Origin of the sequence: Herbaspirillum sp. alder98 (assembly GCF_020179755.1) — a bacterium.
In the GTDB taxonomy this organism is placed as follows: domain Bacteria; phylum Pseudomonadota; class Gammaproteobacteria; order Burkholderiales; family Burkholderiaceae_D; genus Herbaspirillum.
This window is the reverse complement of the sequence record NZ_JAIUCY010000006.1, coordinates 1-109,544: the sequence shown is the minus strand read 5'-3', so window position 1 is coordinate 109,544 and position 109,544 is coordinate 1. Positions and strand designations below refer to the sequence as shown.

The 109,544-nt window shown below is 63.5% G+C and carries 114 protein-coding genes (1 of these 114 running past the window's edge); 72 read left to right on the top strand and 42 right to left on the bottom strand.

Annotation, left to right across the window (positions count from 1 at the left end; all coding sequences use genetic code 11):
• From LBW87_RS15440 to LBW87_RS15430, 3 genes are all read right to left on the bottom strand, one after another.
• A protein-coding gene (locus LBW87_RS15440; RefSeq protein WP_225202381.1) for an alpha/beta fold hydrolase crosses the window boundary here: on the bottom strand, positions 1-253 show its beginning. It extends 644 nt beyond the left edge of the window; 253 of the gene's 897 nt are visible here — the first part of the coding sequence; it begins with the start codon at positions 251-253; its stop codon lies off the left edge, out of view.
• Positions 254-364: 111 nt separating this feature from the next.
• A complete protein-coding gene (gene cueR, locus LBW87_RS15435; protein ID WP_225202380.1) occupies positions 365-778 on the bottom strand; it encodes a Cu(I)-responsive transcriptional regulator in 414 nt (137 codons plus the stop codon).
• Between the two features lies 1 nt (position 779).
• Positions 780-2,999, bottom strand: a complete 2,220-nt coding sequence (locus LBW87_RS15430; RefSeq protein ID WP_225202379.1) for a heavy metal translocating P-type ATPase — start codon at positions 2,997-2,999, stop codon at positions 780-782.
• A gap of 161 nt (positions 3,000-3,160) precedes the next feature.
• Between LBW87_RS15430 and LBW87_RS15425 the strand changes: the two genes are divergently transcribed.
• Positions 3,161-3,361: a heavy-metal-associated domain-containing protein gene (locus LBW87_RS15425; protein WP_225202378.1), complete on the top strand. Its 201-nt coding sequence runs from the start codon at positions 3,161-3,163 to the stop codon at positions 3,359-3,361.
• 7 nt (positions 3,362-3,368) lie between these two features.
• On the opposite strand, the gene LBW87_RS15420 is transcribed toward LBW87_RS15425, so the two are convergent.
• From LBW87_RS15420 to LBW87_RS15410, 3 genes are read right to left on the bottom strand one after another with little or no spacing between them, the layout of a single operon-like run.
• On the bottom strand, positions 3,369-4,538 hold the full coding sequence (locus tag LBW87_RS15420) for a vWA domain-containing protein (RefSeq protein ID WP_225202377.1): 1,170 nt from the start codon (positions 4,536-4,538) through the stop codon (positions 3,369-3,371).
• Between the two features lie 30 nt (positions 4,539-4,568).
• Complete coding sequence (locus tag LBW87_RS15415; RefSeq protein WP_225202376.1) at positions 4,569-5,156, bottom strand: GNAT family N-acetyltransferase; 588 nt, start codon at positions 5,154-5,156, stop codon at positions 4,569-4,571.
• Positions 5,157-5,178: 22 nt separating this feature from the next.
• Positions 5,179-6,048, bottom strand: a complete 870-nt coding sequence (locus LBW87_RS15410) for an AAA family ATPase (protein WP_225202375.1) — start codon at positions 6,046-6,048, stop codon at positions 5,179-5,181.
• Positions 6,049-6,206: 158 nt separating this feature from the next.
• Here LBW87_RS15410 and LBW87_RS15405 point away from each other — a divergent pair, with 158 nt between their 5' ends.
• From LBW87_RS15405 to LBW87_RS15395, 3 genes are all read left to right on the top strand, one after another.
• Complete coding sequence (locus LBW87_RS15405; protein ID WP_225202374.1) at positions 6,207-8,486, top strand: site-specific recombinase; 2,280 nt, start codon at positions 6,207-6,209, stop codon at positions 8,484-8,486.
• A 261-nt stretch (positions 8,487-8,747) separates the two neighbouring features.
• Positions 8,748-9,077, top strand: coding sequence for a c-type cytochrome (locus LBW87_RS15400; protein ID WP_225202373.1), 330 nt, complete (start codon positions 8,748-8,750; stop codon positions 9,075-9,077).
• A 14-nt stretch (positions 9,078-9,091) separates the two neighbouring features.
• Positions 9,092-9,442, top strand: a complete 351-nt coding sequence (locus LBW87_RS15395) for a c-type cytochrome (RefSeq protein ID WP_225202372.1) — start codon at positions 9,092-9,094, stop codon at positions 9,440-9,442.
• Positions 9,443-9,471: 29 nt separating this feature from the next.
• Here LBW87_RS15395 and LBW87_RS15390 read toward each other — a convergent pair whose 3' ends face one another.
• On the bottom strand, positions 9,472-9,903 hold the full coding sequence (locus LBW87_RS15390; protein ID WP_225202371.1) for a DUF1841 family protein: 432 nt from the start codon (positions 9,901-9,903) through the stop codon (positions 9,472-9,474).
• Positions 9,904-10,086: 183 nt separating this feature from the next.
• Between LBW87_RS15390 and LBW87_RS15385 the strand changes: the two genes are divergently transcribed.
• The gene (locus LBW87_RS15385; protein ID WP_225202370.1) at positions 10,087-11,334 is read left to right on the top strand and encodes a branched-chain amino acid ABC transporter substrate-binding protein; all 1,248 of its coding nucleotides are present in this window, start codon (positions 10,087-10,089) and stop codon (positions 11,332-11,334) included.
• Between the two features lie 13 nt (positions 11,335-11,347).
• Here the strand turns inward: LBW87_RS15385 and nth are convergent, their stop codons facing one another.
• From nth to fdxA, 5 genes are all read right to left on the bottom strand, one after another.
• Positions 11,348-11,998 carry an endonuclease III gene (gene nth / locus LBW87_RS15380; protein WP_225202369.1) on the bottom strand — a complete coding sequence of 217 codons (651 nt, stop codon included), beginning with the start codon at positions 11,996-11,998 and terminating at the stop codon, positions 11,348-11,350.
• Complete coding sequence (gene rsxB, locus LBW87_RS15375) at positions 11,995-12,732, bottom strand: electron transport complex subunit RsxB (protein WP_225202368.1); 738 nt, start codon at positions 12,730-12,732, stop codon at positions 11,995-11,997. The genes nth and rsxB overlap by 4 nt, the downstream gene beginning before the upstream one ends.
• Before the next feature lie 112 nt (positions 12,733-12,844).
• A complete protein-coding gene (locus LBW87_RS15370; protein ID WP_225202367.1) occupies positions 12,845-14,080 on the bottom strand; it encodes a polyhydroxyalkanoate depolymerase in 1,236 nt (411 codons plus the stop codon).
• Between the two features lie 344 nt (positions 14,081-14,424).
• The gene (locus LBW87_RS15365; RefSeq protein WP_225202366.1) at positions 14,425-15,498 is read right to left on the bottom strand and encodes an NAD(P)/FAD-dependent oxidoreductase; all 1,074 of its coding nucleotides are present in this window, start codon (positions 15,496-15,498) and stop codon (positions 14,425-14,427) included.
• A gap of 201 nt (positions 15,499-15,699) precedes the next feature.
• On the bottom strand, positions 15,700-16,023 hold the full coding sequence (fdxA, locus tag LBW87_RS15360; RefSeq protein ID WP_225202365.1) for a ferredoxin FdxA: 324 nt from the start codon (positions 16,021-16,023) through the stop codon (positions 15,700-15,702).
• A 383-nt stretch (positions 16,024-16,406) separates the two neighbouring features.
• Between fdxA and LBW87_RS15355 the strand changes: the two genes are divergently transcribed.
• From LBW87_RS15355 to LBW87_RS15345, 3 genes are all read left to right on the top strand, one after another.
• A complete protein-coding gene (locus tag LBW87_RS15355) occupies positions 16,407-17,633 on the top strand; it encodes an ABC transporter substrate-binding protein (protein ID WP_225202364.1) in 1,227 nt (408 codons plus the stop codon).
• A 132-nt stretch (positions 17,634-17,765) separates the two neighbouring features.
• Positions 17,766-18,941 carry a nicotinate phosphoribosyltransferase gene (gene pncB, locus LBW87_RS15350; RefSeq protein ID WP_225202363.1) on the top strand — a complete coding sequence of 392 codons (1,176 nt, stop codon included), beginning with the start codon at positions 17,766-17,768 and terminating at the stop codon, positions 18,939-18,941.
• A 55-nt stretch (positions 18,942-18,996) separates the two neighbouring features.
• Positions 18,997-19,980, top strand: a complete 984-nt coding sequence (locus LBW87_RS15345; protein ID WP_225202362.1) for a 2-hydroxyacid dehydrogenase — start codon at positions 18,997-18,999, stop codon at positions 19,978-19,980.
• A 168-nt stretch (positions 19,981-20,148) separates the two neighbouring features.
• Here the strand turns inward: LBW87_RS15345 and LBW87_RS15340 are convergent, their stop codons facing one another.
• Together LBW87_RS15340 and LBW87_RS15335 are read right to left on the bottom strand one after the other, a co-directional pair.
• Positions 20,149-20,406 carry an acyl-CoA-binding protein gene (locus tag LBW87_RS15340; RefSeq protein ID WP_225202361.1) on the bottom strand — a complete coding sequence of 86 codons (258 nt, stop codon included), beginning with the start codon at positions 20,404-20,406 and terminating at the stop codon, positions 20,149-20,151.
• A gap of 32 nt (positions 20,407-20,438) precedes the next feature.
• Positions 20,439-20,795 (bottom strand): FKBP-type peptidyl-prolyl cis-trans isomerase, encoded by a 357-nt coding sequence (locus LBW87_RS15335; RefSeq protein WP_008119181.1) that lies wholly within the window; start codon positions 20,793-20,795, stop codon positions 20,439-20,441.
• A 272-nt stretch (positions 20,796-21,067) separates the two neighbouring features.
• On the opposite strand from LBW87_RS15335, the gene LBW87_RS15330 reads away from it, so the two are divergent.
• The 5 genes from LBW87_RS15330 (at position 21,068) to LBW87_RS15310 (ending at position 25,629) form a co-directional block, all read left to right on the top strand.
• Positions 21,068-22,051: a beta-propeller fold lactonase family protein gene (locus tag LBW87_RS15330; protein WP_225202360.1), complete on the top strand. Its 984-nt coding sequence runs from the start codon at positions 21,068-21,070 to the stop codon at positions 22,049-22,051.
• A 13-nt stretch (positions 22,052-22,064) separates the two neighbouring features.
• Positions 22,065-22,880, top strand: coding sequence for a polysaccharide deacetylase family protein (locus LBW87_RS15325; protein WP_225202359.1), 816 nt, complete (start codon positions 22,065-22,067; stop codon positions 22,878-22,880).
• Positions 22,881-22,961: 81 nt separating this feature from the next.
• A complete protein-coding gene (locus tag LBW87_RS15320; RefSeq protein ID WP_225202358.1) occupies positions 22,962-23,948 on the top strand; it encodes a sterol desaturase family protein in 987 nt (328 codons plus the stop codon).
• Positions 23,948-24,781: an EI24 domain-containing protein gene (locus tag LBW87_RS15315; protein ID WP_225202357.1), complete on the top strand. Its 834-nt coding sequence runs from the start codon at positions 23,948-23,950 to the stop codon at positions 24,779-24,781. The genes LBW87_RS15320 and LBW87_RS15315 overlap by 1 nt, the downstream gene beginning before the upstream one ends.
• Before the next feature lie 41 nt (positions 24,782-24,822).
• Entirely contained in the window at positions 24,823-25,629 is an 807-nt protein-coding gene (locus tag LBW87_RS15310; RefSeq protein WP_225202356.1) for a competence/damage-inducible protein A, read from the top strand.
• A 126-nt stretch (positions 25,630-25,755) separates the two neighbouring features.
• On the opposite strand, the gene LBW87_RS15305 is transcribed toward LBW87_RS15310, so the two are convergent.
• Positions 25,756-26,316 carry a phasin family protein gene (locus LBW87_RS15305; protein WP_225202355.1) on the bottom strand — a complete coding sequence of 187 codons (561 nt, stop codon included), beginning with the start codon at positions 26,314-26,316 and terminating at the stop codon, positions 25,756-25,758.
• 338 nt (positions 26,317-26,654) lie between these two features.
• On the opposite strand from LBW87_RS15305, the gene LBW87_RS15300 reads away from it, so the two are divergent.
• Together LBW87_RS15300 and LBW87_RS15295 are read left to right on the top strand one after the other, a co-directional pair.
• Positions 26,655-27,584 (top strand): histone deacetylase, encoded by a 930-nt coding sequence (locus tag LBW87_RS15300; RefSeq protein WP_413927651.1) that lies wholly within the window; start codon positions 26,655-26,657, stop codon positions 27,582-27,584.
• 10 nt (positions 27,585-27,594) lie between these two features.
• A complete protein-coding gene (locus LBW87_RS15295; RefSeq protein ID WP_225202354.1) occupies positions 27,595-28,488 on the top strand; it encodes a DMT family transporter in 894 nt (297 codons plus the stop codon).
• Here LBW87_RS15295 and LBW87_RS15290 read toward each other — a convergent pair whose 3' ends face one another.
• Positions 28,489-29,289: a helix-turn-helix transcriptional regulator gene (locus tag LBW87_RS15290; RefSeq protein ID WP_225202353.1), complete on the bottom strand. Its 801-nt coding sequence runs from the start codon at positions 29,287-29,289 to the stop codon at positions 28,489-28,491.
• A 117-nt stretch (positions 29,290-29,406) separates the two neighbouring features.
• On the opposite strand from LBW87_RS15290, the gene LBW87_RS15285 reads away from it, so the two are divergent.
• Together LBW87_RS15285 and pbpG are read left to right on the top strand one after the other, a co-directional pair.
• Positions 29,407-30,171: a class I SAM-dependent methyltransferase gene (locus LBW87_RS15285; RefSeq protein WP_225202352.1), complete on the top strand. Its 765-nt coding sequence runs from the start codon at positions 29,407-29,409 to the stop codon at positions 30,169-30,171.
• A gap of 377 nt (positions 30,172-30,548) precedes the next feature.
• Complete coding sequence (pbpG, locus tag LBW87_RS15280) at positions 30,549-31,658, top strand: D-alanyl-D-alanine endopeptidase (protein WP_225202351.1); 1,110 nt, start codon at positions 30,549-30,551, stop codon at positions 31,656-31,658.
• 597 nt (positions 31,659-32,255) lie between these two features.
• On the opposite strand, the gene LBW87_RS15275 is transcribed toward pbpG, so the two are convergent.
• The gene (locus tag LBW87_RS15275) at positions 32,256-33,038 is read right to left on the bottom strand and encodes an IclR family transcriptional regulator (RefSeq protein ID WP_225202350.1); all 783 of its coding nucleotides are present in this window, start codon (positions 33,036-33,038) and stop codon (positions 32,256-32,258) included.
• 354 nt (positions 33,039-33,392) lie between these two features.
• Here LBW87_RS15275 and LBW87_RS15270 point away from each other — a divergent pair, with 354 nt between their 5' ends.
• The 13 genes from LBW87_RS15270 to LBW87_RS15210 all read left to right on the top strand — a co-directional run bounded on the left by LBW87_RS15270 (position 33,393) and on the right by LBW87_RS15210 (position 45,036).
• Positions 33,393-34,412 carry a sulfate ABC transporter substrate-binding protein gene (locus tag LBW87_RS15270; protein WP_225202349.1) on the top strand — a complete coding sequence of 340 codons (1,020 nt, stop codon included), beginning with the start codon at positions 33,393-33,395 and terminating at the stop codon, positions 34,410-34,412.
• A gap of 156 nt (positions 34,413-34,568) precedes the next feature.
• Entirely contained in the window at positions 34,569-35,159 is a 591-nt protein-coding gene (gene ssuE / locus LBW87_RS15265; RefSeq protein ID WP_225202348.1) for an NADPH-dependent FMN reductase, read from the top strand.
• 90 nt (positions 35,160-35,249) lie between these two features.
• A complete protein-coding gene (locus tag LBW87_RS15260; protein WP_225202347.1) occupies positions 35,250-36,227 on the top strand; it encodes a sulfonate ABC transporter substrate-binding protein in 978 nt (325 codons plus the stop codon).
• A gap of 25 nt (positions 36,228-36,252) precedes the next feature.
• Entirely contained in the window at positions 36,253-37,437 is a 1,185-nt protein-coding gene (gene ssuD / locus LBW87_RS15255) for an FMNH2-dependent alkanesulfonate monooxygenase (RefSeq protein WP_225202346.1), read from the top strand.
• Between the two features lie 7 nt (positions 37,438-37,444).
• Entirely contained in the window at positions 37,445-38,296 is an 852-nt protein-coding gene (gene ssuC, locus LBW87_RS15250) for an aliphatic sulfonate ABC transporter permease SsuC (RefSeq protein ID WP_225202345.1), read from the top strand.
• Positions 38,297-38,331: 35 nt separating this feature from the next.
• The gene (locus LBW87_RS15245) at positions 38,332-39,195 is read left to right on the top strand and encodes an ATP-binding cassette domain-containing protein (protein WP_225202344.1); all 864 of its coding nucleotides are present in this window, start codon (positions 38,332-38,334) and stop codon (positions 39,193-39,195) included.
• Positions 39,196-39,276: 81 nt separating this feature from the next.
• Positions 39,277-39,492, top strand: coding sequence for a TOBE domain-containing protein (locus LBW87_RS15240; RefSeq protein WP_006464491.1), 216 nt, complete (start codon positions 39,277-39,279; stop codon positions 39,490-39,492).
• Between the two features lie 57 nt (positions 39,493-39,549).
• Positions 39,550-40,374: an EAL domain-containing protein gene (locus LBW87_RS15235; protein WP_225202343.1), complete on the top strand. Its 825-nt coding sequence runs from the start codon at positions 39,550-39,552 to the stop codon at positions 40,372-40,374.
• 41 nt (positions 40,375-40,415) lie between these two features.
• Positions 40,416-40,991, top strand: coding sequence for an RBBP9/YdeN family alpha/beta hydrolase (locus LBW87_RS15230; RefSeq protein ID WP_225202342.1), 576 nt, complete (start codon positions 40,416-40,418; stop codon positions 40,989-40,991).
• Positions 40,992-41,208: 217 nt separating this feature from the next.
• Positions 41,209-42,099: a sulfate ABC transporter permease subunit CysT gene (gene cysT / locus LBW87_RS15225; protein WP_225202341.1), complete on the top strand. Its 891-nt coding sequence runs from the start codon at positions 41,209-41,211 to the stop codon at positions 42,097-42,099.
• A 1-nt stretch (position 42,100) separates the two neighbouring features.
• The gene (gene cysW, locus LBW87_RS15220; RefSeq protein ID WP_225202340.1) at positions 42,101-42,997 is read left to right on the top strand and encodes a sulfate ABC transporter permease subunit CysW; all 897 of its coding nucleotides are present in this window, start codon (positions 42,101-42,103) and stop codon (positions 42,995-42,997) included.
• Between the two features lie 27 nt (positions 42,998-43,024).
• On the top strand, positions 43,025-44,104 hold the full coding sequence (locus tag LBW87_RS15215) for a sulfate/molybdate ABC transporter ATP-binding protein (protein WP_225202339.1): 1,080 nt from the start codon (positions 43,025-43,027) through the stop codon (positions 44,102-44,104).
• The gene (locus LBW87_RS15210; RefSeq protein WP_225202338.1) at positions 44,101-45,036 is read left to right on the top strand and encodes a CysB family HTH-type transcriptional regulator; all 936 of its coding nucleotides are present in this window, start codon (positions 44,101-44,103) and stop codon (positions 45,034-45,036) included. Before LBW87_RS15215 ends, LBW87_RS15210 begins: the two co-directional genes overlap by 4 nt.
• 15 nt (positions 45,037-45,051) lie before the next feature.
• Here LBW87_RS15210 and LBW87_RS15205 read toward each other — a convergent pair whose 3' ends face one another.
• From LBW87_RS15205 to LBW87_RS15195, 3 genes are all read right to left on the bottom strand, one after another.
• On the bottom strand, positions 45,052-45,522 hold the full coding sequence (locus tag LBW87_RS15205) for a GNAT family N-acetyltransferase (RefSeq protein WP_225202337.1): 471 nt from the start codon (positions 45,520-45,522) through the stop codon (positions 45,052-45,054).
• Positions 45,523-45,645: 123 nt separating this feature from the next.
• A complete protein-coding gene (locus LBW87_RS15200; protein ID WP_225202336.1) occupies positions 45,646-45,846 on the bottom strand; it encodes a hypothetical protein in 201 nt (66 codons plus the stop codon).
• Positions 45,847-45,976: 130 nt separating this feature from the next.
• A complete protein-coding gene (locus tag LBW87_RS15195; protein WP_225202335.1) occupies positions 45,977-46,825 on the bottom strand; it encodes a M15 family metallopeptidase in 849 nt (282 codons plus the stop codon).
• A 194-nt stretch (positions 46,826-47,019) separates the two neighbouring features.
• Between LBW87_RS15195 and LBW87_RS15190 the strand changes: the two genes are divergently transcribed.
• Complete coding sequence (locus LBW87_RS15190; protein WP_225202334.1) at positions 47,020-47,259, top strand: hypothetical protein; 240 nt, start codon at positions 47,020-47,022, stop codon at positions 47,257-47,259.
• A 213-nt stretch (positions 47,260-47,472) separates the two neighbouring features.
• Here LBW87_RS15190 and LBW87_RS15185 read toward each other — a convergent pair whose 3' ends face one another.
• Positions 47,473-48,264, bottom strand: a complete 792-nt coding sequence (locus LBW87_RS15185) for a phosphodiester glycosidase family protein (protein ID WP_225202333.1) — start codon at positions 48,262-48,264, stop codon at positions 47,473-47,475.
• Positions 48,265-48,608: 344 nt separating this feature from the next.
• Between LBW87_RS15185 and LBW87_RS15180 the strand changes: the two genes are divergently transcribed.
• The 5 genes from LBW87_RS15180 to LBW87_RS15160 all read left to right on the top strand — a co-directional run bounded on the left by LBW87_RS15180 (position 48,609) and on the right by LBW87_RS15160 (position 53,490).
• The gene (locus LBW87_RS15180) at positions 48,609-49,730 is read left to right on the top strand and encodes a branched-chain amino acid ABC transporter substrate-binding protein (RefSeq protein ID WP_225202332.1); all 1,122 of its coding nucleotides are present in this window, start codon (positions 48,609-48,611) and stop codon (positions 49,728-49,730) included.
• A 93-nt stretch (positions 49,731-49,823) separates the two neighbouring features.
• Complete coding sequence (gene livH / locus LBW87_RS15175) at positions 49,824-50,750, top strand: high-affinity branched-chain amino acid ABC transporter permease LivH (protein WP_225202331.1); 927 nt, start codon at positions 49,824-49,826, stop codon at positions 50,748-50,750.
• A gap of 27 nt (positions 50,751-50,777) precedes the next feature.
• Entirely contained in the window at positions 50,778-52,004 is a 1,227-nt protein-coding gene (locus LBW87_RS15170; protein ID WP_225202541.1) for a high-affinity branched-chain amino acid ABC transporter permease LivM, read from the top strand.
• On the top strand, positions 52,001-52,786 hold the full coding sequence (livG, locus tag LBW87_RS15165) for a high-affinity branched-chain amino acid ABC transporter ATP-binding protein LivG (protein ID WP_225202330.1): 786 nt from the start codon (positions 52,001-52,003) through the stop codon (positions 52,784-52,786). Before LBW87_RS15170 ends, livG begins: the two co-directional genes overlap by 4 nt.
• Positions 52,786-53,490 (top strand): ABC transporter ATP-binding protein, encoded by a 705-nt coding sequence (locus LBW87_RS15160; RefSeq protein ID WP_225202540.1) that lies wholly within the window; start codon positions 52,786-52,788, stop codon positions 53,488-53,490. The genes livG and LBW87_RS15160 overlap by 1 nt, the downstream gene beginning before the upstream one ends.
• Positions 53,491-53,700: 210 nt before the next feature.
• Here LBW87_RS15160 and LBW87_RS15155 read toward each other — a convergent pair whose 3' ends face one another.
• Positions 53,701-54,291 carry a hypothetical protein gene (locus LBW87_RS15155; RefSeq protein ID WP_225202329.1) on the bottom strand — a complete coding sequence of 197 codons (591 nt, stop codon included), beginning with the start codon at positions 54,289-54,291 and terminating at the stop codon, positions 53,701-53,703.
• Between the two features lie 37 nt (positions 54,292-54,328).
• Between LBW87_RS15155 and LBW87_RS15150 the strand changes: the two genes are divergently transcribed.
• A complete protein-coding gene (locus LBW87_RS15150; protein WP_225202539.1) occupies positions 54,329-55,108 on the top strand; it encodes an ABC transporter substrate-binding protein in 780 nt (259 codons plus the stop codon).
• Positions 55,109-55,139: 31 nt separating this feature from the next.
• Here the strand turns inward: LBW87_RS15150 and LBW87_RS15145 are convergent, their stop codons facing one another.
• Together LBW87_RS15145 and hppD are read right to left on the bottom strand one after the other, a co-directional pair.
• The gene (locus LBW87_RS15145; protein WP_225202328.1) at positions 55,140-55,463 is read right to left on the bottom strand and encodes a hypothetical protein; all 324 of its coding nucleotides are present in this window, start codon (positions 55,461-55,463) and stop codon (positions 55,140-55,142) included.
• 101 nt (positions 55,464-55,564) lie between these two features.
• Positions 55,565-56,662: a 4-hydroxyphenylpyruvate dioxygenase gene (gene hppD, locus LBW87_RS15140; RefSeq protein ID WP_225202327.1), complete on the bottom strand. Its 1,098-nt coding sequence runs from the start codon at positions 56,660-56,662 to the stop codon at positions 55,565-55,567.
• A gap of 143 nt (positions 56,663-56,805) precedes the next feature.
• Between hppD and LBW87_RS15135 the strand changes: the two genes are divergently transcribed.
• The 4 genes from LBW87_RS15135 to alkB all read left to right on the top strand — a co-directional run bounded on the left by LBW87_RS15135 (position 56,806) and on the right by alkB (position 60,093).
• Positions 56,806-57,324 carry an Lrp/AsnC family transcriptional regulator gene (locus LBW87_RS15135; protein ID WP_225202326.1) on the top strand — a complete coding sequence of 173 codons (519 nt, stop codon included), beginning with the start codon at positions 56,806-56,808 and terminating at the stop codon, positions 57,322-57,324.
• Positions 57,325-57,411: 87 nt separating this feature from the next.
• Entirely contained in the window at positions 57,412-58,521 is a 1,110-nt protein-coding gene (ada, locus tag LBW87_RS15130) for a bifunctional DNA-binding transcriptional regulator/O6-methylguanine-DNA methyltransferase Ada (RefSeq protein WP_225202325.1), read from the top strand.
• Positions 58,522-58,558: 37 nt separating this feature from the next.
• Positions 58,559-59,443, top strand: coding sequence for an alpha/beta hydrolase (locus LBW87_RS15125; protein WP_225202324.1), 885 nt, complete (start codon positions 58,559-58,561; stop codon positions 59,441-59,443).
• The gene (alkB, locus tag LBW87_RS15120; protein ID WP_225202323.1) at positions 59,440-60,093 is read left to right on the top strand and encodes a DNA oxidative demethylase AlkB; all 654 of its coding nucleotides are present in this window, start codon (positions 59,440-59,442) and stop codon (positions 60,091-60,093) included. The genes LBW87_RS15125 and alkB overlap by 4 nt, the downstream gene beginning before the upstream one ends.
• Here the strand turns inward: alkB and LBW87_RS15115 are convergent.
• Complete coding sequence (locus LBW87_RS15115) at positions 60,090-61,289, bottom strand: DNA topoisomerase IB (RefSeq protein ID WP_225202322.1); 1,200 nt, start codon at positions 61,287-61,289, stop codon at positions 60,090-60,092. The two genes, alkB and LBW87_RS15115, sit on opposite strands and share 4 nt — an antisense overlap.
• 178 nt (positions 61,290-61,467) lie before the next feature.
• Entirely contained in the window at positions 61,468-62,769 is a 1,302-nt protein-coding gene (locus LBW87_RS15110) for a D-amino acid dehydrogenase (RefSeq protein WP_225202321.1), read from the bottom strand.
• A 124-nt stretch (positions 62,770-62,893) separates the two neighbouring features.
• Here LBW87_RS15110 and LBW87_RS15105 point away from each other — a divergent pair, with 124 nt between their 5' ends.
• The 3 genes from LBW87_RS15105 (at position 62,894) to LBW87_RS15095 (ending at position 66,065) form a co-directional block, all read left to right on the top strand.
• The gene (locus LBW87_RS15105; protein WP_225202320.1) at positions 62,894-63,382 is read left to right on the top strand and encodes an Lrp/AsnC ligand binding domain-containing protein; all 489 of its coding nucleotides are present in this window, start codon (positions 62,894-62,896) and stop codon (positions 63,380-63,382) included.
• Positions 63,383-63,489: 107 nt separating this feature from the next.
• Positions 63,490-65,814 carry an FdhF/YdeP family oxidoreductase gene (locus LBW87_RS15100; protein ID WP_225202319.1) on the top strand — a complete coding sequence of 775 codons (2,325 nt, stop codon included), beginning with the start codon at positions 63,490-63,492 and terminating at the stop codon, positions 65,812-65,814.
• An 8-nt stretch (positions 65,815-65,822) separates the two neighbouring features.
• Entirely contained in the window at positions 65,823-66,065 is a 243-nt protein-coding gene (locus tag LBW87_RS15095) for a helix-turn-helix domain-containing protein (RefSeq protein WP_225202318.1), read from the top strand.
• A gap of 237 nt (positions 66,066-66,302) precedes the next feature.
• Here LBW87_RS15095 and LBW87_RS15090 read toward each other — a convergent pair whose 3' ends face one another.
• Positions 66,303-67,748 (bottom strand): PLP-dependent aminotransferase family protein, encoded by a 1,446-nt coding sequence (locus LBW87_RS15090; protein ID WP_225202317.1) that lies wholly within the window; start codon positions 67,746-67,748, stop codon positions 66,303-66,305.
• 61 nt (positions 67,749-67,809) lie between these two features.
• Here LBW87_RS15090 and LBW87_RS15085 point away from each other — a divergent pair, with 61 nt between their 5' ends.
• Positions 67,810-68,478: a glutathione S-transferase gene (locus tag LBW87_RS15085; protein WP_225202316.1), complete on the top strand. Its 669-nt coding sequence runs from the start codon at positions 67,810-67,812 to the stop codon at positions 68,476-68,478.
• A 3-nt stretch (positions 68,479-68,481) separates the two neighbouring features.
• Here the strand turns inward: LBW87_RS15085 and LBW87_RS15080 are convergent, their stop codons facing one another.
• Both LBW87_RS15080 and LBW87_RS15075 read right to left on the bottom strand, forming a co-directional pair.
• Entirely contained in the window at positions 68,482-69,807 is a 1,326-nt protein-coding gene (locus LBW87_RS15080) for an ATP-binding protein (RefSeq protein ID WP_225202315.1), read from the bottom strand.
• On the bottom strand, positions 69,804-70,550 hold the full coding sequence (locus tag LBW87_RS15075; RefSeq protein ID WP_225202314.1) for a response regulator: 747 nt from the start codon (positions 70,548-70,550) through the stop codon (positions 69,804-69,806). Before LBW87_RS15075 ends, LBW87_RS15080 begins: the two co-directional genes overlap by 4 nt.
• A gap of 262 nt (positions 70,551-70,812) precedes the next feature.
• Between LBW87_RS15075 and LBW87_RS15070 the strand changes: the two genes are divergently transcribed.
• From LBW87_RS15070 to LBW87_RS15005, 14 genes are all read left to right on the top strand, one after another.
• Positions 70,813-72,882, top strand: coding sequence for a TonB-dependent receptor domain-containing protein (locus LBW87_RS15070; RefSeq protein WP_225202313.1), 2,070 nt, complete (start codon positions 70,813-70,815; stop codon positions 72,880-72,882).
• Positions 72,882-73,835, top strand: a complete 954-nt coding sequence (locus LBW87_RS15065) for an alpha/beta hydrolase (RefSeq protein ID WP_225202312.1) — start codon at positions 72,882-72,884, stop codon at positions 73,833-73,835. The genes LBW87_RS15070 and LBW87_RS15065 overlap by 1 nt, the downstream gene beginning before the upstream one ends.
• Positions 73,836-73,965: 130 nt before the next feature.
• Positions 73,966-74,637 (top strand): PepSY-associated TM helix domain-containing protein, encoded by a 672-nt coding sequence (locus LBW87_RS15060; protein ID WP_225202311.1) that lies wholly within the window; start codon positions 73,966-73,968, stop codon positions 74,635-74,637.
• Between the two features lie 53 nt (positions 74,638-74,690).
• Positions 74,691-75,251 (top strand): DUF2271 domain-containing protein, encoded by a 561-nt coding sequence (locus tag LBW87_RS15055; RefSeq protein WP_225202310.1) that lies wholly within the window; start codon positions 74,691-74,693, stop codon positions 75,249-75,251.
• Positions 75,252-75,289: 38 nt separating this feature from the next.
• A complete protein-coding gene (locus LBW87_RS15050; protein WP_225202309.1) occupies positions 75,290-76,120 on the top strand; it encodes a DUF4198 domain-containing protein in 831 nt (276 codons plus the stop codon).
• Positions 76,121-76,135: 15 nt separating this feature from the next.
• On the top strand, positions 76,136-77,140 hold the full coding sequence (locus LBW87_RS15045) for an FAD:protein FMN transferase (RefSeq protein WP_225202538.1): 1,005 nt from the start codon (positions 76,136-76,138) through the stop codon (positions 77,138-77,140).
• Positions 77,141-77,147: 7 nt separating this feature from the next.
• Positions 77,148-78,734 (top strand): sulfite reductase subunit alpha, encoded by a 1,587-nt coding sequence (locus tag LBW87_RS15040; RefSeq protein WP_225202308.1) that lies wholly within the window; start codon positions 77,148-77,150, stop codon positions 78,732-78,734.
• 87 nt (positions 78,735-78,821) lie between these two features.
• On the top strand, positions 78,822-80,159 hold the full coding sequence (locus LBW87_RS15035) for a hemolysin family protein (protein WP_225202307.1): 1,338 nt from the start codon (positions 78,822-78,824) through the stop codon (positions 80,157-80,159).
• Positions 80,160-80,512: 353 nt separating this feature from the next.
• Complete coding sequence (locus LBW87_RS15030) at positions 80,513-81,847, top strand: MFS transporter (protein WP_225202306.1); 1,335 nt, start codon at positions 80,513-80,515, stop codon at positions 81,845-81,847.
• 70 nt (positions 81,848-81,917) lie between these two features.
• Positions 81,918-82,616 carry a DUF4197 domain-containing protein gene (locus LBW87_RS15025; RefSeq protein WP_225202305.1) on the top strand — a complete coding sequence of 233 codons (699 nt, stop codon included), beginning with the start codon at positions 81,918-81,920 and terminating at the stop codon, positions 82,614-82,616.
• 481 nt (positions 82,617-83,097) lie between these two features.
• Positions 83,098-83,811, top strand: a complete 714-nt coding sequence (locus LBW87_RS15020; RefSeq protein ID WP_225202304.1) for an ABC transporter permease — start codon at positions 83,098-83,100, stop codon at positions 83,809-83,811.
• Between the two features lie 21 nt (positions 83,812-83,832).
• A complete protein-coding gene (locus LBW87_RS15015) occupies positions 83,833-84,738 on the top strand; it encodes a glycine betaine ABC transporter substrate-binding protein (protein ID WP_225202303.1) in 906 nt (301 codons plus the stop codon).
• A gap of 10 nt (positions 84,739-84,748) precedes the next feature.
• Positions 84,749-85,399, top strand: a complete 651-nt coding sequence (locus tag LBW87_RS15010; protein WP_225202302.1) for an ABC transporter permease — start codon at positions 84,749-84,751, stop codon at positions 85,397-85,399.
• Positions 85,396-86,529 (top strand): ABC transporter ATP-binding protein, encoded by a 1,134-nt coding sequence (locus LBW87_RS15005; protein WP_225202301.1) that lies wholly within the window; start codon positions 85,396-85,398, stop codon positions 86,527-86,529. The genes LBW87_RS15010 and LBW87_RS15005 overlap by 4 nt, the downstream gene beginning before the upstream one ends.
• Before the next feature lie 115 nt (positions 86,530-86,644).
• Here the strand turns inward: LBW87_RS15005 and LBW87_RS15000 are convergent, their stop codons facing one another.
• A complete protein-coding gene (locus LBW87_RS15000) occupies positions 86,645-87,541 on the bottom strand; it encodes a LysR family transcriptional regulator (protein WP_225202300.1) in 897 nt (298 codons plus the stop codon).
• A 134-nt stretch (positions 87,542-87,675) separates the two neighbouring features.
• Between LBW87_RS15000 and speB the strand changes: the two genes are divergently transcribed.
• From speB to LBW87_RS14970, 6 genes are read left to right on the top strand one after another with little or no spacing between them, the layout of a single operon-like run.
• Entirely contained in the window at positions 87,676-88,629 is a 954-nt protein-coding gene (gene speB / locus LBW87_RS14995; protein ID WP_225202299.1) for an agmatinase, read from the top strand.
• 53 nt (positions 88,630-88,682) lie between these two features.
• Positions 88,683-90,116, top strand: coding sequence for an argininosuccinate lyase (gene argH / locus LBW87_RS14990; RefSeq protein ID WP_225202298.1), 1,434 nt, complete (start codon positions 88,683-88,685; stop codon positions 90,114-90,116).
• A complete protein-coding gene (locus tag LBW87_RS14985) occupies positions 90,113-90,958 on the top strand; it encodes an amino acid ABC transporter permease (RefSeq protein WP_225202297.1) in 846 nt (281 codons plus the stop codon). Before argH ends, LBW87_RS14985 begins: the two co-directional genes overlap by 4 nt.
• The gene (locus tag LBW87_RS14980) at positions 90,955-91,722 is read left to right on the top strand and encodes an amino acid ABC transporter ATP-binding protein (protein ID WP_320442736.1); all 768 of its coding nucleotides are present in this window, start codon (positions 90,955-90,957) and stop codon (positions 91,720-91,722) included. The genes LBW87_RS14985 and LBW87_RS14980 overlap by 4 nt, the downstream gene beginning before the upstream one ends.
• A gap of 48 nt (positions 91,723-91,770) precedes the next feature.
• Entirely contained in the window at positions 91,771-92,607 is an 837-nt protein-coding gene (locus LBW87_RS14975; RefSeq protein WP_225202296.1) for an ABC transporter substrate-binding protein, read from the top strand.
• 3 nt (positions 92,608-92,610) lie between these two features.
• Entirely contained in the window at positions 92,611-93,411 is an 801-nt protein-coding gene (locus tag LBW87_RS14970; protein WP_225202295.1) for a class II aldolase/adducin family protein, read from the top strand.
• Between the two features lie 102 nt (positions 93,412-93,513).
• Here the strand turns inward: LBW87_RS14970 and LBW87_RS14965 are convergent, their stop codons facing one another.
• The 5 genes from LBW87_RS14965 to LBW87_RS14945 form a co-directional block, all read right to left on the bottom strand.
• Positions 93,514-93,996: a GNAT family N-acetyltransferase gene (locus LBW87_RS14965; RefSeq protein WP_225202536.1), complete on the bottom strand. Its 483-nt coding sequence runs from the start codon at positions 93,994-93,996 to the stop codon at positions 93,514-93,516.
• A 9-nt stretch (positions 93,997-94,005) separates the two neighbouring features.
• On the bottom strand, positions 94,006-95,535 hold the full coding sequence (locus LBW87_RS14960; protein ID WP_225202294.1) for a DEAD/DEAH box helicase: 1,530 nt from the start codon (positions 95,533-95,535) through the stop codon (positions 94,006-94,008).
• 153 nt (positions 95,536-95,688) lie between these two features.
• Positions 95,689-96,441, bottom strand: a complete 753-nt coding sequence (locus LBW87_RS14955) for an alpha/beta fold hydrolase (RefSeq protein ID WP_225202293.1) — start codon at positions 96,439-96,441, stop codon at positions 95,689-95,691.
• Positions 96,442-96,453: 12 nt separating this feature from the next.
• Positions 96,454-96,987 carry a VOC family protein gene (locus tag LBW87_RS14950; protein ID WP_225202292.1) on the bottom strand — a complete coding sequence of 178 codons (534 nt, stop codon included), beginning with the start codon at positions 96,985-96,987 and terminating at the stop codon, positions 96,454-96,456.
• An 85-nt stretch (positions 96,988-97,072) separates the two neighbouring features.
• Positions 97,073-97,870 carry an inositol monophosphatase family protein gene (locus LBW87_RS14945; protein ID WP_265112970.1) on the bottom strand — a complete coding sequence of 266 codons (798 nt, stop codon included), beginning with the start codon at positions 97,868-97,870 and terminating at the stop codon, positions 97,073-97,075.
• A gap of 225 nt (positions 97,871-98,095) precedes the next feature.
• On the opposite strand from LBW87_RS14945, the gene LBW87_RS14940 reads away from it, so the two are divergent.
• Both LBW87_RS14940 and LBW87_RS14935 read left to right on the top strand, forming a co-directional pair.
• Complete coding sequence (locus LBW87_RS14940) at positions 98,096-98,926, top strand: RNA methyltransferase (RefSeq protein WP_225202291.1); 831 nt, start codon at positions 98,096-98,098, stop codon at positions 98,924-98,926.
• A gap of 4 nt (positions 98,927-98,930) precedes the next feature.
• Complete coding sequence (locus tag LBW87_RS14935) at positions 98,931-99,653, top strand: pseudouridine synthase (protein ID WP_225202290.1); 723 nt, start codon at positions 98,931-98,933, stop codon at positions 99,651-99,653.
• A 114-nt stretch (positions 99,654-99,767) separates the two neighbouring features.
• Here LBW87_RS14935 and hslO read toward each other — a convergent pair whose 3' ends face one another.
• Together hslO and LBW87_RS14925 are read right to left on the bottom strand one after the other, a co-directional pair.
• Positions 99,768-100,700 (bottom strand): Hsp33 family molecular chaperone HslO, encoded by a 933-nt coding sequence (hslO, locus tag LBW87_RS14930; RefSeq protein WP_225202289.1) that lies wholly within the window; start codon positions 100,698-100,700, stop codon positions 99,768-99,770.
• A 64-nt stretch (positions 100,701-100,764) separates the two neighbouring features.
• Complete coding sequence (locus tag LBW87_RS14925; protein ID WP_225202288.1) at positions 100,765-101,289, bottom strand: gamma carbonic anhydrase family protein; 525 nt, start codon at positions 101,287-101,289, stop codon at positions 100,765-100,767.
• A 110-nt stretch (positions 101,290-101,399) separates the two neighbouring features.
• On the opposite strand from LBW87_RS14925, the gene LBW87_RS14920 reads away from it, so the two are divergent.
• Both LBW87_RS14920 and LBW87_RS14915 read left to right on the top strand, forming a co-directional pair.
• Positions 101,400-102,224: a ferritin-like domain-containing protein gene (locus LBW87_RS14920; RefSeq protein WP_413927650.1), complete on the top strand. Its 825-nt coding sequence runs from the start codon at positions 101,400-101,402 to the stop codon at positions 102,222-102,224.
• 166 nt (positions 102,225-102,390) lie between these two features.
• Positions 102,391-102,735: a hypothetical protein gene (locus LBW87_RS14915; RefSeq protein WP_225202286.1), complete on the top strand. Its 345-nt coding sequence runs from the start codon at positions 102,391-102,393 to the stop codon at positions 102,733-102,735.
• A gap of 55 nt (positions 102,736-102,790) precedes the next feature.
• Here LBW87_RS14915 and LBW87_RS14910 read toward each other — a convergent pair whose 3' ends face one another.
• The 5 genes from LBW87_RS14910 to LBW87_RS14890 all read right to left on the bottom strand — a co-directional run bounded on the left by LBW87_RS14910 (position 102,791) and on the right by LBW87_RS14890 (position 106,311).
• Complete coding sequence (locus LBW87_RS14910) at positions 102,791-103,732, bottom strand: alpha/beta fold hydrolase (RefSeq protein WP_225202285.1); 942 nt, start codon at positions 103,730-103,732, stop codon at positions 102,791-102,793.
• A gap of 123 nt (positions 103,733-103,855) precedes the next feature.
• A complete protein-coding gene (locus LBW87_RS14905) occupies positions 103,856-104,374 on the bottom strand; it encodes an RDD family protein (protein WP_225202534.1) in 519 nt (172 codons plus the stop codon).
• A gap of 204 nt (positions 104,375-104,578) precedes the next feature.
• Positions 104,579-105,337: a DUF3106 domain-containing protein gene (locus tag LBW87_RS14900; protein ID WP_225202284.1), complete on the bottom strand. Its 759-nt coding sequence runs from the start codon at positions 105,335-105,337 to the stop codon at positions 104,579-104,581.
• A 3-nt stretch (positions 105,338-105,340) separates the two neighbouring features.
• A complete protein-coding gene (locus LBW87_RS14895; protein ID WP_225202283.1) occupies positions 105,341-105,742 on the bottom strand; it encodes a DUF3619 family protein in 402 nt (133 codons plus the stop codon).
• Positions 105,739-106,311: an RNA polymerase sigma factor gene (locus tag LBW87_RS14890; RefSeq protein ID WP_225202282.1), complete on the bottom strand. Its 573-nt coding sequence runs from the start codon at positions 106,309-106,311 to the stop codon at positions 105,739-105,741. The genes LBW87_RS14895 and LBW87_RS14890 overlap by 4 nt, the downstream gene beginning before the upstream one ends.
• 525 nt (positions 106,312-106,836) lie before the next feature.
• Here LBW87_RS14890 and LBW87_RS14885 point away from each other — a divergent pair.
• The 3 genes from LBW87_RS14885 to LBW87_RS14875 all read left to right on the top strand — a co-directional run.
• Positions 106,837-108,555 (top strand): acetolactate synthase 3 catalytic subunit, encoded by a 1,719-nt coding sequence (locus LBW87_RS14885; protein WP_225202281.1) that lies wholly within the window; start codon positions 106,837-106,839, stop codon positions 108,553-108,555.
• 2 nt (positions 108,556-108,557) lie between these two features.
• Positions 108,558-109,049, top strand: coding sequence for an acetolactate synthase small subunit (gene ilvN, locus LBW87_RS14880; RefSeq protein ID WP_008113890.1), 492 nt, complete (start codon positions 108,558-108,560; stop codon positions 109,047-109,049).
• Positions 109,050-109,110: 61 nt separating this feature from the next.
• The coding region (locus LBW87_RS14875; RefSeq protein ID WP_225202280.1) for an NAD(P)-binding domain-containing protein at positions 109,111-109,544 on the top strand (434 nt) is incomplete at its 3' end.

Genomic DNA, 109,544 nt, shown 5'->3' with positions numbered 1-109,544 from the left:
CCAATGCACTGAGCTGGCCGCTGCGGGGGGTGTCGTCCGAGAGAAAACGGGTCGGCCCGTAGCCGCGCAGGAAAGGCCGGATCACGCGATAGCCGGCCATGCGCAGGGGCTTGAGAAAGTTGTCCCAGGTGCGCACGTCGTCCGGCCAGCCGTGCAGCAGGATCACCGCCGGTGCGTCCACCGGACCGCTTTCTTCGAAGGCGATGCGCAGGCGGTCGGTGTCGATGAAGCTCAGGTGGTTGCTCTGTGGCATGAGGTCTTGGCCTTCAGTGAGTGCGCTGCGTGCGGGAAAATGTCCGGCTACGCTTGATCATTACAGCCAGCCGCGATTAACACAATGTCATTCGGCCAAGCCCTGACAAATTTAATCGTTAGTCGCACAACAGGCGTCGGCCGCGCCGAGGGCATCGAGGATCGGGCAGTCCGGGCGGTGGTCGCCGTGGCACTCGCGCGCCAGCTGCACCAGCGTCGATTTCATGGCCTGCAATTCGTCGATACGGCGATCGAGTTCGGCAATATGCGCCTGCGCCAGGTCCTTGACCTTGCGACTGGGGCGCGACTGGTCCAGCCAGAGGCCGATCAGGTCGCCGATCTGCTTCATCGAAAACCCCAGTTGCCGCGCCTGCCGGATGAAACGCAGCAGGTGCACGTCGCGCTCGCCATAGACGCGGTAGCCGCTGTCGCTGCGCCCGACCCTGGGGATCAAACCGGTTTCTTCGTAATGCCGGATCATCTTGGCGGTCACGCCCGAGGCGCTTGCCGCTTCGCCGATATTCATGTCATGCCTCTCGTGTGGTGGGACGCCAGCGGCGCAGCAGCAGGGCATTGCTGACCACGCTGACGCTGGAAAAAGCCATGGCGGCGCCGGCCACCATCGGGTCCAGCCAGCCCATGACCGCCAGCGGGATGCCGATCAGGTTGTAGATGAAGGCCCAGAACAGGTTTTGCCGGATCTTGCCGTAGGTGCGCCGCGAGATGTCGATGGCGGCCGCTACCAGGCCCGGGTCGCCATGCATCAACGTGATGCCGGCGGCCTGCATGGCGACATCGGTGCCGGTGGACATGGCGATGCCGACATCGGCCGCCGCCAGCGCCGGGGCGTCGTTGATGCCGTCGCCCACCATGGCCACCACGCGCCCGCCGCGGCGCAATTCGGCTACCGCGTGCGCCTTGTCGTCCGGCATGACTTCGGCACGCACATCATCGATGCCCAGGCGCTCGGCGACTTGCTGCGCCGCGCCACGATTGTCGCCGCTCAACATGACGGTGGCGATGCCGGACTGCTGCAGCGCCCGTACCGCCGCCGCCGCGCCGGGTTTGATGTCGTCGCCGAAGGCCAGCAAGCCGAGGATGTGCAACTGGCCGTCGTGGCGCGCCAGCCAGGACAGGGTGCGGCCCTGTTGCTGCAATGCGTCGGCGCGTGCCGCCAGTTCGGGGGCGGCGGCGCCCAGTTGCGCCATCCAGCGGCTGCTGCCCAGGTACAGCGTTGCGCCATCGACCCGGCCTTCGATGCCGCAGCCGGCGACCGTGCGCAATGCCTCGGCAGTCGGACGCGGCGACTCCCCGGCGGCGTCCAGTACGGCGCGCCCGAGCGGATGTTCGCTGCCCGCTTGCAGGGCCGCGGCCAGCGCCAGCAACTGTTCCGGGGTGACCGCACCGATCGCTTCGAATTCGGTCAGCAGTGGGCGGCCGACGGTCAACGTACCGGTCTTGTCGAACGCCACCAGGTCGACCCGATGGGCGATCTCGAGCGCCTGGGCGTCCTTGATCAGGACGCCATGCCGCGCCGCCACGCCGGTGCCGGCCATGATGGCGGTGGGCGTGGCCAGCCCCAAGGCGCAGGGGCAGGCAATTACCATGACGGCGACCGCATTGAGTACGGCGTGTTCCCAGTTGCCGGCCAGCAGGCCCCAGCCCAGCAGGGTCAGTCCCGCGATGAGCAGCACCACCGGGACGAACACGGCGCTGACGCGGTCGACCAGGCGCTGGATCGGCGCTTTGGCCGCTTGCGCCTGTTCGACCATGCGCACGATGCGGGCCAGCACCGTCTCGGCGCCGATGGCGGTGGTCTCGATCTGCAGCACGCCGTCGATGTTGATGGCGCCGGCGCTGACATGCGCGCCCGGCCCCTTGTCTTGCGGGCGGGCCTCGCCGGTCAGCAGGGCTTCGTCGAGCTGGCTGTGCCCGACGCGCACCACGCCATCGACCGGCACCCGTTCGCCGGCCCGCAGCAGCACGATGTCACCCACCACGACTGCGGCCAATGGCAGCTCGACTTCGCGTCCGTCGCGCAGCACGCGCGCACGATCCGGGCGCAGCGCATTGAGGGCGGCGATGGCGTCTGCCGTTTGGCGCTTGGCGCGGCCTTCCAGCCATTTGCCCAGCAACACCAGCGTGATCACCACGGCGGAGCTTTCGAAATAAAGGTGCGGCGCGGCCATCGCGTGTCCGGCCATGGATGGGGTGTTGAGCCATTGATAGAGCGACAGGCCGTAGGCGGCGCTGGTGCCAAGTGCTACCAGCAGGTCCATGTTGCCCGACAGCGCCCGCGCCGCACCCCAGCCGGCGCGATAGAAGCGCCAGCCCAGCCAGAACTGCACCGGCGTGGCCAGTAGCCATTGCCACAGCGGCGGCAGCGTCAGGTCCACGCCCAGCGGCATGGCCAGCATCGGCAGCACCAGCGGCAACGACAGCAGTGCCGCCAGCGCCACCGGCCACCAGAGGGGCAGGGCGCGGCGCGCCGGCGTGCCATCGGGCGCACTGGGCGCATCGGGCACGTGCAGTACGGCGTGGTAGCCGGCGCGATCGATGGCCGCCGTCAGTTGCGCCACGGCGACCTCATCGGTGGTGGTGACGGTGGCGGTCTCGGTGGCCAGGTTGACGCTGGCGTCGATCACGCCCGGCACGCGCTTGAGCACCTTTTCGACGCGCGCCACGCACGAGGCGCAGCTCATGCCTTCGATGTCGAGATTCAGTTCGCGGGGGGCGGTAGCGGTCATGGCGTGGCTCGGGAAGTGATCATGAGAGCATGATGATCCTTCCCATGATGGTAAGGTCAAGCGCCGATTCTGACATGGATCGCGATGAGGGGCCTTGACCTTGCTACGGTGGGAAGGTTTAAGCTTGCGACATCGATCCAATCATCCAGAAGGGAATAGCCATGCCAGCCACCTTTACCGTCAACGACATGACCTGCAATCATTGCGCCGGTGTCATCACCAAGGCCGTCAAGGCGCTCGACGCCAACGCCCGGGTCGACATCACCGTGGCCGACAAGCGGGTGGTGATCGACAGCGCGTTGCCGGCGCAGTCGTTTGCCGATGCAATCGAAGATGCCGGCTATACGCCGGTGGCGGCCTGAGTCCGGGCTATTTGCTCAGCATCCGCATGGCCCGCTCCAGGCCATCGATGGTGAGCCCGAACATGCGATCGCTCATCAACTGCCGGATCAGCGCAATCGATTGCCGGTACTGCCACAGGCCTTCCGGCTCGGGATTGAGCCAGGCGTAGTGGGGGAAGGTGCTGGTAAAACGCTGCAGCCAGGCGGCGCCTGCTTCGGCATTGTTGTACTCGACCGATCCACCTTTCTGCGTGACTTCATAGGGGCTCATCGTGGCGTCGCCGACGAAGATGAGCTTGGTGTCGGGCGTGTAGCGACGCAGGACATCCCAGGTGTCGAAGCGTTCGGCGTGGCGCCGGTTGTTGCTCTTCCACAGGTAGTCGTAGACGCAGTTGTGGAAGTAGAAGAACTCCATGTTCTTGAATTCGGTGCGGGCCGCCGAGAACAGCTCTTCGGTGCGCGCAATGTGGTCGTCCATCGAGCCGCCCACGTCGAGCAGCATCAGCACCTTGATGTTGTTGCGTCGCTCCGGCTGCATGCGGATGTCGAGGAAGCCGGCGTTGCTGGCGGTGGCGCGGATGGTGTCGTCCAGCGCCAGTTCGTCTTCGGCGCCTTCGCGCGCAAAGCGGCGCAGGCGTCGTAGCGCCACCTTGATGTTGCGGGTGCCCAGTTCGCGTTCGCTGTCGTAGTCCTTGTACTGGCGTTCTTCCCACACCTTGACGGCGCTACGGTTCTTGCCGGGCCCGCCGATGCGGATGCCCTCCGGGTTGTAGCCGCCGTGGCCGAAGGGCGACACGCCGCCGGTGCCGATCCATTTGCTGCCGCCCTCGTGGCGTTCCTTCTGCTCTTTCATCAAGGCCTGCAGGCGCTCCAGCAACTTGTCGTAGCCGAACTTCTCGATGGCTGCTTTCTGCTCTGGCGTCAGCTCGCGCTGCATGCGCTGCTTGAGCCACTCCAGCGGGATCTCGGGGTGTTTTTCGAACACGGCATCGATGCCCTTGAAGTAGCTGCCGAAGGCGCGGTCGAACTTGTCGAAGTGGGCTTCGTCCTTGACCAGCGTCAGGCGCGACAGAAAATAGAATTCGTCGGTGGAGGGCGAGATGACCTGCCGCTCCAGCGCCTCGAGCAAGGTCAGGAATTCCTTGATCGAGACCGGCACGCCGGCATCTTTGACGGTGAAGAAGAAGTCGATCAGCATGGTCGAGGATTGTTCATCGGAGCCATCGCACTAGCGCCCCAGCTTGTATTGCAGGTGGCGGCGCACGGTCGACCATTCCGATTCGATGATCGAAAACACCACGGTGTCGCGCAACGAGCCGTCCGGCATGCGCTGGTGATTGCGCAGGATGCCATCCTGCTTGGCGCCGAGACGGGCGATGGCGGCGCGCGATTGCTGGTTCATCCAGTGGGTGCGGAATTCGACCGCGATACAGCGCATGTCTTCGAAGGCATGGTGCAGCAGCATCAGCTTGCATTCGGTATTGATGCTGGTGCGCTGGGCGCTGGCGGCGTACCAGGTCGAACCGATCTCGACCCGCCGGTGCACGGCATCGGCATTCATGTAGGTGGTCATGCCGCACAGTGCGCCGGTGTCGACCCGGCGCACCACGAAAGGCAGCATGCTGCCCTGCTGCTGCAATTGCAGGCGACGCTCGATCTCGGCGCGCATGTTTTCCGGTTTCGGGATGGCGGTGTACCAGAGCTTCCACAGCTTGCCGTCCGACACGGCCGCGATCAGGGCGTCGTGATGCTCCAGCGACAGCGGCTCTAGATGGGCGAACTGGCCCTTGAGGGTGATCGGTGACAGCAGGTGCATGACGACTCCCGGTAGAGGATGTTCAGCGGTTGTTGCGCGACATGAAGACCAGCCGTTCGAACAGGTGCACGTCCTGCTCGTTCTTGAGCAGCGCGCCATGCAAGGGCGGCAGCGCCGCACGATTGTCCTTGCCGTGCAATGTCTCGGGCGGGATATCCTCGGCCAGCAGCAGCTTGAGCCAGTCGATCAGTTCCGAGGTCGACGGTTTTTTCTTGAGGCCGGCGACGTCGCGCACGTCATAGAAAGTCTGCAGGGCCTGCGCCAGCAGGTCGCGCTTGATGTGCGGGAAATGCACGTCGACGATGCACTGCATGGTCTCCTTGTCGGGAAACTTGATGTAGTGGAAAAAGCAGCGACGCAGGAAGGCGTCGGGCAATTCCTTCTCGTTGTTGGAGGTGATCACCACCAGTGGCCGATGGCGCGCCCGCACCATCTCGCGCGTCTCGTAGACGTAGAACTCCATCCGATCGATCTCGCGCAGCAGATCGTTGGGAAACTCGATATCGGCCTTGTCGATCTCGTCGATCAGCAGCACCACCGGTTCATCGGCGGTAAAGGCTTGCCACAGCACGCCCTTGACGATGTAGTTGTGGATGTCCTTGACCCGCTCGTCGCCCAGTTGCGAATCGCGCAGGCGCGAGACCGCGTCGTATTCGTACAAGCCCTGTTGCGCCTTGGTGGTGGACTTGATGTGCCACTGCAGCAAAGGGCGATTCAACGCCGCCGCCACCTCTTCGGCCAGCATGGTCTTGCCGGTACCGGGCTCACCCTTGATCAATAGCGGGCGCTGCAGCGTCAGCGCCGCATTCACGGCCAGTTTGAGATCGTCGGTGGCGACGTAGCTGTCAGTGCCGGAAAAGCGGGGAGGGGGCGGGGGGGATGCTTCAGACATGGGCAACAATCCTTGTGAAGGCGCGGCACTAAATGGCGGTAATCGAGGTCAGTGTCGAATTCGAATGATATACGGGAATTTTTCGATCCACTAGCGAGGTTGAAATTTGGCTCCCGACCCCCATTTGGGGACTTCCGCACGCATAGGCGAAACGGCTCATGAAATTCCTGTTCTACAAGATGCTGGTGGTATGGCGCAGGCTGCGGCACGGTGTGCCGGGCCGCCATATGGATCGCGATGATGCCGGTCGGCAACTCGATGCATTGACGCGTCGCCTCGATCCGGCCGCCAGCTGGTACGAGCGCGCCAACGGCATGCTGGCGCTGGGCGAATGGTTGCGCCATCGGCCCAAGGTCACGCTGCTGGACCGGGCCGGTTGGCAGGAAGTCCGGCGCCAGCGCCTGGAGTTCATGCTTGACTGGCTGGACGCCAACCGCGATGTGCGCCGCAGCGTACAGAATGCGTTGCAGAAGACGCTGCGCGAAGCGACCGGTCCCGAGTTGTTCTCGACCACCGGCCTGCCGCACGAACCGGGCTTCTTCGGCGAACTCGCCGAGCGGCTCACGCGCATGATCCTGCCGCGTCACCTGTCGCCGAGCGACTTGTCGACACTCTTTGCCGCGATGTTCCCGGACCCCGAAGATGCGGCCTGGCTGCTGGCGCTGGACGATGAACTGCTGGCGCGGCTGTGGCGGCTGCTGGCCGACGACGGCGTGGCGCACATGTACTGGCAGCAGGTCGAGGAAGCCATCACCTATCTCACCACGACCGTCATCGCCGACGGCATCAGCCCGGCTTTCCGCCAGCGGCTGGAACCGAAGATGCCGATGCGCGCCACGCCCTTCCTGGCGTTGCGGCGCGAGATCGAGACCTACCTGCGCGGCAGTCCGCACGACCAGGGCGCATTGCGCAGCGCGCGCATGCTGGTGGCCGTGTGCCATGCCCAGACCGATCGCATCTATGCCCACCTGGACGAATACGGCGTGTCGGTCAGCCTGGTGTACCGGGTAGAGCGCATGCGCGCTCACCTGCAGCGCATCGGCCGCCTGCTCGACGTGCGCTCGGCGATGCCGGGCGAGACCGGCGCCGGACGGGTGCAGGTGCTGCTGGCCGACCTGGTGGCGTCGCAGCATCACCGGTCTTCGGTGCGCGGCCTGATGCGCCGCAGCTTCGCGCTGCTGGCGCGCAAGATGGCCGAACGCAATGCCGATCATGGCGAGCAGGCCATTGCGCGCGACGGCGCCGGTTATCGCCGGGTGCTGCGGGCGGGGCTGCTGGGTGGCGTGGTCATCGGCGGTACGGTGCTGATGAAGATCACCCTGGCGCGGCTGGGGATGGTGCAGTTTTTCGACGGCGCCGCGGCATCGCTGAACTATGCGGTCAGTTTTCTGCTGATCAGCGCCATCGGCGGCGTGGTCGCTACCCGCCAGCCAGCCATTACCGCCCCGGCCCTGGCCGCCCGGGTGGGCGAACTCGACGCCGACGATAGACGGCGGGTGCTGGCGCAATCGGCGCAATTGCTGCGTTCGCAATGCGCGGCCATCTTCGGCAACCTGCTGGCAGTGGCGCCCGTGGTGGCGGCCTTGTGCGCGCTGGGCTGGTTTGCCTGGGGGCGTGAACCGCTGTCGCCGGAACAGGCACGCGCGGCGGTGGCGTCGCTGTCGTTGATCGGGCCGACGCCCCTGTATGCGGCGTTGACCGGCCTCTTGCTGTGGCTGGCCAGCCTGGCCGCCGGCCTGGCCGACAACTGGTTTGCGCTGCGACGGGTGCGCGAAGTGCTGTCCCAGCACCGCCGGGTGGTGCATGCGCTGGGCGCCATGCGCGCCGAGCGCATGGCCGCCTGGCTCGAACGCAATGTGGCCGCCATCGCCGGCAACCTGGCCCTGGCGCTGCTGTTGGGCATGGCGCCGGTGCTGGCCGCGTTTTTCAGCCTGCCACTCGATATCCGCCATGTCACCCTGGCCGCCGGCACGCTGGTGGCTGCCATCTTCAGCCTGGGCTGGGAATGGCTGGCCACGCCGGCCTTCTGGTGGGCCGTCGCCGGCATCGTCGCCACTGCCGTGTTGAGCGTGGGGGTGGCCTTTGCCTGTGCGCTGGCGTTGGCGCTGCGGGCCCGCGATGTGTCGCGGCGGGCGCGGCACGGCATGCAGCGGGCGGTATTGCGGCGCTTCCTGAGTGCGCCGTTGTGGTTCATTTTTCCGGAACGTCGCAAGAGTGCGACGCAACATGAGGACGATCAAAGCGACGATGAAGACGCCAGCGGCATCGATCTGGATGCCGCCGCGCGTCGCTTCAGCCAGCCGCGCGTGCTCGAACGGCGGGCCGAAGAAGACGATGATGCCGACGACGACTTCCCCGACAGCAGTGGCCATCCCGGGCCGCCGCCATCGCGCCGCAGCGGGACGCAGGCCGCCGAGTCGCGTCGGCGTCGGGCCTGAATGTTGATGTTGTGGCAAGCGGGGAGCGCTCTTGTTGCGCTGCAACCGGCGCCGGCCGGGGCTGTCGCGAGCGTGTCGAGGGCGAGTTTATTGGGTTAGAATCAAATCGCTACGTCAGCAGGGGGAGTGGAGAGACAGCTTGACGATTGGTTGAGCCAAAGCAGAACAGCCAAACCTGCCGAAACAGCGCGTGCCACCGGGTGTACTACGCCGGTGGCGCATGAGTCGTTCGTCCAAGCCCAATAACTGACCCTGCCAAACATGAAAAAAAGCTTCGTGTTTCTCGCTCTGGCCAGCCTTGCCGGTACGTTCGGTAGTGCGTTCGCGGCGGATATCGTCGGCAATGCCAAGGCTGCTGAAAACAAAATCTCGATGTGCATAGGATGTCACGGCATCCCTGGCTACAAGGCCAGTTTTCCCGAGGTCTACCAGGTGCCGATGCTGGGCGGCCAAGCCCCTCAATATATCGAAAGCGCCTTGCGGGCCTACCAGAAAGGCGAACGCAAGAATCCGACCATGCGCGGCATTGCCGTGAGTCTGTCGGACCAGGACATTGCCGACCTGGCCGCTTATTACGCGCAGCAGAAATGAGGGGAGCCGATCATATGAAGAGGATTTCCATTCTGGCAGCCGTCCTGGCCGGCTGCGCCATGTCGGCCAGCGCGTTGGCCGCCGACCTGGTGGCGGGCCGCGCCCTGCTCGAGAAATACAATTGCGCCTCGTGCCACGGCAAGGACTACAACTCGCCGACCGAACCGGTCTATCCCAAGCTGGCAGGGCAGCATGAAGACTACCTGCGCCACGCGCTGGTGGCCTATCGGCGCGGCGACCATGGCATGAACGGCCGCACCAACGCCGTCATGGCCTTGCAGGCCAAGCCGCTATCGGACCAGGACATCAAGAACATCGCGGCTTACCTGCACAGCCTGCCGGGGACCCTGGTACTGCGCAAGTAGCGTCTAGCAAGCGGCGAGGCAGGGGCCGATCAGCCCCGCGCGCGGCGCCGGATACTCTCGATATACACCGCGCCATCCGGCGGCTGGCCGCTGCGCTGGGCGTTCCAGATCATCTCGCCCAGACATTCCATGATCTCGTGATGGGCATCGTGTTCCGAGCCCCGGCGCTGCGCCAGTTGCTGGAACGCGGCACGGATGCCGGGCGGCTGGTCGATCGAGATCTGTTCTGTGATCGACAGGTGCATCGACAGATGCAGGAAGGGATTGGTCTGGCCTTGCTCGACCGAGTAATCGGCGCCCAGTGCCTGTTCGACATCGGCCAGGGCATCCTGGTATTCGGGGTGCTGCATGATCCAGTCACGGGCGATGGCCTCGATCGGACTCAGGATTTCCTGGCCTCGGTGCTTGCGATAGGCTTCGCAGAAGAAGCGCCGGACATCATGCTGGGACGGGGTGAACATGGCGAAAAGCTGAAGAAGGACAAAGCCGTATTCTACGCTGCCTGGCCGCTGCTTTCAGGCGTGCGCCACGGCCGGCTTGTCCTGAAGTAATATCGTGGCTCCAGGCATGTGTGGCGTCGCCCCCCGGCGGCGATCAGGGACAGCTTATCCGGCACCAGACCGGCGCAGCCAGAGGAGGAATGATTGGAAGCAGGTAGCCACAGCAGGCGTTCTACGCAAGACCAGTCGACCGACGCGGCCCGTCGTCGGCAATTGATGGGTTGGCTGATGGCCTTGGCGCTGCCGCTGCCGGCCGCGGCCCGCAGCGGCATCCAGCCGCGGCCGGGCAATTCCGGCGAGCCGGTCGCTGGCGACGAATCGACGACCTTGCGCATCGGCTTTGCCGGTCCGCTGAGCGGGCCTTCCAGCGGCGTCGGCAGGAGCATGCACGATGCCGTTTTGCTGGCCGTGGAAGAAGCCAATCAGCGCGGCTTGCGCATCGGCGGCAAGACCTGGCGCATTCGCCTCATCGCCCAGGATGACCGGGCCGACAATGCCACCGCCGAGTATGTGGCGCGCTATCTGGTCGGGCAGAAGGTGATCGGTGTGGTGGGGCACTGGAACAGCGGCGCTTCGCTGGCGGCCGCGCCCATCTACCATGCCGCCGGCGTGATCCAGATATCGCCGGCCACCATGAGCCGGCGCTTCACGGCACAGGACTATCCGGCGGTATTCCGCACCATTCCCAACAACGAGAGCGTGGGCCTCTATTCGGCCGAATATGTGGTGCGCCGCATGGGCATCCAGCGCGTGGCCACCATCGATGATCGTACGCCATTCGGGCATGGGCTGGCCGAGCAGTTCAGTCGCGCCGTGCACGATCGGGGCGGGCAGGTATTGGGCACCTATTCGGTCAGCGAAAAGACGTCGGATTTCAATGGCCCGTTGCTGGAGTTGCGCCGGCGCAAGCCGGAACTGATCTTCTTCGGCGGCCTCGACTGGCAGGCAGGTCTGCTGGCCAAGGCGATCGCCCGACTCAGGATCGATGCCCGCCTGATGGTCTCGCCAGGCAGCGTGGGCCTGCCTTTCCTGATGTCGGCCGCAGCCGCCGGCAATGGCACGGTAGTGTTCGAGCCGGGGGCGGCAGCCGAGCGCATGCCGGGGTGGAAAGCCTTTCGCCAGCGCTATGGCCTGCGCTTCGACAGCGACCTGCATCTCTATGCCAGTTTCGCCTACGACGCCGCGCAGGCGCTGCTGATGGCGGTTCGCCAGAGCGCCAGCAATGACCCCACGGTAGTGGCGCAGGAGATGCACCGGTTGCGTCTGGCGGGCGTTTCCGGCCCGATTGCGTTCAATGCAGAGGGCGACCTCGAGAAGCCCAGCTTTACCTTGTACGAGGTGCAGCAACAGCGCTGGGTGCCGCTATTGCAGATCGACGGCTTGCCGCGCTAGCCGGGGCTCGGCCTCAGACGCCCTTTTGCGGCAGCGGCGTCTTTTGCTTGAATTCGCACAGGTCGGCGATCACGCAGTTCCAGCACTGCGGCTTGCGCGCGATGCAGGTGTAGCGGCCATGCAGGATCAGCCAGTGATGGGCATCCTGCACGAATTCGGGGGCGATGAATTTCATCAGCTTGCGTTCGACCTCGTCGACATCCTTGCCCGGCGCCAGCCCGGTGCGGTTGGAGACCCGGAAGATGTGGGTGTCGACCGCGATCGTGGGGTGCCCAAACGCAGTATTGAGCACCACGTTGGCGGTCTTGCGGCCCACCCCCGGCAGCGCCTCCAGTTCTTCGCGGGTCTGCGGCACTTCGCCGTCGTGCTCGGCCAGCAGCAGGCGGCAGGTCTCGATCACGTTCTTGGCCTTGGTGCGAAACAGGCCGATGGTCTGGATGTAAGGGATCAGGCCGTCCACGCCCAGTTGATAGATCGCCGCCGGCGTATTGGCCACCGGATACAACTTGCGGGTGGCCTTGTTGACCGACACATCGGTGGCCTGGGCCGACAGCAGCACGGCGATCAGCAACTCGAACGGCGTGGTGTAGTCCAGCTCGGTGGTCGGAGTGGGATTGGCGCGGCGCAGGCGCTCGAAGATCTCGCGGCGTTTGGTCGGATTCATGGCTTGGTGCTGGTGGCCTGCTCGGCTTGTTGTTTTTTCAGGCGGGCGCGCTCCATGGCGGCCTGGATGATGGCTTTCTTGCGCGCCTGCTCGGCTTGCTGCTCGGGCGTGCCGGCCGCTTCGGCTTCGACTTCCTTGAGTTTGGCGGCAGCCTTGGCGGCCAGGCGGGCGTCGTTGTCGGCCTTGTCGCGCAGCAGTCGCTGGGCACGCCAGTCGTGGCGTGCGCGGGCGGCGTCGGCCTCCGCCTGCGACCAGGCTTGCCAGCCGGTGCGGCCCGGGGTGACGTCGACCATGGCGATGCAATCAACCGGGCAGGGCGCCACGCACAGTTCGCAACCGGTGCAGAGATCATTGACCACCGCATGCATCTGCTTGGCCGCGCCGACGATGGCGTCGACCGGGCAGGCCTGGATGCACAGGGTGCAGCCGATGCAGACATCCTCATCGATGATGGCCAGCAGGCGGCCTTGCTCGCGGCCATTGGCCGGGTTCAGCGGCAGCGGCGGCGTCAGTGGCCGTCCCAGCAATTGCGCCAATCGGGCTACGCCTTCGGCGCCGCCCGGTGGGCACTGGTTGTATTGCGCCCGGCCGTCGGCGATGGCTTCGGCGTATGGACGGCAGGCCGGGTAACCGCATTTGCCGCATTGGGTTTGCGGCAGCAGGTCTTCGATACGGTCGGCCAGGTCGGGCAGGTGCGGCAATGGCGCGGACGAGGTGGTGGCGGATGGCGGCACGTCGGGACAGTTCAGCAATGCAAAGGCGACATTATCGGGGCAAACCGGGTGGAAGTCATGGGCGAAAAAAATCCGGCGCGAATGGCCGGATTTCTTGGGGCATAGCAAAGAATCAGCTATGGCTGCGGATGAACTCGCCGATCTTGGGACACACCACCTCGCGCCAGCGGCGGCCCGAGAAGATGCCGTAATGCCCGGCCTTGGGCACCGTGAAGTGCTGCTTGTCGGCCTTGGCAATGCCCGAGCATAGCGTTTGCGCGGCTTCGGTCTGGCCCGAGCCGGAGATGTCGTCCAGCTCGCCCTCGATGGTGAAGAGGGCCACGTTCTTGATGTCCTGCGGACGTACCGGCTTGCCTTCGATGTTCCAGGTGCCGCGCGCCAGGTCGAAATCCTGGAACACGATCTTGATGGTCTCGAGATAGAACTCGGCCGGCATGTCCAGCACGGCGTTGTATTCGTCGTAGAACTTGCGGTGATCTTCGGCCGAGGCGTCGTCGCCGTCGCGCAGGTGCATGTAGAAGTCCCAGTGGCTCTGGGCGTGGCGGCGCGGGTTCATGGCGACGAAACCGGCGTGCTGCAAGAAGCCCGGGTAGACCTTGCGCCCGAAGCCGGGGTAGTTGGCCGGCACGCTGTAGATCACCGTATTCTCAAACCAGGCATAAGGCTTTTCGGTGGCCAGGTCGTTGACCGAGGTCGGCGACTTGCGGGCATCGATGGGGCCGCCCATCATGGTCATGCTCTTGGGCAGCTTGGGGTCGTTGTCGCTGGCCATCAGCGCAATGGCCGCCAGTACCGGCACGGTCGGCTGGCATACCGAGATCACGTGCACGTCCGGCGCCAGCAGGCGGATGAAGTCCTGCACGTAATAGACATAATCGTGCAGGTGGAAGTCGCCGTCTTCGACCGGCACCATGCGGGCATCGGTCCAGTCGGTGACATACACGTCATGCTGCTGCAACAGGGCGCGCACGGTTTCGCGCAACAGCGTGGAGTGGTGGCCCGAGAGCGGCGCCACGACCAGCACCACCGGTTGCTTGAGGGCACTGATCTGGCGCGCGGTGAGGTCTTTCCTGAAATGCAGCAGGCGACAGAAGGGCTTGGTCTCGACCACTTCCTCGACGATGCCGATGGGCTTGCCGTCAACATCCACCTCGGTGATGTTGAACTGTGGTTTTTCGTACTCTTTGGACAGGCGATAGAGCAGTTCGTAACCGGCCGCCATGCGTTGCGAGAACGGCGTGTGCGCCAGCGGCGAAACCGGGTCGGAGAACAACTTGGCGGAGGTTTCCGCCCATTGCATCATCGGGGTGAGGAAGGCACGGTTGAGTTCATGCAATTGATAGAGCATAGCTGACCTTTATCGAGCGCTGGCTGGCAGCCCCGGGGGGGATGCGGATGCAAGCATGTGCAGCAAACGTTTTGGCGACGGGTTGGGATGACAGGACCAATGTTGCAATCCAGTCAATTTTCTTCGTGCTGCGACGCGGAAGCATAGCATGCTTTATGAACCGGTCCGGATGCCGCTCCCAGCCCCTGGTAACACCATAGAGGGCGGTCGAGCAGAAAAGTTTGCGGTGCAACGAAGACGTTTCCTGCATGGCAATGCACGGCGGCAAACAATGGTGACGGGCAAGAAAAATGCCGCCCGGCACATTGCGGGGCGGCATTTTCTGGCGTGCTTGAACGACCAGATCAGTCGAACACGGGCGTCTCGACGCCCAGGATCTTGTGCAGCTTGGGCGACGTGGTGGTGTACTGCATGTGGATCTTCTTCTCGGGGAAGATGTACGGTGCGGCACCGAAGGCGGCCAGCGCAGCTTCGTGGAAGCCCGACAGGATCAGCTTCTTCTTGCCCGGATAGGTATTGATGTCGCCCACGGCGAAGATGCCCGGGACGTTGGTCTCGAACTTCTCGGTGTCGACCACCTTGAGCTGCTTGCGCTCGATGTCCAGGCCCCATTCGGCGATCGGGCCCAGCTTGGGCGACAGGCCGAAGAACACCAGCAGCATATCGAGCGGCAGGCGACGGGTGACGCCGTCGGCCCCGGTGACCTTGACTTCGGCCAGGCGGCCGTCGCGGATCTCGGTGCCGGTGACCTGGCCGACCACGAACTGCATCTCATACTGTTCGCACAGTTCCTTCATCTTGGCCACCGAGGCCGGTGCGGCGCGGAATTCGTCACGGCGATGCAGCAGGATCACCGATTCGGCCTTGCCCACGAAGTTCAGCGCCCAGTCCAGCGCCGAGTCGCCACCGCCGCAGATGACCAGGTTCTTGCCTTCGAAGCGGGCCGGGTCCTTGACGCGGTAGAACACTTGCGAGTCCTGGAATTGCTCGATGCCATCGACCTTCAGGGTGCGTGGCTGGAACGAGCCGACGCCGGCGGCGATGAAGATGGTCTTGGTGATGAAGCGTTGACCGACCGAGGTCTCGACATCGAAACGGCCGTCTTCGCGCTTTTGCACCAGGGTCACTTCCTGGCCCAGGTGGAAGGTCGGCTCGAACGGCTCGATCTGTTTCAACAGGTTGTCGGTCAGCTCCTGGCCGGTGCAGACCGGGACGGCAGGAATGTCATAGATGGGCTTGTCCGGATACAGCTCGACGCACTGGCCGCCGACCACCGGCAGCGAGTCGATCACATGCGCCTTGATTTCGAGCAGGCCGAGTTCGAACACCTGAAAGAGGCCGACCGGGCCGGCGCCGATGATGATGGCATCGGTTTCGATGGTGCCTTGGGCGGCTGCACCCTTGACGTTGTTTTCCATGATTTTGTTGAATTCCTGTTTTAGTTCGGTTGAGAGGTCTTCACACTCAACTGGCTAGGGCGCGCGCCGATTTGCTGGTGAGGTGGCCGCAGCATGGCTGCAGCAAAATGCAAACGGCAGCGCCTGGCTGGGAGCCTGTGCTCCTGGCAAATGGCGCCACCGCAATTCGAATCAGGTCCGACCATTGGTCGGACAAGTGCCTCAACGCTGCAGGTATTGCAGCTTGTTGGTCTCGTCTTTCCATTGCTCGGCTTCGGCCAGCGGCGCCTTGGTCTTGGTGATCGAGGGCCAGTTGCGGGCCAGTTCGGCGTTCAGGTCAATGTATTGCTGCTGGTCGGCCGGCACGTCTTCTTCGGCATAGATTGCGTTGACCGGGCATTCGGCGACGCACACCGCGCAGTCGATGCATTCGTCCGGGTCGATCGCGAGGAAATTGGGGCCTTCGCGGAAGCAATCCACCGGGCAAACATCCACGCAATCCGTGTAGCGGCAACGGACGCAGGAATCGGTGACAACGTGGGTCATAACTGTCCTATCTGTAAATTTTTCTTCAAACCGATGGCTAACTGCGCCGCAATTGATGGCAATATGGCACGGTTAAAATCATTCTGCCGCCGAGACAAAGCGAGGTTTTCCCCAACTCGGATGCCACGCGCGACCGGCTGCAAAGCCTTGTATTTTAAGGTAATTCGATTTTTCCCACAAATGAGGCTTATACAGATTACGTATAAGTAAATAATAATGCAGCGACAAGCAGGGCCCGCCGCCAGGCAAGCCCGCATCACGGCCGCAGGCCGCCGCGCCGCGCTTTTGCGGCCGATAGCGCCCCCCGGGCCGTGACCAGCGTCGTTGCCCCGCCAGCCAGAACAGGATGTCACGGCGCCAACGCCCAACAGCCAGACCAGCCAATGCAAGCGATTCGATCAACTTTTTATTTATTCCTTAGCCGGGCCATCCTGGTCGCCGGCCTCGCAGGCGCATCTGCGGCCACTGCGGCCGAACCGATCCGCATCGGTGAAATCAACAGTCACAACGGCTTGCCGGCAGTCGGCCAGGCCTATCGCAACGGCCTGGCGCTGGCCATGGACGAGCTCAATGCGGCCGGCGGCGTGCGCGGCCGGCCCCTGGCGCTGGTGGCGCGTGACGACGAGGGCGACGCCGACCAGGCCGCGCGCCATGCGCGTGAGCTGGTGCGTGACGAACAGGTGGTGGTGCTGACCGGCACCATGCTGTCCAACGTGGCGCTGGCGGTGGCGCGCGAGGCGGCGCGTGGCAAGACCGTGTTCGTGGTGGGCGATGCGCTGTCCGACGCCATCACGCTGGATCGCGGCAATCGTTACACTTTCCGCGTGCGGCCCTCTACCTATATGCAGGCGGCCATGCTGGCCGAGCAGGCCGCGCGCCTGCCTGGGCGACGCTGGGCAGTGGTGGCGCCCAACTATGAATACGGCCAGAGTGCCGTGTCCAGTTTCAAGTTGTTGCTCAAGCAGGCCCGCCCGGATGTCGAATTCGTGGCCGATCAGTGGCCGGCGCTGGGCAAGATCAAGGCCGACGACGTGGTGCGGGCCCTGCGCCAGGCCAAGCCGGACGCCATCTTCAACGCCACCTTCGGGCACGACCTGCAGCAACTGGTGCAGGCCGGCAACCGGCAGCAGCTGTTTGCCACCACGCGGGTCTATTCGATGGCCTCGGCCGACGTCCAGAGCTTGCCGCTGGGCGAGGGCGAAGGGATTCGCGACTGGATCGCGGTCGGTTATCCGTGGGAACAGATCGCCACGCCCGAGCACCAGCGCTTTCTGGAGGCTTACCTGAAGAAGTTCAGCCAGCGACCGCAGCTGTCGGCGGTGTTCGGCTATACCACCATGATGGCCATTGGCGCGGCCCTGAAGAAGGCCGATACCACCGACAGCGACGCGCTGATCGAGGCATTGCGCGGCCTGAAGCTGGATTCGCCGCTGGGCCCGATCGCCTTCCGCACGCTCGACCAGCAGGCCTCGATGGGCGCCTTCATCGGCCTGGTGTCGCAACAGGACGGGCGCAGCAGCATCAGCCAGTGGCGCTACCTGGTGGGCAGCGACTACATGCCCGACGCCACCTATGTGCGCAGCCGCCGCCCGGCGGCTGCCATGAAGTGATTCGGCGCCGCCGGCCAAATCCCCATGCGGCGCGGGGAATTGGCCCGGCCGTTCCGGGGTAAGATAGCGCCCGGCAGGGCCTTGTGGCCCATCAACATGGCAGCGTGCGGCGCACAGCCGCATCAGGACTTCATGATCATCACATCACTACTCGACACCGACCTGTACAAATTCACGATGATGCAGGTGGTGTTGCATCATTTCCCTGGCGCGCAGGTGGAATACCGTTTCAAGTGCCGCAACGACAATGTCGACCTGACGCCCTATGTGGACGAGATCCGCGCCGAGATCGCCGCCATGTGCCGGCTGCGTTTCAAGGAAGAAGAGCTCGCCTACCTGAGCAGCCTGCGCTTCATCAAGAGCGACTTCGTCGATTTTCTCGAGCTGTTCCATCTCAACGAGAAGTACATCACCGTGCAACCCGCCGAGGCGGGCAATGGCGAGATCGAGATCAACGTCAAGGGTCCGTGGTTGCACACCATCATGTTCGAAGTGCCGGTGCTGGCGATCGTCAACGAGGTCTATTTCCGCGCTACCCAGCGCGCGCCCGACCTGGCCGAGGGGCGCGAGCGGCTGCGGCGCAAGATTTCGCTGATCGCCGACGACCCGGCACTGGCCGGTTGCAACATTGCCGACTACGGCACCCGGCGCCGCTTTTCGCGCAGTTGGCACGCCGAGGTCATCGATGTGATGAAAGAAGGCATGGGCAGCCACTTTGCCGGCACCTCCAACGTGATGTTCGCGATGCAGCACGACCTCACGCCCCTGGGCACCATGGCGCACGAATACCTGCAGGCCTGCCAGTCGCTGGGCCCGCGCCTGCGCGATTCGCAGACCTTCGCCTTCGAGATCTGGGCCCGCGAATACCGGGGCGACCTCGGCATCACGCTGTCCGACGTCTACGGCATGGATGCCTTCCTGCGCGATTACGACATGTACTTCTGCAAGCTCTTCGATGGCGCCCGGCATGACTCGGGCGACCCGTTCGAGTGGGGCGAGCGCCTGATCCAGCATTACCGCGACAACCGCGTCGATCCCTCCAGCAAGGTGCTGGTGTTTTCGGACAGCCTCGACTTCGCCAAGGTGCGCGATCTCTACCTGCGCTTCAAGGACCGGGCGCGGGTGGCGTTCGGCGTCGGCACCAATCTCACCAACGATCTCGGCTACACGCCGCTGCAGGTGGTCATGAAGATGGTCCGTTGCAACGGCCAGCCGGTGGCCAAGCTGTCCGACACGCCGTCCAAGAACATGTGCGACGACCCGGCCTACGTCAACTACCTGCGTCACGTGTTCCAGATCAAGGGCTGATGGAACTTGCCAGGCAAGTCCGCCAGGCCCGAACAGAATAACGAAGGAGACCCGCATGAAACCCAAGATCCTGGTCGCGCGAGCGATCTTTCCCGAAGTGCTGGCCCGACTCGAGCAGCACTTCGAGGTCGAATCCAACCAGCAGGACCATATCTACAGCGCCGAGCAACTGCTGGCGGCCGCGCGTGGCCGCGACGGCTTGTTCACCACCCCCAGCGAGCCGGTCAATGCGGCGCTGTTCGCCGCCAATCCGCAGTTGCGGGCGGTGTGCAACATGGCCGTCGGCTATAACAACATCGACCTGGCCGCGGCCACCAGCGCTGGCGTGATGGCCACCAATACGCCCGACGTGCTCAACGAGACCACGGCCGACTTCGGCTGGGCGTTGATGATGGCCACGGCGCGTCGCATCACCGAATCCGAGCACTTCCTGCGCGCTGGCAAGTGGAAGAAGTGGAGCTACGACAGCTTCGTCGGCCCCGATGTGCATGGCGCCACGCTGGGCGTGATCGGCATGGGGCGTATCGGCCAGGCGATTGCACGCCGTTCGCTGGGGTTCGACATGCAGGTGCTGTACCACAACCGTTCGCGCCTGGCGCCCGAGCTGGAGGCGCGCGCCAACAATGCGCAATACGTCAGCAAGCAAGAGCTGTTGCAGCGTGCCGACCACGTGGTGCTGGTGTTGCCCTATTCGAAAGCCACCCATCACACCATCGGCGCGGCCGAGCTGGAGTTGATGAAGCCGGGCGCCACCCTGACCAATATCGCCCGCGGCGGCATCGTCGATGACGACGCCCTGATCGCGGCGCTGGCAGCGGGCCGTATTGCTGCCGCCGGGATCGACGTGTTCGAGAACGAGCCTGCCTTCAAGCCGGGCTTCCTCGGCTTGAGCAATGTGGTGTTGACGCCCCATATCGCCAGCGCCTCGACCCCGACCCGCCTGGCCATGGCCAATTGCGCAGCCGACAACCTGATTGCCGCACTGTCGGGCGAGACGCCACCCAACCTGTTGAATCCGGAAGTGGTTGGACGTGCTTGATCGTTAGACGGGCGAGTCGGTTGCGCCGGCACGACCGGCTGTTTTTAGCTTCCCCGCCGTCGTCCTGACGAATGTCAGGACCCAGCGTCTTTTGTCTTTCAGGCACCAAAAAAAACGGGCGCCCCCACAGCATGCGGGAACGCCCGTTTTGACGTCGACCGACGTCGATCAGCTCTTCAGTTCGGCGATCAGGTCGATGTACTGCTGTTGCGCCTCAGCCTGTGGCGTGCCCTTGTTGGCCGCCCAGGCATCAAACTTGGCGCGGGCCACGAAGTCGGTCATGCCGGGGCGTTCGCCTTCAACATCGCCCTTGCTGCCCTGCTTGTACAGGCCGTACATCTTGAGCAGCGTCAGGTTGTCTGGGCGTTCGGCCAGGTTCTTCGATTCTTCGACAGTGGCTTCGAATTGCGCTTGCAGGTTGCTCATCGTCAATTGCTCCAGGTGAGGGAAGTGCGGGCTCAGACTGCCAGCAGCTCGACTTCGAAGATCAGTGTGGCATTGGGCGGGATCACGCCGCCGGCGCCGCGTGCGCCATAACCCAGTTCGGCCGGGATGGTCAGCTTGCGCACGCCGCCGACCTTCATGCCTTGCACGCCTTCGTCCCAGCCCTTGATCACATGGCCGGCGCCCAGCGGGAAGTTGAACGGGTCGTTGCGGTCCTTGCTCGAATCGAACTTGCTGCCGGCGCTGCCGTCGGCGTTTTGCAGCCAGCCAGTGTAATGCACGCTGACGTGGCTGCCAGCGCGGGCTTCGTCGCCCGAGCCAGCCTGGATTTCTTCGTATTGCAGCCCGGAAGCTGTGGTGACTGTAGACATGGTGTTCCTTTCAGTGGCAAGAGGGATTGCAGTAGCGTTTGTATTGTTGGTGTTGCAGAAACTTTGCGACTCCACGGCGGCGTTGTTCTGCGCGTCGGGCGCCGCCGCAGGCGGCTTCGCATCTGGAGCGGCAGGCAGTGTAAACCAAATCTTCGGAATTTTTTCGAATTGCGTCAGTGTGCTGTCAGCCGGAATGCCGTTGCGCGCGTTATGGACGCGGGGGCGTGCGTTGTCGTGCACGTGAGATCAGGCCTTTTTGTGTAAAGTTCGTCATGTTGCGTAGATTGAATCAAATTATTTCGGTTTTCCTGCGCACAGCATGCGTCTCGGCAGCCATCGTCGCGTCCGCCCAGGCCAATGTCGTGGTGGTGCTCAATTCAGGCGATGCGTCGGTTTCGCTGCTGGACCAGACCACCCACAAGGAAATCTCGACCTTCTCGGTCGGCAAGGAACCCCATCACCTGATGGCCACTCCCGACAACAAGTCGCTGATCGTGGCCAGCGCCACGGGCAACCAGTTGTTGTTCCTCGATCCCAAGACCGGTGAAGTGCAACGCCGCTTGCGCGACATCATCGATCCGTACCAGATCGGCTTCACGCCCGACCAGAAATGGTTCGTGGCCACCGGGCTGCGCCTGGACCGGGTCGACGTCTACAGCTACAACGGCACCGACCTGAAGCTGTCCAAGCGCATCGCGCTGGCCAAGACGCCCAGCCACATCGCCTTCGATAACGGCAGCACCACCGCCTTCATCACCCAGCAGGGCAGCGACCAGGTCAGCGCCATCGACCTGGCCACCCAGCAGGTCAAGTGGACCCTGCCGGTGGGCAAGTTGCCGGCCGGCATCATGATGACGCCCGACAACAAGTATTTGCTGGTCGGCATGATGGGCTCGGATTACGTTCAGGTGATCGACTGGCGGGCGCAGAAGCTGGTCAAGCAGATCAAGACCGGCATTGGCGCCCACAACTTCCGCGCCATGGGCGACAAGCGCTTTGTCTACGTGTCGAACCGGGTCGCCAACACCATCAGCGTGGTCGACATGCAGACGCTGGAAAACGTCGGCACCATCAAGGTGCCGGGCGGCCCCGACTGCATGGAAGTGACCGAAGACGGCAAGACCATGTGGGTCACCCTGCGCTGGGTCAAGAAGGTCGCCGTGATCGACCTGGCCAGCCGCACCGTAAGCAAGGTGATTCCGGTGGGACGCTCGCCGCACGGCATCTACCTGTACAACCGCGCACCGGACGTCTGAGACGCGGTTCCGGATGACGCGCCGCGCTTCCCGCAGTACCTCTCGACGCCTGGCCGGCCTGGGCTTGCTGGCCCTGTTCGCCAGTGCTCAGGCGATGGCCCAGGCGCCCTCCTGCAAGGGCACGATCTACCTGACGTTCGACACCGGCAGCCAGTCGCAGGCGGAACTGATCGAGCAGACGCTGCGCCGGCATCGCATCAAGGCTACGTTCTTCCTGGCCAACGAAAAGACCATCCACGGCGACTATTCGCTCGATCCGGCCTGGGCGCCGCTCTGGAAGCGCCTGGCCGAGCAGGGGCACGCCTTCGGCACGCATACCTTCGATCACGTCTATGTGGTGCGCGACCTCCCGCAAGGCAAGATCGAGGTGCGCCCCCAGTTCGGCGCCGATGCCGGCAAGAAATTACAATGGACGCCGGCCCAGTATTGCGATGAAATGCAACGGGTGGCGCAGCGCTTCGAACAACTGACCGGCCAGCCGCTGGATCATCTGTGGCGTGCGCCCGGCGGACGTACTACCCCTAATCTTCTCAAGGCCGGGCAAGCGTGTGGCTATGCGCATGTGGGCTGGGCGCCGGCCGGTTTCTCGGGCGACGAACTGCCGAGCGAAAAATGGCCCAATGAGGTGCTGCTGAAGAAGTCGCTGGACGGCTTGAAGGATGGCGACATTTTCCTGGCGCACATGGGGATCTGGTCGCGTCACGATGCCTGGGCGCCGGCCGTGCTGGAGCCGTTGATCAGCGGCCTCGAACAGCGCGGCATGTGCTTTGCCACGTTGCGCGAGCATCCGGATTATCGCGACCGCCTGCGATCCCCCCGGGAACGCTGAGACGACTGACCAGTCGAAGTCGGTCAGCAGGGGCAGCACCAGGCCGCAGAGGGGCGGCAAGACCAGGATCACACAGGCATCATGATACAAACCATCTCCGACATCTTCGCCACCGTACAAGGCTGGCTGTTTGAAACCCTGGTGCAGCCCATGGTGTTTGCCATCGGCATGGGCGAGTTCATCGAGGAAGCCTTTACCGGCACCGAGTGGGTGCTGGTGGGCGTGTGCGAACTGGTGATCCTGTTCGTGATCCTGCGTCCGCTCGAATCGCTCATCCCGGTGCACGCCATCAGCAATCCGCGCGCCCGCTGGAACGATTTCATCTATACCGTGCTGCAGCGGCTGGGCGTGATCCCGATCCTGGCTTTCCTGATTCTCGATCCGCTGCTGTCGATCGCCGCCGAGGCGCTGCACCTGGAAGGGTGGGGCACCTTCAATCTCGATCAGGTCTGGCCCGGCGTGACCGACCTGGCGCTGGTGAGCTTCTTCCTGTACCTGATCGTGATCGACCTGTTCGAATACGCCTATCACTGGGCCCAGCACAACGTGCGCTGGATGTGGGCGCTGCACAGCCTGCATCACAGCCAGCAGGACATGAACCTGTGGAGCGACGACCGCAACCACGTCCTGGACGACCTGGTGCACGACATCTTCCTGGGCCTGGTGGCGCTGGCCATCGGCGTGGAGCCGTCGCAATACATCCTGCTGGTGTCGGCCTCGCGCATGCTGCAAAGCCTGCAACATGCCAACGTGCGGATCCACTTCGGCCGGTTCGGCGAATACCTGCTGGTGTCGCCGCGCTTTCATCGCACCCATCACGCCATCGGCATCGGCCACGAAAGCCAGGGTCGCAACTCGCTGGGCGGACACAACTTCGCGGTGCTGTTCCCGATCTGGGATGTGTTGTTTCGCACCGCCCATTTCGCCCAGGGCTTTGCCATGACCGGCGTGCGTGATCAACTGCCGCCGCCGGCCGGGCGTGGCCGCGATTATGGCAACGGCTTCTGGCGCCAGCAGTGGCTGGGCCTGAAGCGGCTGGTCGAGGTCACCCGCAAGAAGGTGCGCTGATGCAGATGCTGCTTGCCTCGTTCGGCCGCGCCTTGCTGTCGCAACTGCATATCCGCATGCTGTTGCTGACCATCTTGCCCTTTGTCGCCTCGGTGGCCCTGTGGGCGGTCGGCTTGTGGCTGTGCCTGCAACCGATGATCGATTTCCTGCAGGATTATTTCGTCAGTCACGGCACCTTCGGCACCGTGGGCAGCCTGCTGGCCTGGTTCGGCCTTGGCGCATTGAAGACGGTGATCGTGCCCATGCTGGCGATGTGGGCGCTGTTGCCGTTGATGATCCTCACGGCGCTGGTGTTCGTCGGCCTGTTCACCATCCCGGCGGTGGCGCGGCATGTGGGCCAGCGTCACTATCCGCGACTGGAAATGCGTCACGGCGGCAACTGGCGCGGCAGCCTGTGGACTTCGCTGTGGTGTTTTGGCGTATTCATCGTGCTCTGGCTGGCGACCTTGCCGCTGGCGTTGATCCCGCCCCTGAGCTTCATCGTCCACCCGCTGCTGTGGGGCTGGTTGACCTATCGCGTGATGGCCTACGACACCCTGGCCGATCACGCCAGCGTCGACGAACGGCACGCCGTGCTGCGCCAGCACCGCTGGCCGCTGCTGCTGATCGGCACCGTCGCCGGCGCCCTGGGCGCGGCGCCCACCTTGCTGTGGCTGGGCGGCGCGTTGTCGGTGATCTTCTTTCCGCTGCTGGCGGCCGGCGCCATCTGGCTGTACGTGCTGGTGTTCGTGTTTACCGGCCTGTGGTTTCAGTATTATTGCCTCGAAGCGCTGCAGCGCCAGCGCGATGTGCAGCCGGCCGATGGCGGCGTGGCCGTCGTGAATGGGGCATAATCGTCGCAGTTTGTTAATCCCTTTTTCGGCAAAGCACAGACATGGCGATCGGACTCATCATCATCGGCGACGAAATCCTTTCCGGACGCCGCATCGACAAGCATTTTCCCAAGCTCCTCGAATTGCTGACCCAGCGCGGGCTGCAGTTATCCTGGGCCGAATACCTGGGGGATGACCCCGCACGCATCACCGCCACCCTCAAGCGCACGCTGGCCAGCGACGACATCGTGTTCTGCACCGGCGGCATCGGCGCCACCCCCGACGATCACACCCGGCAATGCGCCGCTGCGGCGCTGGGCGTGCCGCTGGCGCTGCATCCCGAGGCGCGCAGCAAGATCCAGGAGCGCATTGGCGACATGGCCGGCGAGAGCGGCGTGACGCCCGACTTCGACAGCCCCGAGAACCAGCATCGCCTGAAGATGGGCGAGTTTCCGGTGGGCGCCGACATCATTCCCAATCCCTACAACAAGATCCCCGGATTTTCGCTGCGCAATACCAGCGGGCAGGGCGCGCATTATTTTGCGCCCGGCTTTCCGGTGATGGCATGGCCGATGTTCGAATGGGTGCTAGAGACCCACTATGCCGACCTGTTCCATCGCCAGGCCTGGGCCGAGCGCTCGATGCTGGTGTTCGAGTCGGCCGAATCGACGCTGACGCCGCTGATGGAAGCGATCGAGGCCGAGTTCGCCCAGGTCAAGGTGTTCAGCCTGCCGCACGTGGGCGACGAAAAGACCCGGCGGCACATCGACCTCGGCGTCAAGGGCGACCCGCAACAGGTCGATCCCGCATTCGAAAAGCTGCAACAGGGTTTGCGCCTGCTGAAGGCCGAATACCAGGTCAGCGCCTGAGCGCGGGCCTTGCGCCCAAAAAAATGCCCTGACGCAAGTCAGGGCATGCAACGGCACCGCAATGACACCGGAACCGAGGAGATTACGTTGCTGCTACTGCGGCCAGCGGCGCAATAGGCGCAATGATCACTTGCGCGCGCGAGTGGCCTTGGTGCCAGCCTGCGACAGCTGGTCGACCGCGGTGGTGACATTGGCTTCCAGCACTTCGGCGGCCTGCTTGGCACTCTTGCTGAATTGCTCGTAGCCGGCGTTGAGGTTGCCCAGGGTGGTCTTGAAGAGCGAGATCGCCTGTTCCGAACCGGCTGGCGCATTGCGCGATGCCTCGTCGATCAGGGCCACGAACTTGCGGTTCACTTCAGCGATCTGGCCTTCGGTGGTCTTGGTCAGCTCGGCCTGGGTGCTGGAAAAGATGCCAGACAGGTGACGGCCATAGGCCACGGATTTTTCGGCGGTCGGCTGCGCCTGGGCGCTGGCCAGCGAAAAGAATTCTTGCGGGTCCTTGGCGGCAAACAGCTTTTGCGCGGTGGCCTGGCTTTCTTCGAGCGAAGACTTGACTGCCTTCAGGTTCAGATCCACCAGTTTCTCGACGCCTTCGAAGGTCTTGCTGGCCAGTTGGCTGAACAGGGCGATCTGCAGTTCGGCATTCGCCTTGGCTGCGGCGGAAAAATGGTCGGTGTAGGTCGTCATATTGAAGCATCCTCTGGTTTTGATGGTTAATGACAAAGACAGACTGTGAATGAAACCGTGCTTACGGACCGATCTGTACGGCAGGAAGGGAGTCTCCGCTTATTTTTCTTATTTGAATTTGACGCGATGCACAAATCGATTTTAGTGTAAAAACTAACAAAGTCAATGTACTGGCGGATACAAGCGCAGCACTATTTGATCTAGATCGCAAGGCCGGCTCCTCAATGGTCAGACCTCCTGCTGTCATCCAACAAAGTTACGTAACTAAATGTCCGCGTTCCGCACTGCCGCACTAACTTAGTATCGCGGACGTCATCATCCGATTTGAAAGCACCTGCTTGAAAGCCTATTACAGCGACCATTTCGTCCTGCCGCTGCCGCCCGGTCACCGGTTTCCGATGATCAAGTACCGCCTGATCCGGGAAGGCGCGCAACAGGCCGTGCCGGACCTCGATTTTCACGAGGCCCAGCCCGCCACCGACGGCGAGCTGGCGCTGGCCCATCATCCGGATTACATTGCCCGCGCCAGCGCCGGGCAGTTGACGGCGGCCGAGCAACGCGCCATCGGTTTTCCGTGGACACCGGAAATGATCGAGCGCTCGCGTCGCTCGTCTGGCGCCACCATCGCCGCCTGTCGCGCGGCCTTCGATGATGGCGTCGCCGTCAACCTGGCCGGAGGCACCCACCACGCCCATGCCGATCACGGCGCCGGCTTTTGCGTCTTCAACGACGCCGCCATCGCGGCGCGCCTGATGCAGGCCGAGCGGCGCGCTGCGCGGGTGGCCATCGTCGACCTCGACGTGCACCAGGGCAACGGCACCGCCGCCATCCTGGCGCGCGATGACTCAGTGTTTACGCTTTCGTTGCACGGCCAGAATAACTATCCGTTCGACAAGGCCAGCAGCGACCTCGACGTGGCGTTGCCCGATGGCGTCGAGGACGCCCAATATCTGGCGGCGCTGGCCCAGGCGCTGGATACGCTGCAACGCCGGTTTGCACCACAATTGCTCATCTACCTGGCTGGAGCGGACCCGCACGAAGGTGATCGGCTGGGCAAGATGAAGCTGAGCCTGCAAGGCCTGGCGGCGCGCGACCAGATGGTGTTTTCGATGGCGGCCCAGCAGAAAATCCCGGTAGCGGTTACGATGGCGGGCGGTTACGGCACCGATCTGGTGCAAACCGTCAACGTGCATATACAAACAATTAGACTTGCAAGTCGCCACGCCCTGACGATGGCTGAAACCTGGGCGGCTGCGCGCGCCCGCTGAAAGAAACAAGATGATGGTCCCCGCTGCCGGCAATCGCCGCAATGCCCTGTTGAAACTGGTGCCGCTGCTGTTCGTGCTGATCTGGAGCACCGGCTTCGTGGTCGCCAAGTTCGGCCTGCCGTATGCGCCCCCGCTGACGTTCCTGTTATTGCGCTTCGTTGGCGTGCTGCTGGTATTGCTGCCGCTGGTGCTGCTGTTTCGCGCCCCTTGGCCGCATGGGCGCATTCGCCATGTGGCGCTGGCCGGGGTGTTGTTGCAGGCGGGCTACCTGGCCGGCGTCTGGTGCGCCATCAAGATCGGCATGCCGGCGGGGCTGTCGGCGCTGATCGTGGGCCTGCAGCCGATCCTGACTGCCTTTGCCGCGCCTTTGCTGGGCGAATTCGTGCGTCCGCGCCAGTGGCTGGGGCTGGCGCTGGGCTTGTGCGGGGTCGGGCTGGTGGTGGCCAACAAGATCTCGGTGATCGGCCTGTCGGGCGCCAGCATCGGCTTGTGTGTGTTCGCGCTGTTGTGCATCACCGCCGGTACCCTGTATCAGAAACGTTATTGCGCGCACTTCGACCTGCGCACCGGCACCGTGATCCAGTTCTCTGCGTCGGCGGCGGTTATCCTGCCTTTTGCGATCTTCATCGAAGGCCTGGACTGGCACTTGAGCACGGTCGCCTGGACCCCGCAGTTCATGGCCGCCCTGGCGTGGTCGGTGCTGGCCTTGTCGATCGGCGCGATCTTCCTGTTGTTCGCGCTGATCCGTCGCAGCGCCGCCACCAGCGTCACCAGCCTGCTGTACCTGACGCCGCCCACCACGGCGGTGATGGCATGGCTGATGTTCAATGAAGCCTTCAGCCTGATCGGTGCGCTGGGGATGCTGGTGGGTGTCATCGGCGTCGCCTTTGTGGTGCGTAAATAATCAGTCTGCCGGCATCAGCGTCACCAGTTTCAGGTCGGGCCGGTTGGCCACCCGGAAATTGACTTGCCGGTAACGCAATTGGCCTTGCAGCGGATGATGAAAGCTGCGTTCGCCGCCTTCGCGCTCCACCACGTCCTGCAAGCCCCATGCGCGCTTGAAGAGGGCATTGCTGGCCGACAGCTCCTCGACCAGCGCCGCCATCTGCGGATCGTCCAGCGCCTGCCCGCAATCGGCCCGGAACTCGGCCACCACGCGCCGCGCGCGTTGTTCCCAATCGCCCGTGAGCGCCTGGGCCGCGGTCGTGCAAAACATGAAGTGCAGCAGGTTATGGCGCTCGCTGCGCACATCCAGCCAACCGCTGAATAATTTCTTGGCGGCGCTGTTCCAGGCTACGGCATTCCAGTAACGATCCAGCAGATAGGCCGGGGCGCGGACGCTGTGGACCACTTCCATGATCTCGGGCGCGATCGCGGCATCCTCTCCATGCGTCGGCACGCTCGGGTCCTTCTTGGCGGCCAGTTCAAACAGATAGGCGCGCTTGGCGCGCGGCAGCTGCAGCGCATCGGCGATGCGCGCCAACGCCTGGGGCGACACCGAATCGGTGCGCCCCTGTTCGATCCAGGTGTACCAGGTGACGCTGATGCCGCATAACTGCGCCACTTCCTCGCGCCGCAAGCCGGGTGTGCGCCGCCGTCCCGCCAATGCCAGCGGCGCCAGGCCAGCGGTGGCCGGCGAAGTCTGTTCGCGCTGGGTCTTGAGGAATTCTCCGAGGGCGCGGCGGCGGGCGAGATCGTGGTCCATGAGCGACTATCCTGTTGTTAGTGGTAATAGTATAAATGCCCAACTTGTAACAGGATAAGAAATAGTTAGACTGGGCATCTTCATCCACTGCACCATCCAACCTACTGGAGCCAAGCCATGCGCAGCCATTCCCAGGTCGTCACCGAACAATTCGGCAATACCGCCGCCGCCTACCTCACCAGCGCCGTGCACGCGCAAGGGCGAGACCTGGAAGAACTGGCGCAGATCGCCGGCGCCATCGGTCATGCCAAGGTGCTCGATTTGGGATGCGGCGGCGGCCATGCGGCCTTTGCGGTGGCGCCGGTGGTCGACAGCGTGGTGGCCTACGACCTGTCGGCGCAGATGCTGGACGTGGTCGCCGCCTCGGCCGCCACGCGCGGCCTGGGCAACCTGTCGGTGCAGCAGGGCAGCGCAGATTGCCTGCCGTTCGACGACGACAGCTTCGACCTGGTCTGCAGTCGCTATTCGGCCCATCACTGGCGCGGCTTGCCGCAAGCGCTGACCGAAGCGCTGCGGGTGCTCAAGCCGGGCGGTCGCCTGGTCATCATCGACACCGCCGCGCCCGACGACGTGCTGGCCGACACTTATGTACAGGCCATCGAGTTGCTGCGCGATCCCTCGCATGTGCGCAATGTCAGCCCGGGTTCATGGCGCAAGCTGCTGGGCCGCGCCGGTTTTGCCGTGACGGCCGACAAGAACTGGAAGCTGCGACTCGAGTTCGGTTCCTGGGTGGCGCGCATGCGCACGCCCGAAACCAATATCGCCGCCATCCATTCGCTGTGGGACAGCGCTCCGGCTGAAGTGCGGGCCTGCTTCGCGCTGGAGGCAGATCATTCCTTTGCGATCGATGTGGTCATGCTGCAAGCCCTCAAGTTGGGCTGACGCCATCGCCGCTCAGGCCATTCCCGATCCGGTCAACCCGCTGGCCGGTCATGCCGTTATCCCGTGAACCAAATCGTTTAGATGGCACGACTATTGCCTTTAGTTATTTAAATGGCGTAGCGGTGTTTGGTTTTAGACTGCTATCATCCGTTGGATTATTGGGAAGGACTGCGGCATGGCCGGAGTCGGGTTGCAAAAGATGTCGTTCGACTAACAAAAATAAGATATTCCATGGGGATGGAGCCGCGAACGGCAGGTAGAAAGTGGATCAGATGATTGCGCTAACTACTTAATTCTCTTGCAGAATTTTTTCTTTTTGCTACACTGCCAACGTTTCTCTTGTGTACTATCCGGGTAAATTGGGGGGAGCTCCACTCATGTTCAAATCAGCGCTGGCCGTTTTTACAACTCTAATTTTGATGCACGCTGGCTTGTCGCCTGCGAATGCACAGACGGCCAATGCCGCGAAAAAGCCGGTTGCCAAGAAGGCGGTCGTCAAGAAACCCGTCGCCAAGAAAGCCGCGACCAGCAGGGTGGTGGCCAAGGGCTCGCTGAACAATCGCGAGCGACTGGTGCGCAAGACCAGCGTAGTCAAGGGCCGTCGCAACGTCTCCTATCAGCGCGTCTCCGCTGCGCCATCGGTGCCGGCAGTGCCTCCCGTCATGACCGCTGGCGACATCGCCGGCCTAAACCTGACGCAAGATCCCTTGGCGTTGCGCTCCAGCGTGGCGTTGGTGATCGACCAGGCCAGTTCGCAGGTCCTGTTCGAAAAGAATTCCGCCGTGGCGTTGCCGATCGCATCGGTCACCAAGTTGATGACCGCGCTGGTGGTGGTCGAAGCGCGCCTGAACATGGAAGAAGTGTTGAGCGTGACCGACGAAGATGTCGATCGCGAAAAGCACAGCAGCTCGCGCCTGCGTGTGGGCGCCCAGCTGAGCCGCGACGACATGTTGCACATCGCCCTGATGAGTTCCGAGAACCGTGCCGCTTCGGCATTGGGTCGTCATTATCCGGGTGGCTTGCCGGCATTCGTGCAGGCGATGAACGCCAAGGCCCGTTCGCTGGGCATGCTCGATACCCACTACGTCGATTCGACCGGCCTGTCGAGCCAGAACGTGGCCAGTGCGCGCGACCTGGCCAAGCTGGTGGTGGCGGCGTATCAATATCCGATCATCCGCCAGTATTCGACCGATCCCAAGTATCAGGTCGAGCCCAGCGGTCATGCATTGCAATACAACAGCTCGAACCGCCTGACCTCCAGCAAGGAATGGGACATTGGCCTGCAGAAGACCGGCTTCATCAACGAAGCGGGGCATTGCCTGGTGATGTATACCCGTATCGAAGGGCGTCCTATCGTGATGGTGTTCCTCGATTCCAAGGGCCGCCTGTCGCACGTGGGTGACGCCACCCGCATGCGCAAGTGGCTGGTCGAGGACCAACCCAAGAACCTGACCCGGGTCAAGATGGTGCGGGCGGATCAGGGTTGATTGGCTGAGGTTGTTAGAGAATTAAAAAAGCGAACCTTCGGGTTCGCTTTTTTTATGGGCCCGGCTGTCCCCCTCGTCGTCCCGGCGAATGCCGGGACCCAGCGTCTCTAAGAAGTTGGAATGAAGCGCAACAAAAGTCGCTGGGTCCTGACTTTCGTCAGGACGACGGCGTAGGGGTATTGGGCCCGGCTTCCCCCCGTCGTCCCGGCGAAGGCCGGGATCCAGCGTCTTTAAGTAGTTGGGATGAAGCGCAACAAAAGTCGCTGGGTCCTGACTTTCGTCAGGACGACGGAATAGGGGTATTGGGCCCGGCTGCACCCCCCGTCGTCCCGGCGAAGGCCGGGATCCAGCGTCTTTAAGTAGTTGGGATGAAGCGCAACAAAAGTCGCTGGGTCCTGACTTTCGTCAGGACGACGGCGTAGGGGTATTGGGCCCGGCTGCACCCGTCGTCCCGGCGAATGCCGGGACCCAGTGTCTTTAAGCTGTTGGTTTGAGGAGCAACAAAAGTCGCTGGGTCCTGACTTTCGTCAGGACGACGGAGCGTGAAGGATTGGGCTCGGTAGACGAACGTTCAACCCCCGTCGGTGGACGCACTCATCAGTCCCGCGCCGCATACCCCAGCGCCGACGAAATCTGGTTGGCTGTCGTCACCAGGTCATCCACCCATTCCTCCTGCAGTCGATCGGCAGGCGCCGAGATCGACAACCCCGCTACCAGCTTGCCGCTGTCGTCGCAGATGCCGGCGGCCATGCAGCGCACGCCCAGTTCCAGTTCTTCGTTGTCGCGTGCATAGCCCAGCGCGCGCACCATCGACAGCTCACGTTCCAGCTTGGACAGATCGGTGATCGAATTCTTGTTATGGCCCGCCAGGCCGGTGCGGGTGGCGTAGGCGCGTACCGCCTTGGGATCGTCCACCGACAGGAACAGCTTGCCGGTAGAGGTCAGATGCAGTGGCGCGCGGCCGCCGATGGCGCGCACCACCTGCATGCCGGAGCGCTCCGAGAACGACCGATCGATGTAGACGATTTCATCGCTCTGGCGCACCGACAGGTTGATCGTCTGATGCGTCTTGCGGTGCAGTGCGCGCATCAGGTCGAGCGCAGCTTCGCGTACCGACAGCCGGCTCTTGACGATATTGCCCAGCTCCAGCAGACGCATGCCCAGACGATAGGTGCCTGGTTCGACCCGGTCGACGAAGCGCTTGACCACCAGATCGTTTAGGATGCGGTGCGCCGTCGATGGATGCAGATCGGTCGCCGCCGATAACTCCTTCAGGCTCACCGGATCGGGATAGGCCGCCAGCGCGTCGAGCAGCGACACCATGCGCTCGATCACCTGGATGGAAATGCTCTCTGTCTCGCCTGCCGCTTCTTTTTTCATGGTGCAGTCTGGTGCGTTGCAATAGCAGCCGTTATACCACATTGTGAAACCATTAAATTAGATCGATCGTGCTTTTAGAGGTCTGGCAGGTAGCGTGGATCAATTAAGACAGATTGCTTATTTGAATATCACCGGCGACTGCAGTTATCGTCGGGTTGATGTCGGGTAATTCCTTTAAACCCCTTTCGATATAAGAGATCGCCCCTTTATTCAGAACGTCTGATCTTGCTTATATGTTTTTCGCATAACTAGAGAACAAAGTATTCGTTCTTTTTCAAAAGGCCGCTCATTAACCTGTGTTCTCCAAACAGGGCGCCGAGCGGCGTCACCAAGACAACACTTATGGGAATGGATATGTTGAAGCTGAAACACCTCATCAAGACGGTCGCTGCCACGCTGGTGCTGGCCCAGGCTGCACATGTGGCGCATGCCGCCGACCTGTCGCTGCTCAACGTGTCGTACGACCCGACGCGTGAGCTGTATGCCGACTATAACAAGGCATTTGCCAAGTACTGGAAGGAAAAGACCGGCGACAACGTCACCATCAAGGCTTCCCACGGTGGCTCGGGCAAGCAGGGACGCTCGGTCATCGACGGCATCGATTCGGATGTGGTGACGCTGGCGCTGGCCTACGACATCGACGAGATCTCCGAGAAGGCCAAGCTGCTGCCGGCCGACTGGCAAAAGCGCCTGCCGCATAACAGCTCGCCCTATACCTCGACCATCGTGTTCCTTGTGCGCAAGGGCAACCCCAAGCACATCAAGGATTGGGACGACCTGATCAAGCCGGGCGTGTCGGTCATCACCCCGAACCCGAAGACCTCGGGCGGTGCGCGCTGGAACTACCTGGCGGCATGGGCCTATGCCAAGAAGAAGGGCGGCACTGACGCCGCCGCGCGCGAGTACATCGGCAAGCTGTTCAAGAACGTGCCGGTGCTGGACTCGGGCGCACGTGGCGCCACCATCACCTTCGTCGAACGCGGTATCGGCGACGTGCTGCTGGCCTGGGAAAACGAAGCCCTGATCTCGCTCAAGGAATGGGGTCCGGACAAGTTCGACATCGTCGCGCCCTCGCTGTCGATCCTGACCGAGCCGCCGGTGGCCGTGGTCGACAAGGTGGCTGACCGTCGCGGCACCCGCAAGGTCGCCGAAGAATACCTGAAGCACCTGTACACCGAAGAAGGCCAGGAAATCATTGCCAAGAACTACTACCGTCCGATCGATCCCAAGGTCGCGGCCAAGTACGCTTCGCAATTCCCCAAGCTGAACCTGGTGACCATCGATGGTGAATTCGGTGGCTGGCAAAAAGCCCAGAAGGCGCACTTCAGCGACGGCGGCACTTTCGACCAGCTGTACGTGCCGGGCAAGAAGTAATCATGCTGTGACGGTCATGCCGCCCGCCTCGGGTTGCATGACCCGCTTGTCGATCCCGGCCCTGGCGGCCGGGACGAATAACAAAACGCCACCAGAATCCGAATACCCCGTGCGCCCGCCCATCGGCTGACGCCGCTTTCATCTGACAGAATCGACATGACCATCCTGTTGCTGGCCGGCAGTCCATCGGCGCCATCCCGTTCCACCCGCCTGCTCGATCACGTGGGCGACAAGCTGGTGCGCCTTGGTCATCGCTATGCGCGCCTCGAAGTGCGCGACCTGCCGGGACAGGCCATTCTGCGCGCCGACTGGAACGATGCCGAGATCAAGGCGGCGCTGGCGACCGTGGCCGAAGCCTCTGCCGTGGTGGTGGCCACGCCTGTCTACAAGGCTGCCTACAGCGGCATCCTGAAGGCCTTTCTCGATCTGCTGCCGCAATTCGGGCTGACCGACAAGCTGGTATTGCCCCTGGCCACCGGCGGCAGCCAGTCGCACATGCTGGCGCTGGATTATGCGTTGCGCCCGGTGCTGTCGTCGCTCAACCCCAAGCACGTGCTGCCCAGCATCTACGCCACCGAGAGCCAGGTGACCTGGAGCGAAGAGGGCGGCCTGGTACTCGACGCGCCGATCGAAGCGCGGGTCGATGAAGGCGTCGCGCAATTGTCGGCCAGCCTGCAGGCCTTGCACCGTGCGGCCCCCGAGCAATTCCACGAAATTCCATTTTCGCAAGTGCGCTGTAGCATCTGACGGCCTCAATCGTTAGCGATTTCTTTCCGCGCACCGACCGGTGACGCGGCAGGGCACTTGTACGCCCGCGATCATGAACAGGAGAAGCATTTGAACAACAACATCAAACCATCGCTGCGCCGTCGTACGCTGGGCTGGCTGGGCGCTGCTGCCCTCGGCGCCGGGGTCCTGGCGCTGGGCCTGCCACAGGCCGCATGGGCGCAAAACGCCAAGGTGCTACGCATCGGTTATCAGAAAGCCGCCAACACACTGGTGCTGCTCAAGGCGCACGGTACGCTCGAAAAGCGCCTGCAGCCGCTGGGCGTGGAAGTGAAATGGGCCGAGTTCGCGGCCGGTCCGCAACTGCTCGAGGCGCTCAACGTGGGTTCGATCGACTTCGGCTATGTGGGCGAAGCGCCACCGGTGTTTGCCCAGGCCGCCGGCGCCGACTTTGTCTATACCGCTTATGAAATTCCGACCCCTGATGCCGAGGGCTTGCTGGTGCCGAAGAATTCGCCGCTGCAAAGCGTGGCCGAACTCAAGGGCAAGAAGGTCGCCTTCAACAAGGGCTCCGACGTGCACTGGCTGGTGGTGGCGTTGCTGAAGAAGGCCGGCCTGTCGTATAGCGACATCCAGCCGGTCTACCTGGCGCCGGCTGACGCCCGCGCCGCCTTCGAGCGGGGCGCCATCGACGCCTGGGCCATCTGGGATCCGTTCCAGGCGGCTGCCGAGAAGCAGGTTGGCGCCCGTCGCCTGGCCTCGGGCGTGGGGGCGGTGAGTCATCATCAATTCTTCCTCAGTGCGCGTCCGTTCGCCAGCAAGAATCCCGAGATCGAAAAGATCCTGCTGGAAGAGATCACCCGCGAAGGCCAGTGGGTCAAGTCCAACATCAGCCAGGCAGCGGCCCAGCTGGCGCCGATCCAGGGACTGGAGACCGACGTCATCGAAACCGGCCTGAAGCGCTACGCCCATGTCTACAAGCCGATCGACGCCCAGGTGCTGGCCGAGCAGCAACGCATCGCCGATGCCTTCTTCGAACTGAAACTGATTCCGAAGAAACTCAACGTCAACGACGCCGTATTGAAGTAAGCCACCATCGAAGCTGGAGTCAGGCATGAATGTTTTCTGGTTTATCCCCACCCACGGCGACAGCCGCTACCTCGGTACCGCCGAGGGCGCGCGCGCCGTCACCCACGACTACATCAAGCAGATCGCGGTGGCGGCCGACACGCTGGGCTACGACGGCGTGCTGTTGCCCACCGGCCGCTCCTGCGAAGACGCCTGGGTGGCGGCGGCCAGCCTGATCGATGCGACCAAACGGCTGAAGTTTCTGGTGGCGGTGCGTCCCGGCCTGACCGCGCCGACGTTGTCGGCACGCATGGCGGCGACCTTTGACCGGCTCTCCAACGGCCGCTTGCTGATCAACGTCGTCACCGGCGGCGACCCGGTCGAACAAGCCAACGATGGCATCTTCGGCACCCATGCCGAACGGTATGAAATCTCGGATGAATTCCTCAAGATCTGGCGCAGCGTGCTCACCAAGACGCATACCGGCGGCGAGACCGATTTCGACGGCAAGCACTTGCAGGTGAAGGGCGCCAAGGCGCTCTATCCACCGGTGCAGGCGCCTTACCCGCCGCTGTACTTCGGTGGTTCCTCGCCCGAGGCGATCGACCTGGCTGCCGAGCAGTGCGATGTCTACCTGACCTGGGGCGAGCCGCCGGCGGCGGTCGCCGAGAAGATCGCCCGCGTGCGTGAACGCGCGGCCAGGGCCGGGCGGACGCTGCGCTTCGGCATTCGCCTGCACGTGATCGTGCGCGAGACCACTGACGCGGCATGGCGCGCCGCCGATGAACTGATCAGCCGCGTCGACGACGATGCCATCGCCAAGGCGCAGGCCAACTTTGCCCGCATGGATTCCGAAGGCCAGCGGCGCATGGCCGCGCTGCATGGCGGTCGGCGCGACAAGCTCGAAGTCAGTCCCAACCTGTGGGCCGGCGTCGGCCTGGTGCGTAACGGCGCCGGCACCGCGCTGGTGGGCGATGGCCCCACGGTGGCCGCGCGCATCAAGGAATATGCCGAGCTCGGCATCGACACCTTCGTGATGTCCGGTTACCCGCACCTGGAAGAGTCGTACCGGTTTGCCGAGCTGGTGTTTCCGCTGTTGCCCCGCAACGTGCAGGAAAAGTTGTCGGGCGCGGCTTTATCGGGGCCGCTGGGTGAAATCATCGGCAACACCGATGTGCCCAAGGCGGCCAATGCGCAACCTGACGTCGCGTTGAGCGCGTCGCAAAGCTGAGGCGGCCATGAGCAGCGCATCCAATCCCACCCTTGAAGTCGGCGCCGCCGATCCGGCCGCCTCGGCGGGCAGCGCCCGCAAGCCTCGTCGCACCGAGGGCGCGCGTCGCAACCTGAGCTGGGTCGGCTGGTTGTTGCCGCTGGCGCTGGTGGTCTGGTGGGAAATCGCCGCCCAGGCCGGCTGGTTGTCGAGCCGCATCCTGCCCGAGCCATTCGCCGTCGTGAAGGCGGTGTGGAACCTGTCGGCCTCGGGTGAGCTGTGGCGCCACCTGGCGGTGTCGGGCGGGCGTGCCGCTTCCGGTTTTGCGGTCGGCGCCGGGCTGGGTTTGATACTGGGTCTGTTGTCGGGCAGCTTGCGTTCGGCCGAACTGTTGCTCGACACCACGCTGCAGATGGTGCGCAACATTCCAGCGCTGGCGTTGATCCCGCTGGTGATCCTGTGGTTCGGCATCGATGAAACGGCCAAGCTGTTCCTGGTGTCGGTGGGCGTGTTCTTTCCGGTCTACCTGAATACTTTCCACGGCATCCGTTCGGTCGACCGCGGCCTGATCGAGATGGCGCGCAGCTATGGCTTGTCGGGCTGGGCCTTGTATCGCGACGTGATCCTGCCGGGCGCCTTGCCCTCGATCCTGGTCGGCTTGCGCTTTGCGCTGGGCCTGGTGTGGGTGCTGCTGATCGTGGCCGAGACCATCTCGGCGCAGTCCGGCATCGGCTACATGACCATGAATGCCCGCGAGTTCCTGCAGACCGATGTGGTGCTGGTCGGCATCCTGCTCTATGCCTTGCTGGGCAAGCTGGCCGATAGCGCTGCCCGGGCGCTGGAACGTTTCTGGCTGCGCTGGCACCCCGGTTATCAATGAGTTCCGACACCGTCCACCATTTGCAGGAGAAACCCGTGCGCATTCATGCCCAGGAAAACCAGGAAGTCAGCCGCGCCGCTGGTGCCAGTGCTGCCGCCAATAAGGCGCGTGGCATCGGCATTCGCCTTGAAGCGTTGTCGAAGTCGTTCGGCGGGCGCGAGGTCTTGCATGGCGTCGACCTGCAGGTAGAGCCGGGCGAATTCGTCGCCATCGTCGGTCGCAGCGGTTGCGGCAAGAGCACCTTGCTGCGGCTGGTGGCGCAACTCGACGGCGCCAGCAGCGGAGAAGTGATCTTCGAGCAGGATAGCCCGGCCGGAGAGCCCGAGATTCGCATCATGTTCCAGGATTCGCGCCTGCTGCCCTGGAAGCGAGTGCTGGAAAACGTCGCGCTGGGCTTGCCCAGGTCGGCTGCGCCGCAGGCCTTGCAGGCGCTGCGCCAGGTTGGACTCGAGCAGCGTGCCGGCGAATGGCCGGCGGTGCTGTCGGGTGGCCAGCGGCAACGCGTGGCGCTGGCCCGGGCGCTGGTGCATGAGCCGCAATTGCTGCTGCTCGACGAACCGCTGGGCGCGCTCGACGCGCTGACCCGCATCGAGATGCAGGAACTGATCGAGTCGCTGTGGCAGTCCCGTGGCTTTACCGCCTTGCTGGTGACGCACGACGTGCAAGAGGCGATTGCCCTGGCCGATCGGGTGCTGCTGATCGAGGACGGCCAGGTGGCGCTGGACCAGCGCATCGAACTGGAGCGCCCCCGTTCACGCGGCCAGGCCCGCTTCGCCCAGCTGGAAGAAGCGATCCTGGCGCGCGTGCTGCGCCACCCCGGCAGCGAAGCGCTGAGCGAAGAATTAACGGATTCCCTGCTGGCGCCGCGAAGCGTGCAGCAGGTGCAATGGGCGGTCTGAGTCGTCCGCCGGCATCAACCATTTCAACCATCGCGGACCAGCCTCGCGGCAGCCGCACCCATTACCCTCAAGGAGCACAGCATGACCATTCAAGCCATCAACGTCCGCAACCAGTTCAAGGGCAAAGTCAAGGCCATCATCGAAGGTTCGGTGGTCTCCGAAGTCGATGTCGAAACCCCGGCCGGCATCGTCACCTCGGTCATCACCACCCGTTCGGTGAAGGACCTGGGCCTGACCATCGGCAGTGAAGTGGTGGCGCTGGTCAAGGCGACCGAAGTCTCGATCGCCAAGCTGTAATTCGCGCCGCAGCCGCCTCCGGCAGGCGGCGCGGCCGGTAACGAACAAGGAAGCCAGATGACATTTTCGGCACTGGAAGCTTACCTGGAGCGCCTCGAGCAAGCGGCGCGCAGCAGCCAATCCAAGGTCTGGCTGGACGAGCACGGACGTGCCGTCGGCCGCTATTTCAACACCTCCCTGACCTCGGCCTTCCAGCCGGTGCGCAGTTTCGGCGATGGCGAGATCGTCGCCGTCGAGGCGTTCGCGCGCAGCTACTCGGAATTCGATAGCGGCCTGCACCTGTGGAAACTGCTGGACCAGGCCGCCAGCGACGATGAGTCGGTGGAACTGGATCGCTTGTGCCGCATGCTGCACGCGGTCAATTACTATCGCCAGGGCGGCGCCGACAGTCCCGAGCTGCACCTGTCGGTGCACGCCCGTCTGTTGGCGGCGGTCAACAGCAATCACGGGGTGGCGTATCGGCATATCCTGTCGCGGCTGGAGTTGCCGCATGATCGCATCGTGCTGCAGTTGCCGGTGGTCACGCCCAACCAGCGCTGGCTGCTCAACTATGTGCTCGACAACTACCGGCGCAACGGTTTCAGGCTGGGGGTGTCGGCCAACAGCGCGCTGGAAGCATTGAGCCTGCTGGACAAGGTGCGGCCCGACCTGATCAAGGTCGATGCGCGCGAGCTGCCGGACCCCGACAGCGTCGGCCTGTTGTTGCTGCGCGCGGCCGAGCAGGGCGTGCGGATCTTCTTCAAGCGGGTCGAGAACCCCGATGTGTTCGAGCGCCTGAACCAGTTCGGGGCGGCCATGGGCGAGCCGATACTGGTGCAGGGCTATCTGTGGGACCGGCCCGAAGCGAAGTTGCCGGCGGCCGCACTGGGGCGGGCCGCATAGGCCCGGCCAAGATGTTCCACCCATCCCTGCGGGAGGACCTGATGGTTGCAGCGCCTTCAACAATATCGTCAGCCGCCGCGCCGCGCATGGCCGACCATCGCGTGCTGGTGGTGCCAGGCCTGCATGGCAGCGGACCGGCGCATTGGCAATCGCGCTGGGAGCGCCTGTATCCCGGTTTCGAGCGGGTCGTGCAGGATCACTGGGACCAGCCTGACTTGTCCGCCTGGTCGCAGCGTCTGGGCGAGGTGCTGGCGCAATCGTCGCAGCCGGTGGTGCTGGTGGCGCACAGCTTCGGCTGCCTGACTACCGTGCACCGTGCCGCCGCGCTGGCGCAGGTATTCTCGCCCATCGTCGGCGCCTTGCTGGTGGCGCCGGCCGATCCCGACAAGTTCGACGTCAGCGCGCAGGTGCGCTACCGACTGCCGTTTCCGGCAGTGGTGGTGGGCAGCCGGGATGATCCATGGATGAGCGCGCCGCGCGCCCGGCAATGGGCCGATCAATGGGATGCGCGTTTTGTGGATGCCGGCGCTTTGGGGCATATCAATGCCGATTCGGGCTTGGGCGACTGGGTCGAGGGGCAGCAGTTGTTGCTGGAACTCATGGGGCAACTGAAGTAGTTACCCCGCTAGTCACTGGATAACACCGCCGCCGTCGCCCTGGCGAAAGTCAGGGCCCAGCGTCCTTGGCCGCAGCGCCTCATCCCCCAAAGCGCAATTTTCGTCAATCATTATTCATTTTGAATCTAAAGGCATGCAAATAATTTAGTTCTCTTTATAACGAACGGATGCGAATATTAAGCTCCTATAGTCGCATTTGTAATAAAAAGAGAAGACCATGTCCGCAACATCTGTATCGATCCCGGCGGCCCCGAGCGCCGGGTCGGCCGCTGCAAGGGGAACCGGCCGCCGCGTGCTGCCTGGTTTTCATCTTTCACTTGGTTTCACCATCTTCTATCTGGCACTCATCGTGCTGCTGCCGCTGTCGGCAGTGTTCCTGAAGACCTTCACGCTCACCTGGCAAGGCTTCATCGATGCGGTGACCTCGCCGCGGGTGGTGGCGTCGTACCAACTGACCTTCGGCGCCTCGCTCATCGCCGCTTTCCTCAATGTCATCTTCGGCGGCATCGTGGCCTGGGTGCTGGTGCGCTACCGCTTTCCCGGCAAGCGCATCATCGATGCCCTGGTCGACCTGCCATTCGCCTTGCCTACCGCCGTGGCCGGTATTGCGCTGACCACTTTGTATTCGCAGAACGGCTGGCTGGGCAAGTTGCTCGCGCCGCTGGGCATCAAGGTGGCCTTCACGCCCCTGGGCGTGCTGGTGGCGATGACCTTCATCGGCTTGCCCTTCGTCGTGCGTACCGTGCAACCGGTGCTGGAAGAAGCCGAGCGCGAACTCGAGGAAGCTGCCGCCAGCCTCGGCGCCGACCGCTGGCAGACGTTCTACCGGGTGGTGTTCCCGACCATCCTGCCGGCGCTGCTGACCGGTTTTGCATTGGCCTTTGCGCGCGCCACCGGTGAATACGGTTCGGTGGTGTTCATCGCCGGCAACATGCCGATGGTGTCCGAGATCACGCCGCTGTTCATCATCACCAAGCTGGAACAATACGACTACGCCGGTGCGACCGCGATTGCCACGGTGATGCTGGTGGTGTCCTTCGTGCTGCTGCTGACGATCAACCTGTTGCAAGCCTGGACCCGCAAGCGCGGGCGGGCAGAGAGGAACTGACATGAGTGGCGCAGCTACTTCGATTGCCACCTCCGCGGCGCGCGGAGAACCGCCCCTGACCCCGGGTGCGACGCTGGAACCGTTCTGGGTGCGGGCGCTGCTGATCGGCATCGCGCTGGTGTTCCTGACCCTGTTCCTGTTCGTGCCGCTGGTGGCGGTGTTCTATGAAGCTCTCAAGAAGGGCTGGGATGTCTACGTGGCGTCGATCGTCGAACCGGATGCCTGGTCGGCCATCAAGCTGACCCTGATCACGGCGGCCATCGCGGTGCCGCTGAACCTGGTGTTCGGGGTGGCGGCGGCCTGGGCCATTGCCAAGTTCGAGTTTCGCGGCAAGAACGTGTTGCTGACCCTGATCGACCTGCCGTTCTCGGTGTCGCCGGTCATCTCGGGCCTGATCTATGTGCTGCTGTTCGGCATGCAGGGTTACTTCGGCCCCTGGTTGCGCGAGCACGATATCAAGATCCTGTTCGCGGTGCCGGGCATCGTGCTGGCGACCATCTTCGTGACCTTCCCGTTCGTGGCGCGCGAGCTGATTCCGCTGATGCAGTCGCAGGGCAGCGAAGAAGAAGAGGCGGCGCTGGTGCTGGGCGCCTCGGGCTGGCGCACCTTCTGGCACGTGACCCTGCCCAACATCAAGTGGGGCCTGCTGTATGGCGTGATCCTGTGCAACGCCCGCGCCATGGGCGAGTTCGGCGCGGTGTCGGTGGTGTCGGGCCATATCCGGGGCGAGACCAACACCATCCCGTTGCAGGTCGAGATTCTTTATAACGAATTCAATATCACCGGCGCCTTCGCGGTGGCTTCGCTGCTGGCCTTCCTGGCACTGGTGACGCTGGCCATCAAGAGCGTGGTCGAGTGGCGCATCCAGCGCCAGCTCGCGATCACCGACAGCCATTGAGCCGCCTGAAAGCATAAGGAGCAGCACATGAGTATCGAAGTCAAACAGATCAACAAGCGTTTCGGCAGCTTCACCGCACTCAATGATGTCTCGCTGAATTTTCCGGCGGGTGAACTGACTGCCTTGCTGGGGCCGTCCGGCTGCGGCAAGACCACGCTGCTGCGCATCATCGCCGGGCTGGAGTCGCTCGATTCAGGCCAGGTGCTGCTGGATGGCGAAGACGCCTCGGCGCGCCATGTGCGCGAGCGCCAGGTCGGTTTCGTGTTCCAGCACTATGCGCTGTTCAAGCACATGACGGTGTTCGAGAACATCGCCTTCGGCTTGCGCGTGAAGCCGCGCAGCCAGCGGCCGTCGGAGAGCGTGATCCGCGAGAAGGTCAGGAAACTGCTCGACCTGGTGCAACTGGACTGGCTGGCCGATCGTTATCCACCACAATTGTCGGGTGGCCAGCGTCAGCGTATTGCACTGGCCCGTGCGTTGGCCGTGGAGCCGCGCGTGCTGCTGCTGGATGAACCGTTCGGTGCGCTCGATGCCAAGGTGCGCAAGGAACTGCGCCGCTGGCTGCGTCGCCTGCACGATGAATTGCATGTCACCAGCATCTTCGTGACCCACGACCAGGAAGAAGCGCTGGAAGTGGCCGACCAGGTGGTGTTGATGAACAAGGGCCAGGTCGAGCAGCTGGGCTCGCCCGCCGAAGTCTATAACCATCCGGCCACGCCCTTCGTCTACGGCTTCCTGGGCAACGTCAACCTGTTTCATGGTCGCCTGCACGAAGGCGTGCTCGATACCGGTGGCGCGCGCTTCGATGCGCCCAATCACGGCGATGCGCGTGACCAGGCCGGGATCGGTTTCGTGCGGCCGCACGAGCTCGATGTGGAGCGCTATTCGCCCGGCGCCGAAGGCATCGTGGTGCAACTGCGCCGCTCGCATGCGATCGGGCCGCTGGCGCAGCTTGAACTCGAGCGTGATGACAATGCCGAGTTGATCGAGGCCGTGATTTCCAATGAACGCTTTGCCCAGCTCGGTCTCAAGAGCGGCGAGACGCTGGTGGTGCGGCCGCGGCGGCTGCAGGTGTTCGCCAACCAGGACAGCGGAGCGGCATCATGAATTTTCAACAGCTGCGTTCCATCCGCGAAGCCGCGCGTTGCGGCTTCAACCTGACCGAAGTGGCCAATGTGCTGTTCACTTCGCAACCGGGCGTGAGCCGCCAGATCCGCGAGCTGGAGGAAGAGCTCGGGGTCGAGATCTTCGAGCGCAACGGCAAGCGACTGACCGGCCTGACCGAGCCGGGCAAGGGCATCCTGGGCATCGTCGAGCGGCTGCTGCTGGAAGCCGAGAACCTGCGTCGCGCCAGCAAGGAATACGCCGGCGAGCAAAGCGGCACGCTCTCCATCGCCACCACCCACACCCAGGCGCGCTATGTGTTGCCGCGCGTGGTGCAGGCTTTCCGGGCGGCCTTCCCGCAGGTGCGCATCGCGCTGCAACAGAGCGCGCCCGAACATATTGCCGAGTGGGTGATTTCGGGCAAGGCCGACATCGGCATCGCCACCGAAGGCCTGTCGCAGTTCAAGGAGCTGGTGTCGTTTCCCTGTTACACCTGGAGCCACGTCATCGTGGTGCCGCAAGGACACCCGCTGCTGGCGCTGGAGCAGGTGTCGCTGGCCGACCTGGGCGCCTATCCCCTGATCACCTACGACGTCGGCTTTACCGGTCGCGGCCATATCGATGAAGCGTTCCGCCAGGCCGGCATCGAACCCGACATCGTACTGACCGCGATGGATTCGGACGTCATCCAGCAATATGTGGGACTGGGGCTGGGGGTGGGCCTGGTGGCGTCGATGGCGGTGGACCAGGGCAAGCACCTGGAGTTGCTGTCGATCGGCGCCGCGCATCTGTTCAAGCCGAACATCGCGCGACTGGCCGTACGCCGCGGCGCTTACCTGCGTGCCTACACCTTTGATTTCATCCAGCAGTTTGCGCCCGAACTGACGCGCGCCGATATCGTCAATGCGCTCAACGAGGCCAACGCCCAGCCATAGGCATCGGCATCGGCATCAGCCCAGCGTCTTGCGGTAGACGATGAAGCCAGAGTCGTCGGCCAGCTTGTCGTACAGATGGCGGGCGCCGCTGTTGGTGTGATGGGTATGCCAGTAGACGCGTTCGGCGCCGTCATCGGCAGCGCGCCGGTACAAGGCCTCGATCAATGCGCGGGCGACGCCCTGGCCGCGCGCAGCCGGCACCGTGAACAGGTCCTGCAGGTAGCACACCGGTCCGGCCAGGATGGTGTTGCGATGGTAGAGAAAGTGCGCCAGTCCCAGCAATTGCCCCTCGCGCTCGGCCACCAGTGCATGCACCGGCTCGGCCGCGTCGAGGATGCGTGACCAGGTCAGGCGAGTGATGTCGGCCGGCAGGGCGGTGGCGCCGCTGCGACCGTAGAAGGCATTGTAGGCTTCCCATAGGGGTTGCCATTGCGCCAGGTCTTGCTGGCTGGCGGGCCGGATGTGGACGGCCGGATGCGGTTCCATTGATGCGCTCCTGTACTTTCGAGCGCACAGTATACGTGAGGCCTGACATGAATGAAAAATGCCCGCGCACGGGAGTGCAGCGGGCATTTTTGCATCCGGGTAACCGGCCTGGTGCCGGCAGGCTCAGGCGCGGCGGGTCAGGCTGCTGCTATCGGTCGAGTTGATCGACGAGGTCGGATCGTTCGGCTGGCTCGGCTGGGCCTGGCCGGCCGCCATCAGCTCTGCCATCGATGGGAAAGCCTTGGTCGGCTTCTTGTTGGACTGGATGGCAGCGGCCGCTTGCGCAGTGGCCGACTGGGTGGAATTGACGGAATTGATCGCCATGATGGGCTCCCCTGGTGAGTGAGGCCGCGGCCAGTGCCGGACCGGAAATAACCAGGCCAGTATAGGCAAGCCTGGCATCTCGCCCCCTGGTTTTAACCCAAACTTACCGCTCTTTACCGGACCCCTGTCGTTAGCGTCGTGAACGCGCCGCGCAGCTGTCGCGCAAGGCAGTATCTTCGGGCGCATCGTCATCGGTCGGGGCGCTGGTGTGCGTGCAGCGCCGATAGCGTGCCACGTAGCGCTCGAATTCGGCGCGCGCCTGGGCCGGCGCCAGCGCGACCAGCCGGGCGACAAAGGCGCGGCTGCCGATCTCGAAATGCTGGTAGTCGATCGGCTGCTTCCAGTTGCCGCCCCAGATCAGGAAACCATGGTCGTAGAACACGCCGACCACGTCTTCGGCCATCCCCGGTTGCGCCGGCTGGCGTTGCAGGAAATCGGCGCCGGCAGCAGGCAACACCTGCTGTTGGCCGTTGCCGGATTGGCTGACATAGGGGTTCTGCAGCGGGTTGATGTCGATGGCGACGCCATAGGCATGCTTGGACCAGCCACCGCCGCCGGTCATCGGCCGGCCGTTGAAGGCCGAGGTGTTGTTGGCCGCCATCGATTTCTCGTCGTCGCCGTCGAAGGCCTCCATCGGCTGTGCGCCGGCCAGCGGCACCGAGCGCAGCAGCAGTTCGCCGAACAGCGATTCGACCTGGGGCGCTACCGCGTCCAGTACCACCACCGCACCCTGGCGGACGTTGCCGTCGAAGTCGTGATAGTCGAATGACACCCGCGACAGTCGCGCGCAGGGCACCGGGTTGTCGGCGCTGATCACCTGGTGTTGCTTCATGGCAGCGCATTGGCTGCGCGACAGCGGCTTTATGTTAGTCGATGCGTCCGACGCCGCCAGTGACGGCGATATCTGCAACAGGCTCAACAGCATGCCGGCGACCAGCGGGCGTGCTGCACGGTACAGGAAGGGGAGGGGCGGGTTCATGGTCGGCAATGATAGCCGCTTTGCCGCCTTCGTAGCGGGTGTTCTGGTTGCCCTGCGGAAAGGGCGACTGTGATCGCTGACATGAATTAGGGGTGTTCTCTGACAGGCAGGAAGGCCGGAAGCGGGAATAATCCAGCATCAGAAACAGTCGAACCTCAGCACATTCATTATTAACAAACTCTAGGAGGCAAAACATGTTGATTCGCCACACACTACTGGCCGCTGCCGTCTTTACCGCCGTACTGGCGGGTTGCAACAAGCGCGACGAAGCGCCTGCTACCCCAGCCGCCGCCGCGCCTGCCGATCCGGCACCGGCCGCCGCCGCACCGATGGCGCCAACGCCGGCACCGGCTGCCACGCCGCCTGCTGAGTCCACAGCGCCCCCTGTTACCGCACCCGCAGCAGGTGGCGACGCCGCCGGCGAAAAGAAATAAGTTTTATCGACAAGAACGGCAGCAGCCGCGCGTCATCCCCCGCAGTGGGAACAGCACTGCACCCGCCGCAACGGCCTGCCGTTGCGGCGTTTTGCATTGGGGGCGAGGTCAAGCGTAAATTGCGGCGAACTTTTCTGCGCAGGCCCCACTCCTACCGATGGTTGAACTGTTCCTTCAACCTCCCTTGAATAGGGAACTTGCCCGCGGTTAGATTTACTGCGGGCTTTTTTTTGCCTGTTTTTTGAGCACCGTGATCATGGCGCTGAAGGCTGGCCCCATGTTGGCTTCCAGCGTCGGATACATGCGCGAGATGCTGCCGTCGAGATACAAGGCATCATGGCACTTGAGTTCGTCGCGCAAGAACACCGCGAAGTCGTAGAAGCTGATCGGATTGCGGGCGATTGCCAGCACCATCATGCCGGCGTTGTCCACGCAGACCGCGTTGCGTACCACGGCGTTGATCGAGTCGGGGTCGAACAGGGTGTTGATCTTGCCCTGGACGATCATCAACGGCCCTGACTGGGTGGCGTAGCGCGCCGTCGCGTTCCAGTGCTCGGACTGTGCCGCATAGGCGCCGGTCTCGACGATGAACGCCTGATCCTGGGTCAGCACGAATACGCCATTGGGCTGCAGGTAGAAATTGCCGTAGGCATTCTGGCGCGTGTTGAGGCGCCGCAGCAGCTTGCCATCTTCGATATAGAGTCCGAGCGGTTGCAGTTGCTTGTCGTAGATGCCGGCGTTGGTGGCGCACAGCATTTCTTCGCTTTGCTGGCGCAGCATGGCGTCCAGGCGCACGAAGGTCGCCAGCGGCTGGCCATTGGCATCCTTCCAGTAGGTGCGGATGACATCGGTGCGCGGATCGGCACGGCAGGCGTTGATGAAGGTCTGGTGGTACTGGTATTGACGCAATTCGGCGGCGGCGCTGGCCGCAGTGGCCAGGCTCAGCAGGGATGCCAGCAACAGGCGCTGGCCGGGGCGAATGAACTTCAGGAACATCTGGCGCATCGGGTCGATAGGCTGGGCTGAATGAGGAGGGCGCGGCTATTGTAATTGAGCGCGCGCATGGCAGCATGCGAATGGTGCGGATGCCAGTTGGCGATGCTGCGCCGCATGATGATGTCCTGTTTTTTAATTTGATAAAAACAATCGAAAAACTTAGAGAAAAAATAAAAAAGTCGTGAAGGAATTGGTGCTTCGTGGCGAATTCTCAAAAAAAAGTTATTGATTGAGACGGCAGTGTTACACTCTGGCCCGAATAGCCACCGGCAGGTGCAAGGACGCTGTCCGATTTGGGTGAAAGCCCCGCTGCAGGCTGGTTCCGAACCGAATACATCATGGAGAAAATGTCGATGAAATCCGTAAATCGTCTGACCAGAATCGCTCTGGCCGCTGCCACTGTTGCCGCTTTCGCGAACCCCGTGCAGGCCGAGACCGTCAAGATCGCCATCGCGGGTCCGATGACCGGCGCGGTGGCGCAATATGGCGACATGGTCAAGGCCGGTGCGCTGACTGCCATCGAGCAGATCAATGCCGCCGGCGGCGCCAACGGCAACAAGTTCGAAGTGGTGTTGATGGATGACGCCTGTGAGCCCAAGCAAGCCGTGGCGGTCGCCAACAAGATCGTCAGCCAGGGCATCAAGTACGTCATCGGTCACGTCTGCTCGGGCTCGACCATTCCGGCCTCCGATATCTATGAAAACGAAGGCGTGGTCATGATCACGCCGTCGGCGACGGCGCCCCAGCTGACCGAAGCCAAGCCGCACAATTACATCTTCCGCACCATCGGTCGTGACGACCAGCAGGGTCCGGCCGCTGCCCGTTACGTGATCGAAAAGCTCAAGCCCAAGAAGGCGGCGGTGCTGCATGACAAGCAGTCCTATGGCCAGGGCGTGGCGGCATCGGTGAAGTCGGCGCTGGATGCGGCCAAGGTGCCGGTGGCGGTGTTCGAAGGCATCAATGCCGGTGACAGCGATTACTCGGCCATCATCACCAAGCTCAAGTCGCAGGGCGTGGATTTCGTCTATTTCGGCGGCTATCACCCCGAGATGGGCCTGCTCATGCGCCAGGCGCGCGAGCAGGGCGTCAAGGCCGTGTTCATGGGCCCTGAAGGCGTCGGCAACAAGGACATCACCGCCATCGCCGGCGCTGCCTCCGAAGGCATGCTGGTGACGCTGCCGGCCGACTTCGCCGCCGACCCGGCCAATGCCGCACTGGTGAAGGCCTTCGCCGCGCAGAAGCGCGACCCGAACGGTCCGTTCCAGATGCCGGCCTATTCGGCAGTGAAGGTCATCGCCGACGCCATCGCCGGCGCCAAGTCGACCGACCCGACCAAGGTGGCGGCGTATATTCACGCCAACAGCTTCAAGACTCCGATCGGCAATGTCGAGTTCGACAAGAAGGGCGACCTGAAGGCGTTCAAGTTCGTCGTCTTCACCTGGCACAAGGACGCTACCAAGACCGAGGCCAAGTAAGTGCCACGGTCTCGTGGAAAGTTTCCAACGTGACCCAAAACCGAAATGCCCCATGGCAGTGTGCATGGGGCATTTTCATATCAGAGTGTCCTCATGAATGAATTGCTCCCCCAACTGACCCAGCAGCTCGTCAACGGGCTGTCGCTGGGCGCGATCTACGCCTTGATCGCCATCGGCTACACGATGGTCTACGGCATCATCGGCATGATCAACTTCGCCCACGGCGAGATCTACATGATCGCGTCCTATGTCGGGCTGGTGACGCTGACGGCCATCGGCGTGCAGAGCGGCTATCCGGTGGCGCTGTTGCTGGGCGGCGCGTTGATCGTCTCGGTGCTGGTCACTGGTCTCTATGGCTGGACCGTCGAACGGGTGGCGTACCGGCCCTTGCGCGGCGGGCCGCGGCTGGTGCCGCTGATCTCGGCCATCGGCATGTCGATCTTCCTGCAGAACTACGTGCAGATCGGCCAGGGCGCGCGCGACATGTCGGTGCCGGTGCTGATCTCGGGCGCGCTCGAATTCCAGATGGGCAGCGACTTTACCGTGACCGTACCGTACTCGCGCATGGTGATCGTGGGCGTCACGCTGGTCCTGATGGTGGCCCTGACGCTGTTCATCGCGCGCTCGCGCATGGGGCGCGCCTGCCGCGCCTGCGCCGAGGACATGGGCATGGCCAACCTGCTGGGCATCGATACCAATCGGGTGATCTCATTTACGTTTGTGCTGGGCGCCATGCTGGCCGCCGTCGGCGGGGTGCTGATCGCGCTGACCATCGGCAAGCTCAATCCCTATATCGGTTTCATCGTCGGCATCAAGGCCTTCACGGCGGCGGTGCTGGGCGGCATCGGCAGTATTCCCGGGGCCATGCTGGGCGGTGTATTGCTGGGACTGGCCGAGACCTTCGCCGCCGGCTACCTGCCCTCCGAATACAAGGATGTGGTCTCGTTCGGCCTGCTGGTGCTGATCCTGCTGTTCCGTCCCACGGGCCTGCTGGGCAAGCCTGATATCGAGAAGGTGTAAGCGATGCGTAACGATCGAGGAGGCATGATGTCCGTCACGTTCAAGAATGCGGTAGCGGCGGCGCTGGTGACCGCCGTGTTGACCATTCCATTACTGGGCATGCAGTTGCAGCTGGAGGGTTACCGGGTGGTGCTCAATACGCACTGGACGCCGGTGCTGCTGGCGATGCTGGCCGTGTTCGTGTTCCAGCTGGTCAAGCCCACGCTGGCGCGCCACAGCGGCGCCATCAAGCTGCCGACCTTGCCGCGCCTGGCGCCGCGCAAGCAGCGCATGGCCTTGATGCTGTTGCTTGCGTTGGCGCTGGTGTGGCCCTTCTTCGGTTCGCGCGGCTATGTGGACGTGATGACGCTGGCGTTGATCTATGTGGTGCTGGGGCTGGGCCTGAACATCGTGGTCGGCTTTGCCGGCCTGCTGGACCTGGGCTATGTCGGCTTCTATGCCGTCGGCGCCTATACCTATGCCTTGCTGAACCAGTATCTGGGCTTGAGCTTCTGGGAATGCGTGCCGCTGGCCGCAGGTGCTTCGGCGCTGTTCGGTTTCGTGCTGGGTTTTCCGGTGCTGCGCCTGCGCGGCGATTACCTGGCCATCGTCACGCTGGGGTTCGGCGAGATCATCCGCCTGCTGCTCAATAACATGACCAGCCTCACCGGCGGCCCGGACGGCATCTCCGGCATTCCCAAGCCCAGCGTGTTCGGGGTGACCATGGCGCGCAATCCGGTCACCGAGGGCGGCACCACCTTCCATGACATGCTGGGGCTGACCTATCAGGGCGGGCACATGGTGATCTATCTGTATTTCCTGGCCTTGCTGATGGTGCTGTTTACTTATTTCGTGACCAGCCGCCTGTTGCGCATGCCGATGGGCCGCGCCTGGGAAGCGCTGCGCGAAGACGAGATCGCCTGCCGTTCGCTGGGCATCAATCCGACCCGCGTGAAGCTGTCGGCCTTTACGTTGGGCGCGGCCTTCGCCGGGCTGGCGGGCTCGTTCTTCGCGGCCCGTCAGGGGTTGGTGACGCCGGAGTCGTTCACCTTTATCGAATCGGCGTTGATCCTGGCCATCGTGGTGCTGGGCGGCATGGGTTCGCAGCTGGGCGTGATCCTGGCCGCCATCCTGTTGACCGTGTTGCCCGAGGTGGCCCGCAGTTTCGCCGAATACCGGATGCTGATCTTCGGCCTGGTGATGGTGCTGATGATGATATGGCGGCCGCAGGGATTGCTGCCGGCCACCCGACCGCATGTGGAGTTGCCGCAATGAACGCTAACCAAACCCAGGCCCGCACCCTGTTGCAGGTAAGCGATCTGTCGATGCGTTTCGGCGGTCTGCTGGCGGTCGACGGCGTGGCGCTGTCGGTCATGGAGCGCGAGGTATTCGCCATCATCGGCCCCAATGGCGCCGGCAAGACCACCGTGTTCAACTGCATCAGCGGCTTCTATCAACCGACGGCGGGCAATATCAGTCTGGACGGCGCCTCGATTGCACGCCAGCCGAGCCACGTGGTGGCGCAGCAGGGGCTGGTGCGGACCTTCCAGAACATCCGCCTGTTCAAGTCGATGACGGTGGTCGAGAACCTGCTGGTGGCCCAGCATCACCAGGTCAACACCAACCTGTTGTGGGGGCTGTTGAAGACCCGCGCCTATCGACGCTCCGAACGGGATGCCTTGCAGCGCGCCGCTTACTGGCTGGATTACCTGGGACTGACCGAACTGGCCAACCGCGAGGCCGGCACGCTGTCGTACGGATTGCAGCGCCGGGTCGAGATCGCGCGTTGCATGATCACCAGGCCGCGCCTGCTGTTGCTGGACGAGCCGGCGGCCGGCCTCAATCCGCAGGAAAAACAGGCGCTGTCGCTGTTGATCGACCGCCTGCGCCGCGAGCATGATGTGGCGGTGCTGCTGATCGAACACGACATGAGCCTGATCATGGGGATTTCGGACCGCATCCTGGTGATGGAACACGGCAAGCCGATCGTCACCGGCACGCCGTCGCAGGTGCGCAGCGACGAGCGCGTGATCAAGGCTTACCTGGGAGAAGAATGATGCTGCAGTTTGAACAGGTGCACACTCACTACGGCGCCATCGAAGCCTTGCATGGCGTCTCGCTGAATGTCGATCAGGGTGAGATCGTTACCCTGATCGGCGCCAACGGCGCTGGCAAGACCACCTTGTTGATGACGCTGTGCGGACGGCCACGGGCCTCGAGCGGGCGTATCGTTTTCGAGGGCCGCGACGTCACGCAAATGCCGACCCACGAGATCATGCGGCTGGGGATGGCGATCTCGCCGGAAGGGCGACGCGTCTTTCCCAGCCTGACGGTGCTGGAAAACCTCAAGATGGGGGCCTTCTTTGCCAGTAATGAATCCATCGAGCAGGGTATCGAACACGTGTTCGGACTTTTCCCGCGGCTCAAGGAACGTGCGGCGCAGCGGGCCGGCACCATGTCGGGCGGCGAGCAGCAGATGCTGGCCATCGGACGCGCGCTGATGAGCCGGCCACGCTTGCTGCTGCTGGACGAACCGACGCTGGGCCTGGCGCCATTGGTGATCGCCCAGATCTTCGAGATCATCCGCACCATCCGCGCCAGCGGCGTGACGGTGTTCCTGGTGGAGCAGAACGCCAACAAGGCCTTGGGCGTGGCCGATCGCGGCTACGTGCTCGAAAACGGGCATGTGGTGCTGGCCGATACCGGCGCCAATCTGCTGGCCAACAGCGATGTGCGCAAGGCTTACCTGGGACATGGGTAAGGGCGGGCTGGAATTGATCGCGCTGTGCGGTGATGACGGCGTTATGTCCAGATCGACATTCTCTCTACCATCGCCGTCGTCCTGACGAAGGTCGGGACCCAGCGTCTTGCCACGGTCGTCGGGCCACGACAAAAGCCACTGGGTCCCGGCCTGCGCCGGGACGACGGAAGGTGTTTTCAGGTTGACGTTCTCTCTACGATCTCCGTCGTCCTAACGAAGGTCAGGACCCAGCGTCTTGCGCCGGTCTTCAAGCCATAACAAAAGCCACTGGGTCCCGGCCTGCGCCGGGACGACGGAAGGTGTTTTCAGGTCGACGTTCTCCATACTGCCACCGTCGTCCTGACGAAAGTCAGGACCCAGCGTCTTGCCACGGTCGTCGGGCCACGACAAAAGCCACTGGGTCCCGGCCTGCGCCGGGACGACGGAAGGTGTTTTCAGGTTGACGTTCTCTCTACCACCGCCGTCGTCCTGACGAAAGTCAGGACCCAGCGTCTTGCGGCGGTCGTCAAGCCATAACAAAAGCCACTGGGTCCCGGCCTGCGCCGGGACGACGGGAGGTGTTTTCAGGTCGACGTTCTCTACCACCGCCGTTGTCCTGACGAAAGTCAGGACCCAGCCGGCGTTGTTTTCACGACCACATTCTTTCCGACTCCTTGCCCCCGGCCTGCACCGCCTTGATGCACGTCGCACAGCGCTGAAATAAAGGTGCTTTTCCACCGTTAAATCTGCGCCGGTAGCACCCCGGTTCGCGCTATGCTGATATTCAACCGGTAAAGGACGCGAAATGAATTTGAGCTTCATCAAGAAATTTGCGTACTCGTTGACAGGGGCTGTGGTCATGCTGGGCGTGTGCAACACCGCACAGGCAGACCGCCTGGCCGATATCAAGGCGCGTGGCACATTGATCTGCGCCACCTTGACCAGCAGCGAGCCGCTGGGATTTGCCGATCCGCAAAGTCGCGAGATTGTCGGTTTCGACGTGGACATGTGCAGCGCCATTGCCCGGCAACTGGGCGTCAGGATGCAACACCAGGGTGTGAGCGTGCAGGATCGGATTCCCGAATTGATGCAGGGCCGTTTCGACCTGGTGGTGGCTGCCCTGGGCTACACCCGCGAACGCGCGCAGCAGATCGACTTCACCGCCTCGCATTACCAGAACCCGATTCGCCTTATCGTCAATAGCGATGCCGGCTTCGACAAGATCGAAGACCTGGCCGACAAGCACATCAGTGCCAACAAGAATTCGACCCCCGAGGCGGCAGTGCGCCGGGTGTTGCCCAAGGCAACCATCATCACCGCGCCCGATGTGCGTGAAGCGTTTCTGGCATTGGCGCAGGGCAAGGTGCAGGGGCTGGCCTTGTCGCAGCCCTCCGGGATCCGCTTTGCCAATGATTCCGAAGGGAAGTACAAGTTTGTCGATGGCGCGCTGGCCTGGGAGCCAACGGCGATGGGCGTGAAGAAGGGCGAGCCGGCCTTGCTGGCGGCCGTCAACGATGCACTCGACAAGCTGGAAAAGAGTGGCGAAACCGACGCCCTGTGGACCAAATGGTTCGGCCCCAAGACCAAGTACAACATTCGCCGCGAGAAAAAACTGACGCCGATCTCAGCGTTTCGCTAAGACCCCGCCCCGGCTGGGGCAGGGTGAGGATTCAGCCGGCGAAGAACTGGCGGCTGCTGTTGTGGGCTGCGTGCGCGGCCATCGACAGGGCCACGCTCAGGTAGTTTTCGCTGCGCTGGCGGCTGCGGGCATATTGCTGCTCGAGCACGAAGATCTGCTGATAGAGGGTACGAATCTGCTGCTGCAGGATATTGCGCTGCAAACGCACGTCAGGATTGCCCGGGAAGCGGTCCAGCGAGCGACCCTGTTGCTGCAGGATCACGATCCGGCTGCTCAGGTGCGCGATCTGCTCGGACGGATCGGTGTCGACCTGATCGACGTCTGCGACCTCGACTCTTTCTGCGATGACTGCCATGAAAGCTCCTGCCCTGTCAGAGGCAAAGTTGTTGTTGTTCCTACTGACAGGTTACGGCAGGGGGCAGGATTTCTTGAATGATGGCAACCAGGGCCGCTGGCTCAGATCACGCCGCGGCGCATCTGGTCCAGCTCGATCGACTCGAACAGGGCCTTGAAATTGCCCTCGCCGAAGCCGTCGTTGCCCTTGCGCTGGATGATCTCGTAGAACACCGGACCGATCACGTTCTGGGTAAAGATCTGTAGCAGCAGCCCCTGGCCGGCGGTCGGGGCGCCATCGATCAGGATCTTCAGTTCGCGCAGCGCCGCCAGGTCTTCGCCGTGGCCGGGAATGCGCCGCTCGACCAGGTCGTAGTAGGTGGCGATGGTGTCTTGCAAGGGGACTTCACGCGCCAGCAGGTTGCGCACCGTCTGGTAGATGTCAGCCGTGCCCAGCGCGATATGCTGGATGCCCTCGCCGTTGTACTGGCGAATGAATTCCTCGATCTGCGACTTGTCGTCGGCGCTTTCGTTGATCGGGATGCGAATCTTGCCGCAGGGGCTGGTCATGGCGCGTGACTTCAGGCCGGTGAGCTTGCCCTCGATGTCGAAATACTTGATCTCGCGAAAATTGAACAGTCGTTCGTAGAACGACGACCAGACGTCCATCGCGCCGCGCTTGACGTTGTGGGTCAGGTGATCGATATAAGTCAGGCCGACGCCGACCGGATGGCGTTCGACGCCGGGCAGGAACTCGAAGTCGATATCGTAGATCGAGCCGCGCTCGCCGTAGCGGTCCACCAGGTAGAGCAGCGAGCCGCCGATGCCGCGAATGGCCGGGATATTGAGTTCCATCGGCCCCAGCTTGGCCGGTACGCCCTCGGCGCCCATCTCCAGCGCGCGCCGGTACACCTGCGCCGCATCGCGCACCCGGAACGCCATCGCATTGACCGAGGCGCCATGCACCTGGGCGAATGCGGCCGCATTGCTGTCAGGCTCGGCATTGACGATGAAGTTGATCTGGCCCTGGCGGTAGAGCGTGACCTTCTTGGAGCGATGCCGGGCCACTGCCTCGAATCCCATTTTCTCGAGTACGGCGATGATCGGCCCCGGGTCGGGGGCGGCATATTCGACGAACTCGAAGCCGTCGGTGCCCATCGGGTTGTCGAACAGGTCGCGCGCGTCGGCGATATGTTGGTCGAGTTTGTCTGCGTGGCCCATTGCTTGTCTCCAGTGGTTTAGCGGCATGTTGCCAGCTATTGGCTCAGTCTATTGCGCCTGGAGTGAGAAATGTGATTGTTCTATGCATCATTTAGGGGGTAAGATGCACAAAAAAATCATTAATGAAGAATTTGGAGAGAGAGATGAGCATCATCAATGTTGATCGATACGATCTGGCCCTGCTGACCGAGTTGCAGCGCGATGGCCACATCACCAACAGCGCCCTGGGCCAGAAGGTACACCTGTCGACTTCGCAGATCAGTCGCCGCGTGCAGCGCCTGGAAGAGGCGCACGTGATCGAGCGCTATACCGCCGTGCTGGACCCGGCCGTGATCGGGCTCGGGGTGACGTCGTTTACCACGGTGACGCTGGATCGCCAGGGCGAGACCCGGGGCGAACTGTTCGAGAAGTCGGTGGCGGCGATGCCTGAAGTCACCGAATGCTTCTCGATCACGGGCGAGGCCGATTATATCCTGCGCATCGTGGCCTCCGACCTGGCGGCCTTCTCCGAATTCATGATGACCCAGTTGCTGCGTCTGCCGGGGGTGACCAACGTCAAGTCCAACATTACGCTCAAGAAGGTCAAGCAGTCGCACGAGTTGCCGCTGGAACACGTGATGCAACCGGTCAAGTCGCGCCAGCGCATCCGTTTTTCGCAGTAAGGACGGCCGAATTCGAAAGCAAGCGCCGGAGTGCGCAGCGGTCGCCCCGGCGCTAGACTGGTTTCGTCATCCACTTCGGTCATTGTCATGCCAGTCCAACCATCTTCTTCGAGTCTGCCCGCCGAACCCGACCTGTACGCCAGCGACGCAGCACGCTGGCGCGCGGTGCAGGCGCGCGACCCGGCGGCCGACGAGCATTTCTGGTATTCGGTGCGCACCACCGGCGTGTATTGCCGGCCCTCGTGCGCGGCGCGTCCTGCGCTGCGTGAGAACGTCGCCTTCCATTCCAGCCGGCGTGATGCCGAGGCTGCCGGATTTCGTCCCTGCAAGCGCTGCAAGCCCGACCAGCCGCCCTTGGCCCAGCGCCAGGCCCAGGCGGTGGCGGTCGCCTGTCGCCTGATCGACCAGGCCGAGGCCGGGACCACGCCCGACCTGGCGACGCTGGCGGCGGCGGTCGGGCTCAGCCAGCACCATCTGCATCGGCTGTTCAAGGCCCACACGGGGCTGACGCCACGCGCCTATGCCGACGGTCGTCGCGCCGAGCGCATGCGCGGCCACCTGAGCGGCGCGGCCAGCGTGACCGAGGCGATGTACCAGGCCGGGTTTGCCTCCAGCGGGCGTTTCTATGCCAATAGCGACGCCCAGCTTGGCATGCGGCCGGCGTCCTTTCGCCAGGGCGGGCGCGGCGAGCGGATTCGTTTCGCTGTCGCGCAAAGCTGGCTGGGGCCATTGCTGGTGGCGGCCACCGAGCGCGGCATCTGCACCGTGGCCATCGACGACGACCCCGAGGCGCTGGTGCTGCAACTGCAGGACCGCTTTCCCCATGCCGAACTGGTGGGGGCGGATGCTGACTTCGAGGCGCTGGTGGCGCGGGTCGTCGCCAGCGTCAACGATCCACGCAGCGGCGCCGGGTTGCCGCTGGATGTGCGGGGAACGGCCTTCCAGCAGCGTGTCTGGCAGGCGCTGCTGGCGGTGCCTGCGGGGGCGACCGTGACTTATTCGGAACTGGCGCAGCGCATCGGCAGTCCGACCTCGGTGCGCGCAGTGGCCAGCGCTTGCGGCGCCAACGAAATCGCCATCCTGGTGCCATGCCATCGGGTGGTGCGCCTGGATGGCTCGGCGTCGGGATATCGCTGGGGCATTGCGCGCAAGGAGGCCTTGCTGGCACGCGAGCTCGCCGGCGACGGCGTCGACTAATAAATCGATGAATAAATAAACAGGGAGTGGACCCCGCATGAGAGCGCGCAGACCGATTGCAATTGCCGTGACGGCAGCCATGCTGCTGGGTGGGGTGGTGGCCTGTTCACCGCTGGCCACCATCAATGCGCTTTCGCCGCAAGGCGACCTGGTCCGCACCGATAACATCGCCTATGGCGACAATCCGCGCCAGCAGCTTGATATCTATGTGCCGGCGGCCAAATCGGCCACGCCGCGTGCGGTGGTGGTGTTCTTCTACGGCGGCAGCTGGAACGAAGGCAGCCGCAGCGACTACCGCTTCGTCGGCGCGGCGTTGGCCGCGCGCGGTGTCATTGCGGTGCTGCCCGACTACCGGGTCTATCCGGAAGTACGCTATCCCGGCTTTGTGGAGGACAGCGCCCGCGCCGTGGCCTGGACGCTGCAGCACATCGCCGGCTACGGCGGCGACCTGCAGCGGGTGTTCGTCATGGGACACAGCGCTGGCGCCTACAATGCGGCGATGGTGGCGCTCGATGGTCGCTGGTTGCAGGCGTTCGGCGCATCGCCCACGCAGTTGCGCGGCTTCATCGGCCTGGCCGGTCCCTATGACTTCCTGCCGATCGAAAACCCGGATGTCAAACCGGTGTTCTGGTTTCCCGATTCGCCGCCCGATTCGCAGCCGATTCGCCACGTCACCGCCGCCGCACCGCCGGCGTTGCTGATCGCTTCGCATCGCGACAAGCTGGTCGAGGCCGAACGCAATACCGGCGGCCTGGCCACGCTGCTGCGTCAGCAGCAGGTACCGGTGCAGGAGCTGTATTACGACAATACCTCGCACGCGGTACTGGTGGCGACGCTGGCTTATCCGTTGCGCTGGCTGGCGCCCACGCTCGATACGGTCGATGCATTCATCGCATCGACCCCGGCCCGCACGGCACCATGACCGGCGATCTGTTCGGCGACCAGGAGCGAAGTCCGCGCCAGCTCGCCATCGTCGATGGCGCCCAGTTGCTGCAGGCTTTTATCGCGCCGGATCAAGCGCAGTTGCTGATGCACGCAATAGAAAACGTGCTGGCGCAGTCGCCGTTGCGTCAGATGGTCACGCCGGGCGGATTCAAGATGTCGGTGTCCATGAGCAATTGCGGCGAACTGGGCTGGGTGACCGACCGGCGCGGTTATCGATACCAGGCAGAAGACCCCTTGTCGTCGCAGCCCTGGCCGCCCATGCCGCCCTTGTTCGCGACGCTCGCCGCCCGCGCCGCGCAGGCCGCCGGCTTCGACGACTTTGCGCCCGATGCCTGCCTGATCAATCGCTATGCGCCGGGTGCGCGCATGTCGCTGCACCAGGACCGGGACGAGCAGGACATGCGACAGCCGATCGTGTCGGTCTCGCTGGGACTGCCAGCGACGTTCCTGTTCGGCGGCAGCGAGCGGCGCGATCGTCCACAACGGTTGCGGCTTGAAAGTGGTGACGTGGTGGTGTGGGGCGGTCCGGCGCGCCTGCTGTTTCATGGCATCGAGCCGTTGCCGGCAGGCGTGCATGCGCTCACCGGCGCTTGCCGCTACAACCTCACCATGCGCCGCGCACGCTAGGCGCGGGCGGCTGGCCGTTGGGTGGCCGGCGGCGACGCTGCCGGTTTGCGGTGTGGCGACGCCGAAGGTTTGCGTCTGGTGCTAGTACGCTTGCGCCCGGAATCCTCATCGGCCTCGCGCAGCCGTTGCTGCAACAGCGCCAGCACCGCTGCCTCTTCGGGGGTGAGGTCGTGCAGGTCCTGCACCAGCTGCTTCTGCACCCGCTGTTCCAGCAATTCGGCGAAGCTGCCTTCGAGATAGCTGTCGACTACGGCCGGATGGATGTAGCACTTGCGGCAGATCGACGGCGTGTTGCCGAGCCGCTTGGCCACGTTCTCGATGGCCCGCACCACGTTCTTCTTGGCCTGCGCCTCGGAGTCGAAGCGCTCGAAGGCTTGCAGGGCAAGGGTGGCCAGCACGGTGCCGGCCCAGGTCCGGAAATCCTTGGCACTGAAATCCTCGCCGGTCACTTCCCGCAGATAGGCGTTGACGTCGCCCGAATCGATGCTGTGCAGCTCGCCCTCGTCGTCGACATACTGGAACAGTTCCTGCCCCGGCAGCTCTCGCATCTTGCGGATGATGCGCACCACGTACGGGTCGTGCAACTTGATCTCGTGCTGCACGCCGCTCTTGCCGCGAAAGCGAAACAGCACATCACTGCCATCGACCCGCACATGGCGGCGGCGTAACGTGGTCAGGCCGAACGAGTTGTTGGTGCGCGCATATTCATCGTTGCCCACGCGCATGAAGGTGACTTGCAGCAGGTGCACGATCGAGGCAATTACCTTCTCGCGCTTGAGGCCTGGCTTGTGCATGTCTTCGTGCACCGCGCGCCGCACCGCCGGCAGCGCTTGCGCAAAGGCCAGCATGCGTTCGTACTTGGCGTCGTCGCGCACCAGGCGCCAATGGGGGTGGTAACGATACTGCTTGCGCTGGCGCGCATCGCGGCCGGTGGCCAGAATGTGACCGTTGGCGCAAGGACTGATCCACACATCCTCCCAGGCCGGGGGAATCGCCAGCGACTGCAAGCGGGCGATTTCTTCCTTGTCGGTGATCAAGCCATGTTTGGGATGATGAAAGGCAAAGCCCTTGCCGTGACGCGAGCGGGTGATGCCGGGCATCTCATCGTTCATGTAGCGCAGGCCGTTCTGGCGTGCGATGGCGGCAGCTTCATCATGCTGTTCTGCCGAAGTGGCTTCGCGTCGGATCGTGCTCATGCCTGCCTCCCGGTTGTTGGTCTGACAACGGTCGGTGCGGCTGCGTTTGTGCGCTACGCCACGTAACCGATCTTCACGCCGATTATTGATAAAAGCGCAGGCGAGGGCAGTCAGTCAGGCAGTGTAAGCGTTGTGGGACTTATCCGACAGGGCAGCAGATGGCGCTTGGCGCGGGCGGTCAGGCGCTTGCCAGGCGCGGCACCGCTCCAGCCTGGGCGCGGCCGGCGTAACGCTGCAGCGCCAGGTCGTCATGCGCAATGGCCGGGCGGCGGCCCGAGATCAGGTCGGCCAGTAGTTGGCCCGAGCCGCACGACATGGTCCAGCCCAGCGTGCCGTGTCCCGTGTTGAGGAACAGGTTGGGGATGGCGGTGGCGCCCACGATCGGGGTGCCGTCCGGCGTCATCGGCCGCAGGCCGGTCCAGAAACTGGCTTGCGCCGTGTCGCCGGCGCCCGGGAACAGGTCGTTGACCACCATTTCCAGCGTGGCGCGACGCTTGGCCTTGAGCGTGGTGTCGTAACCGACGATCTCGGCCATGCCGCCCACGCGAATGCGGTCGTCGAAGCGTGTCACGGCGATCTTGTAGGTTTCATCCAGGATGGTCGACACCGGCGCGGCGCTGGCGTCGGCCACCGGCACCGTGATCGAATAACCCTTCAACGGGTAGACCGGAATCTCGGGCACGCCCGCAACATGTTGCAGCAACTGCGGCGAATACGAACCCAGCGCCACCACATAGGCATCGGCCTGCACCAGCTCGCCGCCGCAGACCACACCGGCGATCTTGCCGCCGGCCATCGCCAGCGAATCGATGGCGACTCCATAGCGAAATTGCACCCCGGCCTGTTCGGCCATCTGTGCCAGGCGGGTGGTGAATAGCTGGCAGTCGCCGGTTTCGTCGTTGGGCAGGCGCAAGCCACCGGCCAGCCTGTCGCGCACCCGCTCCAGCGCCGGTTCGGCGCGGCCGAGTTGTTCGGCTGTCAATAATTCGTAGGGGACGCCGGCATCGGTCAGGACGGCGATGTCGCGCGCCGCGCCTTCCAGCTGCTGCTGGGTACGGAACAATTGCAGCGTTCCCTGCTGGCGGCCTTCGTAGGCGATGCCGGTGGCACCGCGCAGTTCGCGCAGGCAGTCGCGGCTGTATTCGGCCAGGCGCACCATGCGCTCCTTGTTGACGGCATAGCGCCCGGCGCTGCAGTTGCCCAGCATCTGCCACATCCAGCGCAACTGGCGCAGCGTGCCGTCAGGGCGGATCGCCAGCGGAGCGTGCTCCTGGAACATCCATTTCAAGGCCTTCAGCGGAATGCCCGGGGCGGCCCAGGGCGAGGCATAACCGGGCGAGATCTGGCCGGCATTGCCGAAGGAGGTTTCCAGCGCCGGGCCGTCCTGCCGATCCAGCACAGTGACCTCGTGGCCGGCCTGCGCCAGATACCAGGCGCTGGTGACGCCGATGACGCCGCTTCCAAGAATGACGACCCGCATTGGAACCCCTTAAATTAATTTAGATTATTCAGCTATGATATTGGTGCTTTGAAAGTTGATGTTTCTGTATTTAAAGACTAATTTAGTTATTAACATCGAATAACGACTTATAAAAAGTAGAAAAATGAGAACTCAGCAGCAATCCGTGCGCACCCTCGACAAGCTCGACCATCGCATCCTGGCGGCATTGCAGAAGGATGGCCGCATGTCGATGAAAGACCTGGGCGAACTGGTGGGCCTGTCGGTCACGCCCTGCATCGAGCGGGTGCGTCGCATGGAGCGCGATGGCGTCATCAGCGGTTATTACGCGCGGGTCAATCCGGAAGCGGTGGGGGCGACGCTGCTGGTGTTCGTGGAGATCACGCTCAATCACAAGTCGGGTAACATGTTCGAGCAGTTCCGACGCGAGGTGCTGCGCATTCCCGAGGTGCAGGAATGTCATCTGGTGTCGGGCGACTTCGATTACCTGATCAAGGCGCGCATTCACGGCATGGCCGAATATCGCAAGTTGCTGGGCGACATCCTGCTGCAACTGCCCGGCGCGGCGCAATCCAAGAGTTATGTGGTGATGGAAGAAATCAAGGAGACCCTGGCCTTGTCGCTGGAGCCCTGAGCCGGCTGGTCACTGTACTCTCTTTCTGCCCGGGCCACTGTGCATGCAAGCCATCAGGGGCCGGCCCTAGACTGTTCGAATCTGGAACCAATCCGTTCTCATCCGCTATGTCCAAACCAAGAATCGAACAGTACAACCAACCCGCCGGTGGTTGGGGCGCCCTCAAGTATGTGGCCCTGAACCTGGTCAAGGAACACGTCGCCGATGGCCGTGGCCTGCGCACCCTGCTGTCGCAGAACCAGCCGGACGGCTTCGATTGCCCCGGTTGCGCCTGGCCCGACCGCGAGCATACGTCGACCTTCGAATTCTGCGAGAACGGCGTCAAGGCGGTGGCCGCCGAGGCCACCAAGAAGCGCGTGACCAACGACTTCTTTGCGCAGCATACGGTGGCCGAGCTGATGCAGCAGTCCGACTACGAACTCGAAGAGCATGGCCGCCTGACCCAGCCGATGGTGTACGACGCGGCGAGCGACAAGTACCTGCCGATTGCCTGGCAAGACGCGTTCGATCTGATGGCCCGCCATTTGAACGCCTTGCCCGACCCCGACATGGCCGACTTCTACGTGTCCGGCCGCGCCAGCAACGAAGCGGCCTTCCTGTTCCAGCTGTTCGTGCGCCAGTACGGCACCAACAACTTCCCCGACTGTTCCAACATGTGCCACGAGCCGACCAGCGTCGGCTTGCCGGGCACGGTGGGCATCGGCAAGGGCACGGTGCTGCTGGACGACTTCGATCTGTGCGACACCTTGCTGCTGTTCGGCCAGAACCCGGCCACCAACCATCCGCGCATGATGGGCGAGTTGCGTCACGCCTCCAAGCGCGGCGCCACCATCGTTGCGATCAATCCGCTCAAGGAACGCGGGCTGGAGCGCTTTGCCGATCCGCAGAGCAAGGTAGAGATGCTGACCATGGGCAGCACCCGGATCAGTTCGATGTTCATCCATCCCAAGCTGGGTGGCGACCTGGCCCTGATCAAGGGCGTCATCAAGCGCACCATCGAACTTGACGATGCCGCCGTGGCCGCTGGCGCCGAGCGGGTGCTGGACGTGCAATTCATCGCCGAGCACACCGCCGGCTTCGACGACTTCGCCGCCGATGTGCGGGCCGAGAACTGGGACGACATCATCGGCGAGTCCGGCGTCTCGCGCGACGATATCGAAAAGCTGACCCAGGTCTACGTGAACGGAAAAGCCGTGATCGCCACCTGGGGCATGGGCCTGACTCAGCACAAGCACGCCGTGGGCGCGATCCAGTTGTTGTCCAACATGATGATGCTGCGCGGCAATATCGGTCGTCCCGGCGCAGGCCTGTGCCCGGTGCGCGGCCACTCCAACGTGCAGGGCGATCGCACGGTGGGCATCGACGAAAAGCCGACCAAGGCCTTCCTCGACCGGCTTGAGCAGGTGTTCGAATTCAAGGCGCCGCGCCACCACGGCAATGACACCGTCGGTTCGGTCATGGCCATGCTGGAAGGGCGCACCAAGGTGTTCATCGGCCTGGGCGGCAACTTCGCCATGGCCACGCCCGACACCTATCGCACCTTCGAGGCGATGCGCTCGTGCAACCTGACCGTGCATATCACCACCAAGCTCAATCGCAGCCACCTGGTGCATGGCAAGGATGCGTTGATCCTGCCGACCATGGGGCGCACCGAGATCGACGTGCAGAAGTCCGGTCCGCAGGGCGTGACGGTGGAAGACTCGATGAGCATGGTGCACGTTTCATACGGCATCAACAAGCCGGCGTCGGATCAGCTGATGTCGGAAACCGCCATCGTGGCGCACCTGGCCGAAGCCACCATGAAGTCGCGCAACAACGGCAAGAAGATCGACTGGCTGTGGTATGCCGAAGATTATTCGCGCATTCGCGACGCCATCGAAAAAGTGTACGACGCCTTCAAGGGCTACAACCAGCGCATCACCAACAAGGGCGGCTTCCACCTGGGCGTGGCTTCGCGTGACCGGGTCTGGAAGACTGCCAGCGGCCGCGCCAACTTCATCGTCCATGCGATCCCCAAGGACACGCCGATCCACCGTGCCCGCAAGATCCACGGCGACAAGCTGATGACCTTGATGACCACGCGTTCGCACGACCAGTACAACACCACCATCTATGGCATGGACGACCGTTATCGTGGCGTGTTCGGCCAGCGCCGTGTGGTCTTCATCAACCGCGCCGACCTTGACCTGCTGGGCTTGAAGGATGGCGAGTGGGTCGACCTGGTCAGCGTCTGGGACGATGGCATCGAGCGTCGCGCCGACGGTTTCCTGCTGGTGGAATACGATATTCCGCGCGGCTGTATCGGCAGCTACTATCCCGAGACCAATCCCCTGGTGCCGCTGGAAAGTTTTGCCGACGGCGCCCGTACGCCAACGTCCAAATCGATCCCGGTGCTGCTGTCGCGTTCGGCGCAGCAACAGGCGGCGGCCTGAGTCCGGCCATGGCGGACGACGCCGATGCCGGCCTGCCGCCGGAACTGGTGCAGATTCTCGATGCGCTGCAAGCCGATGCCGAACGCAGCGGCGGCGCGCCGCTGTCGCTGGCGCGGCTGTCCAAGCGCACGCAATTGCGCATGAGCACCTTGTTGCGCTTTTTGACGGCGCTGGAAGAGGCGGGGGTGGTTGCGGTGGTGTCTAACGAGGACGGCACCGGTAGCGTGCAGTTGTTGCTGCCGGCGTCGTAACTGTTGTCTCTGGCGCAACGAAAGACGCTGGGCCCTGACTTTCGTCAGGGTGACGGCGGTGTGGGATAAGGCAGAGCTTGAGTTACAAGTACCCCCCGTCGTGCTGGCGAAGGCCGGTACCCAGCGACTTTAGCGGTGTCTAACGCATCTCGGCTATCGGAGTCAGTGCGTGCTCGCTGGTCTGAATGGGGAAGACCGGACCGCCTCGCCTGCGGCATCGGGCCTGGTACATCAGGCTCAATCCACTGCCAGTTCTTCCACCAGCTTGCCCACCAGCCTGAGCGCCTGCTCGATCTCGCGCGACCACGGATAGCTGTAGTTGAGGCGGATGAAATGGCTGTAGCGATTGGTCGCCGCAAAGATGCGACCGGGCGCCACCGTGATCCCCAGCGCCAGGCTGCGCCGATATAACTCCATCGCATCCACGGCCGGCGGCAACTCTACCCACAACACATACCCGCCTTCCGGCTCGGACACCTTGGTGCCGGCCGGGAAGAAGCGCAGCACGAAGTGTCGCATCAGGTCGCGCTGCTGCGCGAAGGCGCGTCGCACGCGTCGCAGATGACGCTCGAACCCGCCTTGCGTGAGGTATTCGGCGATGGCCCGTTGCGGCGCCGTGGGCGTGGCCAGCGTATTGAGAAACTTAAGTTTTTCGACCTGTTCCCGGTAGCGCCCGGGCATCGCCCAGCCGATCCTGTAGGCCGATGTCAGGCTCTTGGAGAACGAGGAGCAATGCAGCACCAGCCCTTCGCGGTCATAACTCTTGAGCGACGAGGGATGGGCGTTGCCGTAATAGAGTTCGCCGTAGACGGCGTTTTCGATCAGCGGCATCTGATGCTGCTCGGCCAGTCGCACCAGCGCTTCTTTGGCCTCGTCGGGCATCTGGAAGCCGAGCGGATTCTGGAAGTTGGGCATCACCATGCAGGCCGCCACCGGCTGGGTTTGCATGATCTCGGCCAGCGCCGTCACATCGATACCCCGGTGCGGGTCGGTAGGAATTTCCAACGCCCGCATGCCCAGCCGCTCGATGGCGTGCAGCATGGCGTAGAAGGTCGGGGTCTCGACCGCCACGGTGTCGCCCGGCCGCGCCACCGCCTGCAGGCACAGGTTGATGGCCTCGGTCGCGCCCACGGTCACCACGATCTCGTCGGGATCGACCTTGAGGCCATTCTCGAGATAACGCCGGGCGATCTGGCGCAGCAGGTCGGGGTGGCCGGGGGGCAGGTCGTCGAACACGCTCGAATGGCTGGCCGCGCGCGTGATGCGTCCGGCATATTGCGCCACCCGCTGCGACGGAAACAGGGCCGGGTTGGGGTAGGGCGAACCGAGTGGCACGGTGCCGTCCTGCTGGATGGTCTTGAGCGTGGCCAGCACCAGGCGGCTGACGTCGACCTCGGTCGATTGCTGCCAGGCCGGGTTGTCCTGATGGCTGTTGCGGGCGCGCACCTCGGTCACCGGGCGCGGCGCCGGCTGGCGCACGAAGTAACCCGATTGCGGATGACTCTCGATGATGCCGCGACTCTCCAGCAGTTCGTAGGCGCGCACCACGGTGGTGACGCTGACCTTGTTCTGCTGGGCGGCGCTGCGTACCGAGGCGATGCGTTCGCCGGGCTGCAGCACGCCGTCGCGGATCGAGATCGCCAACTGATCGGCGAATTGCTTGTAGAGGGGCGTGACTGCCATGGCCGGATGGGATGGGGTTCGGTGTTAGAGTTGTTCCCCCGCATTCTACAAGGCGTCGACCATGATCACCGTGCATCACCTGAACAATTCGCGCTCGCAACGCGTGCTGTGGCTGCTGGAGGAGCTTGGCCTGGAGTACGAGATCAAGTTCTACCAGCGCAATCCCAAGACCATGCTGGCGCCGCCCGAGCTGCTGGCGGTGCACCCGCTGGGCAAGTCGCCGGTCATCACCGATGGCGACGTCACGGTGGCCGAATCCGGCGCCATCGTCGAATACCTGCTGGAACGCTACGATGACGGCCGCCTGCTGCCGCCGGCGGGCACGCCGGAGCGGCTGCGCTATCGCTACTGGTTGCATTACGCCGAAGGCTCGGCCATGCCATTGCTTTTGTTGCAACTTATCTTCAGCCGTCTGCCCAAGGCAGTGCCGGCGCTGATCCGGCCCATCGCGCGCATGATCGCCGATGGCTTCAAGGGCCGCATGATTACGCCGCAACTGGGGCGCCATCTGCAATACATGGAAAATGAACTGGCTCAGGGCGGCTGGTTTGCCGGGGCGGCCTTCAGCGCCGCCGATATCCAGATGAGTTTCCCGGTCGAGGGCCTGCGCTCGCGTGGCGGGCTCGACCAGCGCTATCCGCGCCTGATGCATTACCTCGATACGATCCACGCCCGCCCGGCCTATCAACGGGCGCTCGAACGCGGCGGCCCGTACGAACTGTTGCGGTGAGGCTCAGGTCGGCAGGCTGATGACCGCCCGCAGCCCGGGTTGGTCGAGGCTACGGTTTTCCAGCTCCAGCCGGCCGCCGTGCGCTTCGATGCAGGAGCGCGCAATCGACAGGCCGAGTCCGACATTGCTGGCATCCTGGCGGTTGCGGCTGCGCGCCGGGTCCAGCCGTACGAAGGGCTTGAAGACGTCCTGCAGGCGGTCGGCTGGAATGCCCGGGCCGTCATCGTCCACGTGGATCTCGAGCATGCCGGCAGGCCCGTTGGTCAGCGCCAGTCGCGCACGCCGCCCGTAGTGCACGGCATTGTCGACCAGGTTGCTCAGGGCCCGCTTGAGATTGACCGGACGGCAGCGGTAGGGCAGCGCGCTCGCCGCCAGGTCGTGCACCTGCACGTCGCGTCCCTGGGCGCGCTGTTCGTCGGCGACATCGCGCAACAGCGCCTGCAGGTCGATTTCGCGGGTATCTTCGTTGCGCGCATCGTCGCGCGCAAAGCGCAGGGTTTCCTCGACCATCACGCGCATTTCGTCGAGGGTGCGAATCATCGCCGCCTTCAGGGGCGCATCGTCAACCAGTTCCGCTCGCAGCCGCAATGAAGTGATCGGTGTGCGCAGGTCGTGACTGATGGCACCCAGCATGCGGGTGCGATCATCCACGAAGCGGGTGATGCGCTGCTGCATCAGGTTGAAGGCCTGGGTCACCTCGCGCGCTTCGGACGGCCCCGTGACCGGCAGCGGCTCGACCTGTTCGCCGCGGCTGACGCGTTCGGCGGCATGCGCCAGCGCCTTGATCGGGCGCAGGATGCGGCGCACGAACAGGAACACGATCACCAGCACCGGCAAGGTGCTGACCGGCACCGAAAAACGCAGCGGACGACGCCAGGCCTGCGACATCACAGGATGCTGCAGGGTATTGACCCACAGTGCGCCGGGCGTGCGCAGCGAGATGCGCAGGTCGCCGCGTCGGCTGTCCAGCCGCACCAGGCTGACGCGCACGGCATCGGCTGGCAGCCTGAGCGAATTCACCAGTTGCGTCCGAATCAGGTCCTGGTCCAGGCCCTCTTCATTCCCGGGCGAGACGTCGCTGGCGGTGGCCAGGGCATAGGTGGCGTTGTCATCGCGGGCCGCCGCCAGCGCCTGACGCGCCTGCGCCTCGGGTAGTGTTCCCAGGCGCCAGGCGACGGCCGCATGTTCGGTCATCTGTTCGCGCGAGATCGAATGGATGGCTTCGCCATTGGTCACGACCAATAACAATCCCACCGCATGGGCCGCCACCAGCCCGATCAGCAGCAGGCCGACCAGTTGGGCGGCCATGGTGCGCGGCCACAGTGTCACGATGCCGCCGCTTCGCTGCTGACCTGCGCCGCCAGCAGATAGCCGTTGCCCCATACCGTCTTGAGCAGGCTGGGTCGGCGCGGATCGGGTTCGAGCTTCTTGCGCAGGCGGCTGACCTGGCTGTCGATGCTGCGGTCGAACACTTGCGCATCGGCGCCGGCGGTGAGATCCATCAGCTTGTCTCGCGAGAGCACGGTATTGGGATGTTCCACCAGCACCCGCAGCAGCCGGTATTCGACGCTCGACAAGGTGACCGCCACGCCATCGCGATCGAGCAGCTCGCGACGTTCGACGTCGAGCGTCCACTCGTCGAACACATAGCGATGGATGGCCTGGCTGGCGGTGTCTGGCATGACTGCCGCCGGCAGCGCACGGCTCAAGCGGCGCAGCACGGTCTTGATGCGCGCCAGCAATTCCTGCGGGTCGAACGGCTTGACCACGTAGTCATCGGCGCCATTGTCCAGACCCGAGACCTTGCTGGCCAGCGACGACATGGCGGTCAGCAGGATCACCGGTGTGCCATAGGCCTGGCCGATGTGGCGGCACAGCGACAAGCCATCTTCACCCGGCATCATCACGTCCAGCACCACCAGGTCGAACGCCTGCTGCGCCAGCTGACGGCGCGCCTGGGCGGCATTGAACGCCATGCTGACCTGCATGTCCTGGCGCCGCAGGTAGGCGGCCAATGGTTCACAGATGTCGAGGTGGTCGTCGACCACGAGGATGTGACGTTGCGCTTGCATGGGGTTCCTGCTGGTGTTGGCTGCTTGTTGGCCGCTCGTGGCCGGGAGCGACAAAGTGTGGCGGGGACCGGGAGGGTTGCCACACTTTGACATACTTTTGATAATTTTAAATGAATATAATTCTCATTTGCAAATTAAGTCATTTCTTCCTGACGACTCTCCAGCCCAGAACCGGTGCGACTTTGCAGGCGAACGCTCGCCGGCTTCGTTACGCCCGTACTGGTGACATGCGAGGGCGCGGGTCATCATCTTGGGGAACCTCATGCATCACTCCGATCGATTCATTCCAACCCGCGTTGCCGCCGCCGTCGCCACCGCGCTGACCTTGCTGGCCGTTGGCGCGCAGGCGCAAACCGGCGCGCAGGGCCTCAAGGAAGTGGTGGTCACGGCCACCGGCTTCGAGCAGGCCGTGGTCGATGCGCCGGCCAGCATTTCGGTGATCACGCCCGAACAACTGAAGAAGAAGCAGTTCCGCGATCTCACCGATGCCCTGTCGGATATGGAGGGCGTCACCGTCACCGGCACCTCGTCGGAGAAAGACATTTTCATCCGTGGCATGCCCGGTGCCTATACGTTGATCCTGGTCGACGGCAAGCGCCAGAGCACGCGCGATGCGCGCACCAACGGCAATGCCGGTTTCGAGCAATCGTATATTCCGCCGCTGTCGGCCATCGAACGTATCGAGGTGGTGCGTGGTCCGATGTCGTCGCTGTACGGCTCCGACGCCATGGGCGGCGTGATCAACATCATCACCAAGAAGGTGGCCAGCAAGTGGGGCGGCGCGATTACCGTCGACACCATCATGCAGCAGCACAATGACTCCGGCGATTCTTACCAGGGCCAGTTCTATCTCAACGGTCCGATCGCCACCGACCTGCTGGGGCTGCAATTGTGGGGCAAGGTCTACAAGCGCCAGGAAGACCGCATCCTCAACGGCAACACCAAGGCGCTCGATACCGACCTGACGGCACGCCTGTCGATCACGCCCAACAAGAACCACGACATCGTGCTGGAAGCCGGCACTTCCCAGGTGCGTCGTTCGGGTTCGTCGCAACATACGCTGGCCCAGGCCGCGACTACCGCCGACAGCTATACCGAGAATCCGCGCGACCATTTCTCGCTGTCGCATACCGGCCGCTGGGGCTGGGCCACTTCCGAGGTGTCGCTGTCGGTGGAAGAGGCGCAGCGCAAGAGCTTCACCGAAACCCCGGCCCGCAGCGACAACTTCGTGCAGGCCGCGCGGGCGCCGAAGATCGAGAACACGGTGCTCGACGGCAAGCTCTCGATGCCGCTGGGGCAGCACTGGCTGGTGCTGGGCGGGCAGTGGAACCAGGCCAAGCTGACCGACGTCAATCCGGGCGTCAGCTCGACCCTGGTGCGCCAGTTCCAGATCGACCAGAAGGCGCTGTTCGTCGAGGACGAGTGGAAGCTGACCAATACCTGGGCGCTGACCGGCGGCTTGCGCCTGGACAACCACGAGATCTACGGCAACCACTGGAGCCCGCGTCTCTACAGCGTCTGGCACAGCACCGACAACCTGACCATCAAGGGCGGCGTCTCGCGCGGTTTCCGCGCGCCTGAAATCCGCACCATCGCGCCGGGCTATGCCTACACCACCGGCGGCGCCGGTTGTACCGTGGGCCCGACCGGCACCTGCGGCGTCATCATCGGCGACCCCAACCTGAAGCCGGAAACCAGCACCAGCTGGGAACTGGCAGCCTTGTGGGACAACCAGTCCGGCCTGTCCGGCGGTGCCACCTTGTTCTACACCGACTTCAAGGACAAGGTCAGCAATGCCCTGGTCTACAACGCCGATGGTTCGATTGCGCGCTGGTCGGCCAACAACAACTATCGTCTCTGGTACAGCTACAACATCGACCGCGCCACGATCAAGGGCGTGGAATTGACCGCGCGCTGGCAGGCCACCCGCAGCCTGGCGCTGAAGTCGAACTACACCTATACCGATTCGCGCCAGAAGGGCGGCACCTATGACGGCTATGCGCTGGCGCGTACCCCCAAGCACATGTTCAACCTGCGCGCCGACTGGACACCGTCGGATGCCCTGACCTTGTGGAGCGCCATCAACTACCACGGCAAGGAGATCAACGCCGCTGCCCGCGTGGGCACCGCCGGCACCACCATCTCCAGTGCGGGCGCCAAGCAGTACAAGGCCTATGCGCTGGCTGACATCGGCGCCAGCTACGACATCGGCAAGCTCACCAGCCTGTCGGCGGCGATCTACAACATCACCGACAAGCGACTCGATGAACAGGACTTCAACACCGTCGGCGACGGTCGCCGCCTGTGGGTCAGCGTGACCCAGCGCTTCTGATGACGGCGCACTTCAGTTCGCGCCGTCGCCTGCTGGCGGCGGCGTCGCTGGCAGTGCTCGGCGGCTTGGCGCCGGCGCTGGTGCGGGCGCAGCCGGACCTGTCGCGTCCGCTGGGGCCGACCATCGCCGACGCCGGCTCGGCGTTCTATCGCTTCGAGCGCTGGCTGCTGCCATCGGAGGATGGCCAGCGGCGCTACCGGATCACGCTCGGCATCCCGCGCAAGGCGCCACCGGCGGCCGGTCATCCGGCCATCGTCCTGCTCGATGGCAATGCCGCGCTGGCCGCCATCGACGAGCCGCAATTGCAGCTGCTGGATGCCGCCACGCCGCCGCTGATCGTGGCCATCGGATATGACACCGACCTGCGTTTCGATGTGACGGCGCGCGCGTTTGACTACACACCGCCGATTCCTGCCGGCCAGGTCGATGACGAACTGGCGCGCGGTCGGCGCGGCGGCGGTGCCGACGGCATGCTGGCGTTGATCGAGCAGCAGATATTGCCGCGCGTGCGCGACATGGCGCCGGTCGATTCCAGCCGGCTGGCGCTATGGGGGCATTCGTATGGCGGGCTGTTCGTGCTGCATACGCTGTTCTCGCGCAGCCAGCTGTTTGCCGATTACATCGCCGCCAGTCCATCGCTGTGGTGGGGACGTGGCGTCATCCTGCAAGAAGAGCAGCGCTTTCGCGCCCAGCCGCCGGTGACGGGACGGCGACTCTGGCTCATGGCCGGCGACAGCGAACGACGCGAGCGCCCGGCCGCGGCCGGTGCCCGGCAGCCGCCGGCGGGACGTCTCGAGCTGCCGCCGCAGGCATTGCCCGACCTGGCTGCGCGCCTGCGTGGCGTGCCGGGAATGACGGTCGACCTGCGCATCTTCGCGGGCATGTCGCACGGGCCCATGCTGCCGGCATCGTTGCAGCCGGCGCTGCGCATCGCGGCAGGGCTGGCGCCATAGCGGGCCTGTGTATCGTTATGTATCGCCAAGTAAAAGACTCGATCGGCGGTCCTCTCATTGCTCAGCTGGATTATAATGAGAATTATTACCAATTAGAAAAAGGGTGGCCGGGGCCGTCCCTGTGTTGTCCATGAAGCCAGCCCAAGCCGTCACGCCCGTAGCAGACCAGAAACGTCGCGCATTCTGGCTCAAGCATCTGCATCAATGGCACTGGATCAGTTCCGGCATCTGTCTCATCGCCATGCTGGCCTTTGCCGCCACCGGCGTCACGCTCAATCATGCGGCGCAGATCGAAGCGCATCCCAAGGTCGAGCGGCGCGATGGGCAACTGCCTGACAAGCTGCTTGATCCGCTCAAGCGCCAGGCCCTGGTCGCTGCGGCCGATGCCAAGAGCGCGGCGGCCCGCCAGCCGTTGCCGCCTGCAGTACGCGATTGGGTCGGACAGCACATGCAGGTGACGGTGGGCGAGCAGGTGGCCGAATGGTCGACTGACGAAGTCTATGTGTCGCTGCCGCGTCCGGGCGGCGACGCCTGGCTGCGGGTGGCGCTGGAGGACGGCACGGTCGAAGTCGAAAAGACCGATCGCGGCTGGATCAGTTATTTCAATGACCTCCACAAGGGCCGCAACACGGGCGCGGCCTGGAGCTGGTTCATCGACATCTTCGCGGTGTCGTGCCTGGTGTTTTGCATCACCGGCCTGTTCCTGCTGCAGATCCATGCGGCCAAGCGTCCCGCTACCTGGCCGCTGGTGGTGCTGGGGCTGGTGGTGCCGCTGCTGCTGGCCGTGCTGTTCATTCATTGAGATTCATTGCTTTATCCCTTTCATTTTCTTCAATCGTCCGCGAGGTCAATTTCATGAAGCACAAGCAAGATTCGACAGGAAAGTCCGGTTTGCTCAAGCCGACCGTGCTGGCCTTGGCATTAACCGCGATGTTCGCGCAGATGGCGCCGGCTGCGGCCGCCGACCTGAACCTCAGGATCGAGGTGCCGACCCTGAATGTGGCGGAGTACCACCGTCCTTACCTGGCCGCCTGGATCGAGCGCGCCGACCAGAGCGTGGCGGCCAACCTGGCGGTCTGGTACGACCTCAAGAAGCGCGACAAGGAAGGCGAGAAGTGGCTCAAGGACCTGCGCCAATGGTGGCGCCGCAGCGGCCGCGAGTTGCAGATGCCGGTCGATGGCGTCAGCGGCGCGACCCGTCCGGCCGGTGAGCAGAAGCTGAATTTCGTCTCGGGCAAGGGCCCGCTGGCCGACCTGGCTGCCGGCGAGTACGTGCTCAATGTGGAAGCGGCGCGCGAAGTGGGGGGCCGCGAACTGGTGAAGCTGCCGTTCACCTGGCCGCCGAAATCGGCCCAGAATAGCCACGTGCAAGGCGCCAGCGAACTGGGCGCCGTGTCGCTTGAACTGAAGCCCTGAAAACCGACCAATAACCAATTCATCCGAACGGAGCCAACATGAATTCTTCCCTCAAGCGCAGCCTGCGCACCTCGATCAAGCTGGCCGCCGTGGCGCTGGCGATCAGCCTGCCGCTGTCGGCCCAGGCGCACCGCCAGTGGCTGCTGCCATCGGCCACCGTCTTCTCGGGCAAGGATGCCTGGGTCACGGTCGACGCCGCCGTCTCCAACGACCTGTTCTACTTCGAACACTTTCCGTTGCGCCTGGATGGCCTGGCCGTGACCGCGCCCGACGGCAAGTTCGTGCAAGCCGTCAATGCCGCCACCGGCAAGTATCGCAGCACGTTCGACGTGCAGCTGAGCCAGCCCGGGACCTACAAGATCGCCGTGGTCAACAACGGTCTGTTCGCCAGCTACAAGGTCGATGGCCAGCAGAAACGCTGGCGCGGATCGGCCGAGGCCTTCGCCCGGGAAGTGCCGGCCAATGCGCAAGAGCTGAAGGTGACCCAGGCCAGCAGCCGCATCGAAACCTTTGCCACTTCGGGCAAGCCGACCCGCACCGCCCTGGCCATCACCGGCTCCGGCCTCGAGTTGCAGCCGATCACGAACCCCACCGACCTGGTGGTGGGCGACACGGCCAACTTCCAGCTGCTGCTGGATGGCAAGCCGGCCGCCGGAGTTGAAGTCGAGGTGGTGCCGGGTGGCATCCGCTATCGCGACAAGCTGCACGATGCCAAGCTCAAGACCGATGCCGAAGGCAAGTTCAGCGTGAAATGGGAAGGACCGGGCATGCACTGGGTAGAGGCCAGCGTGTCGGACCAGAAGACGTCGCTGCCGCAAGCGTCCCAGCGTCGCGCGGTCTATGCCGCCACGCTCGAAGTGCTGCCCTGATCAGGCCTTGGCATGATGTCAGAACGGCTGTTGATCCCGCGGGACCTGAGTGCACCGGCGCCGCTGGCGCCGGGCGTCGTGCAGTGTCGGCTGGCCGGTGCCAGCATGGGCACCACCTGGTCGTTGCAGGCCATGCTGGCGCCGCGCGGGCCGTCGCAACAGCAGGTGCTGCAAGCGGTGCAGGCGCAGCTGGAACTGGTGATTGCGCAGATGAGCACCTGGCAGCCCGACTCGCTGCTGTCGCAGTACAACCGGGCGGCAGCCGGCAGCTGGCACCCGCTGCCACCGCAATTATTTACCGTGCTGGACGCTGCGCTGACGATGGCCGCCGACAGCCAGGGCGCTTTCGATCCGACCATCGGAGCGCTGGTCAACCTGTGGGGCTTCGGTCCCGACCCGGCGCATCGTGACGCATTACCGAGCACCGCACAATTGCAGCAGGCGCAGGCCCGTTGCGGCTGGCAGCGCATCGTGCTGGATCGCACCGCGCGGCGCGTGCTGCAACCCGGTGGCGCTGTCCTGGACTTCTCGGGCATCGCCAAGGGCTATGCGGTGGATCTGGTCGCGCAAGCCTTGCAGGCGCTGGGCTGTACCAGCTATCTGGTGGAAATCGGCGGCGAACTGAGCGGGCTGGGCGTCAAGCCCGATGGCCAGCCGTGGTGGGTGCAACTGGAACGTCCTCCGGGGCGCGACAGTGCGGCGCTGCGTCTGGCCCTGCATGGACTGGCGGTGGCTACCTCGGGCGACTATCGCCGTTTTTTCGAGCATGATGGACGGCGCTACGCGCACACCATCGATCCTCGCAGCGGCGAGCCATTGCGGCAGGCGCCGGTGTCGGTCACGGTGCTGCACCGCCAGTGCATGGTGGCCGATGCGCTGGCCACCGCGCTGACGGTGCTGGGCGTGGAGCAGGGCATGGCGTTTGCGCGCCAGCGCAATATTGCCGCGCTGTTCCTGCATGACACGGCGCACGGCCTGCAAGAGAGCATGACGCCGGCGTTGGCCGCGATGCTGGACTGAGGGCGTGATGCGCAGGATGCCCACTCTGGTGCAATGGATGCTGGCGCTGCTGTGCGCCAACCTGGTCAGCTGGAGCGCCGCCCGCGCGCACCTGACCGATAGTCGCGAAGGCCGCTGGCTGCTGGCCGCCCTGATCGTCCTGGCGTATATGACGTTCTGCGTCGTCACCGGCCTGAAGGTGCGCCGGGCGCGCCGTCAGCAGGAATCCTTGTGGCATGGCGACGCCGCAGCACAGTCGCTGCTGGTGGTGTTTGCCAGCCAGACCGGTTTTGCCGAGCAGCTTGCGCTGCAGACCGCGCAAAGCCTGCGCCGGGGCGACGTGGCGGTGCGCGTGCTGCCATTGGCGCGATTGACCGAAGATGACCTGGCCGCGGCCACCCGGGCGTTGTTCATCGCCAGCACCACCGGCGAGGGCGATGCCCCGGATAGCGCCGCCGGCTTCGCGCTGCGCATGCAGCACGCTGGCGCGCCACTGCCGCAGTTGTCGTTCGGCGTATTGGCGCTGGGCGACCGCAGCTATGCGCGATATTGCGTCTTCGGTCATGCGCTGGCGGCCTGGCTGCGGCAGCGTCGAGCGCAGCCATTGTTCGATGTGGTCGAGGTCGATAACGGCGACGACGGCGCGCTGCGGCACTGGCAACATCAATTGGGCGTCATCAGCGGATACCGCGACGACAGCGACTGGAGCGCGCCCAGCTATGGCCGCTGGCGGCTGGCCGAGCGGCGGCTGCTCAACCCGGGCAGCTTGGGCGACCCGGCCTTTCACCTGGCCCTGACCCCGCTCGACCTGCCGGCGCCGCAGTGGCAGGCGGGCGATATTGCCGAGATCGGCCCGCGCAACAGCGCCGAAGACGTACGCCGCTTCATGCGGGCCTTGTCGCTGGTGGACGCGGCCCTGGTCGAACCGCTGGCGGCGCGGGTGTTGCCGCTGGACGGTTTCCCGGATCTGCAGGGATTGCCGGCGCCGGCCCTGCTGGCGCGCCTGAAGCCATTGCCGCATCGTGAATACTCGATCGCCTCGCTGCCGCAGGATGGCACGCTCGATCTACTGGTGCGGCGCATGCGGCAAGCCGATGGCCGGCCTGGCATCGGCTCGGGCTGGCTGACCGCGCACGCCCCCGAAGGCGCCACCATCGCCTTGCGCATTCGCCGCAACAGCGGCTTTCATCCTCCGCCCGATGACCGGCCGCTGATCCTGATCGGCAATGGCACCGGGCTGGCCGGATTGCGGGCCCATTTGCGGGCGCGGGTGGCGGCCGGTCATGTGCGCAACTGGTTGGTGTTCGGCGAACGCTCGCGCGCGCATGACTGGTTCCATCGCGACGAAATCGAAGCCTGGCAGGCGCGGGGACAACTGCAGCGCCTCGACCTGGCGTTTTCACGCGATGGCGCCGAACGCATCTATGTGCAGGACCGGCTGCGCCAGGCCGCCCCGGCGCTGCGCGAATGGGTCGAGCAGGGCGCCGCCATCTATGTATGCGGCAGTTTGCAGGGCATGGCTACCGGCGTGGCCCAGGCGCTGCAGGAAATACTGGGCGAAGACGCCCTGATCGCGCTGGCCGAGCAGGGGCGCTATCGGCGCGATGTTTATTAGTCGCCATCGTTGCTGGTTGTCATCGTTATTTGCGTTTAGCCCCCAAGGCACGAGAGAATGGGGCGTCAAAACAACGAGAACAACAACATGAGCATTTTCACCAGCCTGTTGCTTATCCTGCTGCTGGTCGTGATCAGCGCCTTCCTTTCGTGCGCCGAAATCTCGATTGCCGCCTCGCGCAAGATCCGCCTCGAGATGATGTCCAAGGAAGGCGAGCCCAATGCCGACCGGGTGCTGGCGCTGCAAGCCCAGCCCGGCGACTTTTTCACGGTGGTGCAGATCGGGATGAACGCGGTGGCCATCCTTGGCGGTGTGGTGGGCGAGCCGGCGCTCACGCCCCATCTGCGCGAACTGGTGTCGCTGTTCTACCAGGGCCCCTGGCTGGAAAACGTCAGCTTTGCGCTGTCGTTCCTGTCGGTGACGGCCGTCTTCATCCTGTTTGCCGACCTGATGCCCAAGCGCCTGGCGATGGTCGCCCCGGAACGCGCCGCCACCGCGCTGGTCAAGCCGATGCTGCTGCTGGGGCGAATCTTCAAGCCGCTGGTGTGGTTCTTCAATGGCTTGTGCAAGGCCATCTTCACGTTGCTGGGCCTGCCGCAGATTCGCCTGGACGTGATCACGCCCAGTGAAATCCATGCCATGGTCGATGCCGGCGCCCAGGCCGGTGTGCTGCTCACGCAAGAACATCACCTGATCGAAAACGTGTTCGAGCTGGAAAGCCGCTACGTGCCGTCGGCCATGACCCAGCGCGAGAGCATCGTCTACTTCCTGCTGTCGGACACCGAGGAAACCATCCGCCAGAAGATCATCGACCATCCGCATTCGCGCTTCCTGGTGTGCGACGGCCATATCGATGTGGTGCTCGGCTACATCGATAGCAAGGACGTATTGAAGCGCCTGCTCAAGGGCGAAAGCTTTTCGCTGGCCGACAAGGGGCTGGTGCACAGCCCGCTGTCGATTCCCGACAGCCTGAACCTGTGGGAAGTGCTGGAGCGGATGAAGGCGATGGACGAGGATCTGGCCATCGTCGTCAACGAATATGCGCTGGTGGTCGGCATCATCAGCATCACCGATGTCACCAGCGTGCTGATGGGCAACTTGCTGGCGATGGCCGAAGAAGAGCAGCAGATCGTGCGGCGCGACGAGAATTCGTGGCTCATGGATGGCGTCACCCCGCTCAACGACGTGATGAGCGAACTCGACATCGACGAGTATCCCAATCCGGTGGGCTATGAGACGCTGGCCGGTTTCATCATGTACATGCTGCGCAAGATTCCGAAGAAAACCGACTTCGTGCTGTTTTCCGATTTCAAGTTCGAAGTGGTCGATATCGAGGGAAACAAGATCAACCAGCTGCTGGTGACGCGTTTCAAGCAGGAAAAGAGCGAGACGCCGGCCCGCAAGGAAGCCGTCGGCGATGCCTGATGCTGCGGTGTCGTTTCGGATGCGCCTGATCGAAAACCCTCAAGTCCATTGAATCAAATTGAGACTTTTCTCATAGTCCGATGGCGCCTGTGCCGACATACTGATGTTGGTCGCCTGCTGCGAGAATTCTCGTGGGGGGTGGGCGATCGATGTAACAGGTAGTGGGGTAGCCCGCGTCCGAGTGGACGCGGGCTATTTTTTTGGGGTTTGATGCGCTCGCCCGCAAGGAATCCCCAAAAGGAGTAAACTCGACGCTTGCCGCAAGCCCAGACTTGCGCTTCATCCACTACCAATCCGCTGCAATCGTGCGACCTTCGTTGCTTGTCCCTCTTATTGTCGGCTGTGCGCTGTTCATGGAAAACATGGACGCCACGGTGCTTGCCACCTCGCTGCCGGCGCTCGCGCGCGACCTCAACCAGGATCCGATCACCCTCAAGCTGGCCATGACCGCCTATGTGGCCGCGCTGGGTGTGTTCATTCCGATTTCCGGCTGGATGGCCGACAAGATGGGCGCGCGCAAGGTGTTTCGTGCGGCCATGATCGTGTTCATGATCGGCTCGGTCCTGTGCGCGGTCTCGACCTCGCTGGCGACCTTCGTGGCGGCGCGCTTCCTGCAGGGAATCGGGGGCGCCATGATGGTGCCGGTGGGGCGCGTCATCATCGCCCGCTCGGTGACCAAGGCCGAACTGGTCAAGGCGGTCAGCTACCTGACCCTGCCGTCGCTGATGGGGCCGGTGGTCGGGCCCTTGCTGGGCGGCTTCATCACGACCTATTTCCACTGGCGCTGGGTGTTCCTGATCAACATCCCGTTCTGTATCCTGGGCCTGTACCTGGCCGGTCGCCATATCCAGAACTTCGTCGAAGACAACCCCGCGCCGCTGGACGTCAAGGGGTTCATCCTGACCTCGGTGGGGGCCGCGCTGATCATGCTCGGCCTGTCGCTGTTCGGCACCCACCTGGTCGATGGCGCCACGCCGGTTGCCATGTGCGCCATCGGCGCCGTCTCGCTGGCGATGTATTTTCGTCATGCCCGCCAGGTCGAGTTTCCGCTGCTCGACTTTCGCCTGCTGCGCATTCCCACGCTGCACGCCAGCGTGGTCGGCGGATCGCTCTTTCGCATCGGCCTGGGCGCGGTGCCTTTCCTGCTGCCGCTGGCGTTGCAGGAAGGCCTGGGCATGAGCGCCTTCCAGGCCGGCACCATCACGTGCGCCTCGGCGTTCGGTTCGCTCTTCATGCGCCTGATCGCCACCCGGGTGCTGCGCCGCTACGGCTTTCGCACCACGCTCATGGTCAATGCGGTGCTGGCCGGCATCGCCCTGGCCGCCTATGGCGTATTCAGCATCCATACGCCTTACCTGCTGATCGCCCTGATCGTCTTGATGGGCGGGGTGTTTCCGGCGCTGCAATTCACCTGCCTCAATTCGATCGCCTATGCCGACATCGACAACCGCGATGCCGGCCGCGTCACCAGCCTGGCCAGCGTGATCCAGCAGTTGTCGCTGGGCCTGGGGGTGACCGTGGCCGGTATCGTGCTGCAGCTGTCGAACCATGTCCAGGGACATGCCACGATCGTCGAATCCGATTTCTGGCCGGCTTTCCTGGTCATTGGCCTGTTCTCGATCGCTTCGGTGCCGGTGTCGCGCCGGCTGCCGCGCAATGCCGGCGTGGAACTGTCGCGCGGCGGTTGATCACCTGTACTGTGCGTGCGCCTGGCGGCATGCCATCATGTGGCTTCAGTCTTCATCAACCGGAGTGAGCATGTTCCCCATTTCAATCACACGCCGTCGCATTGCCAGCGCCATCCTGTTGCTGGCAACCGGCGCGGCGAGCGCCTTTTCGTTGTCCGATATCAGTAACCAGGACGCCACCAGCGGCCTCAAGGCGGCCCTGGAGAAGGGCGCCAATGTCGCCGTCTCCAAGCTGGGCCAGCAGAATGGCTTCCTGAACAACGACAAGGTCAAGATTCGCCTGCCGGGCGCGCTCGAGCAGGCCATGCCGCTCATTCGCATGACCGGCCAGGGGCAGAAGGTCGATGAGCTGGTGATCGACATGAACCATGCGGCCGAGTCTGCCGTGCCGCTGGCCAAGCCGTTGCTGGTCAATGCCGTCAAGTCGATGTCGGTGACTGACGCCAAGAACATCCTCAGTGGCGGCGAGACCTCGGTGACCGAGTTCTTCCGCCAGAAGACCTCGGGCGAGCTGGCCGGCAAGTTCCTGCCCATCGTCAAGGGCATTACCGACCGCAACGGCCTGTCGGCCCGCTATAACGCCACCATGGGGCAGGTCGCCAAGACCGGGCTGGTATCGGGCGACCAGGCCACCGTCGAAGGCTATGTCACGCAACGTGCGCTGGACGGTTTGTTCCTGATGATCGGTGAAGAGGAAAAAGCCATCCGACGCGATCCGATCGGTTCCGGTAGCGCCATCATCGGCAAGGTATTCGGCGCCATTCGCTGACCCCGCCGAGGCACAGGGAGCTGATCCGGCTCAGCCGTTTCGGCTCCTTGAGTAGTCAATTTTGCATGCTTTAAGGAACTATTTGGCTTCCTTAAGATCGCCTGGTTATGATTACAAGAAATAACATTCCTAGACTTTATTAAGCGATTGGTTTATACTATCGAAAGTCCTAGCGACATTACTTGTTCAACAACGCAAAGCAGTTCCCAGTCCGTCTGACGGATGTTCAATTTGCCGGAGAGTTTTCCGGTTTCATCGCTGCATGGCAGCTTCGGTTCGTATCCAAACGATAGCCCACCAGGGGCAGCGAACCACACACAATCGAAATAGGGCTTGCCCGCATCTACCGCCAGGCCAATGTCTTGCGGCAACTCGGGCGCCAGGTCTTCGTCACGGCTAACTGCTGTGGCCTCGATTCATTCATGCCTACAACCCGTCGGCGGCGGCGTCATGTCGTGCCGGCTATACCAAAGGGGGTCACATGACACGTGTTCGTCACGTCTTCACCGGCGCGCTAGGATTGGCGCTGGTCATCGCAGGACTGATCTGGTGGATCGGTCCCGACACCATCCGGCACTATCAGGGCGACCTGATCTACTACACCGGCCGTCACCTGGAACTGGTGTTCTATTCGATGGCGCTGGCCTTGCTGGTGGGGGTGCCGGCCGGGGTCGCGTTATCCCGCCCGGCCGCCGCACGCAGCGCCGAGGCATTCATCCAGATCTTCAACATCGGCAACACGATTCCATCGATTGCGGTATTGGCGCTGGCGTTGGCGATGTTCGGCATCGGTAACTGGCCATCGATCCTGGCGTTGTTCCTGGCGTCGTTGCTGCCCATCGTGCGCAATACCTACGAGGGCTTGCGCAACGTTCCCGCCGCCATGAAGGAAGCTGCGCGCGGCATCGGCATGAAGCCGCACCAGATCCTGTTGCGGGTGGAGTTGCCCAATGCCTTGCCGATCATCGTCGGCGGCGTGCGCACGGCGCTGGCCATCAATGTCGGCTCGGCGCCACTGTCGATGCTGATCGGCGGCGAAAGCCTGGGGGGGCTGATCTTCCCCGGCATCTACCTGAACAACCACGGTCAACTGTTGCTGGGCGCGGCGTCGACCGCATTGCTGGCGCTGATCCTCGATGCGCTGGTGACCACCTTGTCGGGCATCTACCTGGCACGTCGCGGCTTGCGCGCCTAACCCATTCCAGAGAGGAACCACATGAAAACCAAATATCTGGCATGCGCACTGGCCATGGCGCTTGGCTTTTTCGCCGCCGCCACGGCCCACGCGCAATCCGTCGTGATCGGCGGCAAGAACTTCACCGAGCAACTGCTGCTGTCCAACATGACGGCGCAGTACCTGCGCGCCAAGGGCTACCAGGTCGACCTGAAGAACGGCCTGGGCAGCACCCTGATGCGCCAGGCGCAAGAGACCGGGCAACTCGACATCGTCTGGGAATACACCGGCACTTCGCTGATTGTCTACAACCACGTCAACGAGAAGCTGGATCCGCAAGAGACCTACCAGCGCGTCAAGCAGCTCGACGAAAAACGCGGCCTGGTCTGGCTCGACGAATCGGCGCTCAACAACACCTACGCCTTCGCCATGCCGCAAAAGCTGGCTGAGGAACTGGGCATCAACAGCCTGCAGGACCTGGCCGACCGCATCAATGCCGATGATGCCGAGGGCGACGGCCGGCAACACCTGGTGGGGGTGGATTATGAATTCGCCTCGCGCCCGGATGGCCTGGGGCCGATGCAGCAGTTGTACGGTTTCTCGCTGTCGCGCAGCGAGGTCAAGCAGATGGATCCCGGCCTGGTCTACACGGCGCTCAAGAATGAGCAATTGTTTGTCGGCCTGACGTATTCCTCGGATGGCCGCATCAAGGGTTTCGACCTGAAGCTGCTGGACGACGACAAGGGTTACTTCCCGGCCTACAAGGCCACGCCCGTGGTGCGCAGCAAGACGCTGGAGGCCAACCCCAAGCTGGCCGAGCAGCTCAACGCGCTGGCGGCGAAGATCGATACCGAAAAGATGACCGAGATGAACAAGCGGGTCGACATCGATCAAGAGGCCGTGAGCCGTGTGGCGGCCGATTTCCTGCAACGAGAAGGCTTGATCTGAGGAGCGTGGCATGGACCTGATTACTTATCTCCAGCAAGACTGGCCGATCATCGTCGGCCTCACCGTGCAACACCTGAAGCTGGTCGGCATCGCAGTCGGCCTGGCGATCCTGATCGGTGTGCCGCTGGGTATCCTGGTGGTGCGCGTGCGCTGGCTGGCCGGGCCGCTGATGGGCCTGGCGACGGTGGTGCTGACGGTGCCCTCGATTGCACTGTTCGGCCTGATGATCCCGCTGTTCTCGCGCTTCGGCGCCGGCATCGGCCCGCTGCCGGCGATCACCGCGGTGTTCCTGTATTCGCTGCTGCCGATCATGCGCAACACCTATCTGGCGCTGGACAACATCGAGCCCGGCATTCGCGAAGCCGGCATCGGTATCGGCATGACCTTCTGGCAGCGCCTGCGCATGGTTGACCTGCCGCTGGCGGTGCCGGTGATCCTGGGCGGGGTGCGCACCGCGGTGGTCATGAATATCGGTGTGATGGCGATTGCCGCCATCATCGGCGCCGGTGGGCTGGGCGTGCTGATCCTGCACGCGATCAGCCAGAGCAACATGCAAAAGCTGGTGGTGGGCGCGGTGCTGATCAGCATCCTCGCCATCATCGCCGACCTGATGCTGCAGCAACTGCAGAAAATATTGACACCGAAAGGAGTACAGAAATGATCGAACTCGAACAACTCAGCAAGACCTATACGCAAAAAGATGGTACCCAGGTCAAGGCAGTCGATGCGGTCAGCCTGAAGGTGGCCAAGGGTGAAATCTGCGTTTTCCTGGGGCCTTCCGGTTGCGGCAAGACCACCACGCTGAAAATGATCAATCGCCTGATCCGCCCGACCTCGGGGCGGGTGTTGCTGGATGGGCAGGATACGGCCGGCATCGATGAGGTGAGCCTGCGCCGCCACATCGGTTATGTGATCCAGCAGATCGGCCTGTTCCCCAACATGACCATCGAGGAAAACATCACCATCGTGCCGCGCCTGCTGGGCTGGGACAAGAAGCGCTGCCGCGATCGCGCCACCGAGCTGATGGCGATGGTGGCGCTGGATCCGGCCAAGTTCCTGCGTCGCTATCCGCGCGAATTGTCGGGGGGGCAGCAGCAGCGTATCGGCGTCATTCGCGCCCTGGCCGCCGATGCCCCGGTGTTGCTGATGGATGAGCCTTTCGGCGCGGTCGATCCGATCAACCGCGAGTCGATCCAGAACGAATTCTTCCAGATGCAGCGCCAGCTCGACAAGACCGTGATCATGGTCAGCCACGACATCGACGAAGCCATCAAGCTGGGTGACAAGGTCGCCATCTTCCGCGCTGGCAAGCTGGTGCAGGTCGACAATCCCGATACTCTGCTGGCGCGTCCCAAGGATGACTTCGTGGGCGCTTTCGTCGGCCAGGATCACACCTTGAAGCGCTTGCTGCTGGTGCGCGCCGGCGAAGCCGCCACCACGCCGGTGACGGCGCGCCCGGATGTCACCTGCACCCAGGCGCTGGGCTTGATGGACGAGGAAGATACGCGCTACCTCACCATCACCGACGCCGACAATCGTGCGCTTGGTTATCTGACCCGGCGCGACGTGCGCGCCAGCGCCGGCGAAGCGGCCGGCAAGGTGCGTCCGTTCACGATGAATGCCGCACCAGACGAAAACCTGCGGGTGGTGCTGTCGAAGATGTACAAGCAGGGCACCAGCTGGATGCCGGTGATCGATGCCGATGGCGCCTATATGGGCGAAATCACCCAGGACTCGATTGCCACCTACCTCAGCTCGGGGCGTTCGCGCGGAGTGGCGCTGGCGGCCTGACCGTCGAGCAGGTCGAATCTCGCCGGGCCCCTGCTTTTGCAGGGGCCCGGTTCGTTTGCCACTCAAGCCCAGCGCCCTGGCGAAGGCCAGTGAGCAATGGCCTTGATCCCCGGTGCTACAGCTGCATGGCCTTCAGGTCGTCCAGAAATGCCGCCACGATCGGTTCTTCGGCGCCGACGCGGTTGGTCACCACGCTGATCCCCACCTCATACGAAAGCTGGGCCCGGTTCAGGGCGCGCATCTGGCCGCGCGCGACGTAGTCGCGACCCATTTCCTCGGGCAGGTAACCCAGATGCTGGCCCGACAGGATCAGGATCGACATCGCTTCCATGTTGCCGGTCACGGCCATGATGTTGCGGCGGTGGATCGGCACATGGCCGGGCGGCACCGGATAGTCGCGCCAGGCCCAGGCGTGGCTGGCGGCTTCTTCCGGTTCGATCTCGCCCTGGCGGTCGAACAGCGGATGGGGCGGGGCGCAGTAGGCGACCTGGCGTTCCAGCATCAGTTGGGTGTATTGCAGCGCCGTCACGCGGCGCCAGAAGTAACCGATGGCGACCTGGATGCTGCCATTGAGCAGCATCTCCTCCAGTTCGCTGGGCGTGCGCACCAGCAACTCGATGCGCACCGCTTCGTCGCGCTGGCGAAAGCGCCGGATCACCTCTGACAGCCGGGTATTGTGATGCGCCGGCGTATGCCCGATCAGGCCGATCGAGAGCGTGCCGACCAGCCGCTTGTCGAGATTGCGCGCTTCCATGCCGAACTCGGTGAGGGCGTCGATCATGCGTCGCGCCGAATCGGCAAACTTCTCGCCCTTGGCGGTCAGCCTGAAGCCGGCGCGCCCGCGCTCGCACAGCCGATATCCGAGGCGCGTCTCGAGAGCGCTCAATTGCGCACTGATGGTCGATTGGCCGACATTGAGCTTGGCTTGCGCGGCCGATACCCCGTGTGAGTCGACCACCGCCAGGAAGACCCGGATCAACCGCAGGTCCAGATCAAAGACATTGTTAAACATGGCACTCCCCGGAGAAGCCTCGATTTTTACATCGATAATTATCAATGTAAACGTCGCGACATCGATATATTTCCATCTATGACAGGCCGATAGAATAGGTAATAACAGACCTGGACATACAAGGATGGATATCGATGGAACATGCACTGTATCAGCCCATGGGGGGCAATCAGATGCCCCGTTTTGGGGGGATTGCCACCATGATGCGCCTGCCCTATGTCGACGATCCGACCGGCCTCGATGTCGGATTCGTCGGTGTGCCGCTGGATCTGGGCACGTCCAACCGCTCGGGCACCCGCTTCGGTCCGCGCCAGATACGCACCGAATCGGTGCTGCTGAGGCCCTACAACATGGCCACCCGCGCGGCTCCCTTCGATTCGCTCAAGGTCGCCGACATCGGCGATATCGCGCTCAACCCCTACAGCCTGCTGGATTCGGTGCGCCTGATCGAAGAGGGTTACGAGCGCATCTATGCCACCGGCTGCAAGACCATCAGCCTGGGCGGCGACCACACCATGACCCTGCCGATCCTGCGCGCGCTGGCCAAGACCCGGGGCCCGGTGGGGCTGATCCATGTCGATGCGCATGCCGACGTCAATGACACCATGAACGGCGAGAAGATCGCCCATGGCACGCCGTTTCGGCGCGCCTTCGAAGAAGGCCTGCTGGATCCGCAACGGGTGGTGCAGATCGGCCTGCGCGGCACCGGCTACCACGCCGACGACTTCGACTGGTGCCGTGCCCAGGGCTTTCGGGTGGTGCCGGCCGAAGACTGCTGGCATCGTTCGCTGGCGCCCTTGATGGCCGAAGTGCGAGCCCAGATGGGCGACGGCCCGGTCTACCTGACCTTCGACATCGACGGCCTCGATCCGGCCTTTGCGCCCGGCACCGGCACGCCCGAGATCGGCGGCCTGACGGTGCAGCAGGGCATGGAGATCATCCGCGGCTGCCGCGGGCTCGACATCGTCTCGTCGGACCTGGTCGAGGTCTCGCCGCCCTATGACCAGGCCGGTACCACCGCCTTGGTCGCGGCCAACCTGGCATACGAAATGCTGTGCATTTTCCCGGGTGTGAAGTACCGTAGCTGAAGGCCGGCCCGGCCATCAGGATTTTTGCTGCAACCAGAAGACAAGGAACAAGCATGAGTGAGACCCGCCTGTGGGGAGCACGTTTTCGTTCGCCGCCCGATCCGGCTTTGATGAAGCTGTCGCGCGGCGGGCTCGATCATTTTCGCCTGACCCGTTTCGATATCGTGGCCTCCCAGGCCCATGCGCGCGAATTGTTGCGCGCCGGCGTGCTGGATGCAGCCGAATGCGCGGCCATCGTCACCACGCTGGGCTCGCTGGGCGCGGCCTTTGCCCGAGGCGAACTGCAACCGACAGCGGCCGACGAAGATGTCCACACCTTCATGGAAAGAGTGCTGGTCGAGGCGCTCGGCGCCACCGGCGCCAAGTTGCGCGCGGGCCGTTCGCGCAATGACCAGGCGGCCAACAACCTGAAGCTCTACCTGCGCGAGCAGGTGCGCGAGATCGGCGCCATGCTGCTTGACCTGCAAGATGCGCTGATGGCGCAAGCGGCGCTGCACACCGACACCCTGGCGCCAGGTTTCACCCATCTGCAGGCGGCCCAGCCGATCATCTTCGCGCACCAGTTGCTGGCCCATGCGCAAACCTTCAGCCGCGACTTCTCGCGCCTGCAGGACTGGGACCGGCGGCATGCCCGCTCGCCGCTGGGCGCCGCCGCCATGGCCGGGTCGGCGATTGCGCTGCATCCCGAGCTGTCGGCCGCCGATCTCGGTTACGACGGCCCCTGTGAAAATTCGATCGATGCCGTGGGCAGTCGCGACCATGTGGCCGAGTTCCTGTTCGACTGCGCCATGCTCGGCACCCACATCTCGCGCCTGGCCGAAGAAGTCACGCTGTGGGTGTCGCGCCAGTTTCGCTGGGTCGAGCTGGACGATGCCTTCTCGACCGGCAGTTCGATTATGCCGCAGAAGAAGAACCCGGATATCGCCGAGCTCGCGCGCGGTCGCTCGGCGCGCCTGATCTCGTTGCTCATGGATATGCTGGTGGCGCTGAAGGGCTTGCCGTTCTCGTACAACCGTGACTTGTCCGAAGACAAGTACGCCGCCTTTGAGGCCATCGACGTGCTGCACATGGTGCTGCCGGCGATGGCCGGCATGGTGCGCACCATGCGGGTCAACACTGAACGCATGCGTGCCGATGCCACCCAGGGCTTCACGCTGGCCACCGAAGTGGCTGACTGGCTGTCGCGCCGGGGCGTGCCATTTGCGCAGGCCCATGAGATCACCGGCGCCATGGTGCGCCGCTGCGAAGACCTGGGGCTGGAGCTGCATCAGCTGGATGACGCCGAACTGGCCGCCATCAGTCCCGATCTGGGACCACAGGTGCGTGCCGTGCTCACGCCCGAGGTCGCCGTGGCCGCGCGCAGTGGCTATGGCGGCACCTCGCCGCAGCAGGTGCGCGCGCAGCTTGAGCGCTTGCGCGGCACGGTCGCCGGGCAACGCGCCTGGAGCCAGTCCGTCGTCATCACCGCTGCGGCAGGTGCGGCATGAACAGCACGCCGTCGACTTACGCCATCGATCACCTGAAGGTAGCGCCGCGTCGTTTCTACGGGCGCTGGCTGACCGCGGCCGTGATCCTGGCCGTGATGGGCCTGATCATCAATGCCTTCTCCCATGGCCAGATCGAATGGAAGATCGTGGCCCAGTTCATGACCGCCAAGGTCATCATGCACGGCCTGGTCAATACCATCCTGATGACCATCTATGCGATGGTGGTGGGCATTGTGCTGGGCGTCATCTTCGCCGTCATGGTGATGTCGCCCAACCCGGTGGTGCGCGGGGTGGCCGCGTTCTACATCTGGTTCTTCCGCGGCACGCCGCTGCTGTTGCAGATGCTGCTGTGGTTCAACCTGGCGCTGGTGTTTCCGATGCTGGGCATCCCGGGCCTGTTCGAGGCCCGCACGGTCGATATCATTACCCCGTTCGTGGCCAGCCTGCTGGGCCTGGGGATCGGGCAGGGCGCGTATACGGCCGAGGTGGTGCGGGGCGGCATCCTGTCGGTCGACCATGGCCAGACCGAAGCGGCCAAGGCGATCGGCATGACGCGCCTGACCGCGCTGAGGCGCATCGTGTTGCCACAGGCGATGCGGGTGATCATTCCGCCGGTCGGCAATGAAGTCATCAGCATGATCAAGCTGACCTCGGTGGCCAGCGTGATCCAGTTTTCGGAAATCCTGCACAACGCCCAGACCATCTACTTTGCCAATGCGCGCGTGATCGAACTGCTGATCGTGGCGACCGTCTGGTACCTGGCGGTGGTGACGGTGTTTTCCATCGGCCAGTATTTTCTCGAGCAGGCGTTTGCCCGCAAGAGCGCGGGAGGCAAGTCATGAGCACACCGATGATCGTGGCCCACGAAGTGCAGAAGCACTATGGCGCATTCCATGCCCTCAAGGGCGTGAGCCTGACGGTGGCGGCCGGCGAGGTATGCTGCATCGTCGGCCCGTCGGGGTCGGGCAAGAGCACTTTCCTGCGCTGTATCAACCAGCTCGAAGCGGTCGACGGCGGCGCCATCTGGGTCGGTGACGAACTGCTGGGCTATCGCCGTCGGGGCGAGCTGCTGGTGCCGCTGTCGGATAGCGATATCGCCCGCCAGCGGTTGTTGAGTGGCATGGTGTTCCAGCGCTTCAACCTGTTCGGCCACATGACGGCATTGCAGAACGTGATGGAAGGCCCGGTCGTGGTGCAGAAGCGCCGCCGCGCCGAGGTCCGCGAGGAAGCCATGGCGCTGCTGGCGCGGGTGGGCCTGGCCGAGCGCGCCAACGCCTATCCGACCGAATTGTCGGGTGGCCAGCAACAGCGCGTGGCGATTGCCCGGGCGCTGGCCATGCGGCCCAAGCTGATGCTGTTCGACGAGCCGACCTCGGCGCTCGACCCGGAACTGGTGGGTGAAGTGCTGGCCGTCATGAAGGACCTGGCCAGGAGCGGCATGACCATGATCGTGGTCACCCATGAATTGGGCTTTGCGCGCGAAGTATCGAATCGCGTGGTGTTCATGGATGGCGGACAGGTGATCGAAAGCGGCACCCCGGGCGAGGTACTGTCGCGCCCGCAGCACCCTCGTACGCAGGAATTCATCGCCGCCATCCTGGCCTGAATCCTGCCCCACCCTGTTGATTGCATTCCAACCCAGAAGGAGAAACCCGTGAAACTGAAGAACAAGACGCTGCTCGGCCTGGTCGCCGGCGCCATGCTCGCCACCTCCTTCCAGGCCGTTGCCGCCGATCTGCCCGAGCGCATCAAGAAGGCCGGCAAGCTGGTGATCGCCTCGCAGGCCAACTATCCGCCGATCGCCTACAAGGATCCGGCCAGCGGCGAGTTGATCGGGCTCGACATCGAGTTGGGCGCGGCCATCGCCAAGGAGCTCGGGGTCAAGGCCGAGTACCAGGAGACCGCCTTCGCGCAGGTCTTCAGCTCGCTGGCCACCGGTCGCGCCGACATCGCCATGGTCGCCATCAGCGACACGGCCGAACGACAGAAGGTGGCCGATTTCATCGACTACATGAAGACCGGTCCCCAGTTCTTCACCCTGCAAGCCAATGCCGCCCGCATCAAGAGCATTGCCGATGTCTGCGGCACCAAGGTCGGCGCCAGCCGCAACACCAACTGGCCCGGCCAGATCGCCGGCTGGAGCAACGACAACTGCGTGGCCAAGGGCCGTGCGGCCATCACCGTGATCGGCACCGAGGGTTCGGTGGATGCGCGCACCCAACTCAAGACCGGTCGCATCGACGTCGCCGTGCAGGGCAGCGAAACGCTGCCGTACTTCCTGAGCATGGAAGCCAACACCTACGTCCTGCTGGGCCAGCCGTTGTTTGCGCAGGAGACCGGCATTCCCGTGTCGAAGAGCGAGCCGGCGCTGCGCGATGCGGTGCTGGGCGCCTTGAAGCGGCTGCAAGCCAATGGCACCTACGATAAATTGCTGGCCAAGTACAAGTTGCAGGGCAGTGCCATGCCGGCCGCGCTGAATCAGGGCAAGTAAGCCATGCCAGCGCGCGATGACGAACACGCCAGCGCCCGCGCGCTGGGGCTGGAAGGCGCTGACAGCGCCGAGTGGCACACCCGCTGCGAGCTGGCCGCGCTGTACCGGCTGGCGGCGCACTTCCGGATGACCGACCTGATCGACACGCACATCTCGGCGCGTCTGCCGGGCCAGTCAGGCCAGTTCCTGATCAACCGCTACGGCGTGCTGTTTCACGAGATGCGCGCCAGCGACCTGGTCAAGGTCGATGAGGAGGGGCGCGCGTTGCAGGTGGGGCGCGATGCGACCGCCGGGCAACGGGTCAACAAGGCCGGCTTCACGATTCATTCGGCGGTACACCAGGCGCGGCCCGACCTGCACTTCGTGATCCACACCCATACCAGCGCCGGCATCGCGGTCGCGGCGCAACAGGCCGGGTTGCTGCCGATCAGCCAGCATGCATTGAAGTTCTACGGCAAGCTGGGTTATCACGACTACGAAGGCATCGCGCTCGACCTGGCCGAGCGCGAGCGGCTGGTGGCGGCGTTGGGCGGGCACAAGGCATTGATCCTGCGCAATCACGGCTTGCTGGCCGCGGGCGCTACCGCTGCCGAAGCGTTTCATGAGATCTATTTTCTGGAGCGCGCCTGTCAGGCGCAAGTGGCGGCGCTGGCTGGTGGCCAGCCGTTGAATCTGCCGCCGGAAGCGGTGCGATTGCGCACGGCGGCGCAATTCGATAACGACAATGCCAGCGGCATCATCGACCTGGCGTGGCAGTCGGCGTTACGGTTGATTCAGGAGGAGGGCAGCGGGTATCGCTGCTGATGGCAAGATTGTCTAGCCGTCTACCGCCGTCGTCCTGACGAACGTCAGGACCCAGCGGCTTTTCTGTATAGGGCGCTGCCGATTGCAGATGTGGCAGCCTGCTCAGTCCAGCACTTTCTGCATGAACATCGCTCGCCCGCTCTCGGCCTTGAGTTCGTAGCCGGCGAAACCGGTGGCGCGATACAGCGACTGCGCCACGGCATTGCCTTCCAGTACTTCCAGCGTCACCTTGCAGCAACCGAGCGCACGGGCTTCTTGCACCACCCGTTCGATCAGTCGACGGCCGATGCACTGGCCGCGCGCCGCCGGCGTCACCGCCAGGTCATGGATATTGAGCAGGGGCTTGCAGGCGAAGGATGAAAATCCTTCGATGCAATTGGCCAGCCCGACCGCTTGCTGCCCATCGAACGCCAGGAACACATGCACCCCCGCGCGCTTGCCCAGTTCGGCGGCAAGGTTGGCGCGGGTGAATGCCGACAATGGCGTGCCACCGCCCATGATGTCGCAGGCATAGACGTCGAGCACATCGACCAGTGCACGGGCGTGCACCGGATCGGCGAGATCGGCCTTGACGATGTCGACCATCATGTTGACTTACTTGCCGCGCGAGCCGCCATGGGTCAGCGCCGACGGCTTGCCGCCACCTTGACGCTGGCCGCCGCCGGCACGTTGACTACCGCCGCCGGCATTGCCGCCACCGTGCGACGCCCCTTTGGGACGCGGCGCCGGCTTGCGTTGCGGGTTGCCGGCAGCAGCCGGGCCATTGCCCGGTGCGCGTGGCTTGGCGGCTGGCTGGCCGCCGGTGGAGTTGCGATTGCCGCCACCGCCACCGTTGTTGCCGCCATTGCCGCGACCACCCTGGGCTGGCTTGGCTGCACCGCCGCCGGCGCGTGGCGCACTGCGCTGGCCGCCACGTCCGCCACCCTGGCCACGACCGCCACCGCCGCCGCTGCGCAGCTGGATCGGCTGCGGCTTGGCAGTTGGGTCGGGTTCGAAACCGGCGATCACCTCGACCGGGATCTCGCGCTTGATGAAGCGCTCGATATCATGCAGCAGGTCGCGTTCGTCCACGCAGACCAGCGACACGGCTTCGCCGGTGGCGCCGGCACGGCCGGTACGGCCAATGCGGTGGACATAATCTTCGGGGACGTTGGGCAGGTCATAGTTGACCACGTGCGGCAACTGGTCGATATCGATACCGCGCGCGGCGATGTCGGTGGCGATCAGTGCGGTCAGCTTGCCGTCCTTGAATTCGGCCAGCGCCTTGGTGCGCGCCGACTGGCTCTTGTTGCCGTGGATCGCCATGGCGGTGATGTTGTCACGCGCCAGTTGTTCGACCAGCTTGTTGGCGCCGTGCTTGGTGCGGGTAAACACCAGCACCTGCTTCCAGCCATGGGTCTGGATCAGGTGCGCCAGCATCGGATGTTTCTTGTCGCGGTCGACCGGGTGGATCTTCTGGCCGATCACTTCGACCGTCGAATTGCGGCGCGCCACTTCGATCAGGGCCGGGTTGGTCAGCAGGCTGTCGGCCAGCTTCTTGATCTCATCGGCGAAGGTGGCCGAGAACAGCAGGTTCTGGCGCTTGGGCGGCAATACTGCCAGCACCTTGCGGATGTCGCGGATGAAGCCCATGTCGAGCATGCGGTCGGCTTCGTCCAGCACCAGGATCTGCACGTGCTGCAGGTTGACCGTGCCTTGTTGCATGTGGTCCAGCAGACGGCCCGGTGTCGCCACCAGGATATCGACGCCACGCTTGAGCAGCGCGATCTGCGGATTGATGCCGACGCCGCCGAAGATGCAGGCCGAGGTCAGGTCCAGGTACTTGCCATACAGGCGCACGCTTTCTTCGACCTGGGCAGCCAGTTCGCGGGTCGGCGCCAGGATCAGCGCACGGATCGGAATCTGGCCGTTGATCTTGGCACGTTGCACGGCCGACAGGCGCTGCAGCAGCGGCAGGGTGAAACCTGCCGTCTTGCCGGTGCCGGTCTGGGCGCCAGCCATCAGGTCGCCGCCTGAAAGCACGGCGGGGACAGCCTGGGCCTGGATTGGAGTTGGGGAGGTGTAGCCTTGTTCGGAAACTGCACGAACGATTTCGTCGGACAAGCCGAGCGCAGAAAATGACATTAGATTCGCAAAGTGGGTTCGGCCTGTCGCCGCGAAGGGCGCCAGTCTCAGGCAGACGGGGTTGAAACTTGGAGAGAGCGACTGGCAGGACTGGAGCTATGCCGCGCTGGCCGAAGTATAACAGCGCGTCCCCCTGTCACACGAGAAATATTTTCAGGCCTGTTGCGCCAGGAATTGCAGCACCGGCGGCAACACCAGCTGGCTCTGCATCAGGCCGCCGAAATGGGTCACCCCCGGCAGGCTGACGAATTGGCCCCGGGGCAGCAGCGCGGCGGTACGGCGCACGGCGTCATGGCGGGCGTCGGCGTCGCCGCAGAACATCAGGCAGGGCAGGTCCATATGGGCCAGCAGGTCTTCCTGCGAGGGGCGGGGCTGTTGTGCGGCGACGGCCAGCGCCACCAGGTCGTTGCCACGGATGAGCATCTTCACCTGCGGCGAGATGCGCTCGTCAAGCAGGGTCTCGAAGGTGGCGATGAAGGCTTCCGGGTCACGCCCGTCGATACCGTGAAAACCGTTCCAGCTGGTATCGGCATAGGGATGGGCCGCGCCCAGCACCAGGCTCGACAAGCGCGCAGGCGCATGGCGTACCAGGCCGTAGCCGACCCAGCCGCCCAGCGAATAGCCGAAGAAATGGGCCCGTTCGATGTCCAGCGCGTCCAGCACCGCCAGCGCATCGCGGCAGCGCTGCAACTGGCTGTAGGCCTCGGTCTGGTGCGGCTTGTCGCTCTGGCCGTGGCCCAGCGCATCGAACATGATGACCCGGTAATGGGGCCGCAGCGCCTCGGTAAAGCCGAAGAAGCGCCAGGCCTCGAGGCTGCTGGTGAAGCCATGGTGCAGCAACAGCGGCGGGCCGTCGCCCTCTACCTGATAGTGGATGCGGCCGGCGTCGCTGTGGGCAAATGGCATGGTCGAGTGAAGTCAGTTATTGATGGCGCTCTTGCAGCGCTTGCTCAGCAATGCCCTGGAGCGGGCGCAGATTTCTTCGGTGGAGAGGTCTTCGATATGGGTGGCGATCGACCACACATGACCGAACGGATCGCGCAACATGCCGGAGCGGTCGCCGTAGAACTGGTCTTGCACCGCGCGCAGCCGGGTCGCGCCGGCCGCCAGCGCCTGGGCGAAGATGGCGTCGACGTCGGCCACGTAGACCAGCAGGCTGACACCGGCGCCGCCCAGCGTCTGGGGACTGAAGAAACCGAGCTCTGGGTGCTCATCGGCCAGCATCACGCGGGTATTGCCGAGCTGTATCTCGGCATGCCAGGTCTTGCCGTGGGGGCCGTCGAGCCGCATGATCTCGGTCGCGCCGAAGGCGTGCCGATAGAACGCGATGGCATCCGCGGCGCTATTGACGATGAGGTAGGGAGTAACGCTGTGATAGCCCGGCGGCAGGATGCAGGAGTCGGGGGCAATCGCGGAACTGGCGTCCGCCGGGGCGGTGGGCTGGCTGGGCATGTCGTCTCCTCGGTCTTGGCCGGCGGTTGCACACTATACCGCAACGGCTTGTCGGCAGCGCCGAGGAGCGACACTCCAGCAAGAATCAGGCAAATTCGGACAGCAGATTGACCGATTGCGAGAAGATCTTCGGGCTGCCGGCGATCACGTCACCCTTGTACAGGTAGTCGGAGTCGCCCTTGAAGGTGCCCACCAGGCCACCGGCCTCGGTCACCAGCAGCGAGCCGGCGGCGATGTCCCATGGCTTGAGGCCCTTCTCGAAGAAACCATCCAGGCGGCCGGCGGCGACGTAGGCCAGGTCCAGCGCAGCCGCGCCAGGGCGGCGCAGGCCGGCGCTGTGCTCGGTCATGACCTTGAACATCTTGACGTATTCGTCCAGGCCGTCGAGGTCGCGGAACGGGAAGCCGGTGCCCAGCAGGGCATCAGCGATCTTGTCGCGCTTACCGACGCGGATGCGCTTTTCGTTCAGATAGGCGCCGGCGCCCTTGGACGCCGTGAACAGGTCGTTGCGCGTCGGGTCGTACACCACCGCCTGGGTGATGATGCCGCGCTGCTGCAACGCGATCGATACGCAGTACTGCGGGAAGCCGTGGATGAAGTTGGTGGTGCCGTCGAGCGGATCGATGATCCAGACGTTGGGATTTTCGTCGTGCAGGTTGTCGGAAGCGCCGGACTCTTCGGCCAGGATGGCGTGGTCCGGATAGGCGGTCTTGAGGACATCGATGATGGCTTCTTCGGCCGCCTTGTCGACTTCGGTGACGAAGTCGTTGTGGGCCTTCTTTGACACTGTCAGCAGGGACACGTCGAATGACGCCCGGTTGATGATGGTAGCGGCGCGGCGTGCTGCCTTGATCGCCGTATTGAGCATGGGTGGGATGAGCATTCGGGTGGTTCCGTTAAAATTGCGATGACCGCGTTCGATGGACGCCGTCGTCCCCGTGCCGCGCGCAAGCCGGCATGACAGTGAAACGACAGTGAAATTAATGAGCGATGCGCCGCCCGTGGCTGTATGCTTGCGGGCTTGCCGAAAAGGCGGTGCGGTTCATGAACCACATCCTTGTTGTCATATCGACAGCAATTCCTTCCTGGCGCGAATCCGTTATTTTAAATGAACAAGCAACAAACCGACTATTCTCTTTTTTCGCGATTGCGCTTTGTGTTGGTCAATACCAGCAGTCCGGGCAATATCGGCGCGGCTGCCCGCGCGATCAAGACCATGGGTTTTTCGGAGCTGGTGTTGGTCAGCCCGCGCTTTGCCGACGCCATCCACGCCGAGCAGGCGGTGGCGTTCGCCAGCGGCGCGCTCGACGTGCTGGAGTCGGCCCGGGTGGTCGAGACGGTCGAGGAGGCGTTGCAAGATTGCAACTACGCCGCCGCCGTCAGCGCGCGCCTGCGCGAATTCTCGCCCCCGGTGGTGTCGCCGCGCGTGTTGGCGGCGCAACTGAGCGGCGATGTCACCCTGAATGCAGCGTTGGTCTTCGGCAACGAGCGCTTCGGCCTGCCCAACGAGGTGGTGCAGAAGTGCCAGGCGCTGATCAACATCCCCGCCAATCCCGATTATTCGTCGCTCAACCTGGCGCAGGCCGTCCAGGTGCTGGCCTACGAATGCCGCATGACCGAACTCGAGACCCGCGGCGGGCCGATGCAGACCAGTGGCGATGCACGGGCGCCGGGCGACGTCGGCTTTCAGGGCAGCAGTGCCAGCGTGACCGAGATCGAGGGCATGTTCGCCCATCTGGAGCAGGCCCTGGTGTCGATCGATTTTCTCGATCCCGATAATCCCCGCAAACTCATGCCGCGCCTGAAGCGCCTGTTTGCGCGCGCCCAGCTGGAGACCGAAGAGGTCAATATCCTGCGTGGCCTGGCGCGCCAGATCCTGGCGCCCAAGGCCGGCGGCGCCCGCCCGGCGCCACGCGATCAATCATCAGAAGGAGAGTGACAGCATGGCTAAGCTGACCCTGGACCGGATCCTGCAATCGCAGGGTTTCGGCTCCCGCAAATACTGCCGCGAACTGATCGAGGATGGTGAAGTCGCCGTCAATGGCGAAGTCGTCACCGATTACCGCGCCATGCCCGACCCCGACGACCTGACCCTGACCCTGTTCGAGGAAGAGTGGCGCTATCGCGAACACGTCTATATCGCCGTCAACAAGCCGAGCGACATCGAGTGCTCGCGCAAGCCCAGCCACCATCCGGGCGTATTGAGCATCCTGCCCGAGCAATTTTCGTGGCGCGATGTGCAACCGGTGGGCCGGCTCGACCACGACACCACGGGCCTGTTGCTGATGTCGGACGATGGCGCTTTCATCCACGCCCAATCGTCGCCCAAGCGGCACGTCCCCAAGGTCTACCTGGCCACCACTGCCGAGCCGGTCAGCCAGGCGCTGGTGGCGCAATTGCTGGGTGGGGTGCAGTTGCACGACGAGCCGGCGCCGCTGGCCGCCGTGCGTTGCCGCCAGGTCGGCGAGTTCCAGATCGAGATCGTGCTGGAGCAGGGCAAGTATCACCAGGTCAAGCGCATGCTGGCCGCCGCCGGCAATCATTGCAGCGCCTTGAGCCGGGTCGCCATCGGCGGCCTGCAACTGGAGGCATTGGGACTGGCGTCGGGGCAGTGGACCTACCTCGATGCGGCGCAACTGGCGTTGCTGGTGCCGGACCAGGCCTGATCACCTGATCAGGGCGGGGGCGCGCTCTTCAGCGGCCGCCGTCCAACGAAAAACGGACCGTCGCATGGCTGCGATCGGTCCGTTTTTCTTAGGTCTTTAGTTAGCCCAATGCCATCAGTGCCTGGCCGCAGGCGCTTCGATACCCACCGTGGTGTCGGTGGCAAACAATTGCGCGCAATCGACAGCATCGAACTCGTAGTGCTGGCCGCAGAAGTCGCAGTCGACGGCCAGCGTCTCGGATTGCGACAGGGCATCTTCCACTTCTTCGGCGCCCAGCATCCGGAGCATGTTGCCGACCTTCTCGCGCGAGCAGGTGCAACGGAACTGCGGATTCTGTGGCTCGAATACGCGGATGGTCTCTTCCCAGAACAGGCGGCGCATCAAGGTGGCGATATCGGTCGACAGCAACTCGTCGGCGCGCAGCGTATTGCCCAGCATGACCATGCGGTTCCAGGTTTCCTGGGCATCGTCCTCGGGCTGCGCGGTGGGGGCGGCGATGCCGCCTTCGGTCGGCAGCTTCTGCAGCAGCAGGCCGCGCGATACCTGGCCGTCGGCCGCCAGCCACAGCTTGGTGTCGAGCTGTTCGGAGCGCAGCATGTAGTTCTCGATGACGGTGGCTACGCTGTCGCCATCCAGTGGCACGATGCCCTGGTAGGTTTGCTGGCCCGGCAACTTGTCGCGCGGATCGAGGGTGATCACGAAGCGGCCATTGCCGGTGGCGTTGACCAGCGCGCCGAGCGTGGCGTCGTCGGCGATGACCGCGTCTTCGACCACCTTGGCGGTGGCGCGCAGATGCAGTTCCGAATCGCATTCCACCACCAGCAGCTTGACCGGGCCGTCGCCATGGATCTGCATGACGATCATGCCGTTGAACTTCAGGTTGGCCGACAACAGGGCAGCGGCGGCCAGCATCTCGCCCAGCAGGGTCTTGACTGCAGCGGGATAGTCGCGGCGGGCCTGCACCTGTTGCCAGGTGTCCGAAATCTCGACCAGTTCGCCCCGTACCGCAGCGTTGTCGACCATGAATTTTTGCAGCGTATCTTTCATACTTTCTTTCCAGGCGACGCGCCGGCGCCGCCTTGCTCGTTAATGCCAGTTCCGGTCACGCTGCTCAGGCGATGCGCTTGAGCTTGGTCTTGAACTGTTGTGCGCGCTCGACATAACTGTCGGTGCCGGCGTGCATGCGCGCAATGTCTTCTTCGCTCAGTTGCCGCACGGCCTTGGCCGGGGCGCCGATGATCAGCGAATTGTCGGGGAATTCCTTGCCCTCGGTCACCAGTGCGCCGGCGCCCACCAGGCAGTTGCGACCGATCTTGGCGCCGTTCAGCACCACCGCCTGGATGCCGATCAAGGCGCCTTCGCCAATGGTGCAGCCGTGCAACATGGCCTGGTGGCCGACGGTCACGTTCTTGCCGATGTGCATCGGATAACCGATGTCGGTGTGCAGCACCGCGCCTTCCTGCACGTTGCTGTTTTCACCGATGGTGATCAGTTCGTTGTCGCCGCGGATGGCAACGTTGAACCAGACGCTGGAGTGCGCTTCCATGTTGACCTTGCCCACCACCGTTGCCGACTCGGCCACGAAGGCGGTCGGATCGATTTCGGGGATGTCTTGCTCCAATTGGTAGATGGCCATAATAAAATCGTCTCCTGGTGGTCTGCCACAGTCCCTCATGTGGGGACGCGGTCGTTACTGTCAACCGCGTATTTTACCGTCCCTAGAAAGAAGCATCCTTGGATCACGTCTTGCCCTCAATTGAAATCCTTTCATCCAGCGAGCTGCGCGCAGCGGCCCTTGATTGCCTAAGGGAAACATCTCCCGTCGCCAAGTGCGCCGCCGTCAAGGCGTTGCACACGCATTGGCATGCCGGCCAGATGACACTGGCTGAGCGCGCCGCTGGCGATGAAGTCGGCATCCCCGGCCGGCCACTGCGCCCCGAACTGGTGTCGCCGCTGCTGGTGAAGTCGCGCTCGATGCGCACGCCCGAGGGCCGCGCCGCCCTTATCCACGCGCTGGCGCATATCGAATTCAATGCCATCAACCTGGCCCTGGACGCGGTGTGGCGCTTCGACGACATGCCGCGCGCCTTCTATGTGGACTGGCTGCAGGTGGCGGCCGAAGAGGCTTATCATTTTTCGCTGCTGGCCGCGCATCTGGTCACGCTGGGTCATGCCTACGGCGACTTCCCGGCGCACAACAGCCTGTGGGACATGTGTGAAAAGACCAGTGGCGATGTGCTGGCGCGCATGGCGCTGGTGCCCCGTACGCTGGAGGCGCGCGGCCTGGACGCGGCGCCGCCGGTACGCGCCAAGCTGGCCCAGGCCGGCGACCTGGCCGCGGCGCAGATCCTGGACATCATCCTGCGCGACGAGGTCGGCCATGTGCTGATCGGCAATCGTTGGTTCGGCTGGCTCTGCAGCCAGCGCGCGCTGGATCCGGTGCCGACCTTTGCCGAACTGGCGCGCCGCTACAAGGCGCCGCCGATGCGCGGGCCGTTCAACCTCGACGCACGGCGGGCCGCCGGTTTTTCGGAAGAGGAGTTGCTGATGCTGGTCGATATCGAGACTTGACTCGCAATGCATCGGGAGCGGGATGGGGCTGCCACGGATTTTGCAGATTTAGCTTGCTGGCGCTGCTGCGATTGCGCATTGATATGCTATCTTTTTGGGCTTGATTCAGTCGATGAATCGCCGACATGACGCCACGGTTCGCATTGGCACTAACGAAAGGATGAACATGAACAACGCAGTTTCCCGAGTGGCGCTGGTGCTGGCTGCCATCACCGCCGTGGTCGTGCTGAATGCCTGCCAGAAAAAGGACCCGGGTCCGGCCGAGGCGCTGGGCAAGCAGATCGACAGCGCCGTGCAGGAAGCGGGCAAGCAGCTTGAAGAGGCTACCGGCAAGGCGAAGGAACAATCCTCGGACACCGGCAGCAAGCTGGGTCAGGCGCTGGACCAGGCCAAGGCCGATGCCAAGGTCGCCTATGAAAAGACCAAGGAAGGCGCCAAGGAATTGAGCCAGCAAGCGGGTGAAAAAGTACAGCAGGCCGGCGAGAAGATCCAGGACGCCGCCAAGAAGTAAGTCATACCGAGTTAGTGATCGAATGCCGTCCGCCCGTCATGGGGGACGGCATTTTTCATGGCGCGCTCTGCCGCTGCGCGGCATGGATCTCGTCGATCACCAGTTGCTGCACCGATGGCTCCAGCGCCATCGCCACGTGACCGACACCGGCCAGTGCGATATTGCGTGCGCCGGCCAGGTGCGCTGAACTCTGCGGTGACACGATATTGTCGTGATGGGAGTAGATCGACACGATGGCGGCCAGGTCGTCGGCCTCTTCGGTAGCGGCCAGTTTTTGCAGCCATTCGCTGCTGCGACCTTCTTCGTAGCGCCCCAGCCAGTTCATCTCGCCGCAGTTGATGCCGATGCCGAAATTGGCGATCGAGGTGCCATGGTGGGGCGAGCCCAGCGTGATCAATTTCGCCACGTGGGTGGTGCCATGGTCGCGCAGGTAGGCGCGTGCGGCCAGGCCGCCCATGCTGTGGGCGACGATGACGATGCGCTGCTGGCCGGTTTCGGCTTGCACCCGGCGTACGGCGGCGTCGACCAGCGGTGCGTAGCCGTCGATGCTGCCGAAGACCGGTTCCATGTCGAGCGCGTAATGGGTGATGTGGGCCGAGCGCAGCGCCAGGCTCATCCAGCGCCAGTAGCCGCTGTTGCAGCCGTAGCCGTGGATCAGCAGCACGGGCGGTGAGGTGGTGTCGGGAAAGGTGAACTGGTCGAACCGCAGGAAGGGCATGGCCCACGAGGAGCACAGCATGGTGGCGCGAAATTCGCGCGCGAACAGGCGCGCCATCTGCAACCAGGTCAGTTCGACCGGATTGGCGGTGCGGCCGCGATAGGGCCAGGTCAGGAAGAAGCTGTTGGCGGTGATCTGCGCCCGGATCAGCAATACCAGCACGATGCCGCTGATGGCGGCGACTGCCAGGGGCCAGTCGAAGTGGCGAAACAGGAGCGCAAACAGCGCCGCCAAGCCGATCTGGATCAGCAGCAAGGTGCGGGAAATACGGGAAATCATGCGTGCGCGGTCCGATGCTGTCGTGGTCAATCCGTCATGCCGGTGGCACGCGGTGCGCAGAGCATAGCAGAGCTGTTTGACCGATTGATGATGGTGGTGCACCGCACGGTGTCACGCCGAGGATCAATGCTCGGCCGTCGCGGTCGTGGCGGGGGTCGCGCGGGTTGCCGGTTTGACATCGACCAGCCGGGTGCCGGCCAGGCGATCGTGCAGGAACTGGCGCTGCGGATCGAGCAGGATGGTGGCCGCCCACAGCAGCAGGTTGACGGCCGGCACCAGCACCAGCATCCATTGTTTTCCATGCAGGCTCGAGGCCAGGGCCAGGCCTGGCAAGACCCAGAGCCAGGCCAGCACAAAACGCAGCCCCGCCCGCCAGCGGCTCACCGGCGAGCCATCGGCGGCCACCAGCCGGAAGCGCCAGGTCTTCATGGCCAGCGTCTGCCCGCCATGGGTCCAGAACCAGATGAAATACACCCCCAGCACCACGAACAGCCAGGCTTCCATCGCATGGCGCAGGTAAAGCGCATGCCGTTGCTGCAACAGCGTCGAAAACAGCCAGGCCGACATGAACAGGACGCCGAACAGCAGCATGGATTCATACAGCATGCTGCTCAGCCGGCGGCGCAGCGAAGGCGTGGTCATGTCGTGGCTCAAGGATCGTCCCGGTTCTCGTGAATGGCTGGCGCAATGGCGCCGACGCTGCGCGAAATGGTAATGCAATCGCCGCGCGTTGCCTATCGTGCCGATATGCGCAGGTTTGCGCCGGCGCAAGGACGCGTCAATCAGTCGGGATGAAAGCGCAAGAAGAGGCGACGGCCAGGCCGCGCCTCATGAATGGCGATGGCTTCAGGGACGATTGCCTGGCAGTTCAGGCAATGGCGATGAAACAGGGGTAATGGCGCCGGACATCGGCAGGTTCGCTGGTGCGGCCGCAGGCAGCGAAGCTGCCTGGGCGCCCGGCGAAATCACCGGCATGGCCGGTGTTGGGACAGGGCGCTCCAGTGCCTCGGCGGGCAATTGGATGGCCGGTGCTGCACTACTTGGCGCGGTCGGCAGCTTGGCAACTCGCTTGGGCAACTTGGCTTGCGCCAGTTTTTTCTTTTGCTCTGCAGTGAGTTGCTGATATTTGTGCCATTGCTCGCTCTTTTCTTCGGCGTCGAGCTTCTTGGCACGGGCGTAATTGGTGCGTGCAGCGCTACGCTGCGCAGGCGTCAGCTTGGCCCAGTCGCGCATGCGCTCGTGCAGGCGTTGCTGCTCTTCAGGCTTCATCTGGTCAAACTTCTTGCTGATGACCAGCCACTTTTCTTTGTGGGTTTCGTTCATCTTGGGCCATTCGCCGGCCAACGGTTCGAGCGCGGCTTGCTGCTTTGGCGCCAGGCTGGCCCAGGCCAGCTTGCTGTCAGTGCGCTTGACCGGCTGCTTGACAACGCCGCCGGCCTTGGCCGGAATCTGCACGGCAGGCAGGGCGGGCGTGGCAGCCGGCGCCGTGCCCTGTGCACACGACCAGGCGCTCCACAGGCCGCCAGCCAGCACGGCCAGCGCCACCCCCAATGCGATCGGGGTGCGGCGAGTTGCCTTGACAGGGGAGCCGGTGGTGTTGCGCATCGCTTATTCGCCCTTTTCGGCCAGGAAGGCATTGAAGCCGTGGTCGAGATAGGCCGACAGCGGCAGTTCGTCGGACAGCACGGCAGCGTCGATCTCGGCCAGTTCGGTGACGCGCTTGGCGTTCTCGTGCTGATAGATACCGGCAAACAGGATGATGCCAGCCAGTAACGGCACCGCCACGCCAAGCCGGCTCAGCCACGATGGTGCATCGGACGACATGGAGCCGCCCAGTGCGCCGGCCAGTACCGGTTGTTGTACGCGCACGACAACGGCTTTTTTCTTGCGCGCCATGGCCACGCGGCGTGCGGCCGAGAGGTGTTGCAACGTGTCGTCAGACAGGTTGTCCAGATTGGCGTCCAGCGCCAGCTTCACCTTATAGGCGAATTGCAATTCCTTGGTAGTCATAGTGTGATTCCTTTGGCTCTGAGGGCTTGAGCCAGCGCATGAGTTGCACGAGAGCAATGGGTCTTGACGCTGCCTTCTGAGCAACCCATGGCGGCAGCGGTTTCTGCCACGTCCATGTCTTGCCAGTAACGCATCAGGAACGCTTCCCGTTGACGTGTCGGGAGCTTTTGAATCTCGGCGTCGATCTGCATCAGGGTTTGCTGGCGCTCGACCTTGTCGGCGCTGGACTCTGCGGCTTCGGTGCCTTCTGCCGACTCGAGGCTTTCCAGCACGTCGAAGTCATCCTGTCCGTCTTCGCCGCCGTGGCCGAAGCTCGAGAACAGGCTGACCCAGGTGTTGCGCACCTTTTCGCGGCGGAAGAAATCGTGGATGGTGTTTTGCAGGATGCGCTGGAACAGCATCGGCAACTCGTCGGCCGGCTTGTCGCCGTACTTCTCGGCCAGCTTGATCATTGCATCCTGAACAATGTCCAGGGCAGCCTCGTCCTTGCGTACCGCATAAACCGCCTGCTTGAAGGCGCGGCGTTCGACATTTTCAAGAAAATCGGAGAGTTCTTTGTCAGTGGCCATGCAATACGGTTGCCTTGGGGCGAGTCATGAAATGATCGACCGATTTCTGGTCGCGACCCTGGGAATGTTGGGTAAACAAGCGTGGAAAACAGACCGCATCCTAGCAAAATTGGCCTCCCTTGTCGTGGTGTTTATCCCCTCGGCCGCTGGTGCGGGCGCTTTGCAGCGGAATTCGCTTGACCAAAATGATGCAACGCATTACTGTTTGACACCCGCCTCCCACCTTTGGGGCGTTTCATGTGCTTTACCGGTGCTTCACATAAGGTCGTGCCGCTAGAGACGCGCTTTAAGATTAAAGCTTGTTTGTTCTAACCCGTGCCACAAGCGCGAGGAATTCGCAGAAATCCATCTTGGTCCAAGGCTGAACGAGTCGCGTTGAGCGCCATTTCGATCCTCACTACGGTTGGGGACGCAGAAATGACGTAACCGCACACAAAGGGAAGCCACCGGCCCACGAAGACGACTGCCATTCCGCCAGGAGAGAACATCCGATCAATTTCCAATGGACCTTGAAAGGAAGCAGTAATGAGTTCCGAGCACATCACCGGTGCGGACATTCTCGTCCGTTGCCTGGCTGAAGAAGGTGTTGAACACGTCTTCGGCTACCCGGGCGGCGCCGTCCTGTATATCTACGACGCAATCTTCAAGCAAGACAAGTTCCAGCACATCCTGGTTCGCCATGAGCAGGCTGCCGTGCATGCCGCCGATGCCTATTCGCGCAGCTCGCAGCGGGTCGGCGTGGCTATCGTGACCTCCGGTCCGGGTGTGACCAATGCCGTCACCGGCCTGGCCACCGCCTATATGGACTCGATCCCGATGGTGGTGATCTCCGGCCAGGTGCCTTCCACGGCGATTGGTCAGGATGCTTTCCAGGAGTGCGACACGGTCGGCATCACGCGTCCATGCGTGAAGCACAACTTCCTGGTCAAGGACGTCAGGGAGCTGGCCGAGACGGTCAAGAAAGCCTTCTTCATCGCCACCACTGGCCGTCCCGGTCCGGTGCTGGTCGATATCCCCAAAGACATCACGATGCATACCTGCGCCTTCGAGTATCCGAAGAGCGTCGAGATGCGTTCGTACAAACCGGTCGACAAGGGCCATTCAGGTCAGATCCGCAAGGCGCTGCAGTTGCTGCTGACCGCCGAGCGCCCGATGATCTATACCGGCGGCGGCATCATCCTGGCCAACGCCGCGCCCGAGCTCAACAAGCTGGTCGACCGCCTGGGTTTTCCCTGTACCAATACGCTCATGGGCCTGGGCGCCTATCGTTCGTCGAGCGACAAGTTCGTGGGCATGCCCGGCATGCACGGCACCTACGAAGCCAACATGGCCATGCAGCACAGCGATGTGCTGATCGCCATCGGCGCCCGTTTCGATGACCGCGTGATCGGCAACCCCAAGCATTTTGCGTCGAACGCACGCAAGATCATCCACATCGATATCGACCCGTCGTCGATCTCGAAGCGGGTCAAGGTCGATATCCCGATCGTGGGCAACGTCAAGGACGTGCTGCTGGAGCTGCTGTCCCAGCTCGATACGACCGAGATCCGTCCCAATCCGGCAGCGCTGGACGCCTGGTGGAAGCAGATCAACCAGTGGCGCGAGCGTGATTGCCTCAAGTTTGCGGGCTCGGATGAATTCATCAAGCCGCAGGCAGTCGTCCAGAAGGTATGGGAAGTCACCAAGGGCGATGCCTTCATCACCTCCGACGTTGGCCAGCACCAGATGTGGGCGGCCCAGTACTACGGCTTCGACAAGCCGCGCCGCTGGATCAATTCGGGCGGCCTGGGCACCATGGGTGTCGGTTTGCCCTACGCCATGGGCGTGCAGATGGCCAATCCCGATGCCACCGTGGCGTGCATCACCGGCGAGGCCTCGATCCAGATGTGCATCCAGGAACTCGCCACCTGCAAGCAATATCACCTCACGCCCAAGATCGTGTTGCTCAACAACCGCTTCCTGGGCATGGTGCGCCAGTGGCAGCAGATCGATTATGGTTCGCGTTATTCCGAGTCCTATATGGATTCGTTGCCCGACTTCACCAAGCTGGCCGAATCGTATGGCCACGTTGGCATGAAGATCGAGAAACCGGGCGATGTCGACGGCGCCCTCAGGGAAGCCTTCGGCATGAAAGACAGGCTGGTCTTCATGAACTTCATTACCGATCAAACCGAGAACGTCTGGCCGATGGTCAAGGCAGGTAAGGGTTTGACTGAAATGTTGCTGGGTTCGGAGGATCTTTAATCATGCGCCATATCATTTCCGTGCTGCTCGAAAACGAAGCTGGCGCCTTGTCCCGCGTGGTCGGTCTGTTTTCCGCCCGCGGCTACAACATCGAAACACTCACCGTTGCACCCACCGAAGACCCGACCCTGTCGCGCATGACCATCGTGACATCCGGTTCGGACGATGTGATCGAACAGATCACCAAACACCTGAATCGCCTGATCGAGGTGGTGAAGGTTGTCGATCTGACGGAAGGCGCGCATATCGAGCGCGAACTGATGTTGATCAAGGTGCGCGCCGTGGGCAAGGAACGCGAGGAGATGTACCGGACCGTGTCCATCTTCCGCGGTCACATCATCGATGTCACCGAGAAGGCTTACACCATCGAGCTGACCGGTGACAAGAGCAAGCTGGACGCCTTCATCGATGCCATGGATCGAACCGCCATCCTGGAAACAGTGCGCACCGGCGGCTCCGGCATCGGGCGCGGCGAGCGGATCCTGAAGATCTGATCGCCAGTAGTCGACATCACACACCCTATTCATTAAGTTATTCGGAACACAAGGAAAAATCATGAAAGTTTTTTACGACAAAGACGCAGACCTGTCCCTGATCAAGAACAAGAACGTGACCATCATCGGTTACGGTTCGCAAGGTCACGCGCACGCGCTGAACCTGAAGGATTCGGGCTGTAAGGTGACGGTGGGTCTGCGTCGCGACGGCGCCTCCTGGAGCAAGGCCGAGAAGGCCGGCCTGAAGGTGGCTGAAGTCAACGATGCGGTCAAGGAAGCCGACGTCATCATGATCCTGCTGCCGGATGAAAACATCGGCCAGGTGTATGCCGAGAACGTCGCGCCGTACGCCAAGCAGGGCGCTACATTGGCGTTCGCCCACGGCTTCAACGTGCACTACGGCCAAGTCGTGCCGCGCGCCGACCTGGACGTGATCATGATCGCCCCGAAGGCGCCAGGCCACACCGTGCGTTCGACCTACAGCCAGGGTGGCGG

What these genes read in the sequence shown, in the direction of transcription:
- cueR (WP_225202380.1), bottom strand. Translation starts at nt 778, where the DNA reads ATGAATATCGGCGAAGCGGCAAGCGCCTCGGGCGTGACCGCCAAGATG.
- LBW87_RS15430 (WP_225202379.1), bottom strand. Translation starts at nt 2,999, where the DNA reads ATGACCGCTACCGCCCCCCGCGAACTGAATCTCGACATCGAAGGCATG.
- LBW87_RS15425 (WP_225202378.1), top strand. Translation starts at nt 3,161, where the DNA reads ATGCCAGCCACCTTTACCGTCAACGACATGACCTGCAATCATTGCGCC.
- LBW87_RS15420 (WP_225202377.1), bottom strand. Translation starts at nt 4,538, where the DNA reads ATGCTGATCGACTTCTTCTTCACCGTCAAAGATGCCGGCGTGCCGGTC.
- LBW87_RS15415 (WP_225202376.1), bottom strand. Translation starts at nt 5,156, where the DNA reads ATGCACCTGCTGTCACCGATCACCCTCAAGGGCCAGTTCGCCCATCTA.
- LBW87_RS15410 (WP_225202375.1), bottom strand. Translation starts at nt 6,048, where the DNA reads ATGTCTGAAGCATCCCCCCCGCCCCCTCCCCGCTTTTCCGGCACTGAC.
- LBW87_RS15405 (WP_225202374.1), top strand. Translation starts at nt 6,207, where the DNA reads ATGAAATTCCTGTTCTACAAGATGCTGGTGGTATGGCGCAGGCTGCGG.
- LBW87_RS15400 (WP_225202373.1), top strand. Translation starts at nt 8,748, where the DNA reads ATGAAAAAAAGCTTCGTGTTTCTCGCTCTGGCCAGCCTTGCCGGTACG.
- LBW87_RS15395 (WP_225202372.1), top strand. Translation starts at nt 9,092, where the DNA reads ATGAAGAGGATTTCCATTCTGGCAGCCGTCCTGGCCGGCTGCGCCATG.
- LBW87_RS15390 (WP_225202371.1), bottom strand. Translation starts at nt 9,903, where the DNA reads ATGTTCACCCCGTCCCAGCATGATGTCCGGCGCTTCTTCTGCGAAGCC.
- nth (WP_225202369.1), bottom strand. Translation starts at nt 11,998, where the DNA reads ATGAATCCGACCAAACGCCGCGAGATCTTCGAGCGCCTGCGCCGCGCC.
- LBW87_RS15370 (WP_225202367.1), bottom strand. Translation starts at nt 14,080, where the DNA reads ATGCTCTATCAATTGCATGAACTCAACCGTGCCTTCCTCACCCCGATG.
- LBW87_RS15365 (WP_225202366.1), bottom strand. Translation starts at nt 15,498, where the DNA reads ATGGAAAACAACGTCAAGGGTGCAGCCGCCCAAGGCACCATCGAAACC.
- fdxA (WP_225202365.1), bottom strand. Translation starts at nt 16,023, where the DNA reads ATGACCCACGTTGTCACCGATTCCTGCGTCCGTTGCCGCTACACGGAT.
- LBW87_RS15355 (WP_225202364.1), top strand. Translation starts at nt 16,407, where the DNA reads ATGCAAGCGATTCGATCAACTTTTTATTTATTCCTTAGCCGGGCCATC.
- pncB (WP_225202363.1), top strand. Translation starts at nt 17,766, where the DNA reads ATGATCATCACATCACTACTCGACACCGACCTGTACAAATTCACGATG.
- LBW87_RS15345 (WP_225202362.1), top strand. Translation starts at nt 18,997, where the DNA reads ATGAAACCCAAGATCCTGGTCGCGCGAGCGATCTTTCCCGAAGTGCTG.
- LBW87_RS15340 (WP_225202361.1), bottom strand. Translation starts at nt 20,406, where the DNA reads ATGAGCAACCTGCAAGCGCAATTCGAAGCCACTGTCGAAGAATCGAAG.
- LBW87_RS15335 (WP_008119181.1), bottom strand. Translation starts at nt 20,795, where the DNA reads ATGTCTACAGTCACCACAGCTTCCGGGCTGCAATACGAAGAAATCCAG.
- LBW87_RS15330 (WP_225202360.1), top strand. Translation starts at nt 21,068, where the DNA reads ATGTTGCGTAGATTGAATCAAATTATTTCGGTTTTCCTGCGCACAGCA.
- LBW87_RS15325 (WP_225202359.1), top strand. Translation starts at nt 22,065, where the DNA reads ATGACGCGCCGCGCTTCCCGCAGTACCTCTCGACGCCTGGCCGGCCTG.
- LBW87_RS15320 (WP_225202358.1), top strand. Translation starts at nt 22,962, where the DNA reads ATGATACAAACCATCTCCGACATCTTCGCCACCGTACAAGGCTGGCTG.
- LBW87_RS15315 (WP_225202357.1), top strand. Translation starts at nt 23,948, where the DNA reads ATGCAGATGCTGCTTGCCTCGTTCGGCCGCGCCTTGCTGTCGCAACTG.
- LBW87_RS15310 (WP_225202356.1), top strand. Translation starts at nt 24,823, where the DNA reads ATGGCGATCGGACTCATCATCATCGGCGACGAAATCCTTTCCGGACGC.
- LBW87_RS15305 (WP_225202355.1), bottom strand. Translation starts at nt 26,316, where the DNA reads ATGACGACCTACACCGACCATTTTTCCGCCGCAGCCAAGGCGAATGCC.
- LBW87_RS15295 (WP_225202354.1), top strand. Translation starts at nt 27,595, where the DNA reads ATGATGGTCCCCGCTGCCGGCAATCGCCGCAATGCCCTGTTGAAACTG.
- LBW87_RS15290 (WP_225202353.1), bottom strand. Translation starts at nt 29,289, where the DNA reads ATGGACCACGATCTCGCCCGCCGCCGCGCCCTCGGAGAATTCCTCAAG.
- LBW87_RS15285 (WP_225202352.1), top strand. Translation starts at nt 29,407, where the DNA reads ATGCGCAGCCATTCCCAGGTCGTCACCGAACAATTCGGCAATACCGCC.
- pbpG (WP_225202351.1), top strand. Translation starts at nt 30,549, where the DNA reads ATGTTCAAATCAGCGCTGGCCGTTTTTACAACTCTAATTTTGATGCAC.
- LBW87_RS15275 (WP_225202350.1), bottom strand. Translation starts at nt 33,038, where the DNA reads ATGAAAAAAGAAGCGGCAGGCGAGACAGAGAGCATTTCCATCCAGGTG.
- LBW87_RS15270 (WP_225202349.1), top strand. Translation starts at nt 33,393, where the DNA reads ATGTTGAAGCTGAAACACCTCATCAAGACGGTCGCTGCCACGCTGGTG.
- ssuE (WP_225202348.1), top strand. Translation starts at nt 34,569, where the DNA reads ATGACCATCCTGTTGCTGGCCGGCAGTCCATCGGCGCCATCCCGTTCC.
- ssuD (WP_225202346.1), top strand. Translation starts at nt 36,253, where the DNA reads ATGAATGTTTTCTGGTTTATCCCCACCCACGGCGACAGCCGCTACCTC.
- ssuC (WP_225202345.1), top strand. Translation starts at nt 37,445, where the DNA reads ATGAGCAGCGCATCCAATCCCACCCTTGAAGTCGGCGCCGCCGATCCG.
- LBW87_RS15240 (WP_006464491.1), top strand. Translation starts at nt 39,277, where the DNA reads ATGACCATTCAAGCCATCAACGTCCGCAACCAGTTCAAGGGCAAAGTC.
- LBW87_RS15235 (WP_225202343.1), top strand. Translation starts at nt 39,550, where the DNA reads ATGACATTTTCGGCACTGGAAGCTTACCTGGAGCGCCTCGAGCAAGCG.
- LBW87_RS15230 (WP_225202342.1), top strand. Translation starts at nt 40,416, where the DNA reads ATGGTTGCAGCGCCTTCAACAATATCGTCAGCCGCCGCGCCGCGCATG.
- cysT (WP_225202341.1), top strand. Translation starts at nt 41,209, where the DNA reads ATGTCCGCAACATCTGTATCGATCCCGGCGGCCCCGAGCGCCGGGTCG.
- cysW (WP_225202340.1), top strand. Translation starts at nt 42,101, where the DNA reads ATGAGTGGCGCAGCTACTTCGATTGCCACCTCCGCGGCGCGCGGAGAA.
- LBW87_RS15215 (WP_225202339.1), top strand. Translation starts at nt 43,025, where the DNA reads ATGAGTATCGAAGTCAAACAGATCAACAAGCGTTTCGGCAGCTTCACC.
- LBW87_RS15210 (WP_225202338.1), top strand. Translation starts at nt 44,101, where the DNA reads ATGAATTTTCAACAGCTGCGTTCCATCCGCGAAGCCGCGCGTTGCGGC.
- LBW87_RS15205 (WP_225202337.1), bottom strand. Translation starts at nt 45,522, where the DNA reads ATGGAACCGCATCCGGCCGTCCACATCCGGCCCGCCAGCCAGCAAGAC.
- LBW87_RS15200 (WP_225202336.1), bottom strand. Translation starts at nt 45,846, where the DNA reads ATGGCGATCAATTCCGTCAATTCCACCCAGTCGGCCACTGCGCAAGCG.
- LBW87_RS15195 (WP_225202335.1), bottom strand. Translation starts at nt 46,825, where the DNA reads ATGAACCCGCCCCTCCCCTTCCTGTACCGTGCAGCACGCCCGCTGGTC.
- LBW87_RS15190 (WP_225202334.1), top strand. Translation starts at nt 47,020, where the DNA reads ATGTTGATTCGCCACACACTACTGGCCGCTGCCGTCTTTACCGCCGTA.
- LBW87_RS15185 (WP_225202333.1), bottom strand. Translation starts at nt 48,264, where the DNA reads ATGCGCCAGATGTTCCTGAAGTTCATTCGCCCCGGCCAGCGCCTGTTG.
- LBW87_RS15180 (WP_225202332.1), top strand. Translation starts at nt 48,609, where the DNA reads ATGAAATCCGTAAATCGTCTGACCAGAATCGCTCTGGCCGCTGCCACT.
- livH (WP_225202331.1), top strand. Translation starts at nt 49,824, where the DNA reads ATGAATGAATTGCTCCCCCAACTGACCCAGCAGCTCGTCAACGGGCTG.
- LBW87_RS15170 (WP_225202541.1), top strand. Translation starts at nt 50,778, where the DNA reads ATGTCCGTCACGTTCAAGAATGCGGTAGCGGCGGCGCTGGTGACCGCC.
- livG (WP_225202330.1), top strand. Translation starts at nt 52,001, where the DNA reads ATGAACGCTAACCAAACCCAGGCCCGCACCCTGTTGCAGGTAAGCGAT.
- LBW87_RS15160 (WP_225202540.1), top strand. Translation starts at nt 52,786, where the DNA reads ATGCTGCAGTTTGAACAGGTGCACACTCACTACGGCGCCATCGAAGCC.
- LBW87_RS15155 (WP_225202329.1), bottom strand. Translation starts at nt 54,291, where the DNA reads ATGAAGCTCAAATTCATTTCGCGTCCTTTACCGGTTGAATATCAGCAT.
- LBW87_RS15150 (WP_225202539.1), top strand. Translation starts at nt 54,329, where the DNA reads ATGCTGGGCGTGTGCAACACCGCACAGGCAGACCGCCTGGCCGATATC.
- LBW87_RS15145 (WP_225202328.1), bottom strand. Translation starts at nt 55,463, where the DNA reads ATGGCAGTCATCGCAGAAAGAGTCGAGGTCGCAGACGTCGATCAGGTC.
- hppD (WP_225202327.1), bottom strand. Translation starts at nt 56,662, where the DNA reads ATGGGCCACGCAGACAAACTCGACCAACATATCGCCGACGCGCGCGAC.
- LBW87_RS15135 (WP_225202326.1), top strand. Translation starts at nt 56,806, where the DNA reads ATGAGCATCATCAATGTTGATCGATACGATCTGGCCCTGCTGACCGAG.
- ada (WP_225202325.1), top strand. Translation starts at nt 57,412, where the DNA reads ATGCCAGTCCAACCATCTTCTTCGAGTCTGCCCGCCGAACCCGACCTG.
- LBW87_RS15125 (WP_225202324.1), top strand. Translation starts at nt 58,559, where the DNA reads ATGAGAGCGCGCAGACCGATTGCAATTGCCGTGACGGCAGCCATGCTG.
- alkB (WP_225202323.1), top strand. Translation starts at nt 59,440, where the DNA reads ATGACCGGCGATCTGTTCGGCGACCAGGAGCGAAGTCCGCGCCAGCTC.
- LBW87_RS15115 (WP_225202322.1), bottom strand. Translation starts at nt 61,289, where the DNA reads ATGAGCACGATCCGACGCGAAGCCACTTCGGCAGAACAGCATGATGAA.
- LBW87_RS15110 (WP_225202321.1), bottom strand. Translation starts at nt 62,769, where the DNA reads ATGCGGGTCGTCATTCTTGGAAGCGGCGTCATCGGCGTCACCAGCGCC.
- LBW87_RS15105 (WP_225202320.1), top strand. Translation starts at nt 62,894, where the DNA reads ATGAGAACTCAGCAGCAATCCGTGCGCACCCTCGACAAGCTCGACCAT.
- LBW87_RS15100 (WP_225202319.1), top strand. Translation starts at nt 63,490, where the DNA reads ATGTCCAAACCAAGAATCGAACAGTACAACCAACCCGCCGGTGGTTGG.
- LBW87_RS15095 (WP_225202318.1), top strand. Translation starts at nt 65,823, where the DNA reads ATGGCGGACGACGCCGATGCCGGCCTGCCGCCGGAACTGGTGCAGATT.
- LBW87_RS15090 (WP_225202317.1), bottom strand. Translation starts at nt 67,748, where the DNA reads ATGGCAGTCACGCCCCTCTACAAGCAATTCGCCGATCAGTTGGCGATC.
- LBW87_RS15085 (WP_225202316.1), top strand. Translation starts at nt 67,810, where the DNA reads ATGATCACCGTGCATCACCTGAACAATTCGCGCTCGCAACGCGTGCTG.
- LBW87_RS15075 (WP_225202314.1), bottom strand. Translation starts at nt 70,550, where the DNA reads ATGCAAGCGCAACGTCACATCCTCGTGGTCGACGACCACCTCGACATC.
- LBW87_RS15070 (WP_225202313.1), top strand. Translation starts at nt 70,813, where the DNA reads ATGCATCACTCCGATCGATTCATTCCAACCCGCGTTGCCGCCGCCGTC.
- LBW87_RS15065 (WP_225202312.1), top strand. Translation starts at nt 72,882, where the DNA reads ATGACGGCGCACTTCAGTTCGCGCCGTCGCCTGCTGGCGGCGGCGTCG.
- LBW87_RS15060 (WP_225202311.1), top strand. Translation starts at nt 73,966, where the DNA reads ATGAAGCCAGCCCAAGCCGTCACGCCCGTAGCAGACCAGAAACGTCGC.
- LBW87_RS15055 (WP_225202310.1), top strand. Translation starts at nt 74,691, where the DNA reads ATGAAGCACAAGCAAGATTCGACAGGAAAGTCCGGTTTGCTCAAGCCG.
- LBW87_RS15050 (WP_225202309.1), top strand. Translation starts at nt 75,290, where the DNA reads ATGAATTCTTCCCTCAAGCGCAGCCTGCGCACCTCGATCAAGCTGGCC.
- LBW87_RS15045 (WP_225202538.1), top strand. Translation starts at nt 76,136, where the DNA reads ATGTCAGAACGGCTGTTGATCCCGCGGGACCTGAGTGCACCGGCGCCG.
- LBW87_RS15040 (WP_225202308.1), top strand. Translation starts at nt 77,148, where the DNA reads ATGCGCAGGATGCCCACTCTGGTGCAATGGATGCTGGCGCTGCTGTGC.
- LBW87_RS15035 (WP_225202307.1), top strand. Translation starts at nt 78,822, where the DNA reads ATGAGCATTTTCACCAGCCTGTTGCTTATCCTGCTGCTGGTCGTGATC.
- LBW87_RS15030 (WP_225202306.1), top strand. Translation starts at nt 80,513, where the DNA reads ATGGAAAACATGGACGCCACGGTGCTTGCCACCTCGCTGCCGGCGCTC.
- LBW87_RS15025 (WP_225202305.1), top strand. Translation starts at nt 81,918, where the DNA reads ATGTTCCCCATTTCAATCACACGCCGTCGCATTGCCAGCGCCATCCTG.
- LBW87_RS15020 (WP_225202304.1), top strand. Translation starts at nt 83,098, where the DNA reads ATGACACGTGTTCGTCACGTCTTCACCGGCGCGCTAGGATTGGCGCTG.
- LBW87_RS15015 (WP_225202303.1), top strand. Translation starts at nt 83,833, where the DNA reads ATGAAAACCAAATATCTGGCATGCGCACTGGCCATGGCGCTTGGCTTT.
- LBW87_RS15010 (WP_225202302.1), top strand. Translation starts at nt 84,749, where the DNA reads ATGGACCTGATTACTTATCTCCAGCAAGACTGGCCGATCATCGTCGGC.
- LBW87_RS15005 (WP_225202301.1), top strand. Translation starts at nt 85,396, where the DNA reads ATGATCGAACTCGAACAACTCAGCAAGACCTATACGCAAAAAGATGGT.
- LBW87_RS15000 (WP_225202300.1), bottom strand. Translation starts at nt 87,541, where the DNA reads ATGTTTAACAATGTCTTTGATCTGGACCTGCGGTTGATCCGGGTCTTC.
- speB (WP_225202299.1), top strand. Translation starts at nt 87,676, where the DNA reads ATGGAACATGCACTGTATCAGCCCATGGGGGGCAATCAGATGCCCCGT.
- argH (WP_225202298.1), top strand. Translation starts at nt 88,683, where the DNA reads ATGAGTGAGACCCGCCTGTGGGGAGCACGTTTTCGTTCGCCGCCCGAT.
- LBW87_RS14985 (WP_225202297.1), top strand. Translation starts at nt 90,113, where the DNA reads ATGAACAGCACGCCGTCGACTTACGCCATCGATCACCTGAAGGTAGCG.
- LBW87_RS14980 (WP_320442736.1), top strand. Translation starts at nt 90,955, where the DNA reads ATGAGCACACCGATGATCGTGGCCCACGAAGTGCAGAAGCACTATGGC.
- LBW87_RS14970 (WP_225202295.1), top strand. Translation starts at nt 92,611, where the DNA reads ATGCCAGCGCGCGATGACGAACACGCCAGCGCCCGCGCGCTGGGGCTG.
- LBW87_RS14965 (WP_225202536.1), bottom strand. Translation starts at nt 93,996, where the DNA reads ATGGTCGACATCGTCAAGGCCGATCTCGCCGATCCGGTGCACGCCCGT.
- LBW87_RS14960 (WP_225202294.1), bottom strand. Translation starts at nt 95,535, where the DNA reads ATGTCATTTTCTGCGCTCGGCTTGTCCGACGAAATCGTTCGTGCAGTT.
- LBW87_RS14955 (WP_225202293.1), bottom strand. Translation starts at nt 96,441, where the DNA reads ATGCCATTTGCCCACAGCGACGCCGGCCGCATCCACTATCAGGTAGAG.
- LBW87_RS14950 (WP_225202292.1), bottom strand. Translation starts at nt 96,987, where the DNA reads ATGCCCAGCCAGCCCACCGCCCCGGCGGACGCCAGTTCCGCGATTGCC.
- LBW87_RS14945 (WP_265112970.1), bottom strand. Translation starts at nt 97,870, where the DNA reads ATGCTCATCCCACCCATGCTCAATACGGCGATCAAGGCAGCACGCCGC.
- LBW87_RS14940 (WP_225202291.1), top strand. Translation starts at nt 98,096, where the DNA reads ATGAACAAGCAACAAACCGACTATTCTCTTTTTTCGCGATTGCGCTTT.
- LBW87_RS14935 (WP_225202290.1), top strand. Translation starts at nt 98,931, where the DNA reads ATGGCTAAGCTGACCCTGGACCGGATCCTGCAATCGCAGGGTTTCGGC.
- hslO (WP_225202289.1), bottom strand. Translation starts at nt 100,700, where the DNA reads ATGAAAGATACGCTGCAAAAATTCATGGTCGACAACGCTGCGGTACGG.
- LBW87_RS14925 (WP_225202288.1), bottom strand. Translation starts at nt 101,289, where the DNA reads ATGGCCATCTACCAATTGGAGCAAGACATCCCCGAAATCGATCCGACC.
- LBW87_RS14915 (WP_225202286.1), top strand. Translation starts at nt 102,391, where the DNA reads ATGAACAACGCAGTTTCCCGAGTGGCGCTGGTGCTGGCTGCCATCACC.
- LBW87_RS14910 (WP_225202285.1), bottom strand. Translation starts at nt 103,732, where the DNA reads ATGATTTCCCGTATTTCCCGCACCTTGCTGCTGATCCAGATCGGCTTG.
- LBW87_RS14905 (WP_225202534.1), bottom strand. Translation starts at nt 104,374, where the DNA reads ATGACCACGCCTTCGCTGCGCCGCCGGCTGAGCAGCATGCTGTATGAA.
- LBW87_RS14900 (WP_225202284.1), bottom strand. Translation starts at nt 105,337, where the DNA reads ATGCGCAACACCACCGGCTCCCCTGTCAAGGCAACTCGCCGCACCCCG.
- LBW87_RS14895 (WP_225202283.1), bottom strand. Translation starts at nt 105,742, where the DNA reads ATGACTACCAAGGAATTGCAATTCGCCTATAAGGTGAAGCTGGCGCTG.
- LBW87_RS14890 (WP_225202282.1), bottom strand. Translation starts at nt 106,311, where the DNA reads ATGGCCACTGACAAAGAACTCTCCGATTTTCTTGAAAATGTCGAACGC.
- LBW87_RS14885 (WP_225202281.1), top strand. Translation starts at nt 106,837, where the DNA reads ATGAGTTCCGAGCACATCACCGGTGCGGACATTCTCGTCCGTTGCCTG.
- ilvN (WP_008113890.1), top strand. Translation starts at nt 108,558, where the DNA reads ATGCGCCATATCATTTCCGTGCTGCTCGAAAACGAAGCTGGCGCCTTG.